This is a genomic window from Roseomonas aeriglobus, assembly GCA_016937575.1.
Taxonomy (GTDB): Bacteria; Pseudomonadota; Alphaproteobacteria; order Sphingomonadales; family Sphingomonadaceae; genus Sphingomonas; species Sphingomonas aerigloba.
On record JAFHKN010000002.1, the window covers coordinates 905,604 to 1,020,946 of the forward strand.

The 115,343-nt window shown below is 66.6% G+C and carries 96 protein-coding genes (2 of these 96 cut by a window edge); 65 read left to right on the top strand and 31 right to left on the bottom strand.

All coding sequences use genetic code 11. The features are described 5' to 3' along the window. Positions 1 to 1,272, top strand: partial view of an oligogalacturonate lyase gene (locus tag JW805_04830; protein MBN2971339.1) — the 3' portion only. Its footprint begins 33 nt before the window's first position; the window shows 1,272 of its 1,305 coding nt (coding positions 34-1,305); its start codon lies beyond the left edge, outside the window; the stop codon is at positions 1,270 to 1,272. A gap of 108 nt (positions 1,273 to 1,380) precedes the next feature. Here the strand turns inward: JW805_04830 and JW805_04835 are convergent, their stop codons facing one another. From JW805_04835 to JW805_04875, 9 genes are all read right to left on the bottom strand, one after another. Then, positions 1,381 to 2,493, bottom strand: coding sequence for a glycoside hydrolase family 88 protein (locus JW805_04835; GenBank protein MBN2971340.1), 1,113 nt, complete (start codon positions 2,491 to 2,493; stop codon positions 1,381 to 1,383). Further along, positions 2,493 to 5,474 carry a beta-galactosidase gene (locus JW805_04840; protein MBN2971341.1) on the bottom strand — a complete coding sequence of 994 codons (2,982 nt, stop codon included), beginning with the start codon at positions 5,472 to 5,474 and terminating at the stop codon, positions 2,493 to 2,495. The genes JW805_04835 and JW805_04840 overlap by 1 nt, the downstream gene beginning before the upstream one ends. Next, complete coding sequence (locus JW805_04845; protein MBN2971342.1) at positions 5,471 to 5,764, bottom strand: L-rhamnose mutarotase; 294 nt, start codon at positions 5,762 to 5,764, stop codon at positions 5,471 to 5,473. Before JW805_04845 ends, JW805_04840 begins: the two co-directional genes overlap by 4 nt. A 203-nt stretch (positions 5,765 to 5,967) precedes the next feature. Beyond that, on the bottom strand, positions 5,968 to 7,404 hold the full coding sequence (locus tag JW805_04850; protein MBN2971343.1) for a glycoside hydrolase family 28 protein: 1,437 nt from the start codon (positions 7,402 to 7,404) through the stop codon (positions 5,968 to 5,970). A 116-nt stretch (positions 7,405 to 7,520) separates the two neighbouring features. Then, a complete protein-coding gene (locus tag JW805_04855; GenBank protein MBN2971344.1) occupies positions 7,521 to 9,404 on the bottom strand; it encodes a rhamnogalacturonan lyase in 1,884 nt (627 codons plus the stop codon). Positions 9,405 to 9,671: 267 nt separating this feature from the next. Continuing rightward, a complete protein-coding gene (locus tag JW805_04860; GenBank protein ID MBN2971345.1) occupies positions 9,672 to 11,189 on the bottom strand; it encodes an alpha-N-arabinofuranosidase in 1,518 nt (505 codons plus the stop codon). 147 nt (positions 11,190 to 11,336) lie between these two features. Further along, positions 11,337 to 12,182, bottom strand: a complete 846-nt coding sequence (locus JW805_04865) for a rhamnogalacturonan acetylesterase (GenBank protein ID MBN2971346.1) — start codon at positions 12,180 to 12,182, stop codon at positions 11,337 to 11,339. Continuing rightward, positions 12,179 to 12,937: an SDR family oxidoreductase gene (locus JW805_04870; GenBank protein ID MBN2971347.1), complete on the bottom strand. Its 759-nt coding sequence runs from the start codon at positions 12,935 to 12,937 to the stop codon at positions 12,179 to 12,181. The genes JW805_04865 and JW805_04870 overlap by 4 nt, the downstream gene beginning before the upstream one ends. Before the next feature lie 65 nt (positions 12,938 to 13,002). Further along, positions 13,003 to 13,824 (bottom strand): IclR family transcriptional regulator, encoded by an 822-nt coding sequence (locus tag JW805_04875; GenBank protein ID MBN2971348.1) that lies wholly within the window; start codon positions 13,822 to 13,824, stop codon positions 13,003 to 13,005. A gap of 173 nt (positions 13,825 to 13,997) precedes the next feature. On the opposite strand from JW805_04875, the gene rhmD reads away from it, so the two are divergent. The 6 genes from rhmD (at position 13,998) to JW805_04905 (ending at position 22,200) form a co-directional block, all read left to right on the top strand. Next, positions 13,998 to 15,209 (top strand): L-rhamnonate dehydratase, encoded by a 1,212-nt coding sequence (gene rhmD / locus JW805_04880; GenBank protein ID MBN2971349.1) that lies wholly within the window; start codon positions 13,998 to 14,000, stop codon positions 15,207 to 15,209. Positions 15,210 to 15,219: 10 nt separating this feature from the next. Then, on the top strand, positions 15,220 to 16,077 hold the full coding sequence (locus JW805_04885; GenBank protein ID MBN2971350.1) for a fumarylacetoacetate hydrolase family protein: 858 nt from the start codon (positions 15,220 to 15,222) through the stop codon (positions 16,075 to 16,077). Continuing rightward, complete coding sequence (locus JW805_04890; protein MBN2971351.1) at positions 16,074 to 16,817, top strand: SDR family oxidoreductase; 744 nt, start codon at positions 16,074 to 16,076, stop codon at positions 16,815 to 16,817. Before JW805_04885 ends, JW805_04890 begins: the two co-directional genes overlap by 4 nt. A 169-nt stretch (positions 16,818 to 16,986) precedes the next feature. Beyond that, positions 16,987 to 17,895, top strand: coding sequence for an amidohydrolase family protein (locus tag JW805_04895; GenBank protein ID MBN2971352.1), 909 nt, complete (start codon positions 16,987 to 16,989; stop codon positions 17,893 to 17,895). Between the two features lie 144 nt (positions 17,896 to 18,039). Continuing rightward, positions 18,040 to 21,774 carry a TonB-dependent receptor gene (locus tag JW805_04900; GenBank protein ID MBN2971353.1) on the top strand — a complete coding sequence of 1,245 codons (3,735 nt, stop codon included), beginning with the start codon at positions 18,040 to 18,042 and terminating at the stop codon, positions 21,772 to 21,774. 57 nt (positions 21,775 to 21,831) lie between these two features. After that, positions 21,832 to 22,200 (top strand): hypothetical protein, encoded by a 369-nt coding sequence (locus tag JW805_04905; GenBank protein MBN2971354.1) that lies wholly within the window; start codon positions 21,832 to 21,834, stop codon positions 22,198 to 22,200. On the opposite strand, the gene JW805_04910 is transcribed toward JW805_04905, so the two are convergent. Then, the gene (locus JW805_04910; protein ID MBN2971355.1) at positions 22,185 to 23,576 is read right to left on the bottom strand and encodes a DUF2083 domain-containing protein; all 1,392 of its coding nucleotides are present in this window, start codon (positions 23,574 to 23,576) and stop codon (positions 22,185 to 22,187) included. The two genes, JW805_04905 and JW805_04910, sit on opposite strands and share 16 nt — an antisense overlap. Before the next feature lie 115 nt (positions 23,577 to 23,691). Here JW805_04910 and JW805_04915 point away from each other — a divergent pair, with 115 nt between their 5' ends. From JW805_04915 to JW805_04965, 11 genes are all read left to right on the top strand, one after another. Next, on the top strand, positions 23,692 to 25,218 hold the full coding sequence (locus JW805_04915; GenBank protein MBN2971356.1) for an acyl-CoA carboxylase subunit beta: 1,527 nt from the start codon (positions 23,692 to 23,694) through the stop codon (positions 25,216 to 25,218). A 44-nt stretch (positions 25,219 to 25,262) separates the two neighbouring features. Next, positions 25,263 to 25,547: a hypothetical protein gene (locus JW805_04920; protein ID MBN2971357.1), complete on the top strand. Its 285-nt coding sequence runs from the start codon at positions 25,263 to 25,265 to the stop codon at positions 25,545 to 25,547. Further along, positions 25,544 to 25,765 carry a hypothetical protein gene (locus JW805_04925; GenBank protein MBN2971358.1) on the top strand — a complete coding sequence of 74 codons (222 nt, stop codon included), beginning with the start codon at positions 25,544 to 25,546 and terminating at the stop codon, positions 25,763 to 25,765. The genes JW805_04920 and JW805_04925 overlap by 4 nt, the downstream gene beginning before the upstream one ends. Before the next feature lie 8 nt (positions 25,766 to 25,773). Continuing rightward, positions 25,774 to 26,190 (top strand): methylmalonyl-CoA epimerase, encoded by a 417-nt coding sequence (gene mce, locus JW805_04930; protein ID MBN2971359.1) that lies wholly within the window; start codon positions 25,774 to 25,776, stop codon positions 26,188 to 26,190. 138 nt (positions 26,191 to 26,328) lie between these two features. Next, positions 26,329 to 28,581 carry a methylmalonyl-CoA mutase gene (gene scpA, locus JW805_04935; GenBank protein ID MBN2971360.1) on the top strand — a complete coding sequence of 751 codons (2,253 nt, stop codon included), beginning with the start codon at positions 26,329 to 26,331 and terminating at the stop codon, positions 28,579 to 28,581. Next, complete coding sequence (locus JW805_04940; GenBank protein ID MBN2971361.1) at positions 28,581 to 29,387, top strand: DUF3445 domain-containing protein; 807 nt, start codon at positions 28,581 to 28,583, stop codon at positions 29,385 to 29,387. The genes scpA and JW805_04940 overlap by 1 nt, the downstream gene beginning before the upstream one ends. Further along, complete coding sequence (locus tag JW805_04945; protein MBN2971362.1) at positions 29,384 to 29,737, top strand: hypothetical protein; 354 nt, start codon at positions 29,384 to 29,386, stop codon at positions 29,735 to 29,737. The genes JW805_04940 and JW805_04945 overlap by 4 nt, the downstream gene beginning before the upstream one ends. Further along, entirely contained in the window at positions 29,734 to 30,102 is a 369-nt protein-coding gene (locus tag JW805_04950; protein ID MBN2971363.1) for a hypothetical protein, read from the top strand. The genes JW805_04945 and JW805_04950 overlap by 4 nt, the downstream gene beginning before the upstream one ends. Continuing rightward, the gene (gene bioB / locus JW805_04955; protein MBN2971364.1) at positions 30,081 to 31,088 is read left to right on the top strand and encodes a biotin synthase BioB; all 1,008 of its coding nucleotides are present in this window, start codon (positions 30,081 to 30,083) and stop codon (positions 31,086 to 31,088) included. Before JW805_04950 ends, bioB begins: the two co-directional genes overlap by 22 nt. Beyond that, on the top strand, positions 31,085 to 31,309 hold the full coding sequence (locus JW805_04960) for a hypothetical protein (protein MBN2971365.1): 225 nt from the start codon (positions 31,085 to 31,087) through the stop codon (positions 31,307 to 31,309). Before bioB ends, JW805_04960 begins: the two co-directional genes overlap by 4 nt. After that, complete coding sequence (locus JW805_04965) at positions 31,309 to 33,333, top strand: acetyl/propionyl/methylcrotonyl-CoA carboxylase subunit alpha (protein ID MBN2971366.1); 2,025 nt, start codon at positions 31,309 to 31,311, stop codon at positions 33,331 to 33,333. Before JW805_04960 ends, JW805_04965 begins: the two co-directional genes overlap by 1 nt. Positions 33,334 to 33,339: 6 nt before the next feature. Here JW805_04965 and JW805_04970 read toward each other — a convergent pair whose 3' ends face one another. Next, positions 33,340 to 34,650: a hypothetical protein gene (locus JW805_04970; GenBank protein ID MBN2971367.1), complete on the bottom strand. Its 1,311-nt coding sequence runs from the start codon at positions 34,648 to 34,650 to the stop codon at positions 33,340 to 33,342. Positions 34,651 to 34,759: 109 nt separating this feature from the next. On the opposite strand from JW805_04970, the gene JW805_04975 reads away from it, so the two are divergent. From JW805_04975 to JW805_05030, 12 genes are all read left to right on the top strand, one after another. Continuing rightward, positions 34,760 to 36,256 (top strand): CoA-acylating methylmalonate-semialdehyde dehydrogenase, encoded by a 1,497-nt coding sequence (locus JW805_04975; protein MBN2971368.1) that lies wholly within the window; start codon positions 34,760 to 34,762, stop codon positions 36,254 to 36,256. Between the two features lie 9 nt (positions 36,257 to 36,265). Next, positions 36,266 to 36,649 carry a hypothetical protein gene (locus JW805_04980; protein ID MBN2971369.1) on the top strand — a complete coding sequence of 128 codons (384 nt, stop codon included), beginning with the start codon at positions 36,266 to 36,268 and terminating at the stop codon, positions 36,647 to 36,649. After that, complete coding sequence (locus JW805_04985; protein MBN2971370.1) at positions 36,646 to 37,029, top strand: RidA family protein; 384 nt, start codon at positions 36,646 to 36,648, stop codon at positions 37,027 to 37,029. Before JW805_04980 ends, JW805_04985 begins: the two co-directional genes overlap by 4 nt. Then, positions 37,026 to 37,961 (top strand): polysaccharide deacetylase family protein, encoded by a 936-nt coding sequence (locus tag JW805_04990; GenBank protein ID MBN2971371.1) that lies wholly within the window; start codon positions 37,026 to 37,028, stop codon positions 37,959 to 37,961. Before JW805_04985 ends, JW805_04990 begins: the two co-directional genes overlap by 4 nt. A 133-nt stretch (positions 37,962 to 38,094) precedes the next feature. Further along, a complete protein-coding gene (locus JW805_04995; protein MBN2971372.1) occupies positions 38,095 to 39,240 on the top strand; it encodes an acyl-CoA dehydrogenase family protein in 1,146 nt (381 codons plus the stop codon). After that, positions 39,237 to 40,919 (top strand): class I poly(R)-hydroxyalkanoic acid synthase, encoded by a 1,683-nt coding sequence (locus tag JW805_05000; protein ID MBN2971373.1) that lies wholly within the window; start codon positions 39,237 to 39,239, stop codon positions 40,917 to 40,919. The genes JW805_04995 and JW805_05000 overlap by 4 nt, the downstream gene beginning before the upstream one ends. An 8-nt stretch (positions 40,920 to 40,927) precedes the next feature. Further along, positions 40,928 to 41,950, top strand: a complete 1,023-nt coding sequence (locus JW805_05005) for an enoyl-CoA hydratase/isomerase family protein (GenBank protein ID MBN2971374.1) — start codon at positions 40,928 to 40,930, stop codon at positions 41,948 to 41,950. After that, positions 41,947 to 42,726: an enoyl-CoA hydratase gene (locus JW805_05010; GenBank protein MBN2971375.1), complete on the top strand. Its 780-nt coding sequence runs from the start codon at positions 41,947 to 41,949 to the stop codon at positions 42,724 to 42,726. Before JW805_05005 ends, JW805_05010 begins: the two co-directional genes overlap by 4 nt. Positions 42,727 to 42,942: 216 nt before the next feature. Continuing rightward, a complete protein-coding gene (mmsB, locus tag JW805_05015) occupies positions 42,943 to 43,824 on the top strand; it encodes a 3-hydroxyisobutyrate dehydrogenase (protein MBN2971376.1) in 882 nt (293 codons plus the stop codon). Positions 43,825 to 43,947: 123 nt separating this feature from the next. Next, a complete protein-coding gene (locus JW805_05020) occupies positions 43,948 to 44,883 on the top strand; it encodes a right-handed parallel beta-helix repeat-containing protein (protein MBN2971377.1) in 936 nt (311 codons plus the stop codon). A gap of 226 nt (positions 44,884 to 45,109) precedes the next feature. Continuing rightward, complete coding sequence (locus JW805_05025) at positions 45,110 to 46,021, top strand: manganese catalase family protein (protein ID MBN2971378.1); 912 nt, start codon at positions 45,110 to 45,112, stop codon at positions 46,019 to 46,021. Further along, the gene (locus tag JW805_05030; protein MBN2971379.1) at positions 46,021 to 46,542 is read left to right on the top strand and encodes a ferritin-like domain-containing protein; all 522 of its coding nucleotides are present in this window, start codon (positions 46,021 to 46,023) and stop codon (positions 46,540 to 46,542) included. The genes JW805_05025 and JW805_05030 overlap by 1 nt, the downstream gene beginning before the upstream one ends. A gap of 115 nt (positions 46,543 to 46,657) precedes the next feature. Here the strand turns inward: JW805_05030 and JW805_05035 are convergent, their stop codons facing one another. From JW805_05035 to JW805_05060, 6 genes are all read right to left on the bottom strand, one after another. After that, a complete protein-coding gene (locus tag JW805_05035; GenBank protein ID MBN2971380.1) occupies positions 46,658 to 47,719 on the bottom strand; it encodes a zinc-binding dehydrogenase in 1,062 nt (353 codons plus the stop codon). Between the two features lie 5 nt (positions 47,720 to 47,724). After that, on the bottom strand, positions 47,725 to 48,024 hold the full coding sequence (locus JW805_05040) for a hypothetical protein (protein ID MBN2971381.1): 300 nt from the start codon (positions 48,022 to 48,024) through the stop codon (positions 47,725 to 47,727). Positions 48,025 to 48,037: 13 nt separating this feature from the next. Then, positions 48,038 to 48,766, bottom strand: coding sequence for an SDR family oxidoreductase (locus JW805_05045; protein MBN2971382.1), 729 nt, complete (start codon positions 48,764 to 48,766; stop codon positions 48,038 to 48,040). Continuing rightward, entirely contained in the window at positions 48,753 to 50,984 is a 2,232-nt protein-coding gene (locus JW805_05050) for a hypothetical protein (protein MBN2971383.1), read from the bottom strand. Before JW805_05050 ends, JW805_05045 begins: the two co-directional genes overlap by 14 nt. Before the next feature lie 63 nt (positions 50,985 to 51,047). Beyond that, positions 51,048 to 51,995, bottom strand: a complete 948-nt coding sequence (locus tag JW805_05055) for a cation transporter (GenBank protein ID MBN2971384.1) — start codon at positions 51,993 to 51,995, stop codon at positions 51,048 to 51,050. 75 nt (positions 51,996 to 52,070) lie between these two features. After that, positions 52,071 to 53,177, bottom strand: coding sequence for a catalase family protein (locus JW805_05060; protein ID MBN2971385.1), 1,107 nt, complete (start codon positions 53,175 to 53,177; stop codon positions 52,071 to 52,073). A 92-nt stretch (positions 53,178 to 53,269) separates the two neighbouring features. On the opposite strand from JW805_05060, the gene JW805_05065 reads away from it, so the two are divergent. After that, positions 53,270 to 55,555 (top strand): FdhF/YdeP family oxidoreductase, encoded by a 2,286-nt coding sequence (locus JW805_05065; protein ID MBN2971386.1) that lies wholly within the window; start codon positions 53,270 to 53,272, stop codon positions 55,553 to 55,555. Positions 55,556 to 55,612: 57 nt separating this feature from the next. Here JW805_05065 and JW805_05070 read toward each other — a convergent pair whose 3' ends face one another. Then, entirely contained in the window at positions 55,613 to 57,142 is a 1,530-nt protein-coding gene (locus JW805_05070; protein MBN2971387.1) for a sodium:solute symporter, read from the bottom strand. A gap of 75 nt (positions 57,143 to 57,217) precedes the next feature. After that, positions 57,218 to 58,513, bottom strand: coding sequence for a lipopolysaccharide biosynthesis protein (locus JW805_05075; GenBank protein MBN2971388.1), 1,296 nt, complete (start codon positions 58,511 to 58,513; stop codon positions 57,218 to 57,220). Between JW805_05075 and JW805_05080 the strand changes: the two genes are divergently transcribed. From JW805_05080 to JW805_05095, 4 genes are all read left to right on the top strand, one after another. Next, on the top strand, positions 58,506 to 59,723 hold the full coding sequence (locus JW805_05080; GenBank protein MBN2971389.1) for a hypothetical protein: 1,218 nt from the start codon (positions 58,506 to 58,508) through the stop codon (positions 59,721 to 59,723). The two genes, JW805_05075 and JW805_05080, sit on opposite strands and share 8 nt — an antisense overlap. Positions 59,724 to 59,824: 101 nt before the next feature. Continuing rightward, positions 59,825 to 60,874 (top strand): NAD(+)/NADH kinase, encoded by a 1,050-nt coding sequence (locus JW805_05085; GenBank protein ID MBN2971390.1) that lies wholly within the window; start codon positions 59,825 to 59,827, stop codon positions 60,872 to 60,874. After that, positions 60,871 to 61,809: a hypothetical protein gene (locus JW805_05090; protein MBN2971391.1), complete on the top strand. Its 939-nt coding sequence runs from the start codon at positions 60,871 to 60,873 to the stop codon at positions 61,807 to 61,809. The genes JW805_05085 and JW805_05090 overlap by 4 nt, the downstream gene beginning before the upstream one ends. Further along, the gene (locus tag JW805_05095; GenBank protein MBN2971392.1) at positions 61,806 to 62,561 is read left to right on the top strand and encodes a nucleotidyltransferase family protein; all 756 of its coding nucleotides are present in this window, start codon (positions 61,806 to 61,808) and stop codon (positions 62,559 to 62,561) included. Before JW805_05090 ends, JW805_05095 begins: the two co-directional genes overlap by 4 nt. On the opposite strand, the gene JW805_05100 is transcribed toward JW805_05095, so the two are convergent. The 3 genes from JW805_05100 to JW805_05110 are packed head-to-tail and all read right to left on the bottom strand — an operon-like array spanning position 62,542 to position 66,004. After that, complete coding sequence (locus JW805_05100; protein MBN2971393.1) at positions 62,542 to 63,207, bottom strand: HAD-IB family hydrolase; 666 nt, start codon at positions 63,205 to 63,207, stop codon at positions 62,542 to 62,544. The genes JW805_05095 and JW805_05100 overlap by 20 nt on opposite strands. 53 nt (positions 63,208 to 63,260) lie before the next feature. Then, entirely contained in the window at positions 63,261 to 64,589 is a 1,329-nt protein-coding gene (locus JW805_05105) for an amidohydrolase family protein (protein ID MBN2971394.1), read from the bottom strand. Continuing rightward, positions 64,586 to 66,004 (bottom strand): amidohydrolase, encoded by a 1,419-nt coding sequence (locus JW805_05110; protein MBN2971395.1) that lies wholly within the window; start codon positions 66,002 to 66,004, stop codon positions 64,586 to 64,588. The genes JW805_05105 and JW805_05110 overlap by 4 nt, the downstream gene beginning before the upstream one ends. 170 nt (positions 66,005 to 66,174) lie before the next feature. On the opposite strand from JW805_05110, the gene JW805_05115 reads away from it, so the two are divergent. Continuing rightward, positions 66,175 to 68,199 (top strand): TonB-dependent receptor, encoded by a 2,025-nt coding sequence (locus JW805_05115; protein ID MBN2971396.1) that lies wholly within the window; start codon positions 66,175 to 66,177, stop codon positions 68,197 to 68,199. A 100-nt stretch (positions 68,200 to 68,299) separates the two neighbouring features. After that, the gene (locus JW805_05120; protein ID MBN2971397.1) at positions 68,300 to 69,700 is read left to right on the top strand and encodes a sugar porter family MFS transporter; all 1,401 of its coding nucleotides are present in this window, start codon (positions 68,300 to 68,302) and stop codon (positions 69,698 to 69,700) included. A gap of 132 nt (positions 69,701 to 69,832) precedes the next feature. On the opposite strand, the gene JW805_05125 is transcribed toward JW805_05120, so the two are convergent. Next, complete coding sequence (locus tag JW805_05125; protein MBN2971398.1) at positions 69,833 to 71,191, bottom strand: glucose/galactose MFS transporter; 1,359 nt, start codon at positions 71,189 to 71,191, stop codon at positions 69,833 to 69,835. Positions 71,192 to 71,438: 247 nt separating this feature from the next. Here JW805_05125 and kynU point away from each other — a divergent pair, with 247 nt between their 5' ends. The 12 genes from kynU to lpdA all read left to right on the top strand — a co-directional run bounded on the left by kynU (position 71,439) and on the right by lpdA (position 86,600). Beyond that, complete coding sequence (gene kynU, locus JW805_05130; protein ID MBN2971399.1) at positions 71,439 to 72,632, top strand: kynureninase; 1,194 nt, start codon at positions 71,439 to 71,441, stop codon at positions 72,630 to 72,632. 77 nt (positions 72,633 to 72,709) lie between these two features. After that, a complete protein-coding gene (locus tag JW805_05135; GenBank protein ID MBN2971400.1) occupies positions 72,710 to 73,696 on the top strand; it encodes a hypothetical protein in 987 nt (328 codons plus the stop codon). 37 nt (positions 73,697 to 73,733) lie between these two features. After that, positions 73,734 to 74,309: an ATP-dependent Clp protease proteolytic subunit gene (locus tag JW805_05140; GenBank protein ID MBN2971401.1), complete on the top strand. Its 576-nt coding sequence runs from the start codon at positions 73,734 to 73,736 to the stop codon at positions 74,307 to 74,309. Positions 74,310 to 74,436: 127 nt separating this feature from the next. Then, on the top strand, positions 74,437 to 75,816 hold the full coding sequence (locus JW805_05145; GenBank protein ID MBN2971402.1) for a cell envelope integrity protein CreD: 1,380 nt from the start codon (positions 74,437 to 74,439) through the stop codon (positions 75,814 to 75,816). Positions 75,817 to 75,900: 84 nt separating this feature from the next. Next, complete coding sequence (locus JW805_05150; GenBank protein ID MBN2971403.1) at positions 75,901 to 76,686, top strand: succinate dehydrogenase iron-sulfur subunit; 786 nt, start codon at positions 75,901 to 75,903, stop codon at positions 76,684 to 76,686. A gap of 100 nt (positions 76,687 to 76,786) precedes the next feature. Continuing rightward, positions 76,787 to 77,896 (top strand): AFG1 family ATPase, encoded by a 1,110-nt coding sequence (locus tag JW805_05155; GenBank protein ID MBN2971404.1) that lies wholly within the window; start codon positions 76,787 to 76,789, stop codon positions 77,894 to 77,896. A 408-nt stretch (positions 77,897 to 78,304) separates the two neighbouring features. Beyond that, positions 78,305 to 79,267 carry a malate dehydrogenase gene (gene mdh / locus JW805_05160; GenBank protein MBN2971405.1) on the top strand — a complete coding sequence of 321 codons (963 nt, stop codon included), beginning with the start codon at positions 78,305 to 78,307 and terminating at the stop codon, positions 79,265 to 79,267. 45 nt (positions 79,268 to 79,312) lie between these two features. Continuing rightward, positions 79,313 to 79,609, top strand: a complete 297-nt coding sequence (locus tag JW805_05165) for a GIY-YIG nuclease family protein (protein ID MBN2971406.1) — start codon at positions 79,313 to 79,315, stop codon at positions 79,607 to 79,609. Positions 79,610 to 79,663: 54 nt separating this feature from the next. Further along, positions 79,664 to 80,548, top strand: coding sequence for a succinate--CoA ligase subunit alpha (gene sucD, locus JW805_05170; GenBank protein MBN2971407.1), 885 nt, complete (start codon positions 79,664 to 79,666; stop codon positions 80,546 to 80,548). A 176-nt stretch (positions 80,549 to 80,724) separates the two neighbouring features. Continuing rightward, positions 80,725 to 83,691: a 2-oxoglutarate dehydrogenase E1 component gene (locus JW805_05175; GenBank protein MBN2971408.1), complete on the top strand. Its 2,967-nt coding sequence runs from the start codon at positions 80,725 to 80,727 to the stop codon at positions 83,689 to 83,691. Positions 83,692 to 83,825: 134 nt separating this feature from the next. Next, on the top strand, positions 83,826 to 85,046 hold the full coding sequence (gene odhB, locus JW805_05180; protein MBN2971409.1) for a 2-oxoglutarate dehydrogenase complex dihydrolipoyllysine-residue succinyltransferase: 1,221 nt from the start codon (positions 83,826 to 83,828) through the stop codon (positions 85,044 to 85,046). 162 nt (positions 85,047 to 85,208) lie between these two features. Next, positions 85,209 to 86,600, top strand: coding sequence for a dihydrolipoyl dehydrogenase (gene lpdA, locus JW805_05185; protein ID MBN2971410.1), 1,392 nt, complete (start codon positions 85,209 to 85,211; stop codon positions 86,598 to 86,600). A 67-nt stretch (positions 86,601 to 86,667) separates the two neighbouring features. Here the strand turns inward: lpdA and JW805_05190 are convergent, their stop codons facing one another. After that, entirely contained in the window at positions 86,668 to 88,350 is a 1,683-nt protein-coding gene (locus JW805_05190; GenBank protein MBN2971411.1) for an alkaline phosphatase family protein, read from the bottom strand. Positions 88,351 to 88,424: 74 nt separating this feature from the next. Here JW805_05190 and JW805_05195 point away from each other — a divergent pair, with 74 nt between their 5' ends. The 6 genes from JW805_05195 to JW805_05220 all read left to right on the top strand — a co-directional run bounded on the left by JW805_05195 (position 88,425) and on the right by JW805_05220 (position 95,001). Beyond that, entirely contained in the window at positions 88,425 to 90,446 is a 2,022-nt protein-coding gene (locus JW805_05195; protein MBN2971412.1) for a thioredoxin family protein, read from the top strand. A 27-nt stretch (positions 90,447 to 90,473) separates the two neighbouring features. After that, positions 90,474 to 91,061, top strand: coding sequence for a thioredoxin family protein (locus JW805_05200; GenBank protein ID MBN2971413.1), 588 nt, complete (start codon positions 90,474 to 90,476; stop codon positions 91,059 to 91,061). Then, positions 91,061 to 91,495: an SgcJ/EcaC family oxidoreductase gene (locus JW805_05205; GenBank protein ID MBN2971414.1), complete on the top strand. Its 435-nt coding sequence runs from the start codon at positions 91,061 to 91,063 to the stop codon at positions 91,493 to 91,495. The genes JW805_05200 and JW805_05205 overlap by 1 nt, the downstream gene beginning before the upstream one ends. 104 nt (positions 91,496 to 91,599) lie before the next feature. Then, a complete protein-coding gene (locus JW805_05210; GenBank protein ID MBN2971415.1) occupies positions 91,600 to 93,084 on the top strand; it encodes a circularly permuted type 2 ATP-grasp protein in 1,485 nt (494 codons plus the stop codon). Between the two features lie 166 nt (positions 93,085 to 93,250). Beyond that, the gene (locus JW805_05215) at positions 93,251 to 94,189 is read left to right on the top strand and encodes an alpha-E domain-containing protein (protein MBN2971416.1); all 939 of its coding nucleotides are present in this window, start codon (positions 93,251 to 93,253) and stop codon (positions 94,187 to 94,189) included. After that, on the top strand, positions 94,189 to 95,001 hold the full coding sequence (locus JW805_05220; GenBank protein ID MBN2971417.1) for a transglutaminase family protein: 813 nt from the start codon (positions 94,189 to 94,191) through the stop codon (positions 94,999 to 95,001). The genes JW805_05215 and JW805_05220 overlap by 1 nt, the downstream gene beginning before the upstream one ends. A gap of 150 nt (positions 95,002 to 95,151) precedes the next feature. On the opposite strand, the gene JW805_05225 is transcribed toward JW805_05220, so the two are convergent. The 3 genes from JW805_05225 to JW805_05235 form a co-directional block, all read right to left on the bottom strand. Then, positions 95,152 to 95,934, bottom strand: coding sequence for an arginyltransferase (locus tag JW805_05225; protein MBN2971418.1), 783 nt, complete (start codon positions 95,932 to 95,934; stop codon positions 95,152 to 95,154). 221 nt (positions 95,935 to 96,155) lie between these two features. Beyond that, the gene (locus JW805_05230; GenBank protein ID MBN2971419.1) at positions 96,156 to 96,410 is read right to left on the bottom strand and encodes an HNH endonuclease; all 255 of its coding nucleotides are present in this window, start codon (positions 96,408 to 96,410) and stop codon (positions 96,156 to 96,158) included. An 80-nt stretch (positions 96,411 to 96,490) separates the two neighbouring features. Beyond that, positions 96,491 to 97,552: a mannose-1-phosphate guanylyltransferase/mannose-6-phosphate isomerase gene (locus JW805_05235; GenBank protein MBN2971420.1), complete on the bottom strand. Its 1,062-nt coding sequence runs from the start codon at positions 97,550 to 97,552 to the stop codon at positions 96,491 to 96,493. 169 nt (positions 97,553 to 97,721) lie between these two features. Between JW805_05235 and JW805_05240 the strand changes: the two genes are divergently transcribed. From JW805_05240 to ada, 6 genes are read left to right on the top strand one after another with little or no spacing between them, the layout of a single operon-like run. Further along, a complete protein-coding gene (locus JW805_05240; protein MBN2971421.1) occupies positions 97,722 to 99,110 on the top strand; it encodes a TIGR03013 family PEP-CTERM/XrtA system glycosyltransferase in 1,389 nt (462 codons plus the stop codon). Between the two features lie 19 nt (positions 99,111 to 99,129). After that, entirely contained in the window at positions 99,130 to 101,178 is a 2,049-nt protein-coding gene (prsK, locus tag JW805_05245; protein ID MBN2971422.1) for a PEP-CTERM system histidine kinase PrsK, read from the top strand. Further along, positions 101,175 to 102,527, top strand: a complete 1,353-nt coding sequence (prsR, locus tag JW805_05250; GenBank protein ID MBN2971423.1) for a PEP-CTERM-box response regulator transcription factor — start codon at positions 101,175 to 101,177, stop codon at positions 102,525 to 102,527. Before prsK ends, prsR begins: the two co-directional genes overlap by 4 nt. A 40-nt stretch (positions 102,528 to 102,567) precedes the next feature. After that, a complete protein-coding gene (locus tag JW805_05255; protein ID MBN2971424.1) occupies positions 102,568 to 104,451 on the top strand; it encodes a tetratricopeptide repeat protein in 1,884 nt (627 codons plus the stop codon). A gap of 17 nt (positions 104,452 to 104,468) precedes the next feature. After that, the gene (locus JW805_05260; protein ID MBN2971425.1) at positions 104,469 to 105,269 is read left to right on the top strand and encodes a DUF815 domain-containing protein; all 801 of its coding nucleotides are present in this window, start codon (positions 104,469 to 104,471) and stop codon (positions 105,267 to 105,269) included. A 54-nt stretch (positions 105,270 to 105,323) separates the two neighbouring features. Continuing rightward, positions 105,324 to 106,397 (top strand): bifunctional DNA-binding transcriptional regulator/O6-methylguanine-DNA methyltransferase Ada, encoded by a 1,074-nt coding sequence (gene ada / locus JW805_05265; GenBank protein MBN2971426.1) that lies wholly within the window; start codon positions 105,324 to 105,326, stop codon positions 106,395 to 106,397. 33 nt (positions 106,398 to 106,430) lie between these two features. Here the strand turns inward: ada and JW805_05270 are convergent, their stop codons facing one another. Both JW805_05270 and JW805_05275 read right to left on the bottom strand, forming a co-directional pair. Then, positions 106,431 to 107,207, bottom strand: coding sequence for a transglutaminase family protein (locus JW805_05270; GenBank protein ID MBN2971427.1), 777 nt, complete (start codon positions 107,205 to 107,207; stop codon positions 106,431 to 106,433). 222 nt (positions 107,208 to 107,429) lie between these two features. Beyond that, the gene (locus JW805_05275; protein ID MBN2971428.1) at positions 107,430 to 108,926 is read right to left on the bottom strand and encodes a trypsin-like peptidase domain-containing protein; all 1,497 of its coding nucleotides are present in this window, start codon (positions 108,924 to 108,926) and stop codon (positions 107,430 to 107,432) included. A gap of 122 nt (positions 108,927 to 109,048) precedes the next feature. On the opposite strand from JW805_05275, the gene JW805_05280 reads away from it, so the two are divergent. Both JW805_05280 and JW805_05285 read left to right on the top strand, forming a co-directional pair. Continuing rightward, positions 109,049 to 109,366 carry a hypothetical protein gene (locus JW805_05280; protein MBN2971429.1) on the top strand — a complete coding sequence of 106 codons (318 nt, stop codon included), beginning with the start codon at positions 109,049 to 109,051 and terminating at the stop codon, positions 109,364 to 109,366. After that, complete coding sequence (locus JW805_05285; protein MBN2971430.1) at positions 109,363 to 110,970, top strand: hypothetical protein; 1,608 nt, start codon at positions 109,363 to 109,365, stop codon at positions 110,968 to 110,970. Before JW805_05280 ends, JW805_05285 begins: the two co-directional genes overlap by 4 nt. Before the next feature lie 254 nt (positions 110,971 to 111,224). Here the strand turns inward: JW805_05285 and JW805_05290 are convergent, their stop codons facing one another. After that, positions 111,225 to 113,393 carry a primosomal protein N' gene (locus JW805_05290; protein ID MBN2971431.1) on the bottom strand — a complete coding sequence of 723 codons (2,169 nt, stop codon included), beginning with the start codon at positions 113,391 to 113,393 and terminating at the stop codon, positions 111,225 to 111,227. 123 nt (positions 113,394 to 113,516) lie between these two features. On the opposite strand from JW805_05290, the gene JW805_05295 reads away from it, so the two are divergent. Further along, the gene (locus tag JW805_05295) at positions 113,517 to 114,041 is read left to right on the top strand and encodes a GNAT family N-acetyltransferase (GenBank protein ID MBN2971432.1); all 525 of its coding nucleotides are present in this window, start codon (positions 113,517 to 113,519) and stop codon (positions 114,039 to 114,041) included. A gap of 225 nt (positions 114,042 to 114,266) precedes the next feature. Here the strand turns inward: JW805_05295 and JW805_05300 are convergent, their stop codons facing one another. Further along, positions 114,267 to 114,896 (bottom strand): hypothetical protein, encoded by a 630-nt coding sequence (locus JW805_05300; protein ID MBN2971433.1) that lies wholly within the window; start codon positions 114,894 to 114,896, stop codon positions 114,267 to 114,269. 146 nt (positions 114,897 to 115,042) lie between these two features. Between JW805_05300 and JW805_05305 the strand changes: the two genes are divergently transcribed. Beyond that, a protein-coding gene (locus JW805_05305; GenBank protein MBN2971434.1) for a hypothetical protein crosses the window boundary here: on the top strand, positions 115,043 to 115,343 show its 5' portion. 113 nt of this gene lie beyond the right edge of the window; the window shows 301 of its 414 coding nt (coding positions 1-301); the start codon lies at positions 115,043 to 115,045; its stop codon lies beyond the right edge, outside the window.

Consider the following 115,343-nt stretch of genomic DNA (forward strand, 5'->3'; position numbering starts at 1 on the left):
CTGGCCATTCCGGCGGCGGCGCAGCCGGCGAAGGAATGGGTCGATCCGCTGACCGGCCACCGCGTCGTTCAGGTCAGCCGCGAGCCCGGATCGGTCAACCTCTACTTCCACCAGAACAGCTATCTGCCGCAGGGCGACAAGATGGTGTTCCTGGGGCCGAAGGGCATCATGATCGCCGATCTGAAGACGTGGACCGTCAAGCCCCTGGTCACGCAGAAGGGCGCGGTCCTGCTCTTCACCGGCCGCAAGAGCCGGAACGTCTATTTCGCCAGTCGTGAGCGTGACGACAGCGGCCGTCCGTTCGACGTGATGGCGGCCGATGCCGACACCGGCAAGATCCGCAAGATCGCGACCGTGCCCGGCGGCTGGATTGGCTCGATCAACGCCGACGAGACGCTGCTGCTCGGCCAGGTCGCGACCGCCGTGGTGCCGCTGAAGCCCGACGGGACGCTCGCGCGCGGCAACGGCGAACAGAATACGCCGGGCATGAACGACTATCGCGCCAACTGGCCCGACGGCCGACCGATGACCTATGCCGACGCCAAGGAGGTTCACATGAACCGTCGGCTGGATGCGGGCGTGCCGATGGAAATCTTCACCATCGACACCCGCACCGGCGCTCGGAAAGTCGTGACGGCATCGACGGACTGGCTGAACCACATCCAGTTCTCGCCGACCGATCCGATGCAGATCATGTACTGCCACGAAGGTCCCTGGCACCGCGTCGACCGCATCTGGACGATCCGCGCCGACGGCACCGGAAAGACGCTGGTCCACACGCGCACGATGAACATGGAGATCGCCGGCCACGAATTCTGGTCGAGCGACGGCAAGACGATCTGGTACGACCTTCAGACTCCGCGCGGCCAGGTGTTCTGGGTGGCGGGTTATGAACTCGCGACGGGCAAGCGCACCTGGTACAACCTCGATCGCAACCAATGGTCGGTGCACTTCAACCAGACGCCGGACGGCACGCGCTTCTCAGGCGACGGCGGCGACAGCGAAATGGTCGCCAAGGCGCCGGACGGGAAATACCTCTACCTGTTCACGCCCAAGGCGATCCCCGACGTCGCGGGCATCCATGCCGACAATGCCGACAAGCTGATCGTGCCGGGCACGTTCGAGAGCGAGAAGCTCGTCGACATGCGCAAGCAGGATTACCGGATGGAGCCGAACATGACCTTCACGCCGGACGGCAAATGGGCGGTGTTCCGGGGCAATTTCGACGGCGCCGCACAGGTCTATGCGGTGGAGTTGGCGAAGGCGAAGTAAGGCTATCGCCCTCACCCTTCCGGCGCTTTGCGCCTCCCTCCCTCTCCGGGCGGGAAAGGGAAGGGCCCGCCCGGCGCAGCCGGGTGGGAAGGGTGAGGGTGATGACTCTCAGATATACGTCCGCAGGAACTCGCCCAGCGCACAGATCGCCAGGCTCTGGCCGTAGGGCATCGAGGTCAGGCGGATGTCCTTGTAGAACTGCAGCGTATCGCCCATCGCGGTGCCGAAGCTGACCTGCTGCAATTCGCCGGTCGCGTCGATGTTGTCGAGCACGCCCTTTACAGCCTTGATGCCTACGCCCTCGTACTTGCGCGGCAGATAGCCCTTCCGAACACCCTTCAGGATGCCATAGGCGAAGCCCGCGGTGGCCGAGGCCTCGAGATAGCTCGACGGGTCCATCACCAGCGTGTGCCACAGGCCGCTGTCGTCCTGCGTTTCGGCCAGCGTCTTCACCTGCGCCTCGAGCGTGTCGATCAGGAAGGTGCGGAACGCATCGCCCTGCGGCAGGTCCAGGATCTCGATGATTTCGGGGATCGCGATCGTCACCCAGCAGTTGCCGCGCGCCCACAGCGCCTCGGCGAAATTGTGCCGACCGTTGAAGTCCCACCCGTGGAACCAGAGACCGGTCTTGCGGTCGAACAGATATTTGATGTGGACGAGGAACTGGCGCTTCGCCTCCTCGACATAATGCGGGCGGTTCAGCAGCAGGCCGATCTTGGCCAGCGGCAGCACGCTCATCATCAGCGTGTCGTCCCACATCTCGCCCGGATTCTCGTCGTTGTAGACGATGTGCTGGAACCCGCCTTCTTCGGTCTTGGGCAGGCCGTCCGGCGCCATCAGCCATTCGCACCAGGTGTCGAGATAGGGGATGTAGCTCGGGTCGGGCTCGTACTCGTACAGGTAGGCGAGCGTGATGAACGGCGCGACCGTGTTGATGTTCTTGGTCGGCGTACCCTCGGCAAAGCGATCGGCGAACCACTGCTTGATGATGTCGAGCGCCTTCTTGTCACCGGTCTGCTCGAAATAGCGCCACATGCCGAACAGGCCGACGCCGTGGGTCCATTCCCAGCCGGCCCAGCCCTTGGTGTCGATGATGCGCCCGTCCTCCAGGTGGAGCAGGAACTCGCCGGTCTCGTCCTTGATGTTGACGAGATTGTCCATGAGGAGGTCGATCTTGTCCGCGACCAGTTGCCGCGGAACGTCGTGGGTAAGGGCTGCCATCAGTCTGCCTTGAGTTCACTGGGTTTGGTGGGAGCGACAACGGGCGCGACGGGAATGCCGCCGCGGACGTTGCGCAGGGTGACGAGCTTCACCTCTTCCAGCGCGTTTTCAGGTGCGCCGTCGGACGTGACCGCAAGCGCGACGGTGTTGCGCCCGCGGTGATTGAGGATGCCCTCGGGCACCGGGAAGATCCGCTGCGGGCCGATATGGGCGACGAACTGGCCCATGTTCCAGCCGTTGACGAACATCAACACCCGGTAGCGGCCGGTGGAGCGGGGCGTGGACGTGTCGCCGAACGCGAGGCCGATCGTCGCGTCCTGCCCCTTGGGCACGGCCAGATCGAAGCTGGTACGGTACCAGGTCGTGCCCGCTGCTGCGGTGGGCGTCGTGCCCCACGCACGATCGTCGAAGCCCGGCAGGTGCCAGCCGCGGCGCTCGCCGTCGAGGCCGCCCGAATTGGCGACGCCGCGGACCGGATCGGCGATGTCCTCGCCCCCCGCACGGCCCTGGATCTTCCACGCGATCGGCACCGAGAAGCTGGGGCCGACGCGCGGTTCGAGCGACGCCGAGACGATGCCGCGCGCTTCCTTGTGGAAGTCGTCGGCGTCGAGGTCCCAGTTATGGCCGTTATTGCGCAGCATGACGCTCAGCACATGCTCGCCCGGCGCCCGCGCCGCGTCCGGCAGCGCGAAGGTCGCGGTGCCGGTGGTGATCGGGCGGGGCAGGCCGGAGGGTAGTTCATGCTCGCCGACCAGCTTTCCATCGAGGAAGAGCTGGATCATCCCCGACCCGCCGGCGCCGTAGTAGATCTGGATTCGCTCGGCCGCGGGCGTGCCCTGGAAACGACCGCGATACCAGACGTCGCCTTCGTGGAAGCCATAGGCGTCCATCAGCATGTTCGGCTGGCCGTCGGGCCGCGCGGTGATGCTGGCATAGGCGCGGTTGTCGATCGCCTGCCACGTGGCATCGTCGTAGCCGGGTGCCGTCTCGGGCGAGCCCGGCGCCGCGCGCCACGCCAGCGCCGGCAGCGCGAAGCTGGCGGGCGCGGGGAGGGGGCGGGTCGCGACGATCGTGCCGCCGGATGCGCGCGTCGGCACGACGACGCCGTTCCACGTCACCCGACGCACCGTGCCCGGCGCCCAGATCTCGAGCGGCTCGGCGTCGCGCGTGTCGCCGGTCAGCGCCAGCGTCCCACCCTTCAGCGTGCCCGATCGCACCAGTGCCGGCCCGCGAACCAGCGTGTCGCCTTCCTGCCAGAATTTCACGCCCTCGGCCTCGTCGCCGATCAGCAGTGTCAGGTCGGGGCGACCGCCACCGGAGACGCGCACGCGGGCGAGCGTGCCATGGGTGTAGCTGAGCTTCAGGTCGCCGTTCGACGTGAAGGTCGACGTGACCTGCCCGTCGAGGATCGTCACCCGCGGCTCGTTCTTGTAGCGCAGAACCGTCTCGCCGGCCTCGCCCGTGCGGCCATAGAGCAGCATCAGGTCGCCACCGGCATATTTGGTCAGCGCCTGCAATTCGGACGTCGAATAGACCAGCCGTTGCCCGCCGAGATTCACCCCCGCGACCAGCCACTTCGCATCGAAGCCGTTGAGCTGCATCGGCAGCGTGTAGCGCCCGTCCGGCAGGTCGGCGGTGACCGTGAAGCGGTCGTTGGTCTGCCCGTTCGACGGTTTGTGCGTCACCATCAGGAACCGCGCATCCGTCTCGGGCGACTTGTTGTGATAGACCTGGATGTTCGGTGACGAAATCGTCGGCGCGCCTGCCGGCACCATTCCGGCGAGGTCGGGCACGGCGCGGATCAGGCCGCCGAGCTGCTTCAGCTCCTCCGCCTTCTCCCGAACTTCGCGCGTTTCGGAAATCGCCGAGCCGTAATCATAGCTGGTAAAGACGACCGGCGCCGGCAGCCAGCCCCAGCTGGTGCCGCCGAAGCCCATGTAGAAGCTCTGAATGCCGATGCCGTTCGCCAGGTTCGTGCCGTAGAAGACGCGCTGGAACCGCTTGCCGCGCTGGCGGGCGTTGCATTCGTAGCCGCCGTTCGACCCCCAATAGTCGAACCAGCCGCCACCGAATTCGGCCAGGAAGCCTGGCGTATTCGGGCTGGCCGACGCGCCGCCCTTCGCGCCGCCGGGGCCGTAATAGCCCCAGTCGGGTGCGGCCGACCCACGCGTCACCTTGCCGCCGACGGTGCAGGTGCCGCCGGGATAACCGTCGAAGGCGTACATGTCATTCGGGCCGTGGACGACCTTCTCGACCTTGCTGTCCTCAGGCACCCAATATCCGTTGCGACCCTGGTCGTTGTGGAAGATCGGCACGTTGATGCCGTCGGCGCGCGCCTTGGCATAGAGGTGATCCATGTAGCGGCGCTGCGACGGGGTGGTCAGCGCCAGCTCGTTTTCGATCTGGTGCAGGATGACGTTCCCGCGGTTACCCTTGCCGTCCCCGTTGATCTGATGCTTGGCGATGATGGCGTGAACCTGCGTCAGCCATTCGTCGGCCGCCGCCATGTAGTCGGGGTCGTCGGTCCGCGCGCGGCTGCGCTGGTTGACCAGCCAGCCGGGGAAGCCGCCGCGGGTGAGCTCCGCATTCACATAGGGGCCGGCGCGGGTCATGACGTAGAGGCCTTCCTCTTCCGCCATCGTCAGCAGCCGGTCGATGTCGCGAATGCCGCTGAAGTCGTAGACCCCGCGCTTCGGGCTGTGAAAGCCCCAGTCGAAATAGAAGGCGACGGTGTTGAAGCCCGACGCCTTCATCTTCTGCAACACGTCGCGCCACAGGTCGGGGCTGGGCAGGCGGAACGCGTGCATTTCGCTCGACCAGATGACCTTGCGCTGCCCGTCGATCATCAACGATCGCGCATCGTACGACACGCGGCCGAAGGTCTTCACGGGTGCGGCAAAGTTGGCGGTGGGCCTCGCGTCCTGGGCGTGGGCGGGCAGCGCGATCAGGCTCGCGGCGGCGAGGAGGGCGGCGCGCATCATGCGAGGTAGAACAATGGCGTGAGCGGCCATTCCTTTGGCTTGTTGCCGGGTTCGACCTCCATCAGCGGAGCCATATAGTCCCACCATTTCCGCATCACTGGATGGTCCGGCAGCGCGTCGCGGGTGTTGTCCGCCGTCAGCTTCAGCACCGCGAACAGCGCGCCCGTTTCCTCGTCCAGGAAGATCGAATAGTCGCGGATACCACTGTCGTGGAGCAGCTCTGCCAGCTCCGGCCAGATTGCATCATGGCGGGCCCTATATTCGGCAACCACTCCCGGTTTCAGCTGCATCCGGAATGCATGGGTTGTGGTCACGGCCCCTCCTGCTCATCATGTGGGATGATTATGCAGGATATGGTAGCGTTTGTTGCGTTTAGGGTCAAACCCCAACCGTCGACATTCCCGCGAAGGCGGGAATAAAATGGCTCTGCGTCGGATGGCTTATCACGAAGGCCAGCCAGAATGGATCCCCGCCGTCGCGGCAATGACGGACGTTAGGTCAGGTCCGATCCGCTAGCCTCCGCATCGTCCAACCTAACCCGCGGCCGTCCGTCCTCGCCATCGCGCGACAGTCGTAGCCCGCGCACGGTCAACCCCCGCACCTGCCGCGCCCACAGCCCCCAGGCCGGGGTCGGGCCGAACATGCTCGGTTCGGGATAGGCATCGGCCAGTTCGGGCGGGTCGGCGGGCAGGGTCTCGATCGCGCCGGAATAGTGGAGGGCCACGTCCGACAGCCGCACGTCTTCGATCGCATGGCCCTTAATCCCCGCGATCGTCGCGGCGAAGCGCGGATCGATGCCGGTCGCGTTCAGCCCGTCGATTGCCACCCCCCGGATCGCACCGGGCGTCGTGCCCTCCGGCCCGCGTAGCCGCGCGCCGAGGCGGAGGAACAGCGGCGCGGTCGTCACCTCCGCCATCGTCACGCCTTCGACGCGGATGTCCTCGACAGTCCCGCCATCGACGCTTTCGATCGCCAGGCCACGGCTGCGTTCGAAGCGGCAGTCACTCACCCGGATGCGGCGGAAGTCGCCGTTGCTTTCGGTGCCCAGCTTGATCCGGCCGGTCACCCGATCGCGGTCGGGCGCGATCGCTTGCGTCCGGCCGAGCGTGCCGTCGAGCAGCGTGCCGACGTCATAGCCGGTGACGGTGCAGTCGCGGATCGTGACATCCTCGCACGCCGATCGCCGCCCAAGGCCCAGGCTGGTCTTCAGTACGATCGCATCGTCGTTGGGCGAGTTCACCCGGCACTCCTCGACCGTCGCGCGGCGCACGCAATCGAGGTCGATCCCGTCGCGGATCGTATCGATCGTCAGCCGCGACAGGGCCAGGTCCTCGACTTCACCCGCGAGCAGGGCAATGTGACCGCCGCGGTCGATCGTCAGATCCCGGATCGAAACGCGCTTGCAGTGAGCGAGTGCAATCGCCTTGTTGCCGAGTCCCCGCATCGCCTCGGGCGTGCGTTCGAGTTGGGCGACCTCGTGCGCTGTCATGCCAGCCATCGACAACGGGCGCTCGCCCGACTGCGGCGTCCACGGCGTGCCGGGGCCGTCGCGGGTCAGCGCATGGCCGTCGATCCGCCCGCCGCCCAGGATCGCAACATCCTCCGCGTCCTCGGCCCAGATCAGGCTGTTGTGCCAGTGGCTGTGACCGAAATCCTGATAGAGTTGAGGTCCGCGATCCTCGGCAAGGTCGTAGCTGCCGAGCGCGCCCGGCGTGGCGGCGATCAACGTCGCGCCATGCTCGATCGCCAGCGTTACGCGGCTCAGCAGGCGTATCGAGAAGCTGAGGTAGCGGCCGGGGGGCAGGGTGACGATCCCACCGCCCGCCGCATGGGCGGCGGCGATCGCGGACTGGATGGCGGGACCGTCCAAGGCGACGCCGGTTCCGGTGGCGCCATGGTCGCGGACGTCGAAACTAAGCCCCGTCTTCACGGTCAAATCCTGTTCGTGCTGAGCCTGTCGAAAAACCGCTCGTTGAGCCGCGCGCGTCGCGCGAGATTATCGCAGGACGGTGCTTCGACAAGCTCGGCACCGACGGGGTGGGGGCGTTACTTCGCCCCCAGGAAGAAGCTGGTATGCGGCGGCTGGTTATACGCCGTGTTCTGCCACGCGATGCCCGCGCGATAGATCGGATCATGCATCAGCGTCACGATCCGCTCCCGGGTCGGGTAGGGCGTCGTATAGATCCGCATCTCGCGGCTGTCGGCGGTCGGTACGATCAGTTCCTCGCGCCAGTCGCCCAGGATGTCGCCGCTCAGCGACGGATTCTGCTTGGTGCCGTTGTTCGACACCGTGCCTTCGGGATCGAGCAGCACGACTTCCTTGCCCGCGGTCCAGTCCCACTTGCTGATCTTCTTGCCGTCGAGCAGTTCGCGCAGCCGGTCGCCGTCCCACCAGATCGCGAAATTTGCCGCGCGCGGCCGCCCGCCGGGGATGACCTTCCCCTTCACGTCGTACAGGTCGGGCATGTTCGACGACCAGGCTTCCTCGCCCGGATGACGCGGGTCGATATCGGCGGTCACGCCGCGGCCGGTGTCGGTCGTCGCCGGGGTCGACCAAAGGACCGCGCCGGTGCGCGCATCGAGCATCACCGCGCCGCGGTTGCCGCTCATCTTCATGTTTTCGTGGACGCCGAATTTCTCGAGACCCGGCCGGGTCGGGTCGAGGTCGCCGACATGCATCGCATCGCCGTGGCCGAGGCCGGCAGTCCATAGTCCCTTGCCATTGTCGTCGAGCGCCATCGATCCGTAGATGATTTCGTCGCGCCCATCGCCGTCGACGTCGGCGACCGACAGCTGGTGGTTGCCCTGGCCGGCGTAGGTCTCGTTGCCGGGGGTCAGGCTGTCGAAGGTCCAGCGCTGGGTCAGCTTGCCGTTCCGCCAGTCCCACGCGCCCAGTGTCGTGCGATCGTAATAGCCGCGCGCGAAGACCATGCTCGGCAGCTTGCCGTCGAGCCAGGCGACGCCGGCCAGATAGCGTTCCGAGCGGTTTCCATAGGCGTCGCGCCAGATTGCGGTCTGCTGTTCGGGGGTCGGATTGTCGCCGCTGGGGTCGCGCTGCGGCCAATAGCGCGTGGTGGCGAGCGCACGGCCGGTGCGCCCGTCGAACACGGTCAGGAATTCAGGTCCCGACAGGATGCGCCCTTTGGTCCGTGCAACGCGCTGGCCGGCAGCGTTGATGTCCGATCCGGTGCGATCGCTCGAGGGTTGCTCGCCACCCGGGATGCGATAGTCGGCCCTGGCATCGCCGATCACTTTGCCCGCGCCGTCGACCGTGCCGTCGGCGGTCTTCATCGCGATTTCGGCCCGACCGTCGCCGTCGAAATCGGCGACCATGAACTGGGTATAATGCGCGCCCGAGCGGATGTTGCGGCCAAGGTCGATCCGCCACAACCGCTTGCCGTCGAGCGTATAGGCATCGATCAGCGTCTCGCCGGTATAGCCGGACTGCGAATTGTCCTTCGCCACCGTCGGATACCATTTGACGATCAACTCATAGCGGCCGTCGCCGTCGAGGTCGCCGACCGACGCGTCGTTGGCCGTGTAGGAGTAGGTCTGGCCGTCCGGCGTCGTGCGGTCGGCGGGCTTGTCGAGCGGGATCGCGAGATAACCGCCTGCCCAGACGCCGGCGGTCACGCTTGCACCGCCGGGCGCCTCGAGCGTGTAGCGCGACGTCGCGCTTCCACCGGTGTCATGAACGCTGGTCGCGTCGGTGCCGCCCACCCGGGCGACGATCTTGCCGTCGCGTCGCAAGGTGAAGCGTGCGCCCTTCGCATCGGTCGCGAGCAGCCGCCAGGAGATGTGATTGCCGCCCCCCTGCGCTGCCGGCACGGCGACGAGGCCGCGGTCGAGCTTTTCGATCATGCGCTGTGCCGGTGCGGCGGCTTGCGGTGCGGCCATGGCGGCCAGACCCAGCATGACGGGTGTCAACATATCCCCACCTCTCCTGTGGCCGTTGCGGCCTTTGTCTCAATTACTGGTCTATCGTGCCGGATAGCGGGACGCAAATGAATCGCGTGTAATTGGTGTTAGGAGAGGATGGGTCTCCCGCGTCCGGGCGGGGTCTGCAAAGCGGTTTCCTGTCGCCCGGCAAAGTCCGGGGCCCAGCCAGGCCAATCTCGATAGTTGCTCGATAAACCTGCGGAACCGGGCCCCGGCCTGCGCCGGGGCACGATTACGATTGGGCCGAGCGCTGCCACCTCACCGTAGCGTGAGCACCACGACCGATGCCGGCGGCAGGGTCACGTTCAGCGTGCCGCCAGACACGCTTGCGCCGGCGAACGCCGCCGGCTTCACCGCTTCGGGCTGATCGAAGCTGTTGTGCGCGCCGATCGCGCCGGTCAGGATTTCACCATCCACCGCGGTCGCCGTCACGCCGGTCAGCGTCGTCGATACCGTGACCGGACGGTTCGGATCGACGTTCGTCAGCGCGACGCGGACCAGGCCATCGGTGCCGCGCGCGGCAGCCGCACTGACGCTCGGCATCACCCACTGGTCCTTGTTGTACCAAGGCGATTTCAGCTCGATCGGGATCGCCGCCGCGTCCTGGAAGGGCAGGTACATGCGAAACACGTGATAGGTCGGCGTCAGCACCATCTTCGCGCCGTCGGTCAGGATCATCGCCTGCAGAACGTTCACCATCTGCGCGATGTTGGTCATCCGGACGCGGTCGGCATAGCGGGTGAAGATGTTGATGTTCATCGCCGCGACGATCGCGTCGCGCATGCTGTTCTGCTGACGCAGGAAGCCGGGGTTGGTGCCGGGATCGGGGTCGTACCACGTTCCCCATTCGTCGACCGCCAGATTGACCCGCTTCTTCGGGTCATATTTGTCCATCACCGCCGAATGCTTGCGGATCAGTTCGTCCATCGTCAGCGTCTTGCTGAGCGTACGGGCATATTCTTCCTCGTCGAAGCCGACGGCGGGGCCCTTCTTCGACCAGGACCCGGGGACGGTGTAGTAATGGACACCGATGCCGTCGAACATGCGCGACGCGTCGCGCATCATCACCTCGGTCCAGTTATAATCGGCCCCGTTCGCGCCGCTGGCGACCTTGTTGATCCGGACACCCTCGGGCACCTTCACGAAGGTGGAATAGCGGCGCGTCAGGTCGGCGGCATATTCGGGCCGCATGTTCCCGCCACAGCCCCATAGCTCGTTGCCCAGCCCGAAATAGGCGAGCTTCCACGGCGCCTTGCGGCCGTTCTTCGCGCGCAGATCGGCCAGCGAGCCAGCGGGGGCGGTCATATATTCGACCCACTCCGCCATCTCCTGCGGCGTGCCGTTGCCCACATTGCCGGAGACATAGGCTTCCGCCCCGATCAGTTCGGCAAAGTCCATGAATTCATGCGTGCCGAAAGCATTGTCCTCGGTCACGCCGCCCCAGTGGGTGTTGACCTTGACCGGACGCGACTTGCGCGGACCGACGCCTTCGCGCCAGTGATATTCGTCGGCGAAGCAGCCGCCCGGCCAGCGGACGACCGGTACCTTCAACGCCTTCAGCGCGGCAATCACGTCGTTGCGATAACCGCGGGTGTTGGGGATCTTCGAATCGGGCCCGACCCAGATGCCTTCGTAGATGCCGGTGCCGAGATGTTCGGCGAACTGGCTGAAGATGCGGCGGTCGATCTTCGCGCCCGGCGTGTCGGCGCGGACGGTCAGGGTGGCCGTGGGCGCCGGTGCCGCTTGCTGGGCATAAGCCGTGATCGGCCCGGTCATCGCCGCGGTTGCGGCCAGACTGACGATTAACGTGCGCAAAGCTTTCATGATCCCCTCGACAAAAGGCGTGTTGCCGTAATCGGAAACGACGCCGTTTCCCCGATTATGTCGGACAAGATCGGAAAGCGAAAGAGATATGTCTGAGTTTTAACGGCACCGTGCGACGCCGAGCGGCTTCGTCCGGATCAGGTCGGGGCGGTCGGCCAGAACCCGGTCCGAAATCGGCAGCTTCGCGCCCTTCAGTTCGGCGGCGACGATGTCGGCCATCGCACGCGCGCCGAGTTCGCTGAAATGGGTGTCGTCGGTCAGGCCGTTGGGGAAACCAGGCGCCTTGTCCGCCGGCGTCAGATGCAGATAGAATTTCTTCGATGCCGCCTCGCCGGTGGTGTCGAGCAGCGCGAGCGAGCGACCCTCCAGATCGAGCACCGGCACGCCGGTCGTCGCCACCAGGTCGCGCATCACCCCGCTATAGGCGGCGAAATCCGCCTTGGCCTTGCCGCTTTGAAAGGACCGGCGGGCAGGGGGCGTGACGAGAACCGGAGTCAGGCCGCGGCCCTTCGCTTCCCAGATCATTCGCAGCAGATTGTCGCGGTACAGGGTCGCGGCGGGGGCAAAGCGTTCGGGGCGGTTACTGCTCGCATCGTTATGACCGAACTGGATGAGGACGGTGTCGCCGGGGCGCGACTCCGCCATCAGCCTGTCCCAGCGGCCTTCGGCGATAAAGCTCTTGGTGCTGCGTCCGCCGATCGCGCGATTGACGACCTCGGTGCCGGGCTGCAGCGCACAGGTCAGCATCTGGCCCCAGCCGGTCTGCGGATAGCGGTCGGCGCCATATGTCATCGCGGTCGAATCGCTTGCGATCAGGATGCGGGTCGCAGGGTACGCCGGCGCCGCCGCCGGCGCGACCGTCGGGGTCGCCGCCGGGTCGGGCGCGACCTGTGCGGAGGCGGCGGGGGCCGCGACCAGCGCAGCGGCGGTCAGCAGCGCCCTCATTGCAGGTTCACGAACGCGCCGCCGTCGACCAGCAGCGCCGCACCGGTGACGTAGGACGCCATGTCGGATGCCAGGAAGACGATCGGCCCGGCCAGATCCTCGGCCTCGCCCAGCCGACCCAGCGGAATGCGCGCTTCCATCCGCTCGCGCTTTTCCAGATCGGCCAGATCGTCCTTGTTGATTTCGGTCAGGATCGTGCCCGGCAGCACCGAATTGCAGCGGATCTTGTGACGCCCGAGCGCGATCGCGGCCGACTGCATCAGCGAATGGAGCCCCGCCTTGGTCGGCGTATAGTGGGTCTGCATCTCGCCACCGACGAGCGCCGAGATCGAGGAGACCGCGACGATCGCGCCGCCGTGACCCTGCTTGACCATCTGGTTGGCCGCGGCCTGGCACATGAAATAGCCGCCGAGCAGATTGACGTTCACCGTGCGCTGGACCGTCTCGACCGGCATGTCGAGGAAGCTGTGGAACGGGCAGATGCCGGCGTTCGACACCATCACGTCGACCTTGCCGAATGCCTCCACGGCCTTGGCGATGAATTCGCCGGCGACCGCCGGGTCGGCGACGTCGCCCTGGACGGCCAGGCCGCGCTGGCCCGTCGCCTCGATCTCGGCGATGCAGGATTTGGCCTCGGCACTGCTGCTGCGATAGTTGATCGCGACGTCCGCACCCGCCTTCGCCGCCCCGATCGCCGCGGCGCGTCCGATGCCGGTCGATCCGCCGGTCACCAATACCGTCTTGCCCTGCAACAGCTTCACGTCACTCTCCTGAAAGCGCAAAAATTACGAGGAGGGGATGACCGTCCCCAAACTCGACTTCACCGTCGCCCGCGCGCGGGCTTCGCGCCGGGCGTCCAGCCCAGGTCGCGGCTGATCGCATCGGCGGTGGCGCGCACGTCGTCGCTCATCGTCGTCATGCGATCGTCGTCCATATATTGTGCCGCACTCGACACGCTGATCGCGGCGACGATCTTGCCCGACACGTCGCGGATCGGCGCCGCGACACAGCGGATCATGTCTTCGTTTTCCTCGAGGTCATAGGCATGACCCGCGTCGGCATAGCCCCGCATCCGATCGAACCAGATCGTGCGGTCGGCCTTGCACACGCCGGCCGCCTGTTCGCCCTCGAACACGCGGGTCCATTCGGCCTCGGGCGCATCGATCAGCAGCGCCTTGCCCAGCCCGGTTGACGTGAGCGGATGGCGGTCGCCGATCCGGCTGGAGATGTCGATGCGGCGGCGGCCGGGGATCTTGTCGAGGTACAGCGCCTGGTCGCTGTCGAGCCGCCCGAGATGCACCGTATCCTCGGTCTGCGCGGCCAACTCCTCGATCCGCGGGCGCGCGATCTGGACGATGTCGGCCTGGCTCTGCGCCAGGAATCCCAGCTGGATCAGCTTCGGACCCAGTTGATAGCCGTCCCGCGGCAAATGGGTCAGGAATCCGCGGTTGATCAGCGCGTTGGCCAGGCGGTGCGTCGTCGAGCGCGTCAGCTCCATCCGTGCCGACAGCTCGGCCAGCTTCACCGGCCCGTCGATCACCTTGTCGAGCATGTCGAGGCCACGCAACAGCGTCTGGCTGCCGGCGACGGCCGGTGCGCCGGGGGCCTTCTCCACTTTGTCGTTTGACGTGTTGCTTCCCATCTCGTAATATCCTATCCCATAAATTGAGAAAGTAAACAGGCGGAGGGGATGTCGGACGATGCGGCCTTCGGGCTTCAGGCGTCGCTCTTCCCCAAATGTCAGAGCCAAAGTGGTATCATATATTGGTACGACGCAAGCTCGAAATTTCACATCGTCGCACATCGTGCGCATATATGGACGGAGCGGGTTCGGTGGGTTCAGGGGGTCTGTCGAAGATCAAGCATGTCCGCGCCTATACGGTGCGTGGCGGCGGCGCGGATTATCACGATCAGGGCGAGGGGCACTGGATCGACAATCACATCGCCACGCCGATGAGCCGCTATCCCGAATATCGCCAGTCACGGCAGAGCTTTGGCATCAACGTGCTCGGCACCTTGGTCGTGGAGATCGAGGCCGAGGACGGCACGATCGGCTTCGCGGTGACGACCGGCGGCGAGCCCGCCTGCTACATCGTCGAGAAGCACCTCGCGCGGTTCCTCGAAGGTCGCAGCCCGACCGAATATGAGAAGATCTGGGACCAGATGTACTTCTCGACCCAATATTACGGTCGCAAGGGCCTGGTCGTGAACGCCCTGTCGGGGGTCGACCTCGCGCTCTGGGATCTGCTCGGCAAGCTGCGCGGCGAGCCCGTCTATCACATGCTGGGCGGCGCGGTGCGCGACGAACTTCAGTTCTATGCGACCGGCGCGCGTCCCGACATCGCCAAGGAGCTGGGCTTCATCGGCGGCAAGATGCCGCTCCACCACGGTCCCGCCGAGGGGATCGAGGGCCTCAAGAAGAACATCGCCGAGCTGGCCGACATGCGCGCCAAGTGCGGCCCGGACTTCTGGCTGATGTGGGACTGCTGGATGGCGCTCGACGTCGACTATGCGACCCGCCTCGCCATCGCCGCGCACGAGCACGGCCTGAAGTGGATCGAGGAAGCGATCAGCCCCGACGACTATTGGGGCTATGCCGAGCTGAAGCGCAACGTGCCCAAGGGCATGCTGGTCACGACCGGCGAGCATGAAGCGACCCGCTGGGGCTTCCGCATGCTGCTCGAGATGGATTGCTGCGACATCATCCAGCCCGACGTGGGCTGGTGCGGCGGCGTGACCGAACTGCTGAAGATCTCGGCGCTTGCCGACGCGCGCGGCAAGATGGTCGTGCCGCATGGCTCGAGCGTCTACAGCTATCATTTCGTCATCACGCGGCACAATTCGCCGTTCGCCGAATATCTGATGATGCACCCCGGCCCGACCGAAGTCGTGCCGATGTTCCATCCGCAGCTGATCGGCGAGCCGGTGCCCCAGAACGGACGCCTGCGCGCGTCCGCCCTCGACAATCCCGGCTTCGGCGTCGAGCTCAATCGCGCGCTCGACATGCACCGCCCCTACACCCACTGAGGACAATCCGATGAAGCTCTGCCGCTACGGTAATCCGGGCGAGGAACGCCCCGGCGTGATCGACGCCGATGGCAACATCCGCGACCTGCACGCCTATATCGCCGACGTCGACGCGCGCGCGCTCAGCCCCCAGACGCTCAGCGATCTGTCGACGATCGACCCGGCGACGCTGCCGCTGGTACAGGGCAGTCCGCGCTACGGCCCGTGCGTCGCCGGCACCCGCCAGTTCATCGCGATCGGCCTGAATTACGTCGACCACGCGCATGAATCGAACCTGCCGATTCCGGAAGAGCCGGTGGTATTCAACAAATGGGTCAGCTGCATCCAGGGTCCGAACGACCAGGTCCGCATCCCCAAGGATTCGAAGAAGACTGACTGGGAAGTCGAACTGGGCATCGTCATCGGGACGGAAGCGCACAACGTGTCCGAAGCCGACGCGCTCGACCACGTTGCCGGCTATTGCGTCGTCAACGACGTGTCCGAACGCCACTGGCAGACCGAACGCGGCATGACCTGGGACAAGGGCAAGGGCTTCCCGACCTTCGGACCCGTAGGCCCGTGGATGGTGACCAAGGACGAGGTGGGCGACGTCCAGAACCTCGGCATGTGGTTGTCGGTCAACGGCAAGAAGGTCCAGGACGGCAACACCAAGACGATGATCTTCGACGTGAAGCAGATCGTCAGCTACCTCTCGCAGATCATGACGCTGCTGCCCGGCGACATCATCACCACCGGCACCCCGCCGGGGGTGGGGCTGGGGCAGAAGCCGGAGCCCTGGTATCTGAAGGCCGGCGACGTCGTCGAACTCGGCATCGAGAAGCTGGGCCAGCAGCGCCAGGACTTCGTCGCGTGGGACGCGGGCAAGTGACCGTCTTCGCGGGACGCTTTGCCGGCCGCAGCGCCGTCATCACCGGCGGTGCGTCGGGACTGGGCTTCGCGGTCGCCGAGCGCATCATTGCCGAGGGCGGACGCGTGTCGCTGTGGGACATGAACGGCAACCTCGCCGACGCGCGCGAGAAGCTGGGCTGTCACGGTGTCAACGTCGATGTATCGGATGCCGATGCGGTCGCCGCCGCGGCAGACGAGAGCATCGCCGCGCTCGGCAAGGTCGACGTGCTGATGTGCTCGGCCGGGATCACCGGCGCGACCGTGCCGGTGCATGAATTCCCGATCGACAGCTGGCTGAAGGTCGTGAACGTCAACCTGAACGGCCTGTTCTACTGCAACCGCGCGCTCGTGCCGCACATGCTGGCGAACGGCTATGGCCGCATCGTCAACGTGTCGTCGGTGGCGGGCAAGGAAGGCAACCCCAACGCGTCCGTCTATTCGGCGACCAAGGCGGGCGTCATCGGCTTCACCAAGAGCCTCGGCAAGGAACTGGCTGGCAAGGGCGTCATCGCCAACGCGCTGACCCCGGCGACCTTCGAAAGCCCGATCCTCGCCCAGCTGCCGCCCAGCCAGGTCGAATATATGCGCTCCAAGATCCCCATGGGTCGCCTGGGCGAAGTCCATGAAAGCGCCGCCATGGCCTGTTTCATGGCGAGCGAGGAATGCAGCTTCACGACCGCCAGCACCTTCGACACGTCGGGTGGCCGGACGACATATTAACGACCTCATCGTCATCCCCGCAAAGGGGCACCCCGCAAAGTACTACTTTGCGGGGACCCCGAAGGCGGGGATCAATTCTGGCTGAACCTCGTGAGACACACCGGCTTCAGCGACGATTGATCCCCGCCTCCGCGGGGATGACGAAGGCCAGGGGAGGGGGGAACACAGAATGCCGAGCGATCTGCCCTTCATCGATGCCCATGTGCATCTGTGGGACCTCACCCACATCCGTTATCCCTGGCTGACCCCGCCCTTTGCCGACGACGGCCCCAACGGCAGCGTCGAGCCGATCGCTCGCGATTACCTGCTCGACGACTATCTGGCCGATGCGCAAGGTTGGGACGTTCGCGGCATCGTCCATGTCGATGCCGGTGCCGACGCGCAGGACGCACTCAGGGAAACCGACTGGTTGCAGGGCCTGGCCGACACGCGCGGCATGCCGAACGCGATCGTCGCCTTTGCCGACCTGGCCGCGCCCGATGTCGAGCCGCTGCTCGCCGCCCATGCCGCGCGCGCCAACGTCCGCGGCATCCGCCACATCGTCAACTGGCATGCCGACCCCAGGCGTACCTATTCCCCGCGCGACGTGACGCGGGACGAGGCCTGGGCGCGCGGCTTTGCGCTGCTCGGCAAATATGGGCTGAGCTTCGACCTCCAGGCCTATCCGGGCCAGTTTCCGCATCTGGCCGAACTCGTCGCGCGCCACCCCGAAACGCAGGTCATCGTCAACCACACCGGCATGGCCGTGCCCGGCGAATGGGACATATGGCGCACCGGCATGCGCGCGCTCGGGCGCCTGCCCAACGTCGCGGTCAAGCTGTCGGGAATGGGCTTCACCCATCGCCCCTGGGCGATCGATCAGGCCCGCGCCTATGTGCTCGAAGCGATCGAGATCTTCGGCACCGACCGCGCCGCCTTCGCCAGCGACTTTCCCACCGACAAGCTGTTCGGCAGCTTCGCCGATCACCTTGACGCCTATGCCGAGATCACCGCCGCATTCACGCCGGCGGAGCGGCGGGCCTTGTTCGCTGGCACCGCCAACCGCCTGTATCGGTTGGGTATTGATCTGGATCGGTAAGAGCGTGCCACCCGCACGCTGGCAACCGCTTGCATTTGTCTGACTAAACAGATATCTCAATAGATGTTAATCGTTCCTATTATGTGGGACGAGAATTGACCGGCGACAACAGCCGGACGTTCAGGGATTTTTCGGGAGAGGGGCATGACTGACCGTTTCAACACGCGACGCCGCGGGGCCGTCGCATCGACGTCGTGGATGGCGCTGGGCCTCGTGCTCGCGTTCGGACCGAGCGTCGCCGCCGCACAAACCGTACCGGCCACGCCCCCGACCACCAGCGGCAGCGCCGTCGAAGACGACAGCCAGGCCGAAGAGGTCATCGTCGTCGGCTCGCGCGCCAGCCAGCAGTCCGCCAACCAGCGCAAGAAGGACGCCCGCACCGCGACCGATTCGATCGTCGCGGACGACATCGGCAGCTTCCCCGACCGCAACGTCAACGAAGCCATCAGCCGCGTGCCGGGCGTTGCGCTCAGCCGCAACGAATTCGGTGAAGGCGATGGTGTTGCCATTCGCGGCAACGGCCCGGACCTGACGCGCGTCGAACTGGACGGGATCGGGGTTCAGGGAACGACCAATCTCGCGATCTCGGGGCAGAGCAGCCGCGGCGCCGACCTGCGCGAACTGCCTGCCGACCTGATCAAGAGCGTCGATATCGTGAAGGGCTCGACCGCCGATATGACCGAAGGCGGTCTCGGCGGCACCGTGCAGATCAAGACGCGATCCGGCCTCGACTTCGCCAAGCCGTATTTCTCGTTGCGCGCCGGTGCGCAGGCGAATTCGCTTGGCAAGAAGTGGACGCCCGATTTCAATGGCGTCGCGTCGCGCAAGTTCTTCGGCGACCGCGTCGGCGTGATCGTCAGCGGCAACTATCAGAAGATTCAGAACAACGGCCACAATTACGAAAATACGACCAGCAGCCGGGTTGGCTATGGGCGACTTTTTGATTTCGACCAGTCGCCAGAGAAGACGTTCACCTACAACCCCGCGACCGTCGGCACCGACGCGGCCGACGTTCCGTTCGCCAACAGCACCGCGCCCGACGGTACGACGCTGACCCCACGCGAACTCGTCACGCTGGCCGCGGGGGCCAAGACAAAGGCGGATTGTCTCTCGATCTTCCCGGTGCTGCCGGCGGCAACGGCGAACCAGAGCACGGCGCAGAATGCTGTCCGAACGCAGCGCATTCTTGAGCAGCAGACGTGCCTTAACCAGTGGAACGATTATACGCCGTCGCTGATCCGCAACTTCGTGAACACGCAGACCGACCAGCGCTACGGTGTCGATGCCCGCGTCGATTTCAAGGCCAGCCGGAACCTGACGATCTTCGCCAAGGGGACGATCGCCAATCGCTTGGTCCACGATCAGAACCGTAGCCGCAGTCCGTTGACGATGTTCGGGCAGAACGTCGCCGGAACGTTCGTCGACACGATCAACGCAAATGGGACGGTCACGCGAAACGTGTCGCCGAACGCGCCGGCCGGTTACGCCCTGTTCGATCCGCAATATGGTCTGAGTTCGGTGACTGGCACCGCAAACGCGCCTGGATTCTCGTCGGTTCGACCCGCGTTCGGTCAGGTCCTGAACGTCGTTCCGGGCAGTGTCGTCGTCGATTCGAAGCATAACGTGACGGCAATGACCCTGACGAACAATGCGGTCACAATCGATCAGATCGAAAATACGATCGATAGCAAAACAAAGTATGTCCAGACGGGCGCGGAATGGCGCAGCCGGCGCTTCGATATCGACCTGTTTGCCGGCTATACCCGCGCCGACGCCTCCCGCGGTGACCAGCGCACAAACCGCTCCTACACTTATGGTACCTCGACCATTCGACTCCAGCCGAACGGCCTGTGGGATATCGAACTGCCGGCAGGTTATGATGAGACCAATCCCAGCAACTTCGTGCAGCTGCGTCCGGCGGCCTGCGTATCAGGCGGAACGAACCCGGCAACTTGCGTTGGTCAGAATGCAGTTGCAGCAAGTGCGAATGGCCCAGCGACCCCCGCCTATCTGGTCTCGCAGCTGCCGCTGACGACGCCTAGCTTCAACGTCCAATATTCTCCGCGTCTGGGTATCTCGAGCGAGGCGAATGCAAAGGCCGATTTCACGTTCCGTAGCGACGGGCTGATTCCCTTCATCACTCGTGTCAAGGTCGGCGGCCAGTATCGCAAGAGCCTGATCAAGCGCTGGGATGCCGGCGGATACACCGCGGTCAGCCAGGTCGGGACGTTCGGCCAGCCAGGCTATGTACCCGCGGTTATTGTACCGACCGCCCAAGTCCGCGGCAGTTTCCGCGCGTGCGAACCGACTGCGGGCTCGGCAGCGCCGGGCGGCCTGTCGTGCAACTACGGTTTCGTCCCGAGCACCAATCCTCTCAACGTGCGGTCGGGCGTGGATACGCTCACGCCGGCGGAATTGCGCGCGCTGTTCGAGCGCACGCTGGAGCCGGCCGATTCGGCCTATTTCGGTGACCTGCCCAACCGCGGCAATCTGCCGCCCGCGTGGCAAGGTATTCGCACCGACGAACTGTTCGCCGCGCTCGGTGCGTCGCGGTTCATAAACACCGATTGTCTCATCACGTGCGTCGGCAGCGACGGTAAAACGTATGAGCAGCCGATCCAGCGCGCGGACGAAACGATCAAGAACGTCTATGCGACGTTCGACTTCAACCAGCGTTTGCCCCTCGGCGTTCGCTTCGACGGCAATTTCGGTGTTCGCGGCGTCTTCACGAACCGCAAGACCGGCGGTTTCCAAACGTTGAACATCATTCGCACGACGTCCAGCTACGATCCGAACAATCCGAACGTCGCTACTGGCATCTTCACTCAAAGCTATTCGGGCAATTCGAATTTCAAGGCGAATACGACAGATTGGCTGCCGTCGGCGAACCTCAACTTCTGGGGCTTTAACGATCAGGTGGTGCTGCGTCTGTACGGCGGCAAGACCGTCGCGCAGCCTGCGGTTGATCGCATCATCCCTGGCGGTACGTGCACTGTCTATGACGAGCGCAACCCGGCAGATGAGGATTTTGACTGCACCGGTCGCGTCGGTAACCCGGGTCTAAAGCCATTCACCGCGTGGAACTATAACGCCTCGCTCGAATGGTATGTGAACAAGGACACGCTGCTATCGGCGACTTACGGGACGCTCGACGTTAAGATCGGCCAACCGATCCAGTCCACGCTAACCGGGAGCCCATTCTCGGGAAGCACAGCAACCGATCCGTCCTCGGGTCAACCGCTGTCCGACCTGACCTTCACCTATCCGACCTGGGTCAACGGTCCTGGTTACAAGCGGAGCATCCTCGAATTTCAGGCAAAGACGGCATTCACCTTCCTGCCGTGGATTTTCAAATACACTGGTATCGACGCGAACGTTTCGATCCTCAGTTCGGTCACCTCGGTCGGTCAGCAGGATCCGCTGACGGGCGACATCATGGCACCGCCGAACGAGTCGAAATACTACATCAACACCTCGCTTTGGTATGACGACGGCAAGTTCAACATGCGCGTTGCGTATCAGAAGCGGGCCTCACGGTTTAACTGCATCACCCCATGTGGGTCTAATGTCATCGACATCAATTACCCGGGCGAGCAGTGGACCAACGTCCGTCTGGTGGGTCCGGGCTGGAACCCAGGCGTGCCTCAGTTCATCGACGGCACGTCTTTCATCGATGCGAAGATGTCGTACAACATAACGGACTTTGCGCAGCTGTATGTCGAAGGCCGTAACCTAACACGGACGGCTCAAACACTTTCGACCGGCGGCTACACCGACTTCGCAGACGGTACGCCGAAGATCATGCGTCTTTCCTACGGCGGCTTCCGCGTCCTGATGGGCGGTAGTCTCCGCTTCGGGAACCCACGCGGTCGGCGGTAAGTTGAATTGAGCGGGGCGCTTCGAAAGAGGCGCCCCGCTTCGTTTCGGGAGGGGGCGATGCGGTTGCTATGGGTTGCGCCTGCGCTCATGCTGCTCGGCGGGTGCGTCAAGGACGACACCGCTCCGACCGGCGCCCGCGCCGGCACCAATGCCTGTTTCTGGCCGAGCCAGGTCAGCGGCTTCGGCGACAATGGCCCGGACAAGGCAGTCGTCCGCCTCGGCACGCGCGAGCGGTGGGAGCTGACGCTCTCGCAAGGCTGCCCGGACGTCGATTGGGCGATGAACATCGCGATCCGCGCGCGCGGCGGCCAGGCGATCTGTCCGGGGCGGCCGGCGGAAATCTTCGTGCCCGATGCCTCCGGGCGGGGCGGGCGGACGTGCCTGGTGACGAACGTCCAGAAGCTCCCCGATCAGCCGAACCCGTAGGGCACCACCGGCCGCACATCGGGGTCGATGCTCAGCGTCGTGCCCGCCGGTGGGAAGGCGCGTTGATCGCAGTCGGGGCGGGGACAGATGCGGCAGCTCATGCCGATCGGGGTGGGGGCCTGCGCGGAAAGGCCGTCGGCATAGATGAAGTCCGCCGCATCCGCCTCCTCACACCCCAGCGCCACCGCATAGCGCCGCGGGGGCCGCGCGTAGCTGGCGGACGGCTTCACCAGCCCCTTGGCCATCGAGACATAGCGCGTGCCGTCGGGCATCTCTGCGCGCTGGACCAGGATGCGGTCGGGGATCGCCACCGCCTCGTGCACCACCCATAAGGGGCACGCGCCGCCGAAGCGGGCGAACTGCAGGCGGGTGGCGGAATGCCGCTTGGTGATGTTGCCTGCCATGTCGACGCGCAGGAAGAACAGCGGGATGCCCGCCGCGCCGGGCCGCTGGAGCGTCGACAGGCGGTGGCAGGCCTGTTCGAAACTCACCCCGAACCGCCGCCGCAGCCGGTCGATGTCGTGCCGCAAGCCCACCGCCGCGGCGCGGTAATCGGCATAGGGCATCGTCAGCGCCCCCGCGGCATAGTTGGCGAGGCCGACCGCGAGAAGTCCGCGCGACGCGTCGAACCGCAGGCCCGCGCCGGCGATGGTCGCGGCGATCGCGCCGGCCATCTCCAGCCGGACGAGCGTGTGCGCCAGCAGGAAGGTCAGGCTTTCGGGCGGCAACGCGCCGTCCAGCGCCAGCCGCCGGGCGTCGGCATCATACGCGCGCAACTGTCGCCCACCGGTGTCGACCGTGTCGATCGTCACGCCGTGCCGCTCGCGCAACCGCTCGGCCAGCGCCGCGGTACCCGTGCCGATCTCGCCCGCCAGCCGCTCGCCCGCGCGGTCGAGCGGGTCGATGTAGTTGCCCTCGGCATGGAACCAGTCGCGCACTTCCTCCCATGGCAGGCGGCTGGTGTCGCCGGTGCTCGATCCGACCGTATCGTCGAGCAGGCGCAGTTGTTCCTGACTGCGGCGGTACGCGTCATGCACCGCGACCAGCCGCCGCGCGACCTGCGGCTGCTGCTCGACCGCGCGGCGCAGCACGTCCTCGGCCACCGGCGCGGCGATGCTCGGGTCGCCCCCGGCGGCGGCGGCGGCGACCAGCAAAGGCTCGTCGACACCGGTGATCCCGCCCCAATCGTTCGGATAGGCGCGGGCAAGGGCGAGGAGGACCGCCGGGGTCAACGGGCGATCGTTGCTCTCGATCTGCGAGAGATAGGGGACCGAGATGCCGAGCGTCGCGGCCAGCTGCGCCTGGCTCGCGCCGACCTTGGTGCGAAGGCTGCGGACTTCGGGGCCGGCGAACAGGCGGCGTTTGACGATCGGCATGTCTCAGATACGCGAACCCATAGGCAGTTTGCAAATGCGCCGCGCATGATTTTGCAACATTGCATTTGCCTCGCCGCCCGGCTCCAACCAGAGGGAGGCCATAGAAGGAGCGCGCATGTCGTCGACCATCGAGGAACTCGAACGCCGCCGTGACGCCGCCCGCTTGGGCGGTGGCGAGAAGCGGATCGCCGCCCAGCACGCCAAGGGCAAGCTGACCGCGCGCGAGCGCTTGGACGTGCTGCTCGACCACGGCAGCTTCGAAGAACTCGACATGTTCGTCGAACACAATTGCGTCGACTTCGGGATGGAGGCGCAGACCGTGCCCGGCGACGGCGTCGTCACCGGCAGCGGCACGATCAACGGCCGGCTGGTCTTCGTCTTCAGCCAGGACTTCACCGTCTTCGGCGGCTCGCTCAGCGAGCGCCATGCGGAGAAGATCTGCAAGATCATGGACATGGCGATGAAGGTCGGTGCGCCCGTCATCGGCCTGAACGATTCGGGCGGCGCCCGCATCCAGGAGGGTGTCGCTAGCCTCGGCGGCTATGCCGAAGTGTTCCAGCGCAACGTGCTTGCCTCCGGCGTCGTACCCCAGCTCAGCCTCATCATGGGGCCGTGCGCAGGCGGCGCCGTCTATTCCCCCGCGATGACCGACTTCATCTTCATGGTGAAGGATTCGTCGTACATGTTCGTCACCGGGCCCGATGTAGTGAAGACCGTTACCAACGAGATCGTCACGCAGGAGGATTTGGGCGGAGCGGTGACGCATACCACGAAGTCGGGGGTGGCTGACGTAGCCTTCGACAATGACATCGAGGCGCTGCTCGCGGCCCGCGACTTCGTGGACTTCCTTCCCGCCTCGAACCGCGAGGCCCCTCCGGTGCGGCCGACCGACGACCCCTGGGACCGGACGATCGACAGCCTCGACACGCTGATCCCGGCGAGCGCCAACCAGCCGTACGACATGCACGAGCTGATCCGGAAGGTCGTCGACGAAGCCGACTTTTTCGAGGTTCAGCCGGCGCATGCCGCCAACATCATCTGCGGCTTCGGCCGGATCGAAGGGCACACCGTCGGGATCGTCGCCAACCAGCCGATGGTGCTGGCCGGCGTGCTCGACATCGCGTCGTCGAAGAAGGCGGCGCGGTTCGTGCGCTTCTGCGACGCGTTCGAAATCCCGATCGTCACCTTCGTCGACGTCCCCGGCTTCCTGCCCGGCGTCGCGCAGGAGCATTCGGGCATCATCAAGCACGGCGCCAAGCTGCTCTACGCCTATGCCGAAGCGACCGTGCCGAAGCTGACCGTCATCACCCGCAAGGCCTATGGCGGCGCCTACGACGTCATGGCGTCGAAGCACCTTCGCGGCGACCTCAACTACGCCTGGCCGACCGCCGAGATCGCGGTGATGGGTGCGAAGGGCGCGGTGGAGATCATCTTCCGTGGGCGTACGCCCGAGGAAATCGCCGAGCGCACCGCCCAGTACGAGGCACGCTTCGCCAACCCGTTCGTGGCGGCGTCGAAGGGATTCATCGACGAAGTCATCATGCCGCACTCGACGCGGCGGCGGATCGCGTTGGGGTTACGAAAGCTGCGGGGGAAGAGCCTGGAGAACCCGTGGAAGAAGCACGATAACATCCCGTTGTGAGCACCCTGCCTGCACATTATAATGACATGTGAAGGAGAGTGCCGATGCGAACCGAACGTGTGACCTTTCTGACCAGTCCCGACCACAAGGCCGCCTTGGAAGCCTTTGCGGCAAGCAGCGGCATGTCCACCGGCCATGTCGTCCGCGAGGCGACCAGCCGGTACATCATGGAGAGCGGCGAGGAGGGCGAGGCTGAGCTCGCCGCGCTGGTGCGCGAGTTGAACGAAGCCGTGCCGAAGATGCGCGCCGATATCGCCGAGGCCATCGCGAGCATGGAGCACGCGAACGCCGTCGTCGATGCCGTGCTGGCCGGTGAGACGCGCGCGTGAGCATGGTGGGCGATACCATCAAGGCGATCCGTAACGTCCTGTTGTTGCAGGAGGACGTGAAGCAGCTGAAGGAGCTCGCCCAGACGCAGAGCGGCCGGCTCGCCGCACTGGCGGAGGCGCACGCCAACTTGCGCGACCGGGTCAGCCGCATCGAAGGCTTTCTCGATGGGGCCGCCGCGGCGTCAGGGCGGAGCGGCCCGCCAAGGATCGAGGGATGACGCAGATGATCCTCGGTCGCCTGAACCACATCGGCGTCGCGACGCCGTCGATCGACGACAGCATCGCCTTCTACCGCGACGTAATGGGTGCGACGGCGATCGGCGAACCCTTCGACCTGCCCGCGCAGGGCGTGCGGGTGTGCTTCGTCGACACCCCGAACACGCAGATCGAGCTGATCGAGCCGCTGGGCGATACCTCACCGATCCGCGCGTTTCTCGAGAAGAACCCGGCCGGGGGGCAGCACCACCTCTGCTACGAAGTGCCGGACATTCACGAAGCGCTGGCGTGGTTCCGGGGGAAGGGTGCGCGCGTGCTCGGCGAGCCGCGGACGGGGGCGCATGGGACGCCGATCTTCTTCGTCCATCCGCGCGACATGGGCGGGGTGCTGACCGAGATCATGGAGAGCCCGCGTGAGCAGCATTGACAGAAACTCCCTCTCCCGCCGGGAGAGGGAAGGGGCCCGCCGCGTAGCGGTGGGAAGGGTGAGGGCGAGCCGGTGCTCCGTCACCCTCACCCTTCCGCAGCTGTGCTGCTCCCTCCCTCTCCCAATGGGAGAGGGATTGTGACCGACAAGACCCTCACCGACTGGCAGACCGCCGCCGCCCGCGAAGTGAAAGGCCGCGATCTCACCTGGCACACCCCGGAGGGGATCGCCGTCAAGCCGCTCTACACGGCCGAGGACGTGACCGCCGACCCCGGCCTGCCCGGCTTCGCGCCCTTCACCCGCGGCGTGCGTGCGTCGATGTATGCCGGGCGCCCTTGGACGATCCGCCAATACGCCGGCTTCTCGACCGCCGAGGAATCGAACGCCTTCTACCGCCGCAACCTCGCCGCCGGACAAAAGGGGCTGAGCGTCGCCTTCGACCTCGCCACCCATCGGGGTTACGACAGCGACCACCCGCGCGTGCGCGGCGACGTCGGCAAGGCGGGCGTCGCGATCGACAGCGTCGAGGACATGAAGATCCTGTTCGACGGCATTCCCTTGGGCGAAATGTCGGTCAGCATGACGATGAACGGCGCGGTCATCCCGATCCTCGCCTTCTTCATCGTCGCGGGCGAGGAACAGGGCGTCCCTCAGGAAAAGCTGGACGGCACGATCCAGAACGACATCCTGAAGGAGTTCATGGTCCGGAATACGTACATCTACCCGCCCGAACCGTCGATGCGGATCATCTCCGACATCTTCGCCTACACCTCGGCCAACATGCCGAAGTTCAACAGCATTTCGATCTCCGGCTATCACATGCAGGAGGCCGGCGCGACGCAGGTGCAGGAACTGGCCTTCACCATCGCCGACGGCATCGAATATGTGAAATACGGCAAGGCGTCGGGCCTGGACATCGACACATTCGCCGGTCGCCTCAGCTTCTTCTTCGCGATCGGCATGAACTTCTTCATGGAAGTCGCCAAGTTGCGCGCCGCGCGCGTGCTGTGGCACCGGGCGATGACGAAGCTGGGGGCGCAGGACGAACGCTCCAAGATGCTGCGCACGCATTGCCAGACGTCGGGCGTGTCGTTGCAGGAGCAGGACCCCTACAACAACGTCATCCGCACGACGATCGAGGCGATGGCGGCGATGCTGGGCGGGACCCAGAGCCTCCACACCAACGCGCTCGACGAAGCCATCGCGCTCCCGACCGACTTCTCCGCGCGCATCGCCCGCAACACCCAGCTGGTGATCCAGGAAGAGACGGGGATGACCAAGGTCGTCGATCCGCTGGGCGGCAGCTATTACGTCGAGGCGCTGACCACCGAACTGGTCGACCGCGCGCAGGAGATCATCGACCGGGTCGAGGCCGAAGGCGGCATGGCCAAGGCGGTCGCCGCCGGCTGGCCCAAGGCGATGATCGAGGAAGCCTCCGCCGCCCGCCAGGCCCGCGTCGACCGCGGCGAGGAAGTGATCGTCGGGGTCAACAAGTACAAGCCGGCAAAGGACGAGGAGATCGAGATCCTCGCCATCGACAACCATGCGGTGCGCGAGGCGCAGGTGGCGCGCTTGAAGCGTGTCCGCGAAACCCGCGACGAAGCGGCCTGCATGGCTGCGCTGGGCGCGCTGCGCGAAGCGGCCGCCAATCCTCCCCTGAAAGGGGAGGTGGCATCGCGCAGCGATGACGGAGGGGGGTCACCCTCTGCGGACCGGGACACCCCTCCGTCAGGCCTTCGGCCTGCCACCTCCCCCGCAGGGGGAGGATTGGATGGGAATCTCCTCGCCCTCGCCGTCATCGCCGCTCGCGCCCGCGCGACCCTAGGCGAAATCTCCGCCGCGATGGAGGCGGGCTTCGGTCGCCACGAAACCGTCCCCACGCCGGTCAAGGGCATCTACGCCGGCGCCTTTGACAACGACGCGCGGTGGGCGCGTCTGCAGGACGGCGTCATCGCCACCGAACGCCGCCTCGGCCGCCGCCCTCGCATGCTCGTCGCCAAGATGGGTCAGGACGGCCACGATCGGGGCGCGAACCTGGTCAGCAGCATGTTCGGCGACCTTGGGTTCGAGATCGTGCCGGGTCCGCTGTTCCAGACGCCCGAGGAAGCCGCCCAACTCGCGATCAGCAAGGATGTGGACGTCGTCGGCGCCTCCAGCCTCGCCGCCGGACACCTGACGCTGATCCCAGAGCTGATCGGTCATCTGAAGGACGCTGGTCGATCCGACATCCGCGTCATCGCCGGCGGGGTCATTCCGCAGCAGGACTATCAGGCGCTGCGCGACGCGGGCGTCCAGGCCATTTTTGGCCCGGGCACCAATCTGATCGCGGCTGCGGAGGAAGTGCTGCGCCTGCTCGGCCACAATATGGCGCCCGAAGGCGAGGCCGCCTGATGGCGCTCGGCTGGTCGGTCGAGGATCTGGTGCCCGCCGCGCGCGGGGGCGGGGCGTTGCGCATGGGGCTCAAGCGCCTCACGCCCGACGCCTGGCTGCATGCCGATCCCGACACGGCCACGCGGGGCGCGGCCTTCGACGCGCATCCCGACAGCGTCCAATCGCTGCCCTGGGCGGCAGGGGCGGAAGCCGAGGCCGCCGAGATGATCGGTAGCGATGGCAAGGACTTGGCGAGCGCCGCACGCACGGTGTGGGAAGACCTCTGCCTCGTCCAGACCCCGCCGCGGGGCGGCGCGCCGGTCCTGTCGGCGGGTGCCGTCGCGTTCCCGACCGACTGGCGGCTGGCCGACAAGCTCGGGCAGCCGCTCGCCGCCGTGCATGCCCCGATCCACGGCTATGCCGAGCAATTGTCGGCGGGTGTCGACCATTTCATCGCGACATTGGCGCCGGACATGATCTTCGGCCGCGCCAATTGGTTCGTCGTCGCCTCCGCCGACTGGCGCTATCTGCCGCAGGGCGACCCCGCGACTCGCTTCGCCCACGTCACCGCCGATAACGCCGGCGAAACCCTGTTCGTCCGCAGCGAACGCCAGACGCTCCGCCGCCTGCCGCGCACCGGCGCGGTCCTGTTCACGATCGGCGTGTACGTCCGCCCGCTCGCCGCGCTGTCGGACGCGGTCGTCGGCCGGGTCGCGGCGTCGGTCGCCGGCGTCGGCAGCGGCGAGCATGAACGCCGTGCGGCACCGCACTATGCCGCGGCGCTGGCCGCCTATGCGGCGACGCGTACGATGGGGGTGGCGGCATGATCGAGGACGAAAGCGACGTGGGTGGAGAAGCGCCGTTCCCGCGCTCCTACGACTCGTTCAAACATATTACGGGTATCGCCTTGTTATCGCTCGGCGGCGTCTTTGCCTTTGCCGATGGTGACGGGATGCGCTTCGCTCGCGGCCAGCTGATCGTCATCTTCGCGTTTCTCATGATCGCGCTCGTCGCCAGCGTGCTGATGGTCGGGCACCTCGCGTCGCTGGAGGTGAAGGCCGAACCGAGTGACAAGACGGTGCGGACTATCCGTGTCGCGTCGATCATCGTCGGGGCCTCGTTGTCCGGTGGCCTGGGCGGCTTCACCTACAATTTCATCGCGGCGCTTTTCAAATGATCGACGAGACAAACGTCGGCATCGACCCGCGCGATCAGGCAGACGACGTCCGCTACGGCGAGACGCTGTTGTACGACTATGCGAAGTTCGTGACGACGCTGTCGCTCATCGTGCTGGGCGCGGTGCTGACGCTGAGCAGCACGACGGGCGGCAAGACGCTGCGGACCGACATGCTGATCCTCGTGGTGGCCGCTGTCTCGGCTGGCGGCACCACGGCGCTTTCGGTGGCGAACGCGATCATCGACGCGCGGGTCGCCGGGCGTGCGCCGTCGCGGCATCTTCGTAAGGCGATGAAGCTTGGGATGGGCCTGCTCGGCTTGGGCGTCGGCGGCTTCATCGTGATATGGATGGAACTGCTGCAATGACCCGGACCGACTGGACCCGCGACGAAATCGCCGCGCTGTTCGATTTGCCGTTCACCAGTCTGGTCTTCCGGGCGGCCGAGGTCCACCGCGCGCATCACGCCGCGGACGAGGTCCAGCTGTCGACGCTGCTCAGCATCAAGACCGGCGGCTGTCCCGAGGACTGCGGCTATTGCAGCCAGTCGGTTCATGCGGAAACGGGCCTGAAGGCGACCAAGTTGATGGATGTCCAGGCCGTGCTACAGGCCGCGGCACAGGCGAAGGATCACGGCTCGACGCGCTTCTGCATGGGTGCCGCCTGGCGCAACCCCAAGGACCGCGACATGGACGCGATCGTGGCGATGGTCGAGGGCGTCCGCGGCATGGGGCTGGAAACCTGCATGACGCTCGGCATGCTGACTCCCGCCCAGGCCGATCGGCTCGGTCGCGCGGGGCTCGATTACTACAATCACAACATCGACACCTCGCCCGAACGCTATTCCTCGGTCATCACGACAAGAAACTTCGACGAGCGATTGAAAACGCTGGATAATGTCCGCTCCGCCGGCATCAATGTCTGTTGCGGCGGCATCGTCGGTATGGGTGAGGATCGAGAAGATCGGGTGGGCTTCCTCCACGCGCTGGCGACCCTGCCCGAACACCCAGGATCGGTCCCGATCAACGCACTGGTGCCGGTGAAGGGCACCGTGCTCGGCGACATGCTGGCCGACACGCCGATGGCCAAACTCGACGACATCGAATTCGTCCGCACCGTCGCCGTCGCCCGCATCGCGATGCCCGAGAGCATGGTCCGCCTGTCCGCCGGCCGCGAGAGTATGTCAGAAGCGACCCAGGCCTTGTGCTTCTTGGCCGGCGCCAACTCGATCTTCACCGGCGACAAATTGCTGACCGCCGGCAACGCCGGTGACGACGCCGATGCGGCGCTGTTCGCGAAGCTAGGGTTGACGCCGATGGCGGCGGAATGCCGGATGGCGGAGGCGGCGGAGTGAAAATTCGGCGCCTGTCGATAGGATTTGCAATTTTCTCGGCTGTCTACTGGCAGCTGTTTAACGGTGTCGCGCAGATCGTCAACGGTTTCCGCGGGCCGTTCTGGCAGGTGCAGCTTGCGTACACCGTGCCCGCAATTCTGTACGCGATCCTATGCTTGTTCGTTTTTCGGCGCGTTGCGCGGCGCGCCTACCTCGCTGCAAAACAGACTGGTGATAACTGATGTTCAAGAAAATCCTGGTCGCCAATCGTGGCGAGATCGCCTGCCGCGTCTTCCGCACCGCCAAGCGGATGGGGATCGCGACCGTCGCGGTCTATTCGGATGCCGATGCGCGCAGCCCCCACGTCCTGATGGCGGATGAAGCGGTGCGGCTCGGGCCGGCGCCGGCGGCGGAGAGCTATCTGAAGGCCGAACTGATCCTGGAGGCGGCGCGCGCGACGGGGGCGGATTGTATCCACCCCGGCTACGGTTTCCTGTCCGAACGCGAGAGCTTTGCGCGGGCGTGTGCCGATGCCGGCATCGCCTTCGTTGGCCCGCCGCCGAACGCCATCGCGGCGATGGGCGACAAGATCGAGTCGAAGAAGCTGGCAAAGGAGGCGGGGGTCAACGTCGTCCCCGGCTATCTGGGCGAGATCGCCGACACCGACGAAGCGGTGCGGATCGCGTCGGACATCGGCTATCCGGTGATGATGAAGGCCTCGGCCGGCGGCGGCGGCAAGGGCATGCGGCTGGCGTGGTCCGAACAGGACGTGCGCGAAGGCTTCGAAGCGACGAAGCGCGAGGGGCTGGCGAGCTTCGGCGACGACCGCGTGTTCATCGAGAAGTTCATCGAAAGCCCGCGACACATCGAGATCCAGGTGCTGGGCGACCAGCACGGGAACATCCTGTACCTCGGCGAGCGCGAATGCTCGATCCAGCGGCGCCACCAGAAGGTGGTCGAGGAAGCGCCGTCGCCTTTCGTGTCGCCTGAGATGCGGCGCAAGATGGGCGAGCAGGCCGTCGCGCTGGCGCGGGCGGTGGGCTATTACAGCGCGGGCACGGTCGAACTGATCGTGTCGGGTGCGGATACGACCGGCGACGCCTTCTACTTCCTGGAGATGAACACGCGCCTTCAGGTCGAGCATCCGGTGACCGAGGCGGTGACCGGCATCGATCTGGTCGAGCAGATGATCCGCGTCGCGGCCGGCGAACGGCTTGCGTTCGCGCAGGACGACATCCGGTTGAACGGCTGGGCGATCGAAAACCGGGTGTACGCCGAAGACCCGTATCGCGGATTCCTGCCGTCGACCGGGCGCCTTGTCGCCTATCGTCCGCCAGCGGCGACCGAGACGCCGTACGGCACGCATGACGTCGATGCGCCCGCCTACACCCGCGTCGACGACGGCGTGCGCGAGGGTGGCGAGGTCAGCATGTTCTACGACCCGATGATTGCGAAGCTCGTCACTTGGGCGCCGACGCGCGATGCCGCCGCCGACGCGCAGATCGCGGCGCTCGACGCGTTCCGGATCGACGGGATCGGTCACAACATCGATTTCCTGTCCGCGATCATGCAGCACCCGCGCTTTCGCTCGGGCGAACTGACGACGGGGTTCATCGCCGAGGAATATCCCGAAGGCTTCCAGGGTGCGCCCGCAGCCGATGGGCTGACGCATCGCCTCGCTGCGCTCGCCGCGACGATCGCGCATGCGACGGCAACGCGGGCCGGCACGATCAGCGGTCAGCTGGGCGGGCAGCAGCCGGCGCCGCTCGAATGGGTGGTCCGCATCGACGGTCAGGACTTTGCGGTCGACCTGACCGATGCCGACGAGACGATCCTGGTTGATGGCCGGCCCACGGCCATCCGACATGACTATCGCCACGGCAATCGCACGGTTCACGCGTTGATCGATGGCGAGGTGTTGGCGGCGCAGGTCACGCGGACGCGGGCCGGCTATCGCCTGACGGCACGCGGCGCGACGCGGGAGGCTCGTGTGCTGCCCGCGCATGTCGCGGCGCTGGCCGTGCACATGATCGAAAAGGTGCCGCCCGACACGTCCAAGCTGTTGCTGGCACCGATGCCGGGTCTGCTCACCCGAGTCGATGTGGCTGTCGGCGACACGGTCGAGGCAGGCCAGCCGGTCGCGGTCATGGAGGCGATGAAAATGGAAAACATCCTACGCGCCGAAAAATCGGGCACGGTGAAGGCGGTCAACTTCGCGTCGGGCGACAGCGTGGTCGTCGACGCCGCCATCGTCGAGTTCGAATAGGGCGTGTCACCCTGTCCGCACGGTGGCCAGGAAGCCGCTGACATCCGCCGACACGGTCGCGGCGGTTGCATGGAGCCTGTGTGCGAAGTCGCGCAGGTCACCGGCGACGCGGGCCGCGTCCTCCGCGCTGCCATCGATGCGGCGCACGTCCTCGCCGATCGCCTGGGCGGCGGCGGCCGCACCGTCGATGCTGGCAGCGACCTGTCGTGCCGTCGCGCGATTGTCGACGACCGCCGTGCCGATCTGGTCAGTGATCCGTGCGATGGCGCCGATCGCCTCGACCACCGCATCATGTTCGCCAGCCACGTCATGCACCGCGTCGCGAACCAGGCGGACATGATCGGCGATGGCAGCGGCGGCGCGGCGGGTCTGCGCCGACAGTTGCTTCACTTCGTTGGCGACGACGGCAAAGCCGCGTCCGGCCTCGCCCGCGCGGCTTGCCTCGATCGTGGCGTTCAGCGCCAGAAGGTTCACTTGGGTCGCGATCACCGCGATTTCGTCGACCGCGCCATCGATTGCCGCGGCGGTGTCGCTGAGCGCGGCGATCCGTTCGCTGCCGCGGCCGACCTGAGCGACCGCACGGTCGGTGCAGGCGTGAGCGGCCAGCGTTGCGTCGTCGATCAGCGCCAGCGCGGCGATCACATCCTTCTCGCGCGTGGCCAGGCCGGCGATGCCGGCCTCAGCCTGCAGCGACGCAGCGGCGACCGCAGCGGCGTGGCGACGGGTTTCCAGCGCGCGATCCGCGGCCGCTTCGGCTTGGGCATCGACGCTGCACGCCATGGTGCTCAGCTCGCTGGCAAGCGATCCGGTCCTCGCTTCGAACCGGGCAATGGCATCGGCAATCCGCCGCGCGCGAGCGAGTTCGGCGCGCGTCGCGGCCAGGCGCCGGTCGGCCTCCATGCCCACCAGACGGTGATTGGCGACGACGGCATGCAGCCGGCCGTTGACGGTGACGATCAGGCCGTCGGTGCCACCGGCACGTGTGTAATGGTCGAGCAGCTGGTCGCGCCCCAGCGACAGCTCGCCCGTCGGACAGGGGCGGATATAGGTGCCGATCGCCCGGCTGTAGGCGGGATTGCGCATCAGCGCGTGACCATAGGGGTTGGCCAGTACCTGGCGGATATCCCGTTCGAAGATGGCGCCGATCGGTTCCGCCGCGGCGTTGACCACCGGCAGCAATCGCAGTTCGGGATCGTCGCGGAACCGTTCGACCGCCGCCAGCATCGTCCCGTCGTGTCCGATCGACGGCGGGCGGCGCTCGGCTTCCGTCAGCCACGACGTCTTGGCATCTTGGATCGAGAAATCCGGTGCGAACATGACGCCGGATGCTATCCGCGGACGGTAAACGCGGGCTTAGCCGCCGATGACGGTTCGATGACAATCGAAAATAAATCCCGCGCCGATGCGCGGCCTCTGGAGAGTGAAAATGCGTAACATCGACCATGTCATCGCCGGCAGCGGCGGCGCCGGGGCGACCCGCTTCGGCGACGTCTTCGACCCCAACAGCGGGCAAGTTCAGGCGCGCGTCGGGCTGGGCAGCGCGCAGGACCTCGAGCGCGCGGTGGCCGCGGCACAGGCCGCGCAGCCGACCTGGGCGGCGACCAACCCGCAGCGCCGCGCGCGCGTGCTCTTCAAGTTCAAGGAGCTGGTCGAGGCGAACATGGACAGCCTCGCCCACACGCTGTCGAGCGAACATGGCAAGGTCATCGCCGACGCAAAGGGCGATATTCAGCGCGGGCTGGAGGTCATCGAATTCGCCTGCGGCATCCCGCATGCGCTGAAGGGAGAATATACGCAGGGCGCGGGGCCGGGCATCGACGTCTATTCGATGCGGATGCCGGTCGGCATCGGCGCCGGCATCACCCCGTTCAACTTCCCGGCGATGATCCCGATGTGGATGTTCGGCGTGGCGATCGCCTGCGGCAACGCCTTCATTCTGAAGCCGTCGGAACGCGATCCTTCCGTGCCGGTGCGCCTGGCCGAACTGATGCGCGAAGCTGGGCTGCCAGAGGGTATCCTGCAGGTCGTTCACGGCGACAAGGAAATGGTCGACGCGATCCTAGATCACCCGGCGATCGCCGCGGTCAGCTTCGTCGGATCATCCGACATCGCGCAGTACGTCTACAGCCGTGGCGTCGCGGCTGGGAAGCGTGTACAGGCGATGGGCGGCGCCAAGAACCATGGCATCGTCATGCCCGACGCGGATCTCGACCAGGTCGTCGCCGACCTGTCGGGCGCGGCTTTCGGTTCGGCCGGCGAGCGCTGCATGGCGCTGCCGGTCGTCGTGCCGGTGGGCGAGAAGACTGCCGACAATCTGCGCGAGAAGCTGATCCCCGCGATCGACGCGCTACGCGTCGGCGTGTCGACCGATGCGGAGGCGCATTACGGGCCGGTCGTCAACGCCGCGCACAAGCAGCGGGTGGAGAACTGGATCCAGACCGGTGTCGACGAAGGCGCCGAACTCGTCGTCGACGGACGCGGCTTCACGCTGCAGGGGCATGAGGAGGGCTTCTTCATCGGCCCGAGCCTGTTCGACCGCGTAACCCCGCAGATGCAGAGCTACAAGGAAGAGATCTTCGGACCCGTGCTGCAGATCGTCCGTGCGCCCGATTTCGAAACCGCGGTGCGACTGCCGAGCGAGCATCAGTACGGCAACGGCGTCGCCATCTTCACTCGTAACGGCCATGCGGCGCGCGAATTCGCCGCGCGAGTGGAAGTCGGCATGGTCGGCATCAACGTGCCGATCCCGGTGCCGGTCGCCTATCACAGCTTCGGCGGGTGGAAGCGCAGCGCGTTCGGCGACGTCAATCAGCACGGCATGGAAGGCGTGCGGTTCTGGACCAAGGTAAAGACGGTGACGCAGCGCTGGCCCGATGGATCGCCCGACGGCGGCAACGCGTTCGTCATCCCGACGATGGGGTAGGGGATCAGGGTGCGCGAACCGGGCTATGACATCGCCTATGATGCGCAGGAACGGGTCCTGCACCTGCATCTATGGGGGTTCTGGTCGGTTCCGATCCTGACCGGGTACACCAGTCGATTGATGGCCGAGGTCACCCGGTTGCGCGGCACTCGTTACGACATCCTCAGCCATTCGCAGGAGTTCGACGTGCAGGGCAAATTGGTGAGCGCGGGTTTCGAATGGATCGCCAAGCGCGGTGCGGAATTTCACAACGGGAGGACGGCAATCGTAGCCGGCAGTCACCTGAACCGAATCCAGGCACAGCGGACATTGTCGGCGCCCAATGTGAAGGTGTTTCTCGACGAAGGGGAGGCGTTGGCATGGATCCGGGAAGGTCGGGCGGCGGCAGCATGACTATGGAACGCGTGTCTTCTGGATCGCCCTATGAGGCGACGATCGGGTTCAGCCGCGCGGTCCGCGTCGGCAATCGCATCCTCGTCTCCGGTACCGCGCCGGTCGAGGACGACGGCATCTCGACGCCGGGCGGGGCGGAAGAGCAGGCGGAACGGTGCCTGGCGATCATCGTCCGTGCGGTCGAACAGCTCGGCGGTTCGGCCGAGGACGTCGTCCGCACTCGCCAGTATCTGGTCGATGCCGCCGATGCCGATGCGGTCGGTCGTGCGCATGGCCGCTGGTTCGCCGATGTACGCCCGGCATCGACCATGGTCGTCGTCGCCGGACTGCTGCGTCCCGAATGGCGGGTCGAGATCGAAGCGGAAGCAGACATCGCGTGATGCGCTGGGTGCTTGCCCTGTTGCTCGTGGTCGTGGCGGCGCCAGTCGCAGCGCAGCACAAACGCATCGCGTTCACCTTCGACGACGTTCCGCGGGGGGCAGGCGCGTTCCTCAGCCAGAACGAGCGGGCCGCACGTCTGATCACGGCGCTGCGCAAGGCGCGCATTCGACAGGCAGCGTTCTTCGTCAATCCCGGGCGTCTCGTGTCCGGCGATGCCGCCGCGACGGCCCGCCTTGATGCCTATGTCGCGGCGGGCCACGTCATCGCCAATCACAGTTTTTCGCACCCCAGTCTCAGTGACGTGACGGCCGACGCCTATCTCGCCGACATCGATGCGGCAGAGGGCTGGCTGCGTGGGCGGCCGGGCTATCGCGCGTGGTTTCGCTACCCGCAATTGAACGAGGGCCGCGCTGACATCGCAAAGCGCGACGCGGTCCGTGCGGGGCTGGCCACGCGTGGACTGCGGAACGGCTATGTCACGATCGACGGCTATGACTGGGCGCTGGAAAATCTGACGGTCGAGGCGGCCAAGGCGGGCAAACCGGTGGACCGCCACGCGCTGCGCGACCTCTATGTCGAAACGCATGTCGGAGCAGCGGAATATTTCGACGGCCTCGCGCGTGCGACGCTTGGGCGGTCACCGGTGCATGTCTTGCTCCTCCACGAAACCGATCTCGCCGCGCTGTACCTGGGCGATCTGGTCAGAGCGCTGCGCCGTAAAGGTTGGCAGATCGCCACGGTCGACGAGGCCTATGCGGATCCGATCGCTGCCGAGGCATCGCGGTACGATGTACGCTCGTCGCAGGGCACGCTCACTGAAATGCTCGCATGGCAGAAAGGTCTGCCGTCGCCGCGCTGGTACCCGCGAAACGATCCCAAAGTTCTCGGTGACCTCTTTGCGGGTCGGGTGCTGAAGGAAACCGCGCAGTGATCGGTGCCGACACCACAAACCATGGCGCATTGCGTCGGATTCGTATCGCGCCGTCCGTCCAGAGGATCGGCAATTTGACCCGTGTCGAAGCGCAGAGCTCCGACATCACCTATACCTGTTGCAAGGCTTACCCATGACCGACCAATTCGACCTTACCCCCGACCAGCGCGAGATTCAGGAGCTCGCGCGCCGCTTTACCGCCGACCGGATCACGCCGTTCGCGGCTGAATGGGACGAGAAGCATCATTATCCCGTCGATGTGTGGAAGGCGGCGGGTGAGCTGGGCTTCGGCGCGATCTACGTCAAGGAAGAGGACGGCGGCATCGGCCTTGGCCGGCTGGAAGCGGCGCTGATCATGGAAGCGATGGCCTATGGCTGTCCCGCGACGTCCGCGTTCATATCGATCCACAACATGGCCGCGTGGATGATCGCAACCTATGGCAACCAGGCGCTGAAGGACCGTTTCCTGCCGAGCCTGGTGTCGATGGACAAGATCGCCAGCTACTGCCTGACCGAGCCGGGCTCCGGCTCCGACGCGGCGGCGCTGAAAGCTACCGCGCGTCGCGATGGCGACCATTATGTGCTGAACGGCACGAAGCAATTCATCTCCGGCGCCGGGTATAACGACGTCTATGTCTGCATGGTGCGGACGGGCGACGAAAAGGCGAAGGGCATCAGCTGCATCGTCGTCGAAAAGGATACGCCCGGCCTGTCGTTCGGCGCGCCGGAGCGCAAGCTTGGGTGGAACGCATCGCCCACCGCGCAGGTGATCTTCGAGGATTGCCGGGTGCCGGTCGAGAATCTGGTCGGCCGCGAGGGCGATGGGTTCCGCTTCGCCATGGCCGGGCTTGACGGCGGGCGGCTGAACATCGGGGCGTGCTCGCTGGGCGGCGCGCAGCGCTGCCTGGACGAAGCGGTGCGCTACACCAAGGAGCGCCAGCAGTTCGGGACGCCCGTCGCCGATTTCCAGAACACCCAGTTCACGCTGGCCGACATGGCGACCGACCTGGAGGCGGCACGGGCGCTGCTCTATCTCGCCGCGGCGAAAGTAACCAACAACGCGCCGGACAAATCGCGTTTCTCGGCCATGGCGAAACGACTGGCGACCGACAATGGATCGTCGATCGTCGACCGCGCGCTGCAGCTGCATGGCGGCTATGGCTATCTGATGGATTATCCCATCGAACGTTTCTGGCGCGACCTGCGCGTCCATTCGATCCTGGAGGGCACGAATCAAGTGATGCGGATGATCGTCGGCCGCGATCTGGTACGCCAGTGACCGATCCCTGGACCCAGGCCGTCACTGCGATGACCGAGGCGATGCGCAAACCGCTCGGCGCGGCACCGACGCGGCCCTACGATCCGCTCGCTCTGTTCCAGACGATGGGCGAGTTCACCGCGCGCACCATGGCCGATCCGCAGCAGCTGTTCGCGGTTCAGGCGGAGGCGGCGCGCGAATGGGGACGGTTCTGGTCGAACGTCTGGACGACGCCGACCGACAAGCCGCGCGACCGCCGCTTCGCCGCGCCCGAATGGCAGGAAGACCCCTGGTATCGCGCCATCCGGGACGCCTATCTGCTGGCGTCGGCCCAGATGCGGCGGCTGGCGGCCGGCGCGGGGGGCAACACTGCCGACCGCGCGATGATCGCCTTCCTGCTCGATGGTTGGCTGAACGCGGTATCGCCGACGAACTTCGCGATGACCAACCCACAGGTTGTCTATCGCACGCTGGAAACCGGCGGGGCGAATTTGCTCGCGGGCTTCGCCAATCTGGTCGAGGACGTCGCCAGCGGAAAAGGCATCGTCAAGCGCCGCACCGATCCGGACGCGTTCGTGAAGGGCGAGACGATCGCCGCCACGCCGGGCGAAGTCGTGTGGCAGAACGACCTGTGCCAGTTGATCCAGTACACGCCGACGACGCCCGACGTTGCCGCCGAGCCGCTGCTGTACGTGCCGCCGCTGGTCAACCGCTTCTACATGATCGACCTGCAGCCCAAGTCGAGCCTGGTGAAATGGCTGGTCGACCAGGGCCGTACCGTCTTCGTCATCTCCTGGGTCAACCCGACCGAAGCGCACCGCGACAAAGGCGTGGAGGACTATGTCCTGTCCGGCATCGTCGAGGCGACGGGCGTGGTGCGCGAACGGACGGGCAGGGCGCCCGACCTCTTCGCTTTCTGCCTGGGCGGGACACTGGTCGCGATCGCGCTGGCCTATCTGGCGGCGAAGGGGCGGGCGGACGAGGTGAACTCGGCCACGCTCATCGGTTCGATGGTCGATTTCGCCGACATGCGCGATTGGTCGGCCTTCGTCCACGAAGCGCATCTGACCGCGCTGGAGGGGCATCTCGAGCGGCAGGGTTTTATCGATTCGGTCGAACTGCAACAGCTGTTCGCCGCGATGCGCGCCAATGATCTGATCTGGTCGTCGGTCGTGAATCACTATCTGCTCGACAAGCCCGCCCCGCCGAGCGACCTGCTCTATTGGTTCGAGGACGGCGCGCGTATTCCGGCCGCCTTCTTAAAGAGCTACAATCGCGAGCTCCTACTGAACAACGCGCTTGCTGAACCGGCGGGCTTCGCGGTCGGCGGAGAGGCGATCGACCTTGCCAAGATCACGACCCCTGTCCTGTCGATCGCGCTGAAGGACGACCATGTCTCGGCCTGGGAGGCGGTCTATGGCGGCGCGCGGATGATGAATACGGACTTCGTGCTCGGCGGGTCAGGGCACAACGCCGGCGTCATCAACCCGCCGGCCGCCAACAAGCATGGCTATTGGACCAACGATGCAACTCCGACGACCGGCGCGGAATGGCTGCAGGGGGCGACCCGTCACGACGGGTCATGGTGGCCGTGGTGGGCCGCCTGGCTCGATCGTCACGGCGCCGGGGAGCGGGTCCCCGCCCGCACGATCACCGACGGCCTGGAGGCCGCGCCTGGAAGTTACGCGAAAGCCCAATGACAGATCCGATGACCGATACCATCCTCGCCGAGCGCGAAGGCGCTGCCGGCTGCCTGCGCCTCAACCGGCCGAAGGCGCTCCACTCGCTCGACCTGGCGATGGTGCGCCAGATGACTCACGCGCTGTTGGCCTGGCGAGACGATCCGGACATCCGCATCGTGCTGATCGACCATGCCGAGGGCAGGGGGTTCTGTGCGGGTGGCGACGTGGTGACGATCGCCAAGGCACTGGAGGGCCGCGAAAAGGCCGCACGGTCGTTCTTCTACGAAGAATACCGCCTCAACCATCTGATGTACACGTTCCCGAAACCGGGCGTGGCGTTCATGGACGGTGTGACGATGGGCGGCGGAGTCGGCATCGCCTGCCCGTGCCGCTATCGCGTCGCGACCGAGCGGACGGTGTTCGCGATGCCAGAGACGGCGATCGGTATCTTCCCCGACGTCGGCGGCGGTCGGTATCTGTCGCGCCTCCGGGGCCGGGTGGCGCAATATCTGGCGCTCACCTCCGCGCGGCTGACCGGCGCGGACTGCAAGGCGCTGCGTCTAGCGACGCACTACCTGCCGTCGGACGCGCTCGACGAGGCCAAGCGCCGCATCGCCGCCGATCCGTTCCGGGTGGAGGCGATCCTCGACGAATTGTCGGTGGCACCGCCCGAGGCCGAGATCATGGGTCGCCTGCCACTGATCGATCGCTGCTTTGCCGCCGACGATCTGCAAGAAATCCTCGCCTGCCTCGATGCCGAGCAGGACGAATGGGCCGCCAAGACCGCCGCCAGCATCCGCGCCAAGTCGCCGACCGCGTGCGCCGTCTCGCTGCGCATGCTGGTCGAAAGCCCCAAGCAGCCGCACTTCGTCGATGAAATGCGGATGGAATATGCCCTGATGGTTCGCATGATCGCCTTCCCCGACTTCGCCGAAGGGGTGCGCGCGCTGCTGATCGACAAGACCAACGATCCGCAATGGCAGCCACAGGCCGACACCGCCCCCTTTTTCGAACCCCTGTCCCCGATCGACGCATGGAGCCCCTTATGAGCCCTTATGAAACCCTGATCGTCGAACAGCGTGAAGGCGGCGTCACGCTCATCACGCTCAACCGCCCGCAGGCGCTGAACGCGCTCAATTCGCAGGTGCTGAGCGAATTGATTGCCGCGCTGGAGGCGTTCGATGCCGACGCCAGCCAGGGCTGTGCGGTGCTGACCGGCAGCGCCAAGGCGTTTGCGGCGGGCGCGGACATCAAGGAAATGCAGGCGATGGACTTCGCCGCCATGTACGGCACCAATCACTTCGGCGGTTATGATCGGGTGACCGCGACGCGCAAGCCGGTCATCGCCGCGGTCGCCGGCTACGCGCTGGGCGGCGGTTGCGAGCTCGCCATGATGTGCGACTTCATCCTGGCCGCCGACACCGCGAAATTCGGTCAGCCGGAGATCAAGCTGGCGGTTTCCCCCGGCATGGGCGGCTCGCAGCGTCTGGCTCGCGCGGTGGGCAAGGCCAAGGCGATGGAGATGTGCCTGACCGGCCGGATGATGGACGCCGAGGAGGCCGAACGCGCGGGGCTCGTATCGCGCATCGTCCCCGCGGATGACCTTGTCGAGGAAGCGGTGAAGACCGCCGCGACGATCGCCGGCATGGCGCCACTGGCGGTCAAGGCGAACAAGGAAATGGTCAACGCCGCCTTCGAAACCGGGCTGACCCAGGGCGTCGCGTTCGAGCGGCGGCTGTTCCACGGGCTGTTCGGGACGGCGGACCAGAAGGAAGGCATGGCGGCCTTCGTCGAGAAGCGTTCGGGGAACTGGACGGGGCGGTAATCTAAGGTCCCTCGCCTCTGCGCGCAGGGGAGAGGGTTGCGAAGACTTGGGCTCGAAGAGCCTTCGTCGGAGCTGGGTGAGGGGTGATGCGAGCCGTAGGCTCGCGCGGAGCGGCGCTCCGCTCTACCCCTCACCCAACCTACGCTAGGCGGCATAGCCGCCAAGCTTCGGTATCCCTCGCCCCTAGCAAGGGGCGAGGGCAATGGAGAGTAAGACATGGCACGCATCGCCTTCATCGGCCTCGGCAACATGGGCGGCGGGATGGCCGCGAACCTAGCAAAGGCGGGGCACGACGTCCGCGCCTTCGATCTGTCGGCAGATGCGCTCGAGCGGGCGAAGGCGGCGGGTTGCCTGCCCGCCCAAAGCGCTGCGGCGGCTTGTGACGGGGCGGAGGTGGTCGCCACGATGCTGCCCGCGGGCAAGCATGTGGAGGGCGTCTACACGGACAGCATCTTCGACGCGGTGCCCCGGACCGCGATCCTGATGGATTGTTCGACGATCGATGTCGCCACCGCCAAGCGCGTCGCGGAAACGGCCGCGGCCAAGGGCCTGACGATGGTCGACGCCCCCGTCTCCGGCGGGATCGGCGCGGCGAACGCCGGCACGCTGACCTTCATGGTCGGCGGTTCGGCAGCGGCGTTCGACCGGGCCGAGCCGTTCCTGTCCGACATGGGCAAGGCGGTGATCCATGCCGGCGCTAACGGCAGCGGGCAGGCGGCGAAGATCTGCAATAACATGCTGCTCGGCGCATCGATGGTCGCGACGTGCGAGGCGCTGGTGCTGGCGCAGAAGCTGGGGCTCGACCCGCAGAAATTCTATGACATCGCCAGCGTGTCGTCGGGGTCGTGCTGGTCGCTGAACACCTACGCTCCGCTGCCCGGTGTCGGCCCGCAGACGCCGGCGGATAATGAGTATCAGGGTGGCTTCGCCGCGGCGCTGATGCTGAAGGACCTGCGCCTGGCGATGGAGGCGGCAGGCAGCGTCGATGCCGACACGCCGATGGGGAAGCGGGCGACGGAATTGTACGAGGCGTTCGTTGCGGCCGATGAGGGCGGGCACGACTTCTCGGCGATCATTCGGACTTTGGGGGCGAAATAACCTCTGTTCCCCGGCGAAGGCCGGGGTCCAGTTGCCAGCGGGTCGAGACTGGACCCCGGCCTTCGCCGGGGAACGGTTTGTTTAGGCGAAATCGCTAATCGGGCGGACTTAAAGGAGTCCCCTATGCGCCGTCCCGCCCTCGCTCTTGCCGCCATCGTCCTTGCCAGCCCGCTCGCCGCGCAACAGGCGGGGGCGCCGTTCACCGTGCAGGAGACCGGACAGGGCTATGCGACGCTCGACGAGGCGGTGGGATCGATCCGCATGGGGCGCGGCACGATCCTGATCCAGCCCGGCACCTATCACGAATGCACCGTGCAGGCGGGCGGCGACATCACGTTCAAGGCCGTCCAGCCGGGCAGCGTCACCTTCGACGGGAGCCCGTGCGAGGACAAGGCGATCTTCGTTCTGCGCGGGCGCAGTTCGACCGTCGATGGTATCATCTTCCGCGGCGTGCGCGTGCCCGACGGCAACGGCGCGGGCATCCGGACGGAGATGGGCAATCTGACCGTCACAAACTCGATGTTCCTCGACAGCCAGGAAGGTATTCTGGGCGGCGAGCCGACGGGGCAGCAGATCGTCATCGACAAGTCGACCTTCTCCGGCCTCGGCACCTGCGACGAGGCGCCTGACTGCGCGCATTCGATCTATCTCGCCAACAAGGGATCGGTAACGATCACCCGCAGCCGGTTCGAGAAGGGGACGGGCGGTCACTACGTCAAGCTGCGCGTGCCGAACGTCCGCATCGTCGACAACAGCTTCGACGACACGGGAGGCGCAAAGACCAACTACATGATCGACCTGCCGGAAGGCGGCACCGGCGTGATCGCAAACAACAGCTTCGTTCAGGGCCGCAATAAGGAAAACTGGACGGGCTTCATCGTCGTTGCGGCGGAAAACCGGACATATCGATCGACGGGGCTGCGGATCGAGGCGAACGACGCGCGTCTTGCGCCCGGCGAAGCCCGCAGTCCCGCGTTTGTCGCGAGCTACAGCCGCGATGCGCTTGCGATCGGCGATAACCGCCTCGGCGCCGGCGTGCGAAAGTTCGAAACCCGCTAGAGTGGCGGTATCTTTCGCGACTGATTCACATCAGCCGAATAATCGCGTCCTTAAATCAGTCGGCGTTTCAATAATTCATTGTCCAACCATAACAATCGCCGGTACGCTGGCAAATTGCGTCGGCGATAACATCAGGCAATATTGAAAATTCTATTTGCCGATCTGCAGGCGGCAACCGCGTGGCTCAGCTTTGGTTCTTGGGTCATCTCCCGAGAGGTGCCCTGCGATGTTCATGCACAACAAACGCCTGCAATATACCGTCCGCGTGTCGGAGCCGAACCCGCGGCTCGCGTGCCTGTTGCTCGAGCAATTCGGCGGCGCCGATGGCGAGCTCGCCGCGGCAATGCGCTATTTCACCCAAGCGCTGAGCGACGAGGATCCCGGCCGCAAGGACATGCTGCTCGACATCGCGACGGAGGAGTTGAGCCACCTCGAAGTGATCGGGTCGATCGTGACGATGCTCAACAAGGGCGTCCGCGCCCAGCTGTCCGAAGCGCAGGCGTCGGAGGCCGAGCTGTTCGCGATGGTCGGCCAGGCCGGGATCAGCGCGAAGGAGTCGATCCTGTTCGGCGGCGGCGCGGCCTTGATCGATTCGGCCGGTACGCCCTGGACCGCGGCCTATGTCGACTCGCGTGGTGAACCCACCGTCGACCTGCGGTCGAACATCGCCGCGGAATCGCGCGCGAAGATCGTTTACGAGCGGCTGATCAACATTACCGACGACCCTGGGGTGAAGGAGGCGCTGGGCTTCCTGATGACGCGCGAGGTCGCGCATCAGAAATCGTTCGAAAAGGCACTCTACGCGATCGAGAATAATTTCCCGCCGGGCAAGCTGCCGGGCGTCGAGCAATATGCCAGCGTCTATGTCAATGCGTCGCAGGGCGAGGGCGACATGCAGGGGCCGTGGAATTCTGGGCCGGAATGGGACCGGATCGACGACCTGGAACAGACGATGCCGATCGACGGACGTGACGGCACGGCCAGTGTCGAGCTGGGCGAGGAGGACCGCGCAGCTCTGCGGCAGATGGCGACCCGTGGCATGTCGGACCCCGACAGCGATCCGACGACGGGTGCCGAACTGGGCGCTGGGCCCGGTGCCGGCCGGATCAAGCAAATCGCCGAGAAGGAGCTGGGATAATGGCCACTGCCCCTCAGGACACGCTGCGCAAGGTCTTCGTCGACGGCCTGCGCAACGCCCATGCCCTGGAAAATCAGGCGATGGCGCTGATGGACCGGCAGATCGAGCATCTGGCCAATTACGCCGACGTCGAGCAGCAGCTGCGCGCTCACCGCGGTGAGACCGAACGCCAGATCGAACGGCTGGAGACGATCCTCGAAAGTCTCGGTGAAAGCCCTTCGATGGTGAAGGACATGGCGCTGACGATGAGCGGCAACATGGCCGCGCTCGGCCACACCTTCGCGCCTGATGAAATCTTGAAGAACAGCTTCGCCAACTATGCCTTCGAGAGCTTCGAAGTGGCGAGCTACACCGCCTTGTGCGTGCTGGCCGAGGATGGCGGCTATACCGAAGCGCTGCCGCTGTTGAAGCAGACGCTGGGCGAGGAGCAGGCGATGCAGAACTGGGTGGCGAAGACGCTGCCGGTGGTGGTGCGGAAATATGTCGACCGACGCGCGGAAGGGGAGACGGCGAGTCACTAATCTCCCTCTCCCTTTCAGGGGAGAGGGGCGGTGCCGCGCGCTTCGGTCCCCGTGGAACCCCTCTTTCTCCCAAACCCTCTCCCCTGAAGGGGAGAGGCTTTTTAATGCCCCGCTTTCACATCTCGAGTGCCACGAAGACCGCGCCCGTCCGCTCCTTCGCGTCTGCCACTTCGAATGCCTCGTTGATCCGCTCCAGCGGGAAGCGATGCGTGATCAGCTTGTCGACGCTCACCAGCCCCTTCGACAGCAGCTCCAGAACCGTGCCCTGTTCTGAGTCCAGCCCCCAGAAGGCGAAGCTCGCGCTGGGAACAAGCTGAATTTCGGACATCTGGATACGCTGCCATTCCAGGCCGATCTCGGTCACGCCGGCATCGAAGCCGCCGACGATGACCACCTTGCCGCCACGCCGTGCCATGGCGGTCGCCTGGGGCAGGGTGGTCGGCATCGACGTGCCGCCGGCGCATTCGAACGCGACATCGACGCCGCGGCCGCCCGTGAACGCCTTGGCCGCCGCTGCGGGATCGTCGCGATCGGGATTGACGATGACGTCCGCGCCCAGCTCCTTCGCCAGCTGCAGGGAACTGTCGACCGTGTCGGCGATCAGGACATCCGCCCCGCTCGCCTTCGCGAGCATCAGCTGGCCGAGCCCGATCGGTCCGGCACCGATGATCGCGATCTTGCTGTTGATCCCGATGCCCGAAAGGTGCTGTGCGTGAAGACATACCGACAGCGTGTCGATCAGCGCCGCCTGTTCGAAGCTGATATGGTCGGGCAGCTTGTAGAATTTGCGCGCCGGCCCGACGACGAACTCGCCGTAAGCGCGCGACACGCAGGCGGTGCGTGTGGGGTAGAGGTTGGGGCAGAGGTTGTATTGCTGTACCCGGCACCACTCGCAGTCCCCGTCGCCCATCACGCTTTCGATGACCACGCGGTCGCCGACCGCGACATTCGTGACCGCGGGGCCGACTTCGACCACTTCGCCGGCCAACTCGTGGCCAACGATATGATGTTCGAGCTCGGGCTCGGCCTTCTTCCAGTGGCGCAGGTCGGTCCCGCAGATGCCCGCGACGCGGATGCGGGCAAGCACCCAGTCGGCTGCCGGGATTTCGGGACGGTCGGTATCGGTCACCTCGAACCGACCGTCCGACGACTTGAGCGCCGCGCGCATCGTTGCCATCGGTGTTACCCCGCCCGGTCGATTGCGGTGCTTTCGTCGCCATGGCCGGTCGCAGGATAGCCGCCGCCGCCCTTTGGGCTCGCGTCATGATCCTCGCCGGTACCGCCACCGCCGACATTCGCGCCCGATCCATGGACTTCGCCGGTCGCCGGATCGATGCCCAGATGCTGGTCATCCTCGTCAGGGAGCGGCCGGTCGCGGTCATAGTCCTGCCCGGAATAGCCCTCCATCCGGTCGTAGCCGTGATCGGGCACCGGCCGTTCGGGATCGATCGGGCGGCCGTCGGCTTGGGTCGGTCTGGTCATCCTCACTCTCCTGTTACGCCATTTCCTGCAACCGCGGTTCGATGCGCAGTGTCACCACGTCCGCCTGCGGCCCGCGGGTGAGCGCGAAGACGATCGCCTCCGCAATTTCGTCGGCGTGCAGCATTTCGTGGCTTTCGACGGCGGCGCGCTTCTCCGCGTCGTCGGCTTCCTGCATGTCGGTGTTGACGGCGCCCGGCTGGATGACGGTCACACGGATGTTGCGATCGGCGACTTCCTTCCGCAACGTCTCGGCAAAGGCCTGGAGCCCGGCCTTGGTCGCCGAATAGACGCTTTCGCCCGGTGCCTTCAGTTCCGCGCTGATCGATCCGACGAACAGCAGATGCCCGCCGCCGGCCGCCTCCATGCGTTTCAGCGCGGCGCGGGCGCATGCCATGGTGCCGATCAGATTGGTCTCGACGACGTAACGCCACGCATCGTCGTCCATCTGGTCGATCGGATCGGCACCGAGTGCGGCGCAGGCGACCAGCATGTCGATCCCGCCGAGTTCGCTGTCGACCATGTCGAACACCGCCTGCACGCCCTCGCGCGTCGCGATGTCGGCGGTCAGACCGGTGGCGTCGACCATCGTCTCGATCGCCTCGTCGAGCGCATCGCGGTTGCGACCGAAGGTGACGATGCGTGCGCCTGCCTCTCCCAGCAGGCGGACGGTCGCCCGGCCGATGCCGGTCGTCCCGCCGGTCACCAGAATGCGCTTGTCGGTCAGGGAATTATGATCGGGCATCGGATTGCTCCCAGGTCAGGATCAGGCGGCCGTTCGCCGGCACGCGGAAGTCGATACGGTCGGCCGTGGCGGCGTGCGGCGCGACGGTTTGACCATCGATCGTCGCGACGTGCGGCGTGCCGAGCTTGCGCCGCTTCAACCGGACGAGGCTGATCCCTGCCAAGCTGGTCTCCCCGCCGTCGAGCGTGATCGACAGGGCGCGATCGCCGGTGCGTTCGGCCGCGCGGACGAAATGGTCGCAGAACAGACGGAACGGTGCACCGTCGACGGTGTGGAACGCGCGCGTGGCAAACACCATCACCGCGCCTCCGCCATAGACTTCCTGCCCGACCTGACCGGCGGGCTGCCCGTCGGGATACAGGTCCTCGAGCGGGAAGGAGAGCTTCCGGTCGACATGCCCGTTATTCTCGCGTTGCTTCTCGGCGATGGCCTCTTCGGGCAGGGCGTCGGGGTAATAATACCACGCCCGGTCGAGTGCATATTTGCAATATTCGGCGATCAGCATTCGCGCCGCCGGCTCCAGTTCCGGCCCGCCGTCGTTCAGATAATGTTCGAAGGCCACGAAGCTGTCGAAACATTCGTACATCGCCATGTACGGCGCGTCCTGCAGGCAGGTCGCGCCCAGGAAGTTGCGGTAATGGGCCGCGTGGCCGATCTCGCTTTCCCAGATCTCGCAATTGTGCAGGAAGCTGCCGAGGTAGACGTAGCTCTGCTCGAGGTAGATCTTCTGCCCGGTGATCCGCCATAGCCGCATGCAGGCCGCGGCACCCCAGGCGGTCAGATTTGCCTGGTAATTGATATTGAACCGCAGCCCCATCGCCGCGTCGATCGCCGCGCGCGCTTCGTCCAGGAACCGCTTGTCGTCGGTCAGCTGGAATGCCTGCAGCATAACCCAGGCGTAGACCCCGCCGACATCGGTCTGCCCACGCCCGTCGGCGTCGGCGACATCGACGATGATTGAGAAGTCGGTGATTTTGTACTGGACCGGCCAGCGATAATCGAAATGCTGTGCCGCGCGGATGCCGAAGTCGATCGACCGCAGCAACAGGTCGCGCGCTCCCTCGTCGCCGTCGAGCGCCAACCGGCCGAGGTTGAGCATCGGATGATAGAGATACCAGCTGTCGACCGCGTCGGCATCCTTGTCGTCGCCGACATTGGGCAGATACCGGCGCAGCGACTTGAGTTTGGGATCGTAGAACTTTTCGACCCCCGCCTTGAAATCGGTCTCCAGCGGATGCGTCTCGCCAACCCAGCGGCTCCAGTCGTGGATCGCCGCGACGATCGACATCTGCACCATGATGTCGGGGTATTCCGCATTCGTGTACGGGTGGACATAGCGGTGGCCGTAATGCCGGATCGTTGCCTCCGACGCGGTGTCCAGATCGTGCAGCGTGCGTTCCGCACGGTCGATCCAGTCGCGATAGTCGGTCGGGGGCGGGGCGATCTGCTTATACGCGACGCCCAGCATCTGGATGAACCGCCTTGCGCTGTCACGCTCGTCGGCGGCCGCATCGTGACGGAAGACCAGGATCGCATCGGACACCGTCGTGGTCTCATCCGCCGGCAGCGGCTGGTCGAGCGGCGCGATCGGCAGCAGCATCCCGAGTTCGGGCCATTCGCCACCGACGACGCCGTCAGGCTTCGTGCCCGTCACCCGGTAATAAGGGTTCAGCGCGGTCAGATTCTGAAAATACAGCACATCGCCGAAACCGGGGTCGTCGATCCGGAAGTACAGAATGCCTCCGTTCAACCCGCGCTGTGCCGCCTCGACCACGCCTTCCGCCCCCAGCGGATCGTCGCTTGCGTCGAGCGGATAGAGATCGCGCGGCTGGAACGGTAGCCACAGCGGGGCCGTCGGCGTCACGCTCGTCGTCACGCGCACCGACTCCAGCGCCTCGTCGGCGATGCGGATCGCCACGACATGGTCACCGATCGCGCTGGTGACACGCAGGCGCAGCGCTTCGCCCTCTTCGGCCGCCACCGCGGCGCACTCGAACGGAGCCGGCACATAGGCGACACGCATCGCCAGGCCGCCATCGCGCGCACGCCGCAGCACGAGCCAGACTGAGTCCGTCGTGGTCAGCACCTGCGCTGCCAACGAACCGAGCGCGAACTCGGCCACTTGGTCCGTGCTACCGCTCTTCAGCGCGATCTTGAGCGCGAGCAGATGCGGGCTGACCCCGCGGCTGTCCCTTGATGTCGCGTCCGGCTGTGTCATGCGGGAAGAACAGGTCCGCCAACGTACCGTTCCGCTTGAGAATGCGCGGATTTACCTGCGTCATTACGTTTGTGCGACAACCGCTTCGGCGTGCTTCTCCGGCCGGATGTAGATCGACGTCAGTTGCGGCAGCGCGGCTTTCAGGTCCGATTCGATCGCTTCGATCAGCGTCTCGCCGTCGCCCATCGTCAGCGCGTCGTCGAAATCGGCGCTGACCGCGACGAAGACCGCCTGCGGCGAGGTGTGGATCGTGCGGACATGATTGACCGACACTATTCCGCGGTGCCGGGTGACATGGTCGCGGATCGTCGCAACCAACTGCGGGTCGGCCGCCTCGCCGATCAGCAGCCCCTTGGCCTCGCGCGCCAGCAGGATCGCGACTCCGGCGAGCACCAGGCCGATCGCGATCGATGCGATGCCATCGATCCGCGGGTCGCCGTAGGCGTGACTCGCCCAGATACCTATCCCGGCGAAGACGAGGCCGATCAGGGCCGCGCTGTCCTCGAACAGCACCATGAAGCCCGCCGGGTCCTTCGACCGCCGGATCGCGCGCCACCAGCCCTGTCCGCCCCGGCTGGCGTTGAACTCGCGCACCGCGATGATCCAGGACGTTCCCTCCAACGCGACCGCGATACCCAGCACGATGTAGTTGACCATCGGGTCGCGCAGCGGCTCGGGCTCGCGGATGTGCAGATAGCCCTCGTAGACCGACACGCCCGCACCGATCGCGAAGATCAGCATTGCGACGACGAATGCCCAGAAATAGAGTTCGCGACCATAGCCGAACGGATAGGCGGCGTCCGGCGGTCGGGCGGCGCGCCTCTGACCGTAAAGCAGCAGGATCTGGTTGCCGCTGTCGACCAGCGAATGCACACCCTCGGTCAGCATCGACGACGATCCGGTGATCCCGGCGGCAATAAATTTGGCGACCGCGATGCCGAGGTTGGCGGCCAGCGCGCCATAAAGGACGACATTGGCGCGAACGGCGGCGACAAGGGAAGAGGTGCTCACGCCCGCTCAAGCGCGGGGCGGGCGTAGGTGTTCCACACCGGCCGTGCCCCCACGGAGGCGGATGCTCCGGCAGCGTCAGTCCACCGTCATCGGCTCGATCGTGACATCCTCGAGCCGCCTCGGCTCGTGGATCGGGCACCCGTTGAACCGTCCGCGATAATCCGCGGAGAATTTATAGGTGTCTTTGCGTGCACGGTTTACCGCCCCCAGCGGTCGATGTGCCGCCAGGCCGTGCCACACGCTGAACGCCAGCCGATCCTCCTGCCGCTCGCTGGTGCCATAGATCCACGCCGCCTGCGGCTCGACGGTCAGCGTCGCGACCGTGCGGTACGGGCTTGCCTCCTCGTCCCACACCGCACTCGCGTCCTCGATCGGCATCGCCTCGAGATCGGTGTTGAGCTGCACGCGCAGCTCCCATGTCCCGCCCTGTTCCTCCAGCAATTCGTTCATCGCCTCGCGGTTGGCGTCGGGGCGGCCGGACGCTTCGATCGTCTCGTCGGCGAAATCCTTGATCCCACTGACCGGCGCGAACTGAAATTTGGCGATATGGTCGCCGTAGCGGAACGGTGTCTGGCTGAAATATGTGGTGCCGAGTGGATGGACGGGCTTGGCACCGCCCAGCGTGTTGAGCAGCACCGACTTCTGTCCGACCGCCTCCAGCCCGGCCTCGACGGTGCGAAGGACGCTGGACAGGACCTTCTTCGCGCCCTCTGCCTTGTCGGTCGTCGCGGCGAGCATCTTGAGGTTGCCCAGGAATTTTTCCGGGTTTGGCGCAGCGAAGGCGGGCGCGTTCGCCGCTATGAAGTCCTGCGTCGTGTCGCCTTCGCTGCCCGGCAGTCGTTCACCCTCGACGCCCAATATCTTTACCGCCAATCCCCGGGGCAGGCGGATCGCGTCATCCAATATATCGCCGGCGTTGGTCGAAAAGCGCAGGATCGCATCATAATCGCCCGTGCGCGCAAAAAGGCCCTGCGCGAGTTCTGGCGGCAGGTCGCCGTGGATGGTCAGCTTACCCGGGACCAGCCCGTGGGCCTTGGCATGCACCGATCGGACAGCGTGACCATAGTCCTCGGACGTCGTGTCCAGGATCGTCTTGAACTGGTCCTTCAGCCCGGCGATCGTCTCGGCCTCGTCAGCCTCGGGACGTTCGATGTCCGCGCTGTAACGTACCGGCTGGGCCATCCCTCAATCTCCATCAGTGTCGAAACTGAACCATTCCCGGCACGGCCCGTTCCATTCTATCGTGCGACGGTACTGGACAGGACGAAGACGGCATGGCGGGGAAGAAATCGACATCGCGCGCGGGCGGCTATTGGGGGCCGGCAGGTGGTTGGGGATCGATGCGGTCGGTCGCCGAGATCCTGAAGCGCGAGAAGGTCGGCCCCGAAGCGATCCGGGAATTGACGCGTCAGAACAAGCCGCGGGGCTTCGCCTGCACCAGTTGCGCCTGGCCCAAACCTGCCGATCATCATCCGGCCGAGTTCTGCGAGGAAGGAGCAAAGGCGACTGCGTGGGAGCTGACGTCGCTGCGTACCACGCCCGAATTCTTTCAGAAGCACACGCTGACCCAGCTGCGCGGCTGGACCGACTATGACCTCGAACAGCAAGGGCGGCTGACTCATCCGCTGCGCTACGACGCGGCGACCGACAAATATGTCGCGTGCGACTGGGGCGAAGCGTTCGATGCGATCGGTGGGGCGCTCAAGGCACTCGATCCCAAGTCGGTCGTCTTCTACGCCTCGGGGCGGGCAAGTCTGGAGACGTCGTACATGTGGGCGCTGATGGCGCGGATGTACGGAAACCAGAACCTGCCCGACAGTTCGAACATGTGCCACGAGTCCACTTCGGTCGGGCTGAAGGCGGCCATCGGCGTGCCGGTCGGCACGACGCGGCTCGAGGATTTCGAGCATTGCGACGCGATCTTCTTCTTCGGGCAGAATGTCGGGTCGAACAGCCCGCGCATGCTCCACGACCTGCGATCGGCACGGCACCGCGGATGCGAGATCGTCGTCTTCAATCCGCTGAAGGAACGCGGGCTGGAGCGTTTTACCGATCCCCAGAATCCAGTGGAAATGGCGACGCTGACCGAGACGCGGATCGCCACGCAATATCACCAAGTGCGTGCCGGCGGCGACATCGCGGCGATGACTGGGATCGCAAAATTTCTAGTCGAATGGGACGATGCAGCCAAGGCGGTCGGCGACCCGCCCGTGCTCGATCACGAATTCATCGCGCAGCACACTCACGATTTCGACGCTTTTTCCGACCATGTCCGTGCCGCCGACTGGGGGGCGATCGAGGCGGAAAGTGGGCTGTCGCGCGCGGCGCTGGAACAGGCGGCGCGGGTCTACGCCCGATCGAAGGCGGTGCTGGGCATCTACGGCATGGGCCTGACCCAGCATGTAAGGGGCGTCGATAACGTCCGCATGCTCGTCAACCTGCTGCTGATGCGCGGGAACATCGGCCGGCCCGGCGCGGGGCCGACGCCGGTGCGCGGGCATTCGAACGTGCAGGGTCAGCGGACGGTCGGCATCACCGAAAAGACCGAGCTCGCCCCCGTCGACAAGCTGAAGGAACTCTACGGCTTCGACCCGCCGACCGAAAAGGGGCTCGATACGGTCGAGGCTTGCCGCGGGATCATCGATGGTAGCGTAAAGGCGGTTATCGGTCTCGGCGGCAACTTCCTGCGTGCGGTGCCCGAGACCGGACTGATGGAAGACGCGTGGCCACGGCTCGATGTGTCGGTGCAGATCGCGACGAAGCTCAACCGCAACCACCTGTTCGCCGGCCGCGTGACCTATCTGCTGCCGTGCCTGGGACGGATCGAGGAGGATGTGCAGGCGTCGGGTCCGCAGGTCGTGACGGTCGAAGACTCGACCAGCTGCATCCACGGATCGCGCGGCAAGGCCAAACCCGCCAGCCCGCACCTCCTGTCCGAAGCCGCGATCGTCGGCGCGCTCGCTAAGCGGATCTGTCCGCCCAACGCCCGGGTCGACTGGGATGCGTGGGTCGCCGATTACGGCCGGGTACGCGACGCGATCGAGGCGACGTACCCGGACAAATTTGCCAACTTCAACCAGCGGCTGTTCGAGCCCGGTGGTTTCTGGAAGGGAAACAAGGCGGCCGAGCGGATCTGGGAAACCAAGACCGGCAAGGCGGAATTCCTGGTACCGGGCGACCTATCGGCGACCGGATTTGCAGACAAGGATGGCCGCTACCGGTTGATGACGCTGCGCTCCAACGATCAGTTCAATACGACGATCTACGGCTATTACGATCGCTTTCGCGGTGTGAACGGCACGCGCGACGTGTTGTTCATGAACAGCGAGGATATCGCGGCCGAGGGCCTGCACGAAGGGCAGGTGGTGACGTTGATGAGTGACGCCGGCGACAACCATGTGCGCCGCCGCGAGGGGCTGGTGGTGACCCCGTACAGCATCCCGCGCGGGTGTTTGGGGGCATATTATCCCGAATGCAACGTGCTGATGCCGGTCGAGCACCATGCGGAGGAAAGCCATGTCCCGGCGGCGAAATCGGTGCCGGTGCGGTTTGCCAGATAATATCCGTGCTGCCGTGCAGGCGGGAGCCCAGGGTGTCGCAGGTCTGACCTCGCCGCTCTAGGCCCCCGCCTGTGCGGAAGCACGGTCGGGCTTGGGCACTGCCGCAATCACCGCCGCCACCAGCGTCCCCACGCACAGTTGATACGGAAACGCGAGCGTCGTCAGCCCCAGTCCCATCCAGGGCTGCAACAGCAACACCGTCACGAACCCGCCCGCCAGCGCCGCAATGACCGAAGCGGTCGTGCCGCGCGTGGTGAACACCGCCACCGCGTACACGCCCAGCAACCCCGCGTACGCGAAACTCATCACGCTCAGCGCGAATTCCAGCAGCGGCGTATCGGTGTAGCGCTGCCAGTAGAAGCTCAGCACTGCCGCGCCGAACATCGCCAGCCCGACGATCCCCATCCCCCAGCGTCCGGCGTGGACATAGTGGCGCTCGGGCTTTGCCGCGGTCCGCTCGCGCCACGGGCGATAGAAATCGCTGATCAGCACCGACGACATCGCGTTCAGCGCCGAATTGGTCGTCGCCACCGCTGCCGCCGTGACGCCGATCGTCACCAGCCCACGCAGTCCCGGTGGGATCTCGGTCAGGATATAGTGGACGAAGACGGTCACTTTTTCGCCGGAGAATTGCGTTGCCGCGGTGTTCGCCGTGCCCATCAGGTCGGGCCGATTGTAGAAGATGTGGAGCAGCAGCCCGATCGTGATGAACATCGCGATGATCGGAATCGATGCGAGCGCGGACAGGATCAGCCCGCGCGCGCCGGTCTTGGCATCGGGCGAGGCAAGCAACCGCTGCGTCGTGTCCTGGTCCAGCCCGGCATTGGCGACATTCAGCAGGAACAGGCCGGTGACGATCGACAGGATGGTGAAAGGCTTGGCGAGGTCGGTCGAGGAATCGAACAGCAGCAGCTTGTGCTCCGCTGACAGCGCGCCGACGATCTGCGGCGTGCTCGCGGGAATCGCGGTCCACAGGAACACGAACACGGCGACCGCCGATCCGACATAGATCACGAACTGGATGAGGTCGTTCCACAGCACCGACCGCAGCCCGCCGACGAAGGTGAACAGGAACGCGGCGATCATGACCGCGGCGGCGGCGAACATGATGCTGCCGGCCGATACGCTGGAGAACATCACCATCGCGATGGCGATCGCGGCCAGATACACACGCGCACCGCCGGCCAGCACGCGTCCGACCAGGAACATGCCGCCCGCCGCGCGCTTCGCCCGCCCGTCGAACCGCTGGCCGAGCAGCTCGTACACCGTCGTTACCCGCAGCGCGTAGAAGCGAGGGATCAGCACCTTCGCCACAAACAGGGCGGCGAAGACCGAACTCAGGACGCCGCCCAGATAAGTGTAATCGCTACGGTACCCGTAATCCGGCCCGCCAAGGAAGGTCGCGGCCGATTGTGTCGCCGAAAGAACGGACACGGCCGCTAGCCAGGCGGGAACAGTGTGCCCGGCGAGGAAGTAATCCTCCGCATCGTTGGTCTTGCGCCGCGAAAACACGTAGCCGCCGATGACCAGCACGGCGACATAGGCAGCGACGACGATCCAGTCGAGCGGGGCGAATTGGCCTGTCATCAGCGGATGGTAGCGGAGCGGGAAGGGGGCGCAACTCCCCGGCTGCTCCCACATACGCGGGAGCGACCCGAGGGGTCAGGCCCGCACCGCGCGCAGGGCGGCCGGCCACAGCATGACCAACGCCGCGGCGGACGCCGCCAGCGTCGCCAGGGCCGCGCCCAGCGCCTCGAACCGGGGGACCAGCACGAATGCCGCCAGCACCAGCACGCCGACCGCCGCCAGCCGAATGCGAAAAGCCGTGCCCGCGCGCCCGGTGCCGATCAGGACGGGCTCGAAACCGATACCCATTACGTCGATCGCGACCGCCAGGCTGAGCACCAGCACGAGTGGCCAGGCGGTCGTGTAGGCCTTGCCGCCGACCAGATGCAGCGCCGGTTCGCCCAGGATCGGCACTGCAAGGCAGATGACCGCGCCAACCGCGAGCGTCAGCCGGGTAGATTGGCGGAACAGCCGCCGCAGATCGTCGCGCGAGGTGGCGCGATCGGCGCGCGAGAACTCCGGGAAGATGCCGCGTGAGAACATCTCCGCGATCTGCGCCAGCGCCTGGCTCAGCTGGAAGGCCAGGCGATAGGCGCCCGCGGCGGCCGGCCCCGTCACCAGTCCGACGACGACCACCACGCCCTGCCGCCCGGCCGCGTTCAGCGTCGCCGACACGTTGGTCAGTGCCGCGAAGCGCATCAGCCCCGGATGCTCGCGCCATGCGCTGATGCTGTCCCGCCATCCCCGCATCAGCCCCGGCGCGACCCGCCACACGGCGCGCCAATGGACGATCGCGGTCAGGATCTCCGCCGTACCCCAGGCGATCAGGAATCCGCGGACCGTGGGGCCCGTCGCCACGACGATCGCGGCCCCGATGAAGCGCATGATCGGTGTCGTCGACTCCGCCGCCGCGCCGATCCCGTAGCGATCGTACAGCCGCAGCACGCCGATCGCGCTCGAGCGAATCGACAGCATCAGCACCGCGCAGAAGATCATCGCGTCGCGCGTCATCCTGTCGTCCCAGCCGAACCGCGCGTCGAGCGCCCATAGGACGACCCAGACGACGCCGCATCCCGCAACCGCTGCGCCGGCGTCGAGCAAGGTGCAGAATCGCACCAGTCGCCCGAGCGCGCCGGTGTCGTTTGCCGCTTGCAGCGGTACACCGTAGCGCACGACGACCTGCCACGACTGGAACAGCATCATCGCTGCGACTGCCTGGCCGATCGACAGGATCAGCATGAACTGACCGAACCCCTCCGGGCCCAGGGTGCGCGTGGCGAGGCCGAGGTAGACGAGGCTCAGCACCGCGCCCAATCCCTTGCCGGTCAGCAGCCAGCCGACGTTGCGCAACGCCCGTCGAAACGGGCTCGCGACCTTTTCTTCCGTGGCCACTGTCTTAGATATCGCGAGCCATGCGCATGATCCGCCCCATATCGCCGACCCTGCGGACGCGCCACCGGTGAAGATCGGGTTTCTCTACAATCACGATGCGTTGCATCAGGTCAGTCATACCGCGCCGGTCGTCGCCGCCCTGGCGCGCGACGCGCGCGCCGACGTGACGGTCCTGACGTCGAGCGAGGCGCAGGCGGTACGCGTCCGTGAACTGATAGGGACCGATGCCGCCGCCCGGGTTCGCTTCGTATCGCTCGGCATCGGTGCGGTGGCGCGCGTTCTGGATACGGGGCTGCGCTGGATCGCGCCGTTCCGCCGCATCGCCGTGTTGCGCGAAAATCTGGCCGAATTCGCGAAGCTCGACGCGCTTGTCGTGCCCGAGACGACCAGCCTGATGTTGCGCGACCGCTTCGGCCTGGTGGACCTGAAATATATATGGATCCCGCATGGCGCCGGCGACCGCTCGGTCGGATTCCGTAGTGTCATGAAGGGTTTCGACCTGGTTTTGCTGTCCGGGTCAAAGGTACGCGACCGGATGCTGGCGATGGGCCTGATCACGCCCGACAATCATGCGATCGTCGGTTACCCCAAGTTCGAGACGGTCGATTTGTCGCGTCGGCCGACGCTGTTCGACAACAATCGCCCGACGATCCTATACAATCCGCATTTCGACCCGTTGCTCAGCAGCTGGTATCCTTGGGGCGAGGCGGTGGTCGACGCCATCCTCTCGCGTGGCGACGTCAATCTGGTCGTCGCACCGCACGTCATGCTGTTCCAGCGACGCATCCACGCCTCCGTCGAGCATCGCCGCCTTCACTGGCGCCGCGACCCGCCTGCGCGGTGGCAGGGGCGGGAGGGGCTGATCGTCGATCCGGGCAGCACGCGGTCGATCGACATGACCTACACGCTGGGCGCCGATATCTATGTCGGTGACGCATCGAGCCAAATCTACGAATGGATTGCGCGGCCGCGCCCGGCGATCTTCCTGAACCCTGGCCGTGCCGCCTGGGCCGACGATCCGAACTTCGCACACTGGCACCTGGGTCCGGTCATCGACGACCTGTCACGATTGAACGCCGCGATCGATGCCGCCATCGTCGACCCGCAGCGCTATGATTTGCTCCAGCGCGATGCCTTCGCGCGCACCTTCGACCGCACCGACCGTCCGGCCGCCGACCGGGCCGCAGCGGCTATCCTCTCGATCGCTTGATGCACGTTAACGCGATTGAGACACAAGCGTAATAAATTTGTCATCCGGCGGGACCCAACGCCTTGCGAAGCGTTAGTCGGCTAACCAACTGCCGACGCGCTGTGAAACAATCGATCTACGATAGCCTTGCCCTGCCGCGCCTTGCGTTCACGTCCCCTGACGTGACGTCGCCGCGCGCTGCGCCCTTGCGCAGCTATCGCCGTGGCGCGACCCCCGGCCTCGTCGGGCTGATCCGCAACCCGCGCAGCCGGCACAATGTCGGTGCAGCGAATGCCCTGGTCTACCGCCACAACGTCATTTCCGAGGCGCCCGACACGCGCGAGGCGCTGCGCATGGCGCTGGAGATGTTTGCCGCGCGCGGCATCGACCTGCTGGTGATCGACGGCGGTGACGGGACCATCCGCGACGTTCTGACCTGCGCCGGCGACAGCTTCGGTGCCCAGTGGCCCGACATTGCGATCCTTCCGACGGGCAAGACCAACGCGTTGGCGATCGACCTCAACGTGCCCGCCGACTGGACGCTCGATGAGGCAATGGAAGCGGCGGTTCGCGGCCGGACGGTAGGCCGCAGCCCGGTGGAGATCGTCGATCGTGCCGTCGCGCGACCGCGGGTTCGCGGCTTTCTGTTCGGGGCGGGCGGCTTCGTCGATGCAACCGAACTTGCCCAGCACACGCACAAGGCGGGGGCATTCAACGGGCTGGCGGTCGGACTGGCCCTGGCCGGTGCGATCGGGTCTACGCTGTTCGGTCGTTCCGACAATCGCTGGCGCCGTGGCAGCCGCATGGCGCTGCGCTATGCCGACGATGCCCGGCCCATGCACGGCGCGACGACGGCAAGCGATACGGCGCGCTACATGATGCTGGCCTCGACGCTGGAACGTCTGCCGGTCGGACTGAAGCCGTTCGGCCGCATCCGGGCCGGATTGAAGAGCCTGGTCGTCGATGCCCCACCGCGCGGCCTGGCGACGAGCGTGCCGTTCCTGCTGGCGGGTCACGAGGGGGCTTGGCTGGAGAGGCGCGGCTATCATCGCATCGATTCCAGCGCTTTCGATGTCGATTTGGAGTCCGGCTTCATCCTCGACGGCGAGGTTTTCCCCGGCGGCGCTTATCGGGTGGCGCAGGGTGCGCCGCTCCGCTTCGTCGTGCCGTGACCGCGAACCTCGCCGCGCTGGTCGCGGCGTCGCTCGACCGCCCGGTAGCCGGCCCCGTGCGCGCGTTCGCAACGGACCTCGCGCACGAAGCGGGGGCGGTGGCCGTCCTGTTCTATGGATCGAACCTGCGGACCGGGGCGCTCGACGGGGTGCTCGACTTCTACGTGCTGACCGATGGGCCGGCCGAACGTGGGTTGTGGCCGCGGGTCGGTTATCGCGAATGCAACGGCCTGCGAGCCAAGATCGCCACGATGACGCTCGCGATGTTCGAGGCGGCGTGCGCCGACCGCACGATCGATACGACGATCTGGACGCGCTTCGTCCAGCCTGCCGCGCTGGCCTGGGCGGCGGATGGTGCGCAGGTGCGGGTCGAGGCGGCCGTGGCGGCGGCTGCGATCACCGCAGGACGCTATGCGGCGGCGCTGGGGCCGCAGGCGGGGGAGGCGGCGGACTATTGGCGCGCCCTGTTTCGCGCGACCTATGCCGCGGAATTACGCGTCGAAGCCAAGGGCCGCGAAGAGCAGATCCTGGAGGTTCACGGCGACCATCTGACGGCGCTGCTGCCGGCGGCGTGGGACGCCGGGCCCATACCCTTTCGCGCTGATGCGCCGGTGCGATCGCAGGGCGACAAGCCGGACGCTCTGAACCCTGAGCTCCCGCCTGGGCGAGAGAACGCACGGTTCGCGGTCGGGCTCGAGCCCGACGCACGCACCCGGATCCTCAACCGCTGGAAACGTCGCAGGCGGCTTGGTCGCCCGCTCAACATCGTTCGGCTGATCCGCGCCGCGTTCACCTTCGACGGCGCCGCCCGCTACGCCGCGTGGAAGATCGAGCGGCACACCGGCGTCGCGGTGCCGATCACGCCATTTCGCGAGCGGCATCCGGTACTTGCCGCGCCGGGCGTGTTGTGGCGCGTCTGGCGCGCGCGGGCGTGAGTTTCGCCGCGGTCATCCTTGCCGGGTCGCGCGCCGGCGCCGTGGATCCCGTTGCCGCAGCGGAAGGGGTGTCGCACAAGGCGCTGATTGAGGTCGATGGTCGAGCGATGCTGGAGCGGGTCGCGGCGGCGGTGCAGGCGGCGGGCGCCGGAACGGTCGCGGTGTCGGCGAACGATCCCTCGGTGATCGCGCTGGCGGAGCGGCTCGGCCTTGTCGTCCTGCCGCCCGCATCCGGGCCGAGCGACAGCGTGGCAAGCGCGCTGGCCGAACTCGATGCGCCGCTGCTGGTGACGACGGCCGACCATGCGCTGCTCGAGCCCGAGTGGATCGCCGACTTCATGCGCGACGTGCCCGCGGGGGCCGACATCGCAGTGCTGCTTGCCGAGCGGGCGCGGATCGCGAAGGCAATGCCTGGGTCGCGACGGACCTATCTGCGCTTCGCCGATGGCGACTGGTCGGGATGCAATCTATTCTACCTCGCCACCGCCGATGCGGCACGTGCGATCGGACTGTGGCGCGCGGTCGAGGCCGATCGCAAGCGACCGTGGCGGATCGTGCGGCGGTTCGGTGTCGGGACGCTGGTGCGCTACCTCCTGGGACGGCTGACGCTGGCGGACGCGATCGCCCGGCTCGGGCAGACGGCCGATGTGCGCGCGGCGGCGGTTGCGGCCCGCGATGGGCTGGCCGCGGTCGATGTCGACAAGAGCTCCGACCTGGCCGATGTGCGGGCGATTATCGCCAGTCGACGATAGGCCAATTACGCGCCGCCGCCAGGGTGCGGAGCTTGGCGTGCGGATTTACCGCGACCGCTTCGTCGGCCCAGACGAAGGTAGGCTCGTCGGTCGCGTGGTCGGAATAGAAGCGGACATGCGTATCGGCGCGGGCGATCCCCTGACGCGCCATCCATGCCTCGATCATCGCCAGCTTGTCCGCGCCATAGCAGTTGGCCCCGGCAATCCGGTGAGTCACGCGGCCTTGGCGGTCGACCTTCGCTTCGGTCGCGATGACGTCGTCGATGCCCAGCGCGGCCGCGATGCGGCTGGCATAGAAACGGTGCGCGGCGGAGGCGACGACGATGCGATAGCCTGCCGCTCGATCCGCAGCGATCTGTGCTCGGGCGCCGCGCCGGATGTGACGCGCAAAGCTGTCGGCGAAGGCTTGCGCGACCGCGGCCGACTGATCGGGCGCCAGCGTGCCGACGAGCAGGCGGTGCATGAATTGCTTCAGCGTCCGCCGCTCGATCAACCCGGCGCGATAGGTGAGCATGGCCCCGACGACGAGCGGCGCGGACACCAGCCGCCACGGCGCGCGGGTGCGGGCGGCGTGAAGCAGGAAGGGCGTCCACGTCGGCACCGCGGTGATCGTGCGGTCGAGGTCGTAGATGGCGAGGCGGTGCATCGGGTCAGTCCCGTCATCCCCGCGGAGGCGGGGATGACGGCGGCTAGCTGTCGTTACCGATCATATGCCTTGGGCAGCGCACCCTCGACCACGTTCAGATAGCGATCGCGCAACTGACGCTGGCGCGAGGTCATCGGCTGCGGACGGCCGTCGATCCAGATCGCCTGCGGCTGCGATGACAATTCCAGCGGATCGCCGTCCCACAGCACCACGTCGGCGCGTCGACCCGGCCGCAGCGACCCGATCTCGGCGCCCAGGCCCATCACTTCGGCGGGCTTCGACGTGATCGCCGCGAATGCACGGCCCCAGTCGAGCCCGGTGGCACCCGGCACTTTGGTGATCGCGACCAGGTTGCCCGCGAACTGGCGCACGACATGTTCGCCGCCCGACCCGTCGAAATAGATGCCGACGGTGACGCCCGCGGCAGTCATCCGCCCGACGTTGCTTTCGGTCGCCGCGACCTGTTCGAACGACGACGGCAGGTCGGCGAGCGCATAGGCCAGCACCGGCACCTTGGCTGCAGCGATCTCGCGCGCGACCATCCAGCCTTCGGTCACACCCGCCAGGATCAGCTTGATGCCCGGATAGCGCGTCGGCAGCGTCAGCACCTGGCGAATGTCGCTCGCGCGCTCCACGCGGACGACCAGCGGCACCTTGCCGTCCAGCACGTTGAGCAGGGCCTGCGCGTCGGCGCGCGTCAGCAGGGCGTCCTTGCTGCGTCCGTCGAAGCCCGACGAGTTGCGGCGATAGTCCTGCGCCATCGCGAAGGCATCGATCAGCGCCGCCCAGGCCGCAGGGCGGCTGCCGCCGGCCGAGCGTGCGCCGTCCTCGCCCAGCTGGACGGTCTGGAACGCGCGGGCCTTGGTCACCGGATCGGGATCGGCAGCGAGGTCGATCACCGCGCCTTGCCCTGCGAAGATCGATTGGCCGCCACCCCCGCTGATGAACGCGCGAGTGACGCCACCCAGCCGTTCGTTGGCGATCATGACCGTTTCGGGGTTCACCGAGGTCGAGACGTCGATCGCCGCCGAATAGGGGGATTGGCGTGCCGAGGTGTCGTTGCTCTCGCTGACGCCGCCGGCGTCGACGAGCCCCAAGTCGCCGATGCCGGTCACGATGCCGGCCGACACCCATTTGCCGGTTGCGTCGACCGTCTGCGCGCCTGCAGGCACCGCGATGCCCGAGCCAGCTGCGACGACGCGTCCGTCGCGGATGACGACGGTGCCGTTGGGGATCGGCGCGGAGCCGTCGCCGATGGCTACCGTGCCGCCCGTGATGGCGATCGTCTGGCCACCTCGCAAAGTGTCACTTCCCGAGGACCCCGACTGCGCAGAGGCGGGGAGGGCGACCAAAGCCGCCGCGGCGAGGAGCAGGGCCTTCACTTGACGTCTCCCATGCCGGGCTGGCCGATCTCGAAGTCGCTCACCGGTCGCAATTTGGGGTTGTTCATGTCGTACAGCATCGCACCGTCGACCCAGACCTTTTCGGGGCGCGAATAGACGCTCAGCGGATTGCCGTTCCACAGCACCACGTCCGCCATCTTGCCGGGGCGGAGCGATCCGGTGACCTTGTCGATGCCCAGCGCCTTCGCCGGGTTGAGCGACAACCAGGTCCACGCGAATTCGTCGCTGACGTTGATGCCGGCGCGGCGGCCGGCGTTCAGCGCCTTGGCGACTTCCTGATTCAGGCGCTGGATGCCGTTGGCATCGTCCGAATGGATCATCACGCAGGCACCGGCCTTGTGCAGCAGCGGCAGGTTTTCATGGATGCCGTCGTAGCTTTCCATCTTGAAGCCGTACCAATCGGCCCACACGGCCGCGCAGGTATCGTTTGCCTTAAGCAGGTCGCCGATCTTGTAGGCCTCGACGGCATGGTGAAAAGCACTGACTTTATAGCCGAATTCCTTCGCCATATCCATGACGATCGCCATTTCGTCGGCGCGGTAGCAGTGGTTCTGGACCAGGATTTCTCCCGACAGCACGCCGCGCAGCGTATCCATCGCGATGTTGCGCGTCGGCGGCTCGCCGCCGTCCTTCTCATACTTGTCCCAACGCCGCTTATAGTCCGCCGCCTGCGCCCAGGTGGCGCGGTCGACCGCGACGTTGCCCATGCGGGTGGAGGGCTGACGGCCCTTCGAGCCGTAGACACGCTTTGGGTTCTCGCCGCAGGCCATCTTCAAGCCATAGGGCGCGCCGGGGAACTTCATGCCCTGCATCGTGCGGGCATAGACGTTCTTGAGCACGACCGAACGACCGCCCATCAGATTGGCCGAGCCGGGCAGGATCTGCAGCGTCGTCACGCCGCCATTGGCCAGCGCGCGGCTGAAGCCGGGGTCCTGCGGCCAGACGCTATGTTCGGCCCAGACGTCGGCCGTGACCGGGCCGGTCGCCTCGTTGCCGTCCGAATGCGCCTGCACACCGGGTGAGGGATAGTCGCCCAGATGGCTGTGGATGTCGATGATGCCGGGGGTCACCCACTTGCCGGTGCCGTCGATGACCGTCGCGCCGGCCGGCGCATCGACCGACTGGCCGACCGCGACGATCTTGCCGTCGGCGAACAGCACCTGGCCGTTCTCGATCCGCCCGCCTTCGCCGTCATAGACGGTGACGTTCCGGACCAGGGTCGGCACGCCCGGGTAGGGGCGATAGGTCGATGGGAAAGGATTGCGGTCATACGGCTTGCCCGGTTGTTTGGCGGGCGCGGCGGAGGCTGACCTGGTATCCTGCTTCTGTCCGCATGCGACGAGCGCAGACGCGGCAAGCAACGCGCACGCCAGGCGCGTGAATCGACGGTTCATGATGGCCCCTTTTGTTTGTGTCCCGTTGGTAGGGCGAGCCGGTGCATCGAGACAAGCGCGAAACGTTCGGGCCGGCCTCAGCGTGATCGGTGGATCGTCCGGTTGGGTCCTGCGTTCCAGCGGCTGGCGTTGGGGGAACAGCTATAACTTCGTATTTCGGGTCGGCGGTCTTGCTCCTGGTGTCGGCATCGGTGCCGGCGCACGCGCAAACGACCGAAGTCGTCGTCACCGGCCGCGGTCTCGCGCCCCGGCCTGGCGACGCCGCGTTCGACGTCGTCACCATTGCGCCCGAGCGGATCGCGGAGTCGGCGAGTGCTCGCCTGGAATCGGTGCTGGCCGACGTGGCGGGGCTCCAGCAGTTCCGCCGATCGGATTCTCGCACCGCCAATCCCACCAGCCAGGGCATTTCGTTGCGCGGCATCGGGGGCAACGCGTCGAGCCGTGCGCTGCTGGTCCTCGACGGCGTGCCTCAGGCCGACCCGTTCGGGGGCTGGGTCGCGTTTCCGGCCTATGCGACCGATCGCATCGGCCTGATCCGCGTCACGCGCGGCGGGGGCAGCGGTTATTTCGGCGCGGGCGCCTTGGCCGGAACGGTCGAACTGGAGAGCGCCGGCCGCGCGGGAGCGCCCATCGCCGGGTCGATCGCTTACGGCAGCCGGCGTTCGCTCGATGCGTCCGCGTCTACATTGCTGCAAAGCGGGCAGGGGTTCGCGACCGTCTCGGCCGCTTATGCCCGCGGCGACGGCTTCGTACCGATCGTCGCCGAGAGCCGCGGGCCGGCCGATCGCGCCGCACCCTATGAACAGGCGTCCGGCGCGGTCCGTGCCGTACTGCCGATCGGCAGCGCGACCGAGCTTCAGGCGAACATGGCCGCGTTCGCCGACGTCCGCGACCGCGGCACCGACTTCACCCGCAACCGCAGCGAGGGCGCCGATGCGAGCGTGCGCCTGATCGGGCGAGGACGGTGGGGGTTCTCTGCCCTGGCCTACCTCCAGACCCGGAGCTTTGCTTCGCAGTTCGCGGCGGTCGACGCGGCGCGCGCTACCGTCACGCCGACGCTCGACCAGTATAATACGCCGGCAACGGGCCTTGGTGCGCGTATGGAGTTGGTGCCCCCGGTGGGGGAGGGCGTCGATCTGCGGCTCGGCGGCGATTGGCGCGACGTCAAGGGGCGGACGCAGGAACTGTACAGCTACACCGCGGGTGTGCCGACGCGGCGACGCGAGGCGGGCGGATCGGCGCGGACCATGGGCCTGTTCGCCGACGCCAGCGTCGAGCGGGGGCGTGTGACGTTGACGCTCGGCGGACGGGTCGATCGCTGGCGGATCAGCGATGGCCGCAGCCGAGAGGCGCTGCTCGCCGGCGGCGGGGCGCTGACCGATATGGTCCATCCCGATCGCACCGGCACTGAATGGACCGGCCGCGCCGGCCTCGCGGTGGCCCCTGTCGAGGCAGTTCGATTCCGCGTTGCAGCCTATCGTGGCTGGCGCCTTCCGACGCTCAACGAGCTCTACCGGCCATTCCGCGTCGGCGCCGACGCGACTGCCGCCAACGCTGCCCTGGCCCCGGAGCGGCTGACCGGCGTCGACGCGGGCGTAACTCTTACGCCGGTCCGCGGCGCCTCGTTCGGGGTCAGCGTCTTTCGCGATCGCCTGACCGGCGCGATCGCCAATGTCGGGGAGGGGCGCGGGCCGGGAACGTTCTCCGGCGTCGGTTTCGTTGCAGCGAACGGGGTGTACCGCGTGCGGCGCAACCTCGACGCGATCCGGTCGAGCGGTCTCGAGCTCGACGCGCGGTACGACGCCGGCCCCGCTTTCGCGCTGTTGTCGTGGAGCCGCGCCAATTCGCGCGTCTCGGCCAGTGGTACCGCGGCAGCGCTCAATGGTCTTCGCCCGGCGCAGACGCCGCGTGATCTGGTGTCCGGCACGATCGGCTGGCGTCGCGATGGGCTGACGCTGTCCACGACCGTCCGCCACGCCGCGCATCAGTTCGAGGACGACGCCAACAGCCGGACGCTGGCTCCGGCGACGACACTCGACGCGTACGCCGCGGTTCCCTTGGGGAGGAGGGTGGCGATCGAGGTGCGCGGTGAAAACCTGTTCGACGAACGGGTCGAAGCGGGCGTCGCCGGCACCGGCATCGTCGAGCGCGCGACACCGCGGACATTGTGGATCGGGCTGCGTTTGACGCCCTAGCGTGCTGTTCCGGGTACGCGCGGCCCAATGTGATAAGCGCTTGCCACCCGCCCGACACCGGCGTCAGATAGCGCTAACAATGATCGGGAGGGGAAGAGTCGTGCAGGATCCACGCGCGAATACCGGCTTCATCGCGGCGATCGTCGCGGTGGCCACCATTGGCGGGTTGCTGTTCGGGTATGACAGTGGTGCCGTGAACGGTACGCAGCCGGGGTTGAAGGCGGCGTTCGGTTTGAGCGAAGGCGGTCTGGGCTTTACCGTCGGATCGCTGTTGATCGGCTGTTTCGTCGGCGCCTTCCTTGCCGGGCGACTGGCCGACGTGATGGGCCGCCGCAAGGTGATGATGCTCGCCGCACTGCTCTTTCTCGTCGGCGCGTTGGTGCAGGGCTTTGCGCACGAACAATGGCTGTTCGTCCTGGCGCGGTTTGCCGGCGGCATGGCGGTGGGGGCGGCAAGCGTGCTGTCGCCGGCCTATATCTCGGAGGTTGCGCCGGCGAACATCCGCGGGCGGATGACGACCGTCCAGCAGATCATGATCATCACCGGTCTGACCGCGGCGTTCGTGGTCAACTGGTTCCTCGCCCGCGCGGCCGGAGCCTCCACCGCGCCCTATTGGGCGGGGATCGAGGCGTGGCGCTGGATGTACCTGATGCAGGCGATCCCCGCGGCGGTCTTCCTGGTCGCGCTGACGATGATTCCGGAAAGTCCGCGCTATCTGGTGTCGAAGGGCCGGATCGACGAGGCGCGTACCGTGCTCGCCAAGCTGTTCGGCAGCGTAGAGGCGGAGGGCAAGCTTACCGATATCCGTGCCAGTTTCTCTGACGACCACCGCCCGCGGCTGTCCGATCTGAAGAACCCTGCAACCGGTCGCATTCGCCCGATCCTTTGGGCGGGGCTGCTGCTGGCGGTGTTCCAGCAACTCGTCGGCATCAACGTCATCTTCTATTACGGCGCGACCTTGTGGCAGCTGGCCGGGTTCACCGAGGATCAATCGCTACAGATCAACATCGTGTCGGGCCTGGTGTCGATCGCGGCGTGCTTCGTAACGATCGCGCTGGTCGATCGCATCGGGCGCAAGCCGCTGCTGCTGATCGGGTCGGCCGGCATGGCGGCAACGCTGATCGCGCTGGTCTATGCTTTTGCCAATGGATCGGTCGATGGGGCGGGCAAGCTCAGCCTCTCGAGCGAGCTCGGCACGATCGCGCTGGTCGCGGCGAACCTCTACGTCATCTTCTTCAATGTCAGCTGGGGCCCGATCATGTGGGTCATGCTGGGCGAGATGTTCCCCAACCAGATCCGCGGCTCGGCGCTGGCGGTTTGCGGCTTCGCGCAATGGTTCTCGAACTATCTGGTCGCGCAGAGCTTCCCGCTGATGGCGGCGGGGCTGGGGCTGGCGGTCAGCTACAGCCTGTATGCGGCGGCGGCGGTCGTCAGCTTCTTCCTGGTCCAGCGGTTCATTCACGAAACCAAGGGCGTCGAACTCGAAGCGATGAAGGGCTGAGGCGCGGGCGTCCGTGGTTTGCGCCAAGCAAACCACGGACTTGCCGCGGCGGGCAGCGAGCGCGCGCAGCGCGTTCGTCTCACGGCGTGACGTTCCTTGTCGTGCTCTCGCGCAGGCGAGGCACCGTAGGGATCAATGCACCGTCGTCGCTGCCTCGCCCGAGTGCCGCACCTTCGCGCCCGCGGCTGCCAGCGCAAACACCACCAGCGCGGCATAGCACGCCGCCGGCACGATGAATGCGGTCGCATAGCTGCCGGTCGCGCCCGACACGATGCCAGTCAGCGGCGGGATCGCTGCGCCGCCGACGATCGAGAAGCACAGGAAGCCGGACGTCGCCTCCTGGCTGGCGGTCGAACGTTCCAGCGTCAGCGTGAAGATGACCGGGAACATGATCGAGTTGAACAGCCCCATCGACAGCGCAGCGAAGCCGGCGCCCACGCCGCCGACGAACAGCACATAGCCCGCGATGGCGACGTTGACGCCTGCGAACACGGCAAGCAGGCGGGCGGCAGGGAAGCGGGTCAGCAGCGCCGATCCGATGATCCGGCCGACCATCGCACCACCCCAATAGAAGGACACGGCCTTGCCGGCTTCCAGCAGGGAGACGCCGGGCGTGCCGTCGCTGCCCATCGCCAGGCCGAGCAGCGGAACGCCGAACGCGGCGTCCGACTGCCCCCAGATCGCATCGGAATTCAGGAACAGCGCCATCTGCGTCCCGATCGCGACTTCGGCGCCGACGTAGAGGAAGATGCCGAGCCCGCCGAGCACCGCCCAACGCGATGCGAGCGCTTCGGAAATCGCGGTGCCGAAGCTCTTGGGAGCAGCACTGTCCGGGGCCGCCGCGGCGACCAGCTTGCGCATGGTGAAGAAGAACAGCAGCAACAGGACGAGCAGCCCCGCAATCCAGAAGAAGGCGCGATCGATGCCGCCAAGCGCGGTCTGGCGCACCGCTTCGGTCACGACGGTGCCTTCCTTTACCTCGACACCCTTCAGGAAGAGCGTCGCGCCGATCCAGGGGCCGAGAAAGGTACCCAGGCTGTTGAACGCCTGACTGAAGGTCAGCCGGAAATGGCTGCGCGATGGATCGCCCAGCACCGCCGCCAGCGGGTTCGCCGCGACCTGCAGGATTGTGATCCCGCTGGCCAGTGTGAACAGGCCCAGCAGTACCAGGCTATAGACGGCCGCGTTGGCGGCGCCGAGCATGATCAGGCAGCCCGCGATCATCAGCGTCAGTGCAATGAGCACGGTCGGCACCGACTTGCGCCGGCTGAGCAGCGCGGCGGCGGGGAAGCTCATCACGCCGTAGGCGATGAAGAACGCCGACGCGCTAAGCTGTGCCTGCAAGTCGGTCAGCGAGAAGATGCCCTTCACCGCCGCGACCAGCGGGTCGATCAGCGAGGTGATGAACCCCCAGGCAAAAAACAGGGTGGTGACGGTGGCGAACGCCGCCGTGGTGTTGGCGCCCACCTGGGGTGCCGGCCGTGTGGACATGTCGTCCTCCCTTGGAACCGGTTTCATAATTTCGGTCGGTCCGTCTCTAGTGGCTGGAAGGCGCGCTGCAAGGGGGTGATGATCCTCCCTTGGAAGGGGAGGTGGCCGGCGCAGCCGGTCGGCGGGGTGTCGCGCTATCTGGGACATGGTGACACCTCTCCGTCGCGCTTCACGTGCCACCTTCCCTTGCAGGGGAGGAGCGGCAGGTAGATTGACCTGCGCCACCCATCCCCCCATCACGACCGGCATGACCGATTTCACCGCCACCCGCGCATTGTTCCATCTGCCGGCGGGCGTCACCTATCTTGACGGCAACTCGCTCGGGCCGCTGCCCATCGCCGCGCAGGAGCGCGCGCGCCAAGTCGTTACCGACGAATGGGGGGCGTTGCTGATCCGCGGTTGGAACGCTGCCGGCTGGATGGCGGCGCCGGGCCGCGTCGGGGACCGGATCGCGCGATTGATCGGTGCCCCGGCAGGCAGCGTGGTGATGGGCGATACGCTCAGCATCAAGGTCTATCAGGCGCTCGCCTCCGCGCTCGCGATGCGCCCGGACCGGCGTGTCGTCGTGTCGGACAGCGGCAATTTCCCGACCGATCTCTATATCGCGCAAGGGCTGCTGGCCTCGCTCGGCTCCGATTATCGGCTGAAGATCGTCGCGCCAGAGGACGTTGCCAGTGCGATCGACGAGACGGTGGCGGTTACCCTGCTGACCGAGGTCGATTATCGGACCGGCCGTCGCCACGACATGCCGGCGCTGACCGCACGGGCGCACGCGGCAGGGGCGCTCGCGATCTGGGACCTCGCCCATAGTGCCGGTGCGGTGCCGGTCGACGTGACCGCCGGCCGGGCCGATTTCGCGGTCGGCTGCACCTATAAATATCTGAATGGCGGGCCCGGTGCGCCGGCATTCATCTATGTCGCGCCCCATCATCACGATGCTGCACTGCCGGCGCTGTCGGGGTGGATGGGGCACGCCGCGCCTTTCGCCTTCGACCTCGAGTATCGACCGGGCAAGGGGATCGAACGGATGCGTGTCGGCACGCCGCCGGTGATCGCGCTTGCCGTGCTCGACGCCGCGCTCGACGCTTGGGACGGAGTCGATATGGCCGACGTCCGGGCGCGGTCGATCGAGCTCAGCGAGGCGTTCATTGCGGGGGTCGAGGCGCGCTGCTCCGGCGTGGTCCTGGCATCGCCCCGCGATCCGGAGGCCCGCGGCAGCCAGGTCGGCTTCCGACATCCACAAGCCTATGCCGTGATGCAGGCGTTGATCGCGGACGGAGTGATCGGCGATTTCCGGGCGCCCGATATCCTGCGCTTCGGTTTCGCGCCGCTGTACAACGACAGCACCGACGTCGAACGGGCTGTGGCGACGCTTGCGGATGTTCTGGCCACAGGCCGCTGGGATCAGCCGCAATTCCATGCCCTTAACGCCGTTACCTGACGCGTTCGGACGGGCTTGACCTTCACCCGATCACCCGCGACCTTGTCTCGACAAAGGGACGACACACGGGGGCGTGGGTGGTGCGGTGGCTGGGGGCGATCGGCGTGGTGCTGGCGGGCGCGGCTGCGGCGCAGCACTATCAGCCGCCCAGCCATCTGACCGGCCCGCCGACGATCCTGCAAAAGGCGTCGCCGCAGGAGGTCCAGGCGCTGGCCGACGGCGGCGGACAGATCGAGCAGGGGCGGCCGGCACGGTGGTCGCTTGCGGAGCATCGTCGGCTGTCGAGCGCGCTTGCCGCCATCCAGGCCGGGCGGAAGGGCGTCGTCGATGCCTATGTCGTTGCCGTGGCGCTCGACAGCGACCCCGTCTTCGGCCGCGAGGCGCGCGAGGCGGCACGCGTACTGTCGCGCCGTTACGACGCGGCCGGACGGACGATCGTGCTGGCAGGATCGGACGGCGCCGCCGAGTCCGCCCACCCGCGTGGATCACCCGACAATATTGCGGCGGCCCTCGCCCGCGTGGCCGAGGCAATGGACACCGCGGAGGACGTGCTGATCCTCTACACCACCAGCCACGGGGCGCCGCTGGGCGTCGTCTATAACGACGGCGACCAGGGCTATGGTGCGCTGTCGCCGTATCGCCTGTGGCAGATGCTGGGTGACCTCGGCATCGGCAACCGCATGATCCTGGTCAGCGCTTGTTATTCGGGCGTGTTCGTGCCGCTGCTCCAGTCGCCGACCAGCGTCATCGTGACCGCCGCCTCGTCGGAACGAAGCTCGTTCGGCTGCGTCAGCGACAATGACTGGACCTTTTTCGGCGACGCGCTCATCAACCATGCGCTGCGCAAGCCCCAGCCGCTGGCCGCAGCGGTTTCGGACGCGATAGGGCTGGTGTCGGGCTGGGAGGCCGGCGAAGCGCTGACGCCGTCGGAACCGCAAGTCAGCATCGGCGCGCATGTGGCGCGTTGGTTGGGGCCGCTGGAGGGGCGCACGCCGCATATTGCCACTGCGCCGGTTGGCCGCCCGGCGGTCGCGGCGATCAAATCGATACCACATCGACGCTGACGGGAACTTAGCAGGCGGCTGACCGGTTCGGCGCGCCATGGACCAGACACGCCCCAGCGCCCGCCACTATCCCCTGCTCGCGCATCCGCATGTCCATCTGCATGGGCCGGTGAACGATGCGATGTACGACAGTTTTCGTCAGCAGGTCCTCGGCGCGCCGGCGGAGGGCAGTTTGGTCTTCTCGATCACGACGTTGGGCGGCGATCCCGAAGTCGCGCGCGCCATGGGCGACGACGTACGGCTGCTCGGCGACTATACCGGCCGCGAGACGCTGTTCCTGGGCAAGGTCGCGGTCTATTCGGCCGGAGCGACGTTCATGGCGGCGTTCCCCAACGACAAGCGTTTCCTGACGCGCGGCACACGCATCATGATCCACGAGCGCCAGATGACCGCGTCGGTCGAACTGAACGGACCGCTCAGGATGCAGGTCGCCAACCTGAAGGGGAAGCTGCACGAGATCGAACAATCGATCGCGATCGAGGAAGAGGGTTTTCGTGCGCTCATCGCCGGGTCGACGGTCGATTATGACGAGCTGCTCCGAAAGGCGCCGAACAACTGGTATATCGACTGCCAGGAAGCGCTGGCGATGGGCCTCATCCTCGATGTGATCTGATCGTGCCGTGATCCGTGCTCTCGGCGGGGCGCGGGGAGGCGGCGTTTTTCACCAGGATCTCACTCCTCGCTCATGTCGCTCACCCAAGCGCGCGCCATGATGGCGGCTCCACAGCAGGAGCCGTTTCATGGCGTATTCCCCGTCGACCGAGCGAACACCGACGATGAAGCTTGCCTTCGCGATCCTCGTCGCCGCGGCGCTCACCATTCCGCTCTTCGCGGTCTATTTCCTCGTTTACGATCGCCAGACTCAGTCCGAGACGGCCCGCGCTTCGATCGCCGAAGGATGGGGCGGACCGCAGACGATCGCGGGGCCCGTCCTGGTCATCCCCTATCAGACGGAAGTGACCGAGACGGTAACCGAGAATGATCGGCCGACGACACGGACGTCACAGGTTTGGCGCGAGTTGCACGTTGCGCCGGACATTGCCGACATCACCTCGTCGCTCGCGCCCGAGCGCCGGCGTCGCTCGATCTACGAGGCGGTCGTTTACTCGGCAAAGACGAGTGGCACAGCCCGCTTTGCGCTGCCGACCGACCTCACACGGTTTCGCACCACGGTCGATGCGCTCGCCTATGACCGGGCCGAACTGCGATTCGGCCTGAGCGACGCGCGCGGGCTGTATGGGCCGCCGCCCGTCGTCGTGATCGACGGCGTCCGCCGCACGCTGCGGCCGGGCAAGGGGCTGGCATCGACCGGCGGGTCGGGCTTCGTCGCGCCGTTCGACGCGAGCGCTCTGCGCTCCCGGCCGCTCCGAGCGACCTTCGCTTTCGACTTCCGCGGCAATGCCAGCCTGACACTCGCGCCGCTGGCCGGCGATACCCGCTGGACGGTGACGTCGCCCTGGGCGCACCCGAGCTTCCAGGGCGGGTTCCTGCCCGCCGCGCACAGCATCGATGCGAAGGGCTTCACCGCTCGCTGGCGGGTCGGTAATCTGGCGCTTGGCAAGGCGCTGGTCGAGGATGGCACGCCGTCGCCGGTGATCTCGGAAAAGCCGCAGCCAGGCTCCACCGTCGCAACGCATGAAGCGGGCGTCACGCTGATATCGCCGGTCGATCTCTACGCCCAGGTCAACCGCAGCGTGAAATACGGGTTCCTGTTCATCGGCTTCACCTTCATGGCATTCCTGATGTTCGACGTCGTCGGCGGGGTGCGCGTGTCGGCAATCGAATATCTGCTGGTCGGTGCGGGCCTAGTGCTGTTCTTCGTCATGCTGCTCGCCTTCGCCGAAGTGATCGGCTTTGCCGCCGCCTATCTGGTGGCGGGTTCAGCGATCGTCGGGCTGCTGACGACCTATTCCGCCGCCGTGCTCGGCAGCCGCCGCCGCGCGGGCTTCATCGCTGCGCTGCTCGCGGCGCTCTACGGCGTGCTCTATGTCCTGCTGAGCCTCGAGGAATATTCGCTGCTCATCGGTTCGGTCCTGTTGTTCGCGGCGCTGGCGAGCATCATGTATCTGACACGCAACATCGAATGGGGCGGGCGCGACGGCGAAGCGCAAGCGAGCTGAATTCGCAAGGGGTGATGCGCGTGACGGTTGAGCCCGCGCGCATCACCCGCTATCGCGCGCTTCAGAGAAGGACGGATACAAGCGATGGCCGAATTCACCCTGCCGAAGAACAGCAAGATCACGGGCAAGGGCCGCGTGCACAAGGCGCCGGCCGGGGCGACCCGCGTGAAATCGTTCAAAATCTATCGCTACGACCCGGATTCGGGGGAAAACCCCCGCTATGACACGTTCGAGATCGACCTCGACGATTGCGGTCCGATGGTCCTCGACGCGCTCATCAAGATCAAGGCGGAACAGGACCCGTCGCTGACCTTCCGCCGCTCGTGCCGCGAGGGCATCTGCGGGTCCTGCTCGATGAATCTCGGGGGCAAGAACGGTCTGGCCTGCACGACCGCGATCGAGGATATCTCGGGCGAAGTGCGCATCACGCCCTTGCCGGCGATGGACGTCATCAAGGACCTGGTCCCGGACTTCACCCACTTCTACGCGCAATATGCCTCGATCAAGCCGTGGCTGCAGACCGTCACCCCGGCACCGGCTGGCAAGGAGCGGCTCCAGTCGCCCGAACAGCGCGAGAAGCTCGACGGGCTGTACGAGTGCATTCTGTGCGCCTGCTGCTCGACCAGCTGCCCCAGCTATTGGTGGAACAGCGACAAGTTCCTGGGCCCCGCGATCCTGCTCCAGGCCTATCGCTGGCTGGCCGACAGCCGCGACGAGATGACCGGCGAGCGCCTCGACGCGCTTGAGGATCCGTTCCGCCTCTATCGCTGCCACACGATCATGAACTGCGCGAATGCCTGCCCGAAGGGCCTCAGCCCGGCGAAGGCGATCGCGGAGATCAAGAAGATGGAAGCCGAGCGGATCCTCTGATCCGTTCGATCTGTCACCTGCGGTGCTCCGGCGCAGGCCGGAGCGCTGGCGATCACAGCCTCGCGCCGGCCAACGCTCCGGCCTTCGCCGGAGCACGGTGATGCCCAACGTCCTCGCCCGCTACGAAGCGCTGGTCGCCAGCGGCGAACTTCGTCCCGACCCTGCGCAAAAGGACGCCGCCAGCCGCCTTGCCGCGCTGGCGACGGCGCTTGAGACGCAGGAGAAGCCCGGCCTGATCGGCCGCCTGTTCGGTCGTGCGCCGGAGCCCCTGCGCGGTATCTACATGTGGGGCGGGGTCGGGCGCGGCAAGTCGATGCTGATGGACCTGTTCCACAGCTGCCTGAAGATCGAGCAGAAACGCCGCGTTCATTTCCACGAATTCATGGCGGAGGTTCACGACCGCCTGCGCCGCGAGCGCGAGAAGGAGGCGGGCGACCCGATTCCGCCCGTCGCCGCCGCGTTGGCCGAAGATGTCCGCGTGCTGGCGTTCGACGAGCTGGTCGTCACCAACATGGCGGATGCGGCGATCCTGTCGCGGCTCTTCATCGGGCTGTTCGACCGCGGCGTGACGATCGTCGCGACCTCGAACCGCGTGCCGGGCGATCTCTACAAGAATGGCCTCAATCGCCACCTCTTCCTGCCATTCATCGCGCTGATCGAACAGAAGATGGACGTGATCGCGCTGAACGGCCCGACCGATTATCGGCTCGATCGGCTCGGCAACGGGGAAACGTGGCACGTCCCGACCGGCGATGCGGCGACGCAGGCCGTCACGGATGCGTTCTTTCGCTTGACCGATTTCGACCCCGCCGATCGCGCGAACGTGCCGAGCGAGGACTTGGCCATCCCCGGCGGACGCGTGCTGCATGTACCCAAGAGCCTGAAGGGCGTCGGGGTGTTCAGCTTCAAGCGCCTGTGCGGCGAGCCGCGCGGGGTGCCCGACTATCTCGCCATCGCGCGGCATTTCCACACCGTCATCATCGTCGGCATTCCGCGTATGGGACCGGAGAACCGCAACGAAGCGGCGCGCTTCGTGACCCTGATCGATGCGCTGTACGAGCATAAGGTGAAGCTGCTCGCGACCGCCGATGCTCAGCCGGATGACCTGTACATCGCAGGCGACGGGGCGTTCGAGTTCGAGCGGACGGCGAGCCGGCTCATGGAAATGCGTTCGGCCGATTATCTCGCGCTGGGCCATGGGGCAGAATAAGAGAAGCTCTGTTCAGAGAAGGCGCGAAGGCGCGAAGAGCTTTGGCTTTGGTGCGGAGTACGCCCCTTTCCACCGTCATTTCCGCGAAAGCAGGATTCAGTAGTCGCTGGTCGCGGTGAGACGGCCGACGGTCAGCTAGAAGGAATTCCTGCCCTCGCGGGAGTGACGAACGGACGGGTGGCGCGTCGGCCACAACCTTCTCTTGGTGCCTCCACATCCTCTCCGAACCACGTACCTTTCGCTTTATCGCTACTGCGAACGGTTATCAGTAAAACTCCTTAACCCTTCCGTTTTACGGGTTGCCGCAGGCGCGGGATGGGCCTATGGCCCCGTCCGACTTTCGCGCGTCTGCAGGTTGTGAATTTCGGGCGCGCCCGATCCTCAATGTTCGCGAAGGGAGAGACGGTTTTGGCTCGCAAGAAGATCGCGCTGATCGGCGCCGGCAATATCGGCGGCACGCTCGCGCACCTGGCCGCCCTGAAGGGTCTGGGCGATATCGTGCTGTTCGACGTCGTCGAAGGCGTGCCGCAGGGCAAGGCGCTCGACCTGTCGCAGTGCGGCCCGGTCGAAGGTTTCGATGCCAAGATCATCGGATCAAACGATTACAAGGACATCGCGGGCGCTGATGTCATCATCGTGACGGCGGGTGTCGCGCGCAAGCCGGGCATGAGCCGCGACGATTTGCTCGGCATCAACCTGAAGGTGATGAAGGCGGTCGGCGAGGGCATCGCCGAGCACGCCCCCGACGCGTTCGTCATCTGCATCACCAACCCGCTCGACGCGATGGTCTGGGCGCTGCGCGAATTCTCCGGCCTGCCGCACCAGAAGGTCGTCGGCATGGCCGGCGTTCTCGACTCGGCGCGCTTCAGCCACTTCCTCGCCGAGGAATTCGGTACCTCGGTGAAGGACATCAACACCTTCGTGCTCGGCGGCCACGGCGACACGATGGTCCCGGTCCTCGAATATTCGACCGTCAGCGGTATTCCGGTCACCGACCTGATCGAAATGGGCTTCTCCACCAAGGAGCGCGTCGACGAGATCGTGAAGCGCACCCGCGGCGGCGGCGGCGAGATCGTCGCGCTGCTGAAGACCGGCTCGGCCTATTATGCGCCCGCCACCAGCGGCATCGCGATGGCGGAAGCCTATCTCTACGACCAGAAGCGCATCCTGCCGGCGGCCGCCCACCTGACCGGCCAGTACGGCGTCGATGACCTGTACGTTGGCGTGCCGGTGGTGATCGGCAAGGACGGCGTCGAGAAGGTCGTCGAGGTCAAGCTGTCTGACGAGGCGAAGGCCAACCTCCAGGTCTCGGTCGACGCGGTCAAGGAACTGTTGGTCGCCTGCAAGGGGATTGATGGCAGCCTGAACTGACCTCCACCCCGGCGAAGGCCGGGGTTCAGTGGCGGAGGCCGTGCGATGGATGATCAGGCCTGCGTTTACATTATGTCGAGTTCGAGAAACGGCACGCTGTATCTCGGCTCGACGGTGAACCTGTCGAAGCGCGTCTGGGAACATCGCAACGGCGTCGTCGATGGGTTCACAAAGAGATACGGCTGCAAGCGTCTCGTATGGTACGAGTTTGCAGGTAGCTGGGACGCCGCACGGCAGCGCGAGCTGCAAATGAAGGAGTGGAAGCGCGCCTGGAAGGTGCGAGAAATCGAAGGGCTAAATCCCGATTGGGACGACCTCTACGATCGTATCGCCCAACCATGATCGTTTTCCCCACTGGACCCCGGCCTGCGCCGGGGTGGTAAGGATTGAGAGCGAATGAGCATCCTCGTCAACAAGAACACCAAGGTCATCACCCAGGGCATGACCGGGGAGACCGGCAGCTTCCACACCAAGGCGGCGCTGGATTACGGCACGCAGATGGTGGGCGGCGTCACGCCGGGTAAGGGCGGTACCGAGCATCTGGGGCTCCCGGTGTTCAACACCGTTGCCGAAGCGGTGACCAAGACCGGCGCCGATGCCAGCGTCATCTACGTGCCGCCGCCCTTCGCTGCGGATTCGATTCTAGAAGCGATCGACGCCGAAGTGCCGCTGATCGTCTGCATCACCGAGGGCATTCCGGTGCTCGACATGGTAAAGGTGAAGCGAGCGCTGTCAGGCAGCAAGTCGCGCCTGATCGGTCCGAACTGCCCGGGCGTGCTGACGCCGGGCGAATGCAAGATCGGCATCATGCCGGGCAGCATCTTCTCGAAGGGTTCGGTCGGCGTCGTGTCGCGCTCGGGCACGCTAACCTATGAAGCGGTGTTCCAGACGACCAACGCTGGCCTCGGCCAGACCACTGCGGTCGGCATCGGCGGCGATCCGGTCAACGGCACCAACTTCATCGACGTGCTGGAGCTGTTCCTGGCCGACGACGCGACCGAATCCATCATCATGATCGGCGAAATCGGCGGCGACGCCGAGGAGCAGGCCGCGCAGTTCCTGATCGACGAGGCCAAGCGCGGCCGCAAGAAGCCGATGGCCGGCTTCATTGCGGGCCGCACGGCGCCTCCGGGCCGTCGCATGGGCCACGCCGGCGCCATCGTGTCGGGCGGCAAGGGCGACGCCGAAAGCAAGATCGCGGCGATGGAAGCTGCCGGCATCAAGGTCGCGGATTCGCCCAGCCTGCTGGGCGAGACGCTGGTCTCGGTGTTGAGCAAGTAAACCTTCTCCAGAGGGAGAAGGATACCGCAGCTTGCGAGCTTGCTCGCTAGCGGAGGTTGGATGAGGGGATCGTGCGCTTGATAGCGGGATACCCTCACCCAGCTACGACTAAGGCCTTTCAGGCCTAAGTCTGCGCAACCCTCTCCCACGGGGAGAGGGGAAGTGAGGACGTGGTTATGGGCTACGAAGGCCAGGATTTCTCGGATATCGCCGGCGGCGTTTCGCCGGCGTTCGTCGACACGCTCTATGCGAAGTACAAGAGCGACCCGTCGGGCCTCGAACCCGGTTGGCGTGACTTCTTCGAAGGGCTGGAGGGCGCCGCGACGGGGCCGTCGTGGGCCAAGACGAACTGGCCGCTGTCGGAGACGGATGCGCTCACCGCCGGGCTCGACCCGACGCAAATGGAGCCCGCGCCCAAGCCCGCGAAGCCCGGTGCAAAGCCCGCGCCCGCCGCCGCCCCGGCCGCCTCGCCTGATGCCATCCGCGCCGCGGCCGATGCGTCGATCCGCGCGATGACGCTGATCCGCACCTACCGCGTCCGCGGTCACCTGGCAGCGAACCTCGATCCGCTGGGCCTGTCGACCCGCGAGCTGCCGGACGATCTGAAGACCGAATATCACGGCTTCACCGACGACCAGATCGACACGCCGGTGTATCTCGGCGGCGTGCTCGGCCTGCAGACCGCGACGATCCGCGAGCTCGTCGATATCCTTCGCAAGAACTACTGCGGCAATGTCGGACTGGAATATATGCACATCGCGGACGTGGAGGAGCGCAAGTTCCTGCAGGACCGGATGGAGGGCCGCGACAAGGCGATTCAGTTCACGCCCGACGGCAAGAAGGCGATCCTCAGCAAGGTGATCCATGCCGAGGGGTACGAGAAGTTCCTCGGAAAGAAATACGTCGGCACCAAGCGTTTCGGCCTGGACGGCGGCGAGAGCATGATCCCGGCGCTGGAAAGCGTCATCAAATACGGCGGCCAGCAGGGCGTCCGCGAGATCGTTTATGGCATGGCTCACCGTGGCCGCCTGAACGTCCTCGCCAACGTGATGGCCAAGCCCTACCGCGCGATCTTCCACGAATTCTCGGGCGGCTCGTCCAATCCTGAGGACGTCGGCGGTTCGGGCGACGTGAAGTACCACCTCGGCACCTCGACCGACCGCGAGTTCGACGGGATCAAGGTCCATATGTCGCTGGTCGCCAACCCGTCGCACCTCGAGGCGGCGGACCCGGTCGTGCTGGGCAAGACCCGCGCGATCCAGACGCTGGCCAACGACCTCAATGAACACAAGGCGTCGCTGCCGGTGCTGATCCACGGCGACGCGGCGTTCGCGGGCCAGGGGATCGTCTGGGAATGCCTCGGCTTCTCGGGGATTCGCGGTTACAACACCGGCGGTTGCGTCCACTTCATCATCAACAACCAGGTCGGCTTCACCACCAGCCCGCAGTTCGCGCGTAGCTCGCCGTACCCGTCGGACGTGGCGAAGGGCGTCCAGGCGCCGATCTTCCACGTCAATGGCGACGATCCCGAAGCCGTGACCTTCGCCACCAAGATGGCGATCGAGTTCCGCCAGACCTTCCACCGCGATGTCGTTATCGACATGTGGTGCTATCGCCGCTTCGGCCACAACGAAGGCGACGAACCATCGTTCACCCAGCCGCTGATGTACGCCAAGATCAAGCAGCACCCCGGTGTCAGCAAGATCTACGGCGATCGGCTGATGGCGGAAGGCGTCGTCGACCAGGCGTGGATCGACGAACAGTGGAAGCAGTTCGACACGCTGATGGAAGGCGAGTTCGAGGCCGGTGCCTCGTACAAGCCGAACAAGGCGGACTGGTTCGCCGGCCGCTGGTCGGGCCTGCATGCGCCCGCCGACGGCGAAAGCAGCCGCCGCAACGTCGAGACGGGCATCGACAAGAAGCTGTTCGACAGCCTCGGCCGCACGCTGACGACGGTTCCGGACAGCATCCAGATCCACAAGACGCTGTCGCGCGTGCTCGACGCCAAGCGGAACATGTTCGCCAGCGGTGAGAATTTCGACTGGGCGACCGGCGAAGCGCTCGCGTTCGGCTCGCTGATGTCGGAAGGCTATGGCGTCCGCCTGTCGGGGCAGGATTCGGGCCGCGGCACGTTCAGCCAGCGTCACGCGGTGTGGGTCGACCAGACCGATGAGCATAAATATGTGCCGCTGACGACGCTGCCCCATGGCCGCTTCGAAGTGCTCGATTCGCCGCTCAGCGAATATGGCGTGCTCGGCTTCGAATATGGCTTCGCGCTTGCCGACCCGAAGACGCTCGTGCTGTGGGAGGCGCAGTTCGGCGATTTCGTGAACGGCGCGCAGATCATGATCGACCAGTTCATCACGAGCGGTGAGTCGAAGTGGCTCCGCGCCAACGGCCTCGTGATGCTGCTGCCGCATGGTTATGAGGGGCAGGGGCCGGAGCATAGCTCGGCGCGTCCGGAACGCTTCCTCCAGGCCTGTGCGCAGGACAATATCCAGGTCGCCAACTGCACTACGCCGGCGAACTATTTCCACCTGCTGCGCCGGCAGATGCACCGGACGTTCCGCAAGCCGCTGGTCATCATGACGCCGAAGTCGCTGCTGCGGCACAAACTCGCAGTAAGCAAGGCGGAGGACTTCCTGGGCGACAGCCACTTCCGCCGCATCCTGTCGGACCCGAAGGCGCCGTCGGACGCCAATACAAAGCGCCTCGTCCTTTGCACCGGCAAGGTCAGCTACGACCTGATGGAGGCACGCGACGCCGCGGGCGATACGGATACGCAGATCGTCCGCATCGAACAGCTCTATCCCTTCCCGGGCGAGCCGCTGGCCGAGCGCATCCGCAACATGCCGAACCTCGAAGAGATCATCTGGGCGCAGGAAGAGCCGAAGAACAACGGTTACTGGTTCTTCGTCGAGCCGCTGATCGAGGAAGCGCTGGCCGACGCCGGCTGCCGTATCCGCCGCGCGCGCTACGCCGGCCGTGCGGCCTCCGCCTCGCCGGCAACGGGCCTGATGAAGCGGCACCAGCTCGAACAGGCGGCGCTCGTCGCCGACGCGCTGGGCCACAATGTTCGCGAGGAAATCCGCCGCGCGCAGAAGAGTGAAGACCCCAAGACGACCGGGAAGGCTGGATCGTAAGCTAAGCTGATCCTGTGCCCTGGCGAAGGCCGGGGTCCAGGTTCGTGATGTTGAGTTGGATAGCGATACGGTTCACTTCGACCCGATCGCAACTGGGCCCCGGCCTTCGCCGGGGAACAAGAGGGCTGAAAAGAATGTCGACCGAAATCAAAGTCCCCGTCCTGGGCGAATCGATCACCGAAGCGACGCTGGGGGAATGGCTGAAGCAGCCGGGTGACCCCGTCGCCGCCGACGAGCCCATCGCGAGCCTGGAAACCGACAAGGTCTCCGTCGAAGTCCCCGCCCCGGTCGCCGGCGTGATGGGTCAGTACGGGGTGCAGGTCGGCGACACCGTCGCCGTCGGCGCGACGATCGGCGTGATCGAGGCGGGTGACGGTGCGGCCGCCAAGCCCGCCGCCGCCGCTCCGGCGCCCACGCCCGCCCCGACCGAAGCTGCCGGCCAGCAGGCCCCGGCCAGCGGTGGTGGCGACGCGCCGGCTGCGCTCAGCCCGTCGGTTCGCCGCGCGGTGCTGGAAACCGGCGTCGATCCCGCGACGATCAAGGGCACCGGCAAGGACGGCCGCCTGACCAAAGACGATGTGCTGGCGGCCAAGTCGGCGCCGGCCCCGCAGGCTGCGGCTCCCGCCGCCGCCCCGGCGCAGGCCGCAACGGGCGAGCGTCGCGAAGAGCGCGTCAAGATGACCCGCTTGCGCCAGACGATCGCCAAGCGTCTGAAGGAAGCACAGAATACCGCCGCCATGCTCACGACGTTCAACGACGTCGACATGACCGCGGTGATCGAGGCACGCGCCAAGTACAAGGACCTGTTCGAAAAGAAGCACGGCGTCCGCCTGGGCTTCATGGGCTTCTTCGTGAAGGCCGCGACGATGGCGCTAAAGGACATTCCCGCCGTCAACGCCAGCATCGAAGGCGATGAGATCGTTTACCACGACTATGCCGACATCTCGGTCGCGGTCAGTGCGCCACAGGGCCTGGTCGTTCCGGTTATCCGCGACGCGCAAAACCTGTCGGTCGCCGGGATCGAAAAGACCATCGGCGACTTCGGGAAGCGCGCCAAGGACGGCACGCTGAAGATGGACGAGATGAAGGGCGGTACCTTCACCATCTCGAACGGCGGCGTGTTCGGTTCGCTGATGTCGACCCCGATCATCAACCCGCCGCAGTCGGCGGTGCTCGGCCTTCACCGCATCGAGGACCGCCCGGTGGTCCGTGACGGTCAGGTCGTGGTGCGCCCGATGATGTATCTCGCGCTCAGCTACGATCACCGCCTGATCGACGGCCGCGAGGCGGTGACCTTCCTCGTCGCGCTGAAGAACGCGATCGAGGACCCGACGCGGATTCTGATCGACCTGTAAGCGCAGGACCAAAGTACCCACATCCGTTCGTGCTGAGCTTGTCGAAGCACCGTTCTTCTTCGTCGAACGGATCGAAAAGAAGTACAGCCCCTCGAAGGGCCCCATCAAAATATCACTTTGATGGGTACCCGCGACAAGCTCAGGGCGAACGGAGTGAGTTTCATGGCTGAATACGACTACGACGTCCTCGTGATCGGCGCTGGCCCCGGTGGCTATGTCGCCGCAATCCGTGCGGCACAGCTGGGGCTGAAGACGGCGTGCGCGGAAAGCCGCGAGACGCTGGGTGGCACCTGTCTCAACGTCGGCTGCATTCCGTCGAAGGCGATGCTGCATGCGTCCGAGTTGTTCGATCATGCCGCCAACGGCACGATGGCGAAGCTGGGCATCAAGGTTCAGCCTGAGCTCGACCTGGAAACGATGCATGGCCAGCGCCGCGATGCGGTGAAGCAGCTGACGGGCGGCATCGAGTTCCTGTTCAAGAAGAACAAGGTGACCTGGCTGAAGGGCAAGGCGGCGTTCAAGGACGCGCACAGCGTCGACGTCGCCGGCCAGACGGTAACCGCCAAGAACATCGTCATCGCGACCGGTTCCTCGGTCACCCCGCTGCCGGGCGTCGAGATCGATCAAAAGGTCATCGTCGATTCGACCGGCGCACTGGAGCTGGCGAAGGTCCCGAACCACATGGTCGTCATCGGCGGCGGTGTGATCGGGTTGGAGCTGGGTTCGGTGTGGCGGCGCCTGGGTGCCAAGGTCACCTGCGTCGAATTCCTCGACCAGATCCTGCCCGGCTTCGACGGCGAAATCCGCAAGGAAGCCAACAAGATCTTCAAGAAGCAGGGGATCGAGTTCAAGCTGTCGACCAAGGTCACCGGCATCCAGAATAACGGCGACAGCGCGACGCTGACGCTGGAGCCTGCCCAGGGCGGTGAAGCGACGACGCTCGACGCCGATGTCGTGCTGGTGTCGATCGGCCGTCGCCCGAACACCGACGGGCTGAACCTGGAAGCGGCGGGTCTGTCGACCAACCAGCGCGGCCAGATCGAAATCGATCACGACTTCCGCACCAAGACCGACGGTGTCTGGGCGATCGGTGACGTCGTGCCGGGCCCGATGCTCGCGCACAAGGCCGAGGACGAAGGCATTGCGGTCGCCGAGAACATCGCCGGCCAGACGGGCATCGTGAACCACGACATCATTCCGAGCGTCGTCTACACTTGGCCCGAGATCGCCGGCGTCGGCCTGACCGAAGAACAGGCCAAGGAAAAGGGCGAGGTCAAGGTCGGCAAGTTCCCGATGATGGCTAACAGCCGCGCCAAGACCAACCACGAGCCGGACGGTTTCGTGAAGGTCATCTCGGACGCCAAGACCGACCGCGTGCTCGGCGCGTGGGTGATCGCGGTCCCCGGCGGCACCATGATCGCGCAGATCGCGCAAGCGATGGAATTCGGCGCGACCAGCGAGGATATCGCCTACACCTGCCACGCCCACCCGACCCATTCGGAAGCGATCAAGGAAGCCGCGATGGCGGTGCAGGGCAAGCCCATCCACATCTGATCGTCCCCGCGCCGCAGCGAGGGCTGCGGCGCGGGTCGTTCATCGACGTCTGCGGCGTGACGGTCGTCTACCGCGTCGCACAGGTATCCGTCGGCCCCGCCGCGAGATCGAGACACCGCCCGTCGACCTCACCGGGCTTCAGCGGCAGGCCGACCAGCGCGGCCAGTGTCGGCGCGATGTCGACCGTTTCCACCGCCAAGGGCTGCTCATAGCCCGCGATACCCTTGCGCCAGAACAGGATCGGCACGCGGCGGTCGTAGTTCCAAAAGCTGCCGTGCGTCGCGACATAGCCCTTGGTCGGATCGGGAATCGGCGTCACGAAGCGCTTCAGCACGACGACGAAGTCGCCCGAACGCTGGGCGTTATAGCTGACACGCGCACGTTCCAGCAGGCTCCATTCGTCGGGCGGGGTCGTCGGCAGAGGCGTCGCCGCGATCTGCGCGGCGGTGAAGACCGTTTCGACCTGCGGATGCGCCTTCGCTATCCTCACCGCTTCGGCAAGCACGCGGTCGTGGTCGGCCTTCGACAGCTTCGGGTCGATCCAGACATCGCCGATCGAGCCGCCCCACAGCAGCTGGCCCTGTAGCCCCAGCTTCGCCGCGATCTGCTCCCCAATTTTCTTCGGCGTGAAATTCGGGTCAAGCCGCTGCGCCGACGGCACGGCGTCTTCGCGGTGACGCTCCGGCAGATCGAGCCCGCCATGGTCCGCGGTTAGCGCGACGACGTAGTCGACACCGGTGCGGTCGAGCGTCGCGAAGAAATCGCCCAGATCACGATCGAGCGAAGCGAGGTTCAGGCACATCTCGGTGCCGCCGGTGCCATAGGTATGGCCGACATAATCGGTCGCCGACGCGCCGACGGTGATGATGTCGGTCGACGGGCCCTGGCCGAGCTTCATGTCCTGGATCAGTCCCGCGGCCAGTGCGAGCGTTGCGCCGTCGAAGGCGGGGTTGGCACGCCATGCGCGGCCGGCTTCACCCGGCTTGCGCTCGAACCGGCCGGTGCCGACCGTCTTGCCGCCGCCGATCGACACCGCATGGTCGCGCGACCGGCAATAGTCGGGCAATTGCAGCGCGGGCTGGCCTGCCGCGATCATCCTGCCGACTGCGGTGTTGGCGCGGGTGACGGCGCCGGGTTCGCGGCGGCCGGCGTAGCTGACATAGGCGTTCCTGTCGCCGTCCCACCACCAGATCTCGTCGAGATTGTGCCCGCCGGTCATCACCGCCGCGCGGTCCTTGCCCGCGACCGACACCGCACGGACCGCCGGGTTCGCCGCCTTCATCCGTTCGCCGAGCGTCGGCACCAGCAGATGCTTGTCCGACACGGTGTACTTGTTCGAATTCGAACCCGGTACGCTCTCGTCCTCCGCGCAATAGATCGTCTTGTCCTCGCGCGCGGCCTTCAGGTCGGTCCAGTCGTTGGCGATGATGCCGGTGCGGCCCGGGCGCACGCCGGTGGTGATCGTCGAATGGCCGGGGCAGGTTTCCGTCGCGGCATGGCTCTGGTAGCCTGCCGGAAAGACGACCCCGTCCTGCAAGCGTGCAAGGCCGCCGGTGAAGTAGCGGCGGTATTCGTTGAAGACGTCGCCGGAAAACTGGTCGACCGAAATGACGACGACCAGCTTCGGCGCGGTCTTGGGCATGCCGACGGTGGCCGGTGCGGAAACGGGGGCGTCTTGCGCGATACCGGGTACGGCAGCGCCAAGAAAACTTAGGGGCATGGCCAGGAGGGCGAGGGGGGCAAGCTTCACGACGGCGCTCCGATCGGGCAAGGATGATTGCACCCCTCGCTATTCCAGCGGCGCGGGGGCGGCAAGGGAAGCGCATGCGGTTCGTTCTTTTCGTCCTGATGACAGTGTTCACGGCTTGCGCCGTTTCCGCGCAGACGCCGGGCGAACGGCATATCGCGATCGATCTGGTCGCCGAGTCACCGACCCCGCGTGCGGGTGGCGAAGTGACGCTCGCCTTCGCTTCGACGCCGCAGCCGGGCTGGCACGGATATTGGAAAAATCCCGGCGACGCGGGTGTCGAGACATCGGCGACGTGGACGCTTCCCGCTGGCGTCACGGCGGGGGCGATCGAATACCCGGTGCCGCATCGGCTGCTGATCGCCGGGCTGATGAACTACGTCTATGAAGGCCCCTTCGCGCAGTTCGTGCGGCTGAAGCTGCCGGCCGGCCTGGCTGCCGGCACGGTCCTGCCGATCAAGGTGAAGCTCGACTATCTGGTCTGCACCAACGAAATCTGCGTCCCCGAAAGTGCGGAATTGGCGACGCAGCTGACGGTCGGCGACGGTGCGGTGGATCCGGCGACGCGTGCGCGCTTCGATGGCTGGCGCCGCGCAATGCCCAAGCCCTTGGGCAGCCCAGCGACCTATGCAGTGGAGGGCGGCAAGTTTCGTCTCGCGGTGCCCTATCCGGCCACGTCGCCTGCAACCGACGCCTATTTCTTCCCGCTGACCGATGGCGTCGTCGATTACGGCAAGCCGCAGACGGTGACGCGCGACGGCGACACCCTGGTCGTCGAAACGGTAGCCAAGGCCGGGCGGCCCGCGACGCTGGATGGCGTCCTCGCTGTCGGCGACGGGCAGGGTTTCCGACTGACCGCCGCGCCCGGTGCCATTGCTGCGAGCGGTGGGGGCGGGGGGACCGCGACGACGCTGCTGATCGCGCTGGGCGGGGCGATCCTCGGCGGGTTGCTGCTCAATATCATGCCGTGCGTCTTCCCGATTCTGAGCCTGAAGGCGCTGAGCCTCGCCAAGTCCGGCGGAGAGGGCGCGAAGGGGGAGGCGCTGGCCTATACCGCGGGCGTCGTGCTGATGTGCCTGGCGCTCGGCGGCGTGCTGCTGGCGCTTCGAGCCGGTGGCATGGCGGTCGGCTGGGCGTTTCAGCTGACCGATCCGCGCGTCATCCTGGTCCTGCTGCTGCTGGTCACCGCGATCGCGTTCAACCTGGCCGGGCTGTTCGAGCTGTCGGCGCCAGGCGCGGTCAACCGCATGGCGGCGGGCGGCGGCTCCGGGAACTTTTGGGGCGGGGCGTTCGGCACCGGCGCGCTTGCCGCCTTCGTCGCGACGCCGTGCACCGGGCCGTTCATGGGCGCGGCGATGGGAACGGCGTTGATCCTGCCATGGTGGGGTGCTTTGGCGGTATTCGGCGGTCTTGGGCTCGGCCTTGCGCTGCCGTTCCTGGCGCTGGGGTTTGTCCCTGCATTGCGCCGCAAGCTACCCAAGCCCGGCGCGTGGATGGAGACGTTCCGCCACATCCTGAGCGTGCCGATGTTCCTCACCGCCCTCGCGCTCGCCTGGGTACTGGGCAAACAGGCCGGGGTCGACGGCATGACACTGGGCCTTGCTGCCGCGCTGCTGTTCGCGGCTGGCCTGTGGTGGACGGGGGCGCGGCAGGCGAAAGGACGCACACGCGCCTGGGTGCCGGGTGTCCTCGCGGGGCTGGTCGCGCTTGGCGCGGTCGCCGTCGTGACGCGAGCTCCAGCCGAGGCTGCGGCCAAGGTCGCGGGCGCGGAGCCGTTCACCGAAAGCCGCCTCGCTGCGCTGCAGGCAGAGGGCAAGCCGGTCTTCGCCTATTTCACCGCCGACTGGTGCGTGACGTGCAAGGTGAACGAGAAAGCGGTGATCGAGACGGCAACGGTGCAGGACGCGCTGCGCAAGGGCGAGGTGGCCGTGCTCGTCGGCGATTGGACGGACGGCGATCCGGCGCTCGGCCGCTTCATCGAACGCCACAACCGGGCGGGTGTGCCGCTCTATCTGTGGTTCCCACGTGGCAGTTCGCAGCCCGAAGTCTTGCCGCAGGTTCTGACACAAGCCATGGTGACGACTCGCGCCGGGGGGTGACGAAGGAGAGAGACGATGCTTCGATCGATGATCCTTACAGGCCTGGTGCTCGCGGCACCTGCCGTGGCGCAGCAGACCACCGGCGCGCCGGCCGGCAACTTCAAGCTTACCGACATGACGGGCAAGACCGTCAGCCTGTCCGACTATCGCGGCAAGACCGTGGTGATCGAATGGAACAACCCCGGCTGCCCCTTCGTCAAGAAACACTATGACAGCGGCAACATGCAGAAGACCCAGGCCGCCGCAAAGGCGGGCGGGGCGGTGTGGCTGACCGTCAATTCGGGCGCGCCGGGCAAGCAAGGGCATATGACGGGTGCCGAGGCGCAAGGCTTCGTGACGTCGGCGAAGGCCGTGCCGACGGCGTATCTGCTCGACCCCAAGGGCGTCGTCGGCAAGGGCTATGGCGCGAAAACGACGCCGCATATCTACATCGTCGATCCCGCCGGCAAGCTCGTCTACCAGGGCGGGATCGACGACAAGCCGACCGCCAACGCCGCCGATATCGCGGGCGCGCGCAATCACGTGCTGGCGGCGCTGGGCGAGATGAAGGCCGGCAAGCCCGTGTCGATGCCCGAGACGCGGCCCTATGGCTGTTCGGTCAAGTACGCCGACTGATGCGCACGTTGCTGATCCCCGCCGTCGCCCTGGTGGCGGCGGCGCCGGCAATCGCCGCCGATCCGGTAGAGCGCGCGATCGACGCTGTCATGGCGGAGAGCGTCGCCGGCTGGAACGCCGGCGACGTCGATCGGTTCATGCGCGTCTATTCGACGGCGCCCACCGCCAGCTTCGTCACCAGTCGCGGCCTGCTGCGGGGCAAGGCGGCGATGATCGACAGCTACCGCAAGAATTATGACTTTTCGGACTCGGCTAAGCGAGGCACGCTGAGGATCGATCGCCTCGACTTCCGCCGCTTGGGTCCGGCGAGCGCGCTGTACATCGGTCGTTTCACGCTGACCTATCCCGGCGGCAGGACCGAGAGCGGCTACACCAGCCTGGTGCTGGCAAAGGAAGCCGACGGCTGGAAGATCATCGCCGATCACAGCAGCTAGCGGGCGGCGGGGCTGCCGTTTCGCACGCCGACATTTTCTCTTGTGCAGCGCAAAACGGCAAGGCAGCATGCAACTTATGACGGCTTCGAAACTTTAGCTCTGCGATGATATCGGGGGGCGCGTTCGACGAGATTTGGGGACAGGGCGGCCCGGGCGCGGCACGACCGGAATTCGCGGCACTCGCCCGTTGGCTTCATGAAACACCGCACGCCGAGTTCGATCGCCGGCTCGAAGCGGCGGAGGTCACTTTTCGCCAACTCGGCATCACCTTCGCCGTTTACGGTGACGTCGATGCCGGTGAACGCATCATTCCGTTCGACATCGTGCCGCGGGTGTTCACCGCGCCCGAATGGGATCGGCTGAGCGAAGGCCTGATCCAACGCGTCGAAGCGATCAATGCGTTTCTGACCGATATCTATGGCGCGCAGGAAATCGTGAAAGCGGGCGTGCTTCCGCCCGAACTCATTTTCCAGAACCCGCAGTTCCGCCCCGAAATCGCGGGCATTCGGCCGCCCCACGACGTCTGGGCCCATATCTGCGGCATCGATTGTGTCCGGACCGGACCGGACGAATTCTTCGTGCTCGAAGACAATGCGCGCACGCCGTCCGGCGTGTCGTACATGCTCGAAAATCGCGAGGCGATGATCCGGCTGTGTCCAGAGTTGTTCCGCGAATTCCGTGTCGCAGCGGTCGACAGCTATCCCGACATGCTGCTCGCGACGATGCGTTCGGTTGCGCCGCGCGGAGCGGGGCAGAGTCCGGTGTGCGTCGTGCTGACGCCGGGCCATTACAACTCGGCTTATTACGAACACAGCTTCCTCGCCGATTCGATGGGCGTCGAACTGGTCGAGGCGGCCGATCTGCTGGTCGACGATGACATCGTCTGGATGCGGACGATCGGCGGGCGGGTGAAGGTCGATGTGATCTACCGCCGGATCGACGACGATTATCTCGACCCTCTAGTGTTCAAACCCGATTCACTGCTCGGCGTGCCGGGCCTGATCGCGGCCTATCGCGCGGGCAATGTCGCGATCATCAACGCACCCGGTAACGGCATCGCCGACGACAAGGCGATCTATAGCTACATGCCCGAAATCGTTCGTTTCTATTCGGGGCAGGACGCCAAACTGCCGAACGTCCAGACCTTCCGCTGTCGCGAGCCCGATGCGCTGCGCTACGTGCTCGACCACCTCGACGAACTGGTCGTGAAGCTGGTCGACGGATCGGGCGGTTACGGCATGCTCGTCGGCCCGACCGCGTCGAAGGCAGAAATCGAAGCGTTCCGCACCGCACTGATGGCCGCGCCCGAACGCTATATCGCGCAGCCGACGCTGGCGCTGTCGACCGTCCCGACCGTCACGGCCCAGGGACTCGCCCCGCGCCACGTCGATTTCCGGCCCTTCGTGTTGACCGGCAGCGATGGGGTAAAGGTCGTCCCCGGCGGCCTGACCCGCGTGGCGCTGAAGGAAGGCTCGCTGGTGGTGAATTCCAGCCAGGGCGGGGGGACGAAGGACAGTTTCGTCCTGATGCGGGATGCTTCGCGGCAGCAGAGCCAAAGCCAGAGCCAGTCGCAGGGGACGGGCAAGTGAGCGCGGCCCGCTACAAATTCCTCCCCGAGCTTGTCTCGGGGAGGGGGACCAGCCGCAGGCTGGTGGAGGGGCTTGGGCCGTTCAAGCGAGGGAAGGGCTTGCCCCTCCACCACGCGCTGAGCGCGCGGTCCCCCTCCCCGAGACAAGCTCGGGGAGGAATTGCGGCATGATGCTCTCCCGCACCGCATCGTCGCTCTACTGGCTCGGCCGCTACGTCGAACGGGCCGACTTCGCCGCGCGCCTCGTCGAAGCCACCATCCGTCTCGACGCGCTCTCCCCCCGCCCGGCCGGCGAAGCCGCCTGGCATTCGGCCCTGCGCGTCACCTATTCGGACGACGCCTTCGCCGCATCGAACGTCGGCTTCACCGCGAGCCCGGTCGCGCGTTTCCTGACCGTCGACACCTCCAACCCCGGGTCGATCGCCGCCTGCCTCGATATGGCCCGCAACAATGCGAAGGCGGTGCGGACGGCGCTGACCCGCGATGCGTGGACCGCGATCAACCGCGCCTGGCTGATCTTCAACGGCCGCGGCCGCCCGGCCTCGCGCATGGAGCCGCTGGCGCTGGTCGAGGCGGTCAAGGCGGAAACGCGCGGGTTCGAAGGCGCCATCCACTGGATGATGCGCAACCAGGCGACCTGGTTCATCCGCCTGGGCGCCGCGATCGAGCGGGCGGACAACACCGCGCGGCTGCTCGACGTGAAATATCATCTGCTGCTGCCCGAAGGGGAAACGGTCTACGGCGTCGTCGATCGCGACCAGTGGACGACGTTGCTTCAGACCGTGTCGGCCGTCACCGCCTATCGCTGGTTGTACGACGAAGGGCTGAAACCGCATCTGGTCATCGACCTGCTGACGACCCGGTTCGAACTGCCGCGCAGCCTTGCGGGGTGTGTGGAGGAGACGGTCGAAGTGCTGACGCTGCTCGGCAAGCGCACCGGTTTGCAGGGGGAGGCCGACCGGATGGCGCGGGCCCGGCTGTCGGCGATGCAGCGCACCCGTTCGCACGATGTCATCGTCAGTGGGCTGCACCAATATCTGACCGCCTTCATTCGCGAGAACGAGCTCCTCCACATGGCGATCGCCAAACAGTTTCGGTTCGGCTGATGCGCGTCTCGGTCGATCATCGCACCCGGTATCGCTTCACCAGCCCGCAGGACCGGCTGATCCAGATGCTGCGGTTGACCCCGCAGGATTCGGCGGATCAGACGGTCGTGAACTGGCACATCGGGGTCGATTGCGACGCGCGTCTGCGCGATGCGCGCGACGGTTTCGGCAACCGCGTGACGATGCTCTATGCCGAAGGGCCGATCGAGGGGATCGAGATCACCGTTTCGGGCGAAGTGTTGACGGCCGGTGACGCGGGACTGGTCCGCGGCGTCGTCGAGCCGCTGCCGCCTGCGCTGTTCCTGCGGATGACCGATCGCACCGGGCTGTCGCACGGCATGCGTGAATTCGCTGCGGCCATCGACGGGGCCGACGGCGATCGCATCGCGCGGCTTCACGCCCTCAACGGGGCGCTCCATGCGCGCTTCGCGGTGCAGGAGGAGGCGAGCGACGCCGGCCTGACCGCCGAAGCCGCCTTTCAGAGCGATCACGCTGCACCGCGCGATTTCGCGCATATGTTCATCGCCTTGCTTCGCGGCGAAGGCGTGCCGGCGCGCTATGTCTCCGGCTATCACACCCGCGATGACGGCGAAGGGCACGCCCCGCACGCCTGGGCGGAGGCGCATGTCGACGATCTCGGCTGGATCGCCTTCGATCCGTCGCGCGGGCTTTCGGCGGATGCCAGCTACATCCGCGTCGCGGTCGCGCTCGATTCCGGCGGGGCGGCGCCGGTTGCGGGGATGCGGATGGGACGGGGCGCCGAGCGGCTCGACGTCGATGTCCAGGTCGAGGCGCTGGCGGGGGACGCCTGACGACCTCTCGCCCCCCCCGGTTGCGGGCGGGCGTGAGGAGATGAACGGGGCCAGGCTTCGATCGAACCAACGCTGGACGTGCCGAAGCACTCGCGCCCCGAGGCACGCCCCTAGACACCCTCACCGCCAATACGGGGGCTTTAGAAGCCCCTACGCAAAGGCCCGGACGCGCGGGGCGTGGAGCGGCGCCTCGTCCGCATCGGGATCGAAGGCGGCCCAGCCGTCCGGGCCCAGCACCTCGATCGGGCGGTAGCGCGTCTTGTACGCCATGCGCTGCGAACCCTTCACCCAATAGCCGAGATAGACATAGCCCAGGCCCGCGGCATGTGCCCGCAGGATGTGGTCCATGATGATGTAGTTGCCCAGACCCGGGCGGGTCTCGTCCTCGGTATCGAAGAAGCTGTAGATCATCGACAGACCGTCGGCCTGCTGGTCGGTAATGCAGGCGCCGACCAGCCGCCCGCGCTTTCCGTCGATCGTCGGTTCGCGATATTCGACGACGAAACTGTTGACCGGGCTCTGCTCGACCATGTCGGAATAGTCGCCTTCGTCCATCAGCGTCATGCCGCCGCCGGGATGGCGCGCGCGCAGATAGCCGCGTAGCAGCTGGAACTGCTCGTCGGTCGCCCAGGGACGGCAGGCGTGGACTTCCAGATCGCTGTGCCGCGCGATCAGTTTGCGCTGGGTCTTGTTCGGCCGGAATTCGGCCGCGACGACGCGGACCGAAACGCAAGCCGAACAGCCGACGCACGACGGACGATAGGCAACCGACTGGCTGCGACGAAACCCGATGCGACCCAACGCGTCGTTCAATTCGCCGGCATGCTGGCCGTTCAGCTCGGTAAAGACCTTCCGCTCCTCGCGACCGGGCAGATACGGGCACGGCGACGGGCTCGTCACGAAGAACCGGGGATAGCGGAACGGTGCCGTCACGTCGTCGTCGAACCTTTCGCCACGCTGCCCCCTGCAAGCGCGTCAGGCCGGTATATGAAGCGCAAAAATCGTGATGAAAAGGCGATTTACCACGAAAGAGCGTTAACGGCGCGATCGGCATCGCGGCTCGCGACGGCACGCCGACGGGGATAATGCCGGATGGCCGACCATGGCGGAAGAGTGACCCGGTTCGCTTCGTCGCACGAAGGACTCGTCCCGACTCATTCGGCGCGGCGACGGGTCGGCGCGTGGAAATCGGGTGCCTTGTCGGCGATCCAGCGCAGGAAGCGGGCGATGTCCTCCCGTGCCCGAAGCGCATCAAGCGTGGGATAAAGACGGGCGAGATCGGCGTTCGACGCGCTCGCATGGATGATGCGGTGGCAAATCGGATGGACGGGCACCGTCTCCCGCCCACCCTCGCTCTTGGGCACGACATGGTGCCATTCGACACGCCGGCCGAGCGGGCGGCCGCACAGCGCACAGACTTCGGGGGGCGCGGTGTCCCGCCGCGCCTCGGCTTGCGCGAGCCCGGCCTTGCGCCTGACCCGCCCGACCATCAGTCCTTGGCCTTCATCGCCTCGATAATCTTCTTCACCTCCTGGCTGCGCCCCTTGGGCAGGATCAGCACATCGCTGCCGCTGGCGACGACGATCAGGTCCTCGACCCCGACCAGTGCGACGCGAACGCCATCGGCGCGGACGAAGCAGTTGCGCGTATCGACCGCGATCACTTCGCCGGCATGGGTATTGCCGCCTGCGTCATTGTCGGTGATCGCGTCCAGCGCATCCCAGCTGCCGAGATCGCTCCACCCCATCGCGACGGGCACGACCGCCACGCGGTTCGCCTTTTCCATCACGGCATAGTCGATCGAGTCGGAGGGCGAGGCGGCAAAGGCGTCGGCGTCCGGCCAGATGCGCAGCCCGTCGCGGCGGGCCTTGTCCATCGACGCCTGCGCCGCGACGACCATCTCCGGCGCTTCCCGGCCGAGCACTTCGAGATAGCGGTCGGCGCGAAACAGGAAGATGCCGCCGTTCCAGGCATGACCGCCTTCGTCGAGCATCGCCTGCGCCGCGGGCAGGGGTGGCTTTTCGATGAAGCGGTCGACGCGGTGGACGCGGTCTGCCAGTTGCTCGCCGACCTTGATCCAGCCATAGCCCGTCTCGGGCGCATCGGGCGTGATGCCGAAGGTAACGAGCCATCCGTCCTCGACCATCGGCAGCGCCGCGGCGATCGCGGCGTGGAAAGCGGGAACGTCGGTGATGACATGATCGGACGGCATGACGAGCAGGGGCTGATCGCCCGCGCCCGCAGCGATGGCAGCGAGCGCGATGGCGGGCGCGGTGTTGCGTCCCGTCGGCTCCAGGATCACGGCTGCCGGTCCGACGCCGATCGCGTTTAGCTGCGCCTCCACCTCGTCGGCGTGTGCGGCGTTGCCGACGATGATCGGTGCGGCGTAGCCGGCCTCGCCCGGCGTTCGACGCGCGGTCAGCTGCAGCATCGTCTCGTCCGACGTCAGCGCGAGAAACTGCTTGGGCCGCTCCGTCCGCGACATAGGCCACAGCCGGGTGCCGGATCCGCCGGACAGGATAACGGGCACGATCGACGGCGCGGCTGACATGGTCGCTGGAAACTCCCTGCTTAATTTATGCTGTAGACATAGTTGCCCAAGCGTAACAACGCGCGATGCGCCTGAGATTTCCGTGCGTTCAGAAAATCTTCGCCATTTTGCGCGACATGAGGGGCGTGTCGGTACGCTTTACACCCTATCTCGCTGGAGCGGTGGCCCCATGATCCGCCTGTTCAAGCATTATGTGCCCAACGCCGTGCTGCTGCTGGGCCTGCTCGACGTCATCCTGCTAATGATCGCGGCAGAGGGCGGCTGGGCGATCCGTGCCGGCCAGATCGGCATGGCGATCGAGCCGATCCACACGCGGTTGCCGCAACTCGCGACCTATGCCGTGGCGATCGAGATCGCCCTGGTCGGCGTCGGCGTCTATTCCGCGGAATCTCTGCAATCGATCCGTTTCGCCGCGGTTCGGCTGATCGTCGGCATTGCGCTCGGCGTATTGGCGTTGTCGGCGGTGTTCTTCATCTTTCCGGCTCTCAGCCTGTGGCGGTCGAACCTGATTTACGCGATGGCGATCACCATCGTCGGCCTGCTGCTGCTGCGCCTGCTGCTCGGCAAGACGCTCGGCAGCCAGGCCTTCAAGCGTCGCGTCGTCGTGCTCGGCGCGGGCCCGCGGGCGGAGCGATTGCGCCAGCTGTCGCGGCGTCCGGGCGCGGGCTTCGCGGTGGTCGGCTATGTGTCGATGAGCGAGACCAATCGCGTGATCCCCGAAGCGATCGCGCGCGATGCGATCTATAATCTCGCCGACCATGTCGTCCTGCTCAACGCCAGCGAAGTCGTCCTCGCGCTGGAGGAGCGGCGCAATTCGCTGCCGCTGAAGGATCTGCTGCGGATCAAGACGACCGGCGTCCACGTCAACGACACCTCGACCTTCCTCGAGCGCGAGACGGGGCGTGTCGACCTCGACAGCGTCAATCCGTCGTGGCTGATCTTCTCCGACGGCTTTTCGTCGGGGCGGATGCTGTCGGGCGTATTCAAGCGGCTGTTCGATATCGCCGCCAGCCTGATCCTGCTGGTGCTGACCCTGCCGCTGGTGCTGGCGACGGCGCTCGCCATCAAGCTGGAGAGCAAGGGACCGGCCTTCTACCGGCAGCGCCGCGTGGGTCTGTACGGCGAGACGTTTGATTGCATAAAGCTGCGCTCGATGCGCACTGACGCCGAGGTCGCGGGCGTGGCTGTCTGGGCCGAGAAGGACGACCCGCGCATCACCCGCATCGGCCGCATCATTCGCAAGCTGCGGATCGACGAGCTGCCGCAATGCTGGTCGGTGCTGAAGGGCGAGATGAGCTTCGTCGGCCCGCGTCCCGAACGACCGCAGTTCGTCGAGGATCTTGAGACGAAGCTGCCTTATTATGCCGAGCGGCACATGGTGAAGCCGGGCATCACCGGCTGGGCGCAGATCAACTATCCCTATGGCGCCTCGATCGAGGACAGCCGGCAGAAGCTGGAATACGACCTCTATTACGCCAAGAATTATTCGCCGTTTCTCGACCTGCTGATCCTGTTGCAGACCATGCGCGTCATTCTGTGGCCGGCGGGCGCGCGCTGAGTATCGGCGTAGGGTCGCGATGGAACAGCTGATCCTCTGGAGCCACGCGCTGGCCGCGCTGCTGTTGGCGGCAGTCTCTCTGCGGGCGGTGCGAAGCGACGGGCCAGGCCTGCCCCGCCGCCCGCTGGCGGTCGTCCTGGCATTGGCTGCGGCGTGGGCGCTGGCCTACGCCGGTCTGGGCGGGCATGATCCGGCGCCCCGCCTGATGGGCGGTCTGTTCATGCTGGCGATGCTGGGCGTCATGGCGATGCTGCACCGCCGGGCCGCGGCTCAACCGCTGGGCCTGATCCCCGTCTACGGCGTCGTCGCGACCGTCATCCTGGTGTCCACCATCCTGCAGATGGTCGCGCTCAGCCTGCCACCGAATGTGCTGGTCCGGTCCGGCATCCTGCCGGTGGCGACCCTGCTGCGGATGCTGATTGCGGTATCGGCGCTGGTGCTCGTCAACAATCTGGCGATGGCGAGGTCGGATGGCCCGGTGCGCCTGCTATGCCTGTCCTTCGGCATTGCCTGGGGTGGCGAGCTGGCGACGAGCGCGGTGTTCTATCTTTCGGGCGGCGGATCGCTGTCGATCTATGCTATACGCGGCATCCTGCTGGCGCTGTCGGCCGCTGTCGCCGGCATCGCCCTGCGGACGGGCGCGCAGCGGCCCGTCGCGGTGTCGCGCACGGTCGCCTATCAGTCGCTGTCGCTGGTCGCGGTCGCTGCCTATTTCGCCGTGCTGGCGGCCGGCACGAGCGCGCTGTCGGTGACCGGCGACTATGCGCGAATCTTTCAGACGGCGTTCGTGCTGGGCGTGACCGTGGCAGCCGTCACGCTCATGTCGTCGTCCTGGTTGCGCGCCTGGGTGAAGGTCAAGATCGCCAAGCATCTGTTCACCCACCGCTACGACTATCGCACCGAATGGCTGCGCTTTACGGGCACGCTGGGTGCGTCGAAGGGCGACCAGCCGCTTGGCGAGCGCATCGTGAAGGCTGTCGCCGATCTGACGATGTCCGACCGCGGGCTGTTGCTCGTTCCCGAGGGCGACGGGCTGGGCGTCGGCGTGCGGTGGAATACCGATGTGGCGGGCGGCACTGCGGACGCCGGCTTCGTGCGATACCTGACCGGTAACGAGCGCATCCTGGCGTTCGACGAGCTGCGCAGCGATGCTGCCGACCCGGCGGAGCTGGCGTGCGTGCCGCAGTGGATGCTCGACGACGTCGATATCTGGGCGGCAGTGCCGATGCTTCATCGCGGACAGCTGACCGGGGTGGTCCTGCTTGGCCGCCCGAGTGTCGACCGCGCGCTCGACTGGGAGGATTTCGACCTGTTGCGGGTCGCCGGACGCGGTGTCGCGAGTTATCTGGCGGAGGCGCGAGCGCAGGAAGCGCTGGCCGATACCCAGCGGTTCGACGAATTCAACCGCCGCACCGCCTTCATCGTCCATGACATCAAGAATCTGGTCAGCGGGCTGAGCCTCGTCGCGCGCAATGCCGAACGCCATGCCGACAATCCGGCCTTCCGCGCCGACATGGTGGCGACGCTTCAGGATTCGGCGGCCAAGCTGAACATGCTGCTCGGCCGCCTGTCGATGGGGCCGCGCGGCCGTCCCGAACCACCGGTCGCGGTGCCGCTGCTCGACTTCGCCCAGCGCATCGTCGCCACCCGCCGCGCCGGGCACCCGGTCGTCGCGACCGGTGACCCTCTGGCGATCGCGCTGGCCGATCCCGCGCGGCTTGAACAGATCGTCGGCCATCTGCTGAGCAATGCGATTGAAGCGAGCCCGCCCGCCGAGCCGGTCAGCCTGATCGTGTCGTCCGCGGGTGGCCAAGCCGTCATCGCGGTGGTCGACCGCGGTTGCGGCATGTCGCCGGCCTTCATCCGCGACCGACTGTTCCGTCCATTCGCTTCGTCGAAGCCCGATGGCTTCGGCATCGGCGCGTTCGAGGCGCGGCAGCTTGCCGAAAGCATGGGCGGGGTGATTTCGGTCACCAGCCAGGAAGGCCAGGGGTCGACCTTTCGCATCCTCCTGCCAGTCGCCACGCCCGCCGCCGTCGACGTACCGCCTATCGAGATCGCCGCATGACCGACAAAGTGCTTCTGATCGTCGAGGACGATGCCGCGCTCCAGCGCCAGCTGCGCTGGGCCTATGACGGCTATCGTGTGCTTGTCGCGTCGACCCGGGACGAGGCGTTGACGCTGTTGCGGGCCGAAGAGCCGGCCGTGGTCACGCTCGACCTGGGCCTGCCGCCCGATCCCGATGGCACGACTGAGGGCTTTGCCACGCTGGCGGAGATGCTGGCCTTGAAGCCCGACCTGAAGGTTATCGTCGCGTCGGGCCACGGGGCGCAGGAAAGCGCGTTGCGCGCGATCGGGGAAGGGGCGTGGGATTTCTACGCCAAACCGATCGATATCGATGCGCTGGGCCTGATCGTCGCGCGGGCGTTCCACGTTCATGCGTTGGAGGCGGAGAACCGCCGGCTGGCGGCGGCGGCGGCGCGCGGGGGCACCACGGTGCTGGGCGGCATGATCACTGCCAGCCCGGAAATGCTGAAGGTCACCCGCACTATCGAACGCGTGGCCTCCGCCGACGTATCGGTGATGCTGCTCGGAGCCTCGGGCACCGGCAAGGAATTGCTTGCCCGCGGTCTCCACGAATCGAGCGAGCGAAAGGGGGCGTTCGTCGCGATCAACTGCGCGGCGATCCCCGAGACACTGCTGGAAAGCGAGCTGTTCGGCCATGAGAAAGGCGCGTTTACCGGTGCGGTGAAGACGACCGAGGGCAAGATCGAACAGGCCCACGGCGGGACGCTCTTCCTGGACGAAATCGGCGATGTGCCGCTGCCGCTCCAGGTCAAGCTGCTGCGCTTCCTGCAGGAACGCGTGATCGAGCGGATCGGCGGGCGCAAGGCGATCCCGGTCGACGTTCGCATCGTCTGCGCGACGCACCGCGACATCGATACGATGGTGGCCGCCCAGTCGTTCCGCGAAGACCTCTATTACCGGCTCGCCGAAATCGTGGTGCGTATCCCTTCGCTCGCGGAGCGGCCGGGCGATGCTGCGTTGCTCGCCAAGGCCTTCGTCAAACGCTATGCCGCGCAGATGAAGTCGGGTGCGACCGCGCTGGCCGCCGACGCGCTGGCGGCGATCGATGCGCACCCCTGGCCCGGCAATGTCCGCGAGCTCGAGAACCGCGTGAAGCGCGCGGTGATCATGGCGGAAGGGGCGAAGATTACCGCCGCCGATCTCGACCTCGGCGATCGCGACGACGCGCATGCGATCAATCTGCGACACGTCCGCGAACAGGCCGACCGCAAGGCGATCCGCCACGCACTGGCACGCAGCGACGGCAACATCTCCGGGACCGCGCGGCTGCTCGGGATCAGCCGGCCTACGCTGTACGACCTGATGCGCGCCTATGACCTCCAGCCGTAGGCGGCGGCGCTCTCGATCGGGGGCTGTCGCAGGGCGGCGCGTGCGGACGGTGCGAGTGGTTGCCGCGATCGTCCTGCTGCTCGGCGCCGGCATCGTCGCGTGGTCGATCCTGCGGCCGGAGCCGGTCGCGGGCGATGCCGCAGCGCTGGTCATCGAAAGCGATGCGGCGATGCGTGCGGGCCATGTGTCGCGCGCGCGCGCGCTCGCCAAGCAGGCGGTGGCGGCAGACCCCGCCCTGGCCGCAGCCCATCTCGCGGCGGCCCGCGGTGCGCTGGCGGAGGGTGACGGGCTGACTGCGGAGGCAGAAGTCGGTCGCGCGGTCGATGCCGGTGCCCCGCACGCGACGACCCGGGCGATGGCGGCGCATGCGAAGCTGCTCCAGAACGACGCCGCCGGCGCGCTCGCCCTCGCGCGGAGCGTTTCCGACCCAGACCGCGCCTACGGCCGCCGGATCGAGGCGCGTGCTCTGGCCGCCACCGGTGACGTCCTCGCCGCGCAGGCGCTGTGGACACGCGCCCTCACCGAAACTCCCGACGATCCGGTGCTGTTGACCGACATCGCGCGCTTCAATCTGGCGCACGGCGATATCGGCAACGCTGCCGCCGCGGCGGAACAGGCGGTGTCGCTCGACCCTGCAAGCATAGATGCACTGCTGATCCGCGCGCGGGTAGCACGCGCAAGGACCGGCCCGGCGGCCGGGCTGTCATGGCAACGGCGCGCGCTGGCGCGAGATCCGAACAGCTATGCCGCACTGATCGACCATGCGGCCACGCTGGGCGACCTGGGGCAGGGCAGGGCGATGCTGGCCGCCACCCGCCAGGCGCTGGCGATGCGTCCGGGCGATGCCCAGGCCTTCTACCTGCTTGCCACGCTGGCCGCTCGAACCGGCAAGCTCGCGCTTGCGCGTGACCTGTTCGACCGCGTGACCGGCGGGTTCGAGCGAACGCCGGGGGCACTGCTGCTCGGCGCTACGCTCGATATCGACGCCGGCGATTATGAACAGGCGGTGGCGACGCTGCGCAACCTCGTCGGGCTGCAACCCATGAACCTGCGCGCGCGCCAGTTGCTGGCGGTCGCGCTGCTGCGGCTCGACTCGGTGCCGGAGGCGCTGACGGTCCTTCGCCCGATCGCGCTGCGTAGCGATGCGGATAGCTACACGCTGACCCTCGCCGCGCGCGCTTTCGAACGGCAGGGCAACCGGGTGGAGGCCGCTGGCCTGCTCGATCGCGCCGCCGCGCTCGCACCCGGACCCGCGCGCCAGTTCGCAGCGGAGGACAGCGTCGCGGTCGCAGCATCCTTTGCGCGCACGGGCGATCTCGGGACGACCGTCCCGCTGATCCGCGCGCTGCTCGACGACGGCCAGGGCGCGGCGGCGATCGACGCCGCTGCACAGATCGCCCGCGCGCGGCCGACCGTGCCGGCGGCGTGGCTCGCCTATGGCGACACGCTTTTCCTCACCGGACGCCCGACCGATGCGCAGACCGCCTATCGCCGCGCGGCGACGCTCCGGTTCGACGGGCCGACATTGCTGCGGATCGTGCCGCTCATCGGCAATACCGATCTCGTCGCGCGCTATCGGGCCGCCAATCCGGTCGACCCGATCCTGTGGCGTCTCGCTGCCCTTCGGGCCGACGATGCCGCTGCCGCGCGCGCACCGCTCGAACGCCTGCGGGTCATGGCGCGTAACGGTGACGCCGCGGTGCTGACGGCGCTGGCGCTCGCCGAACAGGGCCAACCCGCCGTCTCGGCCGGTGCCGCCGCCTATCGCCTCGCCCCGTCGAGCGCGCCGGCGTGCGACGCCTATGGCTGGGCGCTGCTGCGGGCCGGCGATCGGGACGGCGCGCGACAGCTTCTGCACAAGGCCGCGTTGCTCGCGCCCGACAACCGCCAGGTCCGCTGGCACCTGTCGCAACTCGGCGGATAAGCGGCTAAGGGCGCGCGATGACCGACGCCCTCGACCGGATTGCCGCTGCCCTGGAACGCCTGGCCCCGCCGCCCCGGCCCGACGCCGACCTGTCCGCGCATCCCGCTTATCTATGGGACGGCTGCGCGCTCGTCGCTGCGCGCAGCTTCGCGCCACTGCCGCTCGATACGCTGACCGGGGTCGACCAGCAGAAGGCGGCGCTGGTCGACAATCTCCGGCGGCTTGCATCCGGTCATGCGGCGCATGACGTGCTGCTGTGGGGCGCGCGCGGCACCGGCAAGTCGGCGCTCGTCGCCGCGGCGGCATCGGCGGCGAGCGTCGCGTTGGTCGAGGTCGCGACGCACAGCCTAGACAGCCTGCCGCTGCTCTTCGCGCGTCTGGCGACGAGCACACGGCCGTTCGCGGTCTTCGTCGATGATCTCGGCTTCTCCTCGCCGGACGAAGCGCGCACGCTGCGGTCGTTGCTCGAGGGCGGGGCGGAGGCGCGGCCGGCGACCGTCCGGCTGCTGGTGACCTCGAACCGCCGCCACCTCGTCGCGCGCGACCTCGCCGAACAGGACAGTGCGATCAACCCGCGCGACGTGGTCGATGACGCGCTGGCGCTGGCCGACCGCTTCGGTCTCAGCCTTGGCTTCCACGCGATCGACCAGGACACTTATGTTGCGATCGTCGCCGGCTATGCGCACGCCTATGGCCTGGCGTTCGATCCGCAGGACGCGATCACCTGGGCGACCCGGCGCGGCAGCCGGTCGGGCCGCGTCGCGTGGCAATATGTCGTCGAGCTCGCCGGGCGCGAGGGGCGCACGTTGCCGCGCTGATTTGATCGCAAGCGGCGGGAGGCGCCAGCCGCCGCCCCGCGCTATACCGCCCGCATGACGATCGACGAGACGATAGCCTGGGCCGCGTTCGAGGCCCGTGACCGCCGGATGGACGGGCGGCTGATCGTCGCGGTCGTGACGACCGGCATCTACTGCAAGCCGTCCTGCCCTGCGCGGCGGCCTCTGCGCGAAAACGTCCGCTTCTTCGCCAATCCGGCCACCGCACGTGCCGCCGGGTTTCGCGCTTGCCGGCGCTGCACGCCGGATACCGTCGGGCGCGATGCCGAAGCCGTCGCCCGCGCGGTCGCGTTGATCGAGGCGGCGGAGGAGGCGATCGCGCTCGACGATCTCGCGACGCAGGTCGGCTATACGCCACATCACTTCCACCGCCTGTTCAGACGCGCGACCGGCGTGACGCCGGCCGGCTATGCCCGCGCGCTGAAGGCCCGCCGCGTTGCCGATGCGCTGGCGCGTGACGAGAGCGTCACTGCCGCCATCTACGATGCCGGCTATGCCGCGCCGAGCCGTTTCTATGCCACGGCCGCCGACCGGCTCGGAATGACGCCATCGGCTTGGAAAGGCGGTGGGGCAGGTGTGACCATCCGCTGGACGGTCGCCGCGACCAGCCTGGGTGCACTTCTGATCGCCGCGACCGACAAGGGGTTGTGCCGCGTCGCGTTCGACGAGGACTGGACGCATCTCGCGGCGCGCTTCCCCAAGGCCGAAATTGTGAAGGGCGGGGCGGCGCTCGAAACGCTCGCCACGCAAGTCGTGGTCGAGGTCGAGAGCCCCGGGCGCCACACAGACCTGCCGCTCGACGTCCAGGGTACTGCGTTCCAAGAGGCTGTGTGGCAAGCGCTGTGCGCAATCCCGAAGGGCGAGACGCGCAGCTATGCCCAAATCGCGGCGGCGGCCGGGTACCCCGGCGCGGTACGCGCCGTCGGGAGCGCGTGTGGAGCGAACAGCGTTGCGGTGCTGATCCCCTGCCACCGGGTCACGCGGTCGGGCGGCGACCTGGGCGGCTATGCTTATGGGCCAGAGCGCAAACGGGCATTGCTGGAACGGGAAAGCCAGGCGATTGGCGCCCCGGCGCAGGCGGAAGACAGCCTCAAGCGAGCGGGCCCATAACCCTCGGCTCCCGCCTGCGCGGGCGCACGGCGATTACCCGGCCGACACCTGCACCCGCTGTTCGCAGAACATCGCGTTGCCATAGCTGGTCAGGAACGACACGTCCGCCGCGTCGCGGCCGACGCCGATCTTGGCCATCTCGGCAGCCACCGCCATGCCGGTCGGGTCGACCAGATGCCAGGCGCCATCCAGGAACACTTCCGCCACCGCGTGGAAATCCTGCGGGTCGACGCCTAGCGCATAGACGCTGGCGATCCGCGCGGGGATGCCGGCAGCGCGGGCGAGAGTGATCAGGACGTGGGCGTAATCGCGACACACGCCCTGACGCTGTACGAAGCTTTCCAGTGCCGTCGTCGCCGAAGTGCTGGTGCCAGCCCTGTAAGTGAAGCTTTGTTCGATCCAGTCGCGCATCGCCGCGATCTTCGCCCCGCCACTCAATGCGTCGAATTCGGCCGTTACGAACTCCTCGAACAGGTCCGACGGGCAGTAGCGCGACGCCATCAGATACTGGACCGTTTCCCCCGGCAGCTTGTGGAACGGCACGGCGGGCAGCGTGGCGATGTCGGCCAGCATCCGTTCGACCCTCACGGTCGCGCGGTAATCGACCGCCATCCGCCCGCTGACGCGCAGCCAGATCCGCTCGCCGATCGCATCCTGCGCGGGCACGCGTGCGAAATGATCGCTGCGGGACACATCCAGATGCGCCTCGACGATGGTCTGTTCGGGGATCGTCGCCGCCTCGACCTGCAGGAGGACGTCGGTCGGCTCGGCGAAGTCATAGGTGAAAGCGGCGTGGATGCGGATGGTCATCGGGCGCGTAACGGGTGGATCGGGGCGGGGTTCATCGAGAAGGAAAAAGATATTCTGGTGTGCCCTGCGGGCTCAAGGCGCAAAGGCGCGACGATGTCCCGCGAAAGGTTATCGGTCGGAAGACGCCTCGACCGTTTGCGAGAAAAGCTGCTGCGCGGCCAGGCAGACATCCGTCCTCGCGCCTTGCGCCCGCAAGGCGCCCGAACATCCCGTCTTTTCACGCTACTCCGCCGGCTTGCACGAATAGACCAGTTTCTCGTTCGGCACCGCGGGCAGGGCCGCGCGGATCGCCGATTGCTGGCCGGACAGGTTCGCGCGCGCCGCCGCATCGGTGCTGCACGCCTTGATCGCCACCCCCTGCCGCAACCGCCGCGCCTCGGTCATGCGCGCATCGTCCAGGAAATAGCGGGTCTGGGTATAGGTCCGCGTGTCGGGGCGGTAATCGAGGATCGACACCGTCGCCTCGCCATCGGGGACCAGTACCCGCTGCCACCCGCCGCGTCCGTCCTCGGCATATTGCGTCCGGCCGTTCATGCACCCGTCGCCGCCCCAGGCAAGCGTCGTCGGCTCGGGCGTGGAGACCGTCACGCGACTGCGCTCGGGCACGAAGGTGCAGGTGAGCGGCCCGATCGCGTCGCTGGTCTTCACGTTGCTGCGCCCGCCCTCGGCCACGGCGCCAGCATCGAAACTCGGGCGCGCGGCGAACAGCGCGACCGCCCCCAGCATCAGCACGCTGCCACCCGCCGCGGCATAGCGCCACCGCCGGTCGTCACGCGACGCGAGCAGCCCCGCGCCGCCCAGCGCCAGCGCGCCGAACACGAGCGCGACCGCGGCAGCGGCCATGAAATTTTCCCGCGTGACCGCGTTTGCGGCGCGTGCCTGCATCAGCGCATCGGCGCGGGCCTCGCGTGCTTTTTCCGCGGCATCGCGCGCCTGGGCGTCGCTCGCGGAACGGGCATCCTCGTCCGCGGCGCGATCGGCCGCCAGCCGCTCCTCCATCGTCTGGCACGGAGTCGCGACGCTGGCGAAAGTCTGCTTGGCCGCGCGGAGGAAGGCGGCAACTTCGGCGTAGGAAATCGCGAAGGCGAAGCTCGAATCGCCCTCGTCCCCGCGGGTCAGCGCGGAGTTCACGCCCAGCACGCGACCGCAGCGGTCGAGCAGCGGCCCGCCCGAATTACCGCGCGCGATGTTGGCGGTGTGCAGCAGCATCTCCGTACCCATCAGGCTGCGCTTGCCCGAGAAGACGCCCTGGCTGCGTACCGGCGAGGTCGGGGTGATGAAGTCGGCCGACGAGCGGGCGGTCGCCAGGTCGACGTTGCCGGGATAGCCGAGGGCGTACAGCGCCTCGCCCTCGTTCGCCGGGCCGGAATAGAAAGCGAGCGGCGACAGGCGCACGCCCGACACCTCGATCAGCGCCAGGTCCCGTTCGGGATCGACCGAGATCAGCTTCCCCTGCACCGACTTGTCGCCCTGCGACGGGACCACGCCGATCACGACGTTGCCGGGATAGCGTGCCGCCAGTTCGACGACATGCGCATTGGTCAGGATCCGGGTGGGCGACACCGCCAGACCCGAACCGTGGCCGAATCCGACGACTTCGTGATCCGCCACCGCGATGGTGACGATCCGAACGACACCGCGACCGGCGGCGGAAATATCGTCGGCACGCGCCGGCTGGGTGACGAAGACCAGGGCCAGGAGGGCGAGGATCAGGCGCATCGCCGACGCCTAACCCAAGCTATGGCGGAGGGGAATGGGCGCGTTAGCGTACACGCGGATTCGCATTCTACGTAAAATTCGAAAGTCATCCTTAATGGGTGCTTCGCTATTTCCGACCGCGCATGATCCGCTTCCCCCTCCCGTGCGCGGCCTTGTGCCAACTTCTGGTTGTCACGGCTGTCCTGATCGTCGTCGCGCTGTCGCCGCCGAAGCGCGGAGCGATGCTGATGGTCCCGCTATCGGGCCAGATCGCGGGGGTGATCGACGTGGCGATGACCGGAAACGCGGGGCTGCTCGCTCAAGGGCCGCTGCCGGGATCGATGATCGTGATCGGCGACCGGTCGGCGCTTCGCGCGTCGGCGCTGAGTCACGGAATCCTGCTGCTGTCCGCGCCGCGCGCACTGTGCGGCGACGTGGTCGTGCGGGGCGGCGCGCTATGATGAACCTCATCACCTTTCCGACGGCGAAACCTGCGCTCGATCCGGTCGTCGACGGAACTAAGCTGTCGACGCTCGATCGTCTGCGGGTCAAGGGCGTGCAGGCCTGGGCGCTGATCGGCTGGGTCGCCTTGGTCGCGCTGCTGGTCGTCAACCTGTTCGTGCCCGATCCGACGCCCGTCGCCGCGCTGCTCGGCATCGGCGTTGCCATCAACGTGGTGCCCACGATGATGGCGCTGCGGCGCCGCCATGACGCGGAGGCGCGGCTGGTGATGGGCGCGCTGGCCGCGTTCCTGCCCGCGCTCGGCGTATTCCAGCTCCAGGGGCATCCCTGGCAGATGGACGCGCACATGTATTTCTTCGTCGCGATGGCGGCACTGGTCGTGCTCGGCGACTGGCGCCCGATTGCGCTCGCGACCGTATTGACCGCGCTCCATCATCTGGTGCTCGAATATGTCGCGCCCGAATGGGTCTTCTCGGGGACCGGCGATCTCGGGCGTGTCATCTTCCATGCCGTCGCCGTGCTGCTGCAATTCGGCGTCCTCGCGATGGTTACGATCCGGCTCGAACGGCTGATCACCGCGCAGGATGATGCGATCGCCCGCGCCAGGCGTCTGACCGCCAAGGCGCGCGACGAACGGCAGCGCGCCGAACAGGCGCTCGAAAAGGCCGAAGCCGCCGAACAGGGTGCCGCCCGCGCCCGCGCCGACCGGGCAGCGGCCGCGGCCCGCGTGGAGACCGAGCGGCGGGCGGAGTTGCTGGTGCTGGCGAACGAATTCGACCGGTCCGTGACATCGGTCGTGAAGGCGATCGGGATCGCGACCCAGCGGCTGGAAACGTCCGCCGAACAGCTGGGCGACAGTACGCGCGACACCGATGCCGCGGTCGGCAAGGTGACAGCAGGCGCGGCCCGGGCAGCGGGCGACATCGCCGTGGTAAACTGCGCGCTGCGCGACCTGTCCGAATCGATCCGGATCATCGCGCTCGCCGCGTCGGACCAGTCGGCCCTGACGACGGCGGCGACCGGCGAAGCGGACCATAGCGTACGCACGATCGCGAATCTGGAAGAGCAGGCCGGCCAGATCGAAAGCCTGCTCGACGCCATTCGCGAGATCGCGGGCAAGACCAATCTGCTGGCGCTCAACGCAACGATCGAGGCGGCGCGGGCGGGCGAAGCGGGGCGCGGCTTCACCGTCGTCGCGGGCGAAGTCAAATCGCTTGCCGGCGACACGAAGCGGATCAGCGATCTGATCAGCGAACTGCTTGCCGGCATCCGGAGCGGAGTCGCCGAATCGGCCGCGACGCTGCGCAGCGTGAACGGCGCCATCGGCAAGGTCGCCGACGCCGCGAGCGGAATTGCGACCGCCGTCGAGGATCACCGATCGACGGCGATCGACGTCCACGCCTCCGCCGATCGCGCGAGCCGGTCCGCCGCGGACATCGACCGCCAGATGGGCGCCGTCGCCGAAGCGACCGGCGTTGCCGCGGCGCTATGTTCGAGCCTGCGCGACAATGCCTCCGAACTCAGTGCGATTTCCCGCAAGCTTCGGACGTCGACCGACCAGTTCGTCTCGTTCCTGAGCGACGACCAGGCGATCGCCGCCTAGAGCGTGATGAGACGGCTTTGACCCGTCGTGACGGAACCGATTTTGGTTCGGGGATAGGAGCGGGGTGCAGCCCCCGTGACCGACCAGCGACGACACTGCGGAGCGACATCGGCCCGCCGTAGGGCGGTGGCCCCGAGCCGTCCGCCGGACGTCGTCGTAACGCTTGCACGGGCCATCGGCCCACGCTGCGCGTCGCTCCTCGCCGTCGGACGGCTCAGGGCAATCACGACGGGTCAAAACCATGTCATCACGCTCTAGAGGAAATTATAGGGGTCGACGTCCACCGCGACCCGCACCTTCGCTCCCCAGTCCAACGCGCCGAGCCAGTCGCGGATGATGTCCTGCACGTCCAGGCTGCGCGTGGCGTGCACCAGCAAGCGGAAGCGGTGCCGCCCGCGCAGCATGGCGAGGGGGGCGGGGGCGGGGCCGAAGACATGCATGCCCTCCACCTGCGGCGCGGTGCGGCCGATCGTCCGTGCGGTCGCCTCTGCCTCGCCCTTATCCTCGCTCGACACGACGATCGCGGCGAAGCGGCCGAAGGGCGGGGCTTCGGCATCGCGGCGGTTTTCGGTCTCTGCAGCGTAGAAGGATTCGGCGTCGCCGCTGACCAGCGCCTCGATCACCCGCGCGCCCGGCGCATGGGTCTGGATCAACACCGTGCCAGGCTTCGCCCCGCGCCCGGCCCGCCCGGCGACCTGCATGATCTGCTGAAAGGTCCGCTCCGCCGCGCGCAGGTCGCCGCCCTCCAGCCCCAGGTCGGCGTCGATCACCCCGACCAGCGTCAGGTTCGGGAAATGATAGCCTTTCGTCACCAGCTGGGTACCGACGACGATGTCGATATCGCCGGCCTCCATCCGCCCGACGAACTCCGCCGCCTTGGCCGGCGACCAGATCGTGTCGCTGGTCACGATGGCGACCTTCGCCTCGGGATAGAGTTCCTTCACCTCGTCGGCGATGCGCTCGACGCCCGGGCCGCAAGCGACCAGCGAATCCTCGTCCTTGCATTCGGGACATGCCTTGGGCGTCGGATAGGCGTGGCCACAGTGGTGGCACGACAGCCGGTGGATCAGCCGATGCTCGACCATCCATGCGGTGCAATTGGGGCATTGGAAGCGATGCCCGCACGTCCGGCACAGAGTCAGCGGGGCGTAGCCGCGTCGGTTCAGGAACAGCAGCGCCTGTTCGCCGCGCGCCAGCGTCGCGTCGATCGCGGTCACCAGCCGCGGCGCGATCCACCGCCCGCGCGGCGGAGGTTCGGCGAGCAGGTCGATCGGCTCGATCTTCGGCATCTGCGCCGCACCATAGCGGCCGGGCAGCTTGAGCTCGCGGTAGCGCCCGGCCTCGACCTGCGCGCGCGTCTCGATCGCGGGCGTCGCACTGGCGAGCACCACCGGACACCCCTCGAACCGCCCGCGCATCACCGCCACGTCGCGCGCATGATAATGGACGCCGTCTTCCTGCTTGAAGCTCGTCTCGTGCGCCTCGTCGACGATGATGACTCCCAGATTGGCATAGGGCAGGAACAGCGCCGACCGTGCGCCGACCGTGACCTTTGCCTGTCCGGTCGCGATCATCCGCCATGCGCGCCGCCGCTGTGACGACCGCAGGCCGGAGTGCCAGGCGACCGGCTCGACGCCGAACCGCGCATGGAAACGCTTCAGAAACGGCTCGGTCAGCGCGATCTCAGGCAGCAAAATCAGCGACTGTTGTCCGCGCCGGATCGCCTCGGCGACGGCTTCGAGATAGACTTCGGTCTTGCCCGATCCGGTGACGCCGTCGAGCAGGAACGGCTCGAATGCCTCTGCCGCGACGGCGCCTTGCAGAATGCCCGCAGCATAGGCCTGGTCGGTCGACAGTACCGGCGCGCCGTGGTCGGGATCGGGTTCGGGGAAGGGGGAGTCGAGATCGACCTCCACCCCCTCGATCGCGCCGGCCTTGATCAGGCCGCGGATCACGCCGTCGCTGACGTCGGCGATCGTCGCCAGTTCACGAACCAGCCCCTGGCGGTCGCCGATCCGCTCCAGCGCCTGGGCGCGCTGCGGGGTCAGGCGTTCGGGAACATGGCCGGTCGCGCGATATTCGACGATCAGCTTCGTGCCTTCGAGCGCGGAGGACGACGGCATCGTCATCCTGAGGACGGCGGCGAGCGGGCTCAGATAATAGTCCGCCGTCCATTCGACGAGGCGCCGCAGCGGGCCCGGCAGCGGCGGCACGTCGGCGACTCCCAGCAGGTTGCGGAGGCGATTGTCACCGACATGCTCGGACTTTAGCCGGTCGCTTTCCCATGCCACGCCCAGCAACTGCCGTGGCCCCAGCGGCGCGACGACGATCGAACCGGGTTCGACATGCATGCCCTGCGGCACACGATAGTCGAGCGGCCCGAGAGCCGAATTCATCACGATCACGCGGGCGCGGGAGGACATGGACCTCATATCGGGATTCGGGGCAACTCGGGGAAGAGGCAAACGCCACCACAAATCCTCCCCTTGCAGGGGACGGGTGGCGGGCTTCGACAAGTTCGGCACGGACGGTCTAGGATCGCCGCCATGATCACTGAAACCGACCGTCTGACCCTGCGCGAGATCGTCGCCACGGACGCGCCGTTCATTCACCAGCTGCTGACCGACCCCGATTTCCTCGCGATGATCGGCGACCGTGGGGTCAAGACGCTGGAGGACGCCGAGCGCGCGGTCGAGGAGAAGTTCCGCGCCAGCTACGCCCAGCACGGCTTCGGCATGTGGCTGGTCGAGGGCAAGGCGGAGGGCGCGAAGCTCGGCATGGCGGGGCTGGTCCGCCGCGACGGGCTCGATCACGTCGATGTCGGCTATGCCTTCCTGCCGGCGGCGCGCGGGGCGGGCTATGCGACGGAGGCGGTGCGCGCCGTGCTCGACTGGGCGGCGGTGCGTGGGATCGCGCCCGTCGTCGCGATCGTGAATGCCGAAAACGGCCCGTCGCGCGCGATTCTCAATCGCGTCGGCATGGTCCCCGATCGGACGCTGCGGCTGCCCGGCGCGACCCGCGACGTGATGCTGTATGTCCCGACGAACGCTGCGGGTACAACGCCGGCATGATCCTCGCGACTCTGCTGCTCGCCGGACAGCTATGGCATCGCGCTCGATCAGAAGGGGTGAATCGACCTGTACCGGGTCGGCGACCAGATCGCACTGACGGTCGCGAACCATGGCCACGGGCCCGACCGTTCGGGCATTCGAAAATCGTGCGGTTCGATCTGACGCCGGGCGATTATCGCGCCGTCGTCGTTGGACTCGCCGGCCAGAGCGCGAAGTTGATGCTCGTCAGGTAAACCCGCCATAGGCCGCCGCGATGCCTGCCATCGCGACGGTCAAGAAGGTGGCGGTTGCCAGTAGGGCCGCGTTCAGCCGTCGCCCCTTTACGAAGACCAGCACGACCAGCACCAGCAACTCGATGAAAGCGCCGGCGACCAGCAGCCAGACGACGTCTCCCATCGCCGCGCGTTGCGCCAATTGCGCCGCTGTCGGCGGCGGGCGATAGCGCGCGCTGACGATGTGCATGACCAGATTGATCGCGAACAGGCCGCCCAGGATGAACCGGTTGTTCTGGTCGTACCACAGGTCGAAATCGGGCCAGTCGGCCGGATCGTCGGGAAAGATCAGCGCAGAAAACAGATAGTAAGCGCCGACGACGACCAGCACGCCCAGCAACGTGATATAGCTGAAGGGCAACGTCTCGCGCACGCCGTACGCGAAGATCCAGAAGCTCAGCTGGTTGGTCGTGACGAGCACGCCCAGCAATGGCACCAGCCAGCCTACGCGCACGTCGCGCGCCTTGCCCGCGCGGGCGGCGGCGTGCAGCTTCATGACGTTGGCGAAGCCGCCCAGCACTTCGGCCACCGCGAGGCCCAGCACCAGCGAAAACAGCGCAAACACGAAATCGAAACCGGTCATGCCCGCACCCCACGCGATGGCCCGTCACAATTCTAAACATGCGCGCCAAGTGGCGGAAAGTCCGCGCATTGGTGCGCGGGCGCAACTTTAACCTCGGTCGATCATTCCATTGCCGGGCGCGGGGGAAACAGGAGGAGAGTATCCCGATGCGTACCTTGGTTCTCGGAATTGTCGCGGCCGGCGCCGCGCTGGGCGGCTGTTCGCAATATGGCAGCGACTATGGCCTCGACCCACGCTATCGCGGCTATGCCAGCTACGACTATGACCGGCCCGATCCGGCCTACAACGGCTATTATGCCGACCGATATTATGTCGATAACCGACGGTATCGCGAACGCCGACTGAACGCGAACGACCGCGTTTATGTGGGCAACGATGGCCGCTATTACTGCCGCCGCGGTGACGGTACGACGGGCTTGGTCGTTGGCGGCCTGGTCGGCGGTACGC

Excerpts from the sequence above, each read along its gene's own strand:
- JW805_05280 (MBN2971429.1), top strand. The coding sequence starts at position 109,049 with ATGATCCGCTTCCCCCTCCCGTGCGCGGCCTTGTGCCAACTTCTGGTT.
- JW805_05030 (MBN2971379.1), top strand. The coding sequence starts at position 46,021 with ATGGCCACTGCCCCTCAGGACACGCTGCGCAAGGTCTTCGTCGACGGC.
- JW805_05125 (MBN2971398.1), bottom strand. The coding sequence starts at position 71,191 with ATGTCCACACGGCCGGCACCCCAGGTGGGCGCCAACACCACGGCGGCG.
- JW805_04950 (MBN2971363.1), top strand. The coding sequence starts at position 29,734 with ATGATCGACGAGACAAACGTCGGCATCGACCCGCGCGATCAGGCAGAC.
- JW805_05270 (MBN2971427.1), bottom strand. The coding sequence starts at position 107,207 with ATGACCATCCGCATCCACGCCGCTTTCACCTATGACTTCGCCGAGCCG.
- kynU (MBN2971399.1), top strand. The coding sequence starts at position 71,439 with ATGACCGATTTCACCGCCACCCGCGCATTGTTCCATCTGCCGGCGGGC.
- JW805_04985 (MBN2971370.1), top strand. The coding sequence starts at position 36,646 with ATGACTATGGAACGCGTGTCTTCTGGATCGCCCTATGAGGCGACGATC.
- JW805_05205 (MBN2971414.1), top strand. The coding sequence starts at position 91,061 with ATGCGCACGTTGCTGATCCCCGCCGTCGCCCTGGTGGCGGCGGCGCCG.
- JW805_04915 (MBN2971356.1), top strand. The coding sequence starts at position 23,692 with ATGTCGTCGACCATCGAGGAACTCGAACGCCGCCGTGACGCCGCCCGC.
- JW805_04855 (MBN2971344.1), bottom strand. The coding sequence starts at position 9,404 with ATGTTGACACCCGTCATGCTGGGTCTGGCCGCCATGGCCGCACCGCAA.
- bioB (MBN2971364.1), top strand. The coding sequence starts at position 30,081 with ATGGATGGAACTGCTGCAATGACCCGGACCGACTGGACCCGCGACGAA.
- JW805_05220 (MBN2971417.1), top strand. The coding sequence starts at position 94,189 with ATGCGCGTCTCGGTCGATCATCGCACCCGGTATCGCTTCACCAGCCCG.
- lpdA (MBN2971410.1), top strand. The coding sequence starts at position 85,209 with ATGGCTGAATACGACTACGACGTCCTCGTGATCGGCGCTGGCCCCGGT.
- JW805_05290 (MBN2971431.1), bottom strand. The coding sequence starts at position 113,393 with ATGTCCTCCCGCGCCCGCGTGATCGTGATGAATTCGGCTCTCGGGCCG.
- JW805_04895 (MBN2971352.1), top strand. The coding sequence starts at position 16,987 with ATGCCGAGCGATCTGCCCTTCATCGATGCCCATGTGCATCTGTGGGAC.
- JW805_04865 (MBN2971346.1), bottom strand. The coding sequence starts at position 12,182 with ATGAGGGCGCTGCTGACCGCCGCTGCGCTGGTCGCGGCCCCCGCCGCC.
- JW805_05040 (MBN2971381.1), bottom strand. The coding sequence starts at position 48,024 with ATGACCAGACCGACCCAAGCCGACGGCCGCCCGATCGATCCCGAACGG.
- rhmD (MBN2971349.1), top strand. The coding sequence starts at position 13,998 with ATGGACGGAGCGGGTTCGGTGGGTTCAGGGGGTCTGTCGAAGATCAAG.
- JW805_04970 (MBN2971367.1), bottom strand. The coding sequence starts at position 34,650 with ATGTTCGCACCGGATTTCTCGATCCAAGATGCCAAGACGTCGTGGCTG.
- JW805_05195 (MBN2971412.1), top strand. The coding sequence starts at position 88,425 with ATGCGGTTCGTTCTTTTCGTCCTGATGACAGTGTTCACGGCTTGCGCC.
- JW805_05025 (MBN2971378.1), top strand. The coding sequence starts at position 45,110 with ATGTTCATGCACAACAAACGCCTGCAATATACCGTCCGCGTGTCGGAG.
- JW805_04920 (MBN2971357.1), top strand. The coding sequence starts at position 25,263 with ATGCGAACCGAACGTGTGACCTTTCTGACCAGTCCCGACCACAAGGCC.
- JW805_04875 (MBN2971348.1), bottom strand. The coding sequence starts at position 13,824 with ATGGGAAGCAACACGTCAAACGACAAAGTGGAGAAGGCCCCCGGCGCA.
- JW805_05050 (MBN2971383.1), bottom strand. The coding sequence starts at position 50,984 with ATGACACAGCCGGACGCGACATCAAGGGACAGCCGCGGGGTCAGCCCG.
- JW805_05260 (MBN2971425.1), top strand. The coding sequence starts at position 104,469 with ATGACCGACGCCCTCGACCGGATTGCCGCTGCCCTGGAACGCCTGGCC.
- prsK (MBN2971422.1), top strand. The coding sequence starts at position 99,130 with ATGGAACAGCTGATCCTCTGGAGCCACGCGCTGGCCGCGCTGCTGTTG.
- odhB (MBN2971409.1), top strand. The coding sequence starts at position 83,826 with ATGTCGACCGAAATCAAAGTCCCCGTCCTGGGCGAATCGATCACCGAA.
- JW805_05035 (MBN2971380.1), bottom strand. The coding sequence starts at position 47,719 with ATGGCAACGATGCGCGCGGCGCTCAAGTCGTCGGACGGTCGGTTCGAG.
- JW805_05100 (MBN2971393.1), bottom strand. The coding sequence starts at position 63,207 with ATGCACCGCCTCGCCATCTACGACCTCGACCGCACGATCACCGCGGTG.
- JW805_05070 (MBN2971387.1), bottom strand. The coding sequence starts at position 57,142 with ATGACAGGCCAATTCGCCCCGCTCGACTGGATCGTCGTCGCTGCCTAT.
- JW805_05285 (MBN2971430.1), top strand. The coding sequence starts at position 109,363 with ATGATGAACCTCATCACCTTTCCGACGGCGAAACCTGCGCTCGATCCG.
- JW805_04910 (MBN2971355.1), bottom strand. The coding sequence starts at position 23,576 with ATGCCGATCGTCAAACGCCGCCTGTTCGCCGGCCCCGAAGTCCGCAGC.
- JW805_05295 (MBN2971432.1), top strand. The coding sequence starts at position 113,517 with ATGATCACTGAAACCGACCGTCTGACCCTGCGCGAGATCGTCGCCACG.
- JW805_05200 (MBN2971413.1), top strand. The coding sequence starts at position 90,474 with ATGATCCTTACAGGCCTGGTGCTCGCGGCACCTGCCGTGGCGCAGCAG.
- JW805_05235 (MBN2971420.1), bottom strand. The coding sequence starts at position 97,552 with ATGTCAGCCGCGCCGTCGATCGTGCCCGTTATCCTGTCCGGCGGATCC.
- JW805_04860 (MBN2971345.1), bottom strand. The coding sequence starts at position 11,189 with ATGACCGGGCCGATCACGGCTTATGCCCAGCAAGCGGCACCGGCGCCC.
- JW805_05155 (MBN2971404.1), top strand. The coding sequence starts at position 76,787 with ATGCCCAACGTCCTCGCCCGCTACGAAGCGCTGGTCGCCAGCGGCGAA.
- JW805_04845 (MBN2971342.1), bottom strand. The coding sequence starts at position 5,764 with ATGCAGCTGAAACCGGGAGTGGTTGCCGAATATAGGGCCCGCCATGAT.
- JW805_04945 (MBN2971362.1), top strand. The coding sequence starts at position 29,384 with ATGATCGAGGACGAAAGCGACGTGGGTGGAGAAGCGCCGTTCCCGCGC.
- JW805_04885 (MBN2971350.1), top strand. The coding sequence starts at position 15,220 with ATGAAGCTCTGCCGCTACGGTAATCCGGGCGAGGAACGCCCCGGCGTG.
- JW805_05145 (MBN2971402.1), top strand. The coding sequence starts at position 74,437 with ATGGCGTATTCCCCGTCGACCGAGCGAACACCGACGATGAAGCTTGCC.
- JW805_05140 (MBN2971401.1), top strand. The coding sequence starts at position 73,734 with ATGGACCAGACACGCCCCAGCGCCCGCCACTATCCCCTGCTCGCGCAT.
- JW805_05065 (MBN2971386.1), top strand. The coding sequence starts at position 53,270 with ATGGCGGGGAAGAAATCGACATCGCGCGCGGGCGGCTATTGGGGGCCG.
- JW805_05060 (MBN2971385.1), bottom strand. The coding sequence starts at position 53,177 with ATGGCCCAGCCGGTACGTTACAGCGCGGACATCGAACGTCCCGAGGCT.
- JW805_04840 (MBN2971341.1), bottom strand. The coding sequence starts at position 5,474 with ATGATGCGCGCCGCCCTCCTCGCCGCCGCGAGCCTGATCGCGCTGCCC.
- JW805_05210 (MBN2971415.1), top strand. The coding sequence starts at position 91,600 with ATGATATCGGGGGGCGCGTTCGACGAGATTTGGGGACAGGGCGGCCCG.
- JW805_05275 (MBN2971428.1), bottom strand. The coding sequence starts at position 108,926 with ATGCGCCTGATCCTCGCCCTCCTGGCCCTGGTCTTCGTCACCCAGCCG.
- JW805_04995 (MBN2971372.1), top strand. The coding sequence starts at position 38,095 with ATGACCGACCAATTCGACCTTACCCCCGACCAGCGCGAGATTCAGGAG.
- JW805_04900 (MBN2971353.1), top strand. The coding sequence starts at position 18,040 with ATGACTGACCGTTTCAACACGCGACGCCGCGGGGCCGTCGCATCGACG.
- JW805_05175 (MBN2971408.1), top strand. The coding sequence starts at position 80,725 with ATGGGCTACGAAGGCCAGGATTTCTCGGATATCGCCGGCGGCGTTTCG.
- JW805_05020 (MBN2971377.1), top strand. The coding sequence starts at position 43,948 with ATGCGCCGTCCCGCCCTCGCTCTTGCCGCCATCGTCCTTGCCAGCCCG.
- JW805_05150 (MBN2971403.1), top strand. The coding sequence starts at position 75,901 with ATGGCCGAATTCACCCTGCCGAAGAACAGCAAGATCACGGGCAAGGGC.
- sucD (MBN2971407.1), top strand. The coding sequence starts at position 79,664 with ATGAGCATCCTCGTCAACAAGAACACCAAGGTCATCACCCAGGGCATG.
- JW805_05240 (MBN2971421.1), top strand. The coding sequence starts at position 97,722 with ATGATCCGCCTGTTCAAGCATTATGTGCCCAACGCCGTGCTGCTGCTG.
- JW805_05005 (MBN2971374.1), top strand. The coding sequence starts at position 40,928 with ATGACCGATACCATCCTCGCCGAGCGCGAAGGCGCTGCCGGCTGCCTG.
- JW805_05110 (MBN2971395.1), bottom strand. The coding sequence starts at position 66,004 with ATGAACCGTCGATTCACGCGCCTGGCGTGCGCGTTGCTTGCCGCGTCT.
- JW805_05300 (MBN2971433.1), bottom strand. The coding sequence starts at position 114,896 with ATGACCGGTTTCGATTTCGTGTTTGCGCTGTTTTCGCTGGTGCTGGGC.
- JW805_04905 (MBN2971354.1), top strand. The coding sequence starts at position 21,832 with ATGCGGTTGCTATGGGTTGCGCCTGCGCTCATGCTGCTCGGCGGGTGC.
- JW805_04975 (MBN2971368.1), top strand. The coding sequence starts at position 34,760 with ATGCGTAACATCGACCATGTCATCGCCGGCAGCGGCGGCGCCGGGGCG.
- JW805_05165 (MBN2971406.1), top strand. The coding sequence starts at position 79,313 with ATGGATGATCAGGCCTGCGTTTACATTATGTCGAGTTCGAGAAACGGC.
- JW805_05045 (MBN2971382.1), bottom strand. The coding sequence starts at position 48,766 with ATGCCCGATCATAATTCCCTGACCGACAAGCGCATTCTGGTGACCGGC.
- prsR (MBN2971423.1), top strand. The coding sequence starts at position 101,175 with ATGACCGACAAAGTGCTTCTGATCGTCGAGGACGATGCCGCGCTCCAG.
- JW805_05010 (MBN2971375.1), top strand. The coding sequence starts at position 41,947 with ATGAGCCCTTATGAAACCCTGATCGTCGAACAGCGTGAAGGCGGCGTC.
- JW805_04940 (MBN2971361.1), top strand. The coding sequence starts at position 28,581 with ATGGCGCTCGGCTGGTCGGTCGAGGATCTGGTGCCCGCCGCGCGCGGG.
- JW805_05215 (MBN2971416.1), top strand. The coding sequence starts at position 93,251 with ATGATGCTCTCCCGCACCGCATCGTCGCTCTACTGGCTCGGCCGCTAC.
- JW805_04835 (MBN2971340.1), bottom strand. The coding sequence starts at position 2,493 with ATGGCAGCCCTTACCCACGACGTTCCGCGGCAACTGGTCGCGGACAAG.
- mmsB (MBN2971376.1), top strand. The coding sequence starts at position 42,943 with ATGGCACGCATCGCCTTCATCGGCCTCGGCAACATGGGCGGCGGGATG.
- JW805_04965 (MBN2971366.1), top strand. The coding sequence starts at position 31,309 with ATGTTCAAGAAAATCCTGGTCGCCAATCGTGGCGAGATCGCCTGCCGC.
- ada (MBN2971426.1), top strand. The coding sequence starts at position 105,324 with ATGACGATCGACGAGACGATAGCCTGGGCCGCGTTCGAGGCCCGTGAC.